This window comes from Variovorax sp. 10N412 (assembly GCF_056394985.1).
The window spans coordinates 1-100,095 of sequence record NZ_JBFTIO010000022.1 but is presented as its reverse complement, the minus strand read 5'-3'; the positions used below and the strand labels follow the sequence as shown (position 1 = coordinate 100,095).

Annotated in this window: 86 protein-coding genes; 38 read left to right on the top strand and 48 right to left on the bottom strand. The window is 67.8% G+C overall.

Annotated features, from left to right (window positions below):
* The 3 genes from bcsB to AC1DJH_RS30755 form a co-directional block, all read left to right on the top strand.
* Nucleotides 1-2,246: cellulose biosynthesis cyclic di-GMP-binding regulatory protein BcsB (gene bcsB / locus AC1DJH_RS30765; RefSeq protein ID WP_478188304.1), on the top strand; the 2,246-nt coding region annotated here is incomplete at its 5' end.
* A 7-nt stretch (nucleotides 2,247-2,253) separates the two neighbouring features.
* Nucleotides 2,254-3,594 (top strand): cellulose synthase complex periplasmic endoglucanase BcsZ, encoded by a 1,341-nt coding sequence (bcsZ, locus tag AC1DJH_RS30760; RefSeq protein ID WP_478188303.1) that lies wholly within the window; start codon nucleotides 2,254-2,256, stop codon nucleotides 3,592-3,594.
* Nucleotides 3,570-7,964 (top strand): cellulose biosynthesis protein BcsC, encoded by a 4,395-nt coding sequence (locus AC1DJH_RS30755; RefSeq protein WP_478188302.1) that lies wholly within the window; start codon nucleotides 3,570-3,572, stop codon nucleotides 7,962-7,964. The genes bcsZ and AC1DJH_RS30755 overlap by 25 nt, the downstream gene beginning before the upstream one ends.
* Before the next feature lie 39 nt (nucleotides 7,965-8,003).
* Here AC1DJH_RS30755 and AC1DJH_RS30750 read toward each other — a convergent pair whose 3' ends face one another.
* A complete protein-coding gene (locus AC1DJH_RS30750) occupies nucleotides 8,004-9,347 on the bottom strand; it encodes a putative bifunctional diguanylate cyclase/phosphodiesterase (RefSeq protein ID WP_478188301.1) in 1,344 nt (447 codons plus the stop codon).
* 163 nt (nucleotides 9,348-9,510) lie between these two features.
* Nucleotides 9,511-9,870, bottom strand: a complete 360-nt coding sequence (locus AC1DJH_RS30745; RefSeq protein ID WP_478188300.1) for a hypothetical protein — start codon at nucleotides 9,868-9,870, stop codon at nucleotides 9,511-9,513.
* Nucleotides 9,871-10,055: 185 nt separating this feature from the next.
* On the opposite strand from AC1DJH_RS30745, the gene AC1DJH_RS30740 reads away from it, so the two are divergent.
* The 3 genes from AC1DJH_RS30740 to AC1DJH_RS30730 are packed head-to-tail and all read left to right on the top strand — an operon-like array spanning nucleotide 10,056 to nucleotide 12,815.
* Nucleotides 10,056-10,739, top strand: a complete 684-nt coding sequence (locus AC1DJH_RS30740) for an HAD family hydrolase (protein ID WP_478188299.1) — start codon at nucleotides 10,056-10,058, stop codon at nucleotides 10,737-10,739.
* On the top strand, nucleotides 10,736-12,400 hold the full coding sequence (pgm, locus tag AC1DJH_RS30735) for a phosphoglucomutase (alpha-D-glucose-1,6-bisphosphate-dependent) (RefSeq protein ID WP_478188298.1): 1,665 nt from the start codon (nucleotides 10,736-10,738) through the stop codon (nucleotides 12,398-12,400). Before AC1DJH_RS30740 ends, pgm begins: the two co-directional genes overlap by 4 nt.
* 4 nt (nucleotides 12,401-12,404) lie before the next feature.
* Entirely contained in the window at nucleotides 12,405-12,815 is a 411-nt protein-coding gene (locus AC1DJH_RS30730; RefSeq protein ID WP_478188297.1) for a PPC domain-containing DNA-binding protein, read from the top strand.
* Here AC1DJH_RS30730 and AC1DJH_RS30725 read toward each other — a convergent pair.
* The 3 genes from AC1DJH_RS30725 to AC1DJH_RS30715 are packed head-to-tail and all read right to left on the bottom strand — an operon-like array spanning nucleotide 12,781 to nucleotide 14,779.
* Nucleotides 12,781-13,860: an aldo/keto reductase gene (locus AC1DJH_RS30725; protein WP_478188296.1), complete on the bottom strand. Its 1,080-nt coding sequence runs from the start codon at nucleotides 13,858-13,860 to the stop codon at nucleotides 12,781-12,783. The genes AC1DJH_RS30730 and AC1DJH_RS30725 overlap by 35 nt on opposite strands.
* Nucleotides 13,857-14,210: a TIGR04076 family protein gene (locus tag AC1DJH_RS30720; protein WP_478188295.1), complete on the bottom strand. Its 354-nt coding sequence runs from the start codon at nucleotides 14,208-14,210 to the stop codon at nucleotides 13,857-13,859. The genes AC1DJH_RS30725 and AC1DJH_RS30720 overlap by 4 nt, the downstream gene beginning before the upstream one ends.
* Nucleotides 14,211-14,242: 32 nt before the next feature.
* Nucleotides 14,243-14,779 (bottom strand): helix-turn-helix domain-containing protein, encoded by a 537-nt coding sequence (locus AC1DJH_RS30715; RefSeq protein WP_472112372.1) that lies wholly within the window; start codon nucleotides 14,777-14,779, stop codon nucleotides 14,243-14,245.
* Between the two features lie 203 nt (nucleotides 14,780-14,982).
* On the opposite strand from AC1DJH_RS30715, the gene AC1DJH_RS30710 reads away from it, so the two are divergent.
* Nucleotides 14,983-15,279: a DUF3311 domain-containing protein gene (locus AC1DJH_RS30710; protein WP_478188294.1), complete on the top strand. Its 297-nt coding sequence runs from the start codon at nucleotides 14,983-14,985 to the stop codon at nucleotides 15,277-15,279.
* Nucleotides 15,276-16,748 carry a sodium:solute symporter family protein gene (locus tag AC1DJH_RS30705; RefSeq protein ID WP_478188293.1) on the top strand — a complete coding sequence of 491 codons (1,473 nt, stop codon included), beginning with the start codon at nucleotides 15,276-15,278 and terminating at the stop codon, nucleotides 16,746-16,748. The genes AC1DJH_RS30710 and AC1DJH_RS30705 overlap by 4 nt, the downstream gene beginning before the upstream one ends.
* 7 nt (nucleotides 16,749-16,755) lie before the next feature.
* On the opposite strand, the gene AC1DJH_RS30700 is transcribed toward AC1DJH_RS30705, so the two are convergent.
* The 4 genes from AC1DJH_RS30700 to AC1DJH_RS30685 all read right to left on the bottom strand — a co-directional run bounded on the left by AC1DJH_RS30700 (nucleotide 16,756) and on the right by AC1DJH_RS30685 (nucleotide 21,484).
* The gene (locus AC1DJH_RS30700; RefSeq protein ID WP_478188292.1) at nucleotides 16,756-18,129 is read right to left on the bottom strand and encodes a homoserine dehydrogenase; all 1,374 of its coding nucleotides are present in this window, start codon (nucleotides 18,127-18,129) and stop codon (nucleotides 16,756-16,758) included.
* Between the two features lie 273 nt (nucleotides 18,130-18,402).
* Complete coding sequence (locus AC1DJH_RS30695) at nucleotides 18,403-19,458, bottom strand: amino acid ABC transporter permease (protein ID WP_435493048.1); 1,056 nt, start codon at nucleotides 19,456-19,458, stop codon at nucleotides 18,403-18,405.
* Nucleotides 19,455-20,453 carry an amino acid ABC transporter permease gene (locus tag AC1DJH_RS30690; RefSeq protein ID WP_478188291.1) on the bottom strand — a complete coding sequence of 333 codons (999 nt, stop codon included), beginning with the start codon at nucleotides 20,451-20,453 and terminating at the stop codon, nucleotides 19,455-19,457. The genes AC1DJH_RS30695 and AC1DJH_RS30690 overlap by 4 nt, the downstream gene beginning before the upstream one ends.
* Complete coding sequence (locus AC1DJH_RS30685) at nucleotides 20,450-21,484, bottom strand: amino acid ABC transporter substrate-binding protein (protein ID WP_478188290.1); 1,035 nt, start codon at nucleotides 21,482-21,484, stop codon at nucleotides 20,450-20,452. The genes AC1DJH_RS30690 and AC1DJH_RS30685 overlap by 4 nt, the downstream gene beginning before the upstream one ends.
* Before the next feature lie 165 nt (nucleotides 21,485-21,649).
* On the opposite strand from AC1DJH_RS30685, the gene AC1DJH_RS30680 reads away from it, so the two are divergent.
* The gene (locus AC1DJH_RS30680; protein WP_472112384.1) at nucleotides 21,650-22,045 is read left to right on the top strand and encodes a DoxX family protein; all 396 of its coding nucleotides are present in this window, start codon (nucleotides 21,650-21,652) and stop codon (nucleotides 22,043-22,045) included.
* A gap of 6 nt (nucleotides 22,046-22,051) precedes the next feature.
* Here the strand turns inward: AC1DJH_RS30680 and def are convergent, their stop codons facing one another.
* The 5 genes from def to smc form a co-directional block, all read right to left on the bottom strand.
* Nucleotides 22,052-22,591, bottom strand: coding sequence for a peptide deformylase (def, locus tag AC1DJH_RS30675; protein WP_478188289.1), 540 nt, complete (start codon nucleotides 22,589-22,591; stop codon nucleotides 22,052-22,054).
* A gap of 38 nt (nucleotides 22,592-22,629) precedes the next feature.
* Nucleotides 22,630-23,112 (bottom strand): hypothetical protein, encoded by a 483-nt coding sequence (locus AC1DJH_RS30670; RefSeq protein ID WP_472112390.1) that lies wholly within the window; start codon nucleotides 23,110-23,112, stop codon nucleotides 22,630-22,632.
* Between the two features lie 111 nt (nucleotides 23,113-23,223).
* The gene (gene ligA / locus AC1DJH_RS30665) at nucleotides 23,224-25,323 is read right to left on the bottom strand and encodes an NAD-dependent DNA ligase LigA (protein WP_478188288.1); all 2,100 of its coding nucleotides are present in this window, start codon (nucleotides 25,321-25,323) and stop codon (nucleotides 23,224-23,226) included.
* A 23-nt stretch (nucleotides 25,324-25,346) separates the two neighbouring features.
* On the bottom strand, nucleotides 25,347-26,450 hold the full coding sequence (locus tag AC1DJH_RS30660) for a cell division protein ZipA C-terminal FtsZ-binding domain-containing protein (RefSeq protein ID WP_478188287.1): 1,104 nt from the start codon (nucleotides 26,448-26,450) through the stop codon (nucleotides 25,347-25,349).
* A 14-nt stretch (nucleotides 26,451-26,464) separates the two neighbouring features.
* Nucleotides 26,465-29,980 carry a chromosome segregation protein SMC gene (gene smc, locus AC1DJH_RS30655; RefSeq protein WP_478188286.1) on the bottom strand — a complete coding sequence of 1,172 codons (3,516 nt, stop codon included), beginning with the start codon at nucleotides 29,978-29,980 and terminating at the stop codon, nucleotides 26,465-26,467.
* Between the two features lie 114 nt (nucleotides 29,981-30,094).
* On the opposite strand from smc, the gene AC1DJH_RS30650 reads away from it, so the two are divergent.
* Complete coding sequence (locus AC1DJH_RS30650; RefSeq protein ID WP_478188285.1) at nucleotides 30,095-30,874, top strand: hypothetical protein; 780 nt, start codon at nucleotides 30,095-30,097, stop codon at nucleotides 30,872-30,874.
* A gap of 70 nt (nucleotides 30,875-30,944) precedes the next feature.
* Here the strand turns inward: AC1DJH_RS30650 and AC1DJH_RS30645 are convergent, their stop codons facing one another.
* Nucleotides 30,945-31,196, bottom strand: a complete 252-nt coding sequence (locus AC1DJH_RS30645) for a hypothetical protein (protein WP_478188284.1) — start codon at nucleotides 31,194-31,196, stop codon at nucleotides 30,945-30,947.
* A 43-nt stretch (nucleotides 31,197-31,239) separates the two neighbouring features.
* Here AC1DJH_RS30645 and AC1DJH_RS30640 point away from each other — a divergent pair, with 43 nt between their 5' ends.
* The 3 genes from AC1DJH_RS30640 (at nucleotide 31,240) to AC1DJH_RS30630 (ending at nucleotide 34,976) form a co-directional block, all read left to right on the top strand.
* Nucleotides 31,240-31,599, top strand: coding sequence for a hypothetical protein (locus AC1DJH_RS30640; RefSeq protein WP_478188283.1), 360 nt, complete (start codon nucleotides 31,240-31,242; stop codon nucleotides 31,597-31,599).
* A 124-nt stretch (nucleotides 31,600-31,723) separates the two neighbouring features.
* Nucleotides 31,724-34,075: a TonB-dependent receptor gene (locus AC1DJH_RS30635; RefSeq protein ID WP_478188282.1), complete on the top strand. Its 2,352-nt coding sequence runs from the start codon at nucleotides 31,724-31,726 to the stop codon at nucleotides 34,073-34,075.
* 208 nt (nucleotides 34,076-34,283) lie between these two features.
* The gene (locus AC1DJH_RS30630; RefSeq protein ID WP_435440348.1) at nucleotides 34,284-34,976 is read left to right on the top strand and encodes a P-loop NTPase family protein; all 693 of its coding nucleotides are present in this window, start codon (nucleotides 34,284-34,286) and stop codon (nucleotides 34,974-34,976) included.
* 80 nt (nucleotides 34,977-35,056) lie between these two features.
* On the opposite strand, the gene fabG is transcribed toward AC1DJH_RS30630, so the two are convergent.
* Genes fabG through AC1DJH_RS30580 form a run of 10 tightly spaced genes read right to left on the bottom strand, consistent with a single transcriptional unit; the run spans nucleotide 35,057 to nucleotide 44,609 of the window.
* Nucleotides 35,057-35,788, bottom strand: coding sequence for a 3-oxoacyl-ACP reductase FabG (gene fabG / locus AC1DJH_RS30625; RefSeq protein WP_435487053.1), 732 nt, complete (start codon nucleotides 35,786-35,788; stop codon nucleotides 35,057-35,059).
* Entirely contained in the window at nucleotides 35,785-36,258 is a 474-nt protein-coding gene (locus AC1DJH_RS30620; protein ID WP_435487054.1) for an ApeP family dehydratase, read from the bottom strand. The genes fabG and AC1DJH_RS30620 overlap by 4 nt, the downstream gene beginning before the upstream one ends.
* A complete protein-coding gene (locus tag AC1DJH_RS30615; protein WP_472112407.1) occupies nucleotides 36,255-37,019 on the bottom strand; it encodes a class I SAM-dependent methyltransferase in 765 nt (254 codons plus the stop codon). Before AC1DJH_RS30615 ends, AC1DJH_RS30620 begins: the two co-directional genes overlap by 4 nt.
* Nucleotides 37,016-37,858 carry a polysaccharide deacetylase family protein gene (locus tag AC1DJH_RS30610; protein WP_478188281.1) on the bottom strand — a complete coding sequence of 281 codons (843 nt, stop codon included), beginning with the start codon at nucleotides 37,856-37,858 and terminating at the stop codon, nucleotides 37,016-37,018. Before AC1DJH_RS30610 ends, AC1DJH_RS30615 begins: the two co-directional genes overlap by 4 nt.
* On the bottom strand, nucleotides 37,858-40,269 hold the full coding sequence (locus AC1DJH_RS30605; RefSeq protein ID WP_478188280.1) for an MMPL family transporter: 2,412 nt from the start codon (nucleotides 40,267-40,269) through the stop codon (nucleotides 37,858-37,860). The genes AC1DJH_RS30610 and AC1DJH_RS30605 overlap by 1 nt, the downstream gene beginning before the upstream one ends.
* A complete protein-coding gene (locus AC1DJH_RS30600) occupies nucleotides 40,266-40,892 on the bottom strand; it encodes a LolA-related protein (protein ID WP_478188307.1) in 627 nt (208 codons plus the stop codon). The genes AC1DJH_RS30605 and AC1DJH_RS30600 overlap by 4 nt, the downstream gene beginning before the upstream one ends.
* Entirely contained in the window at nucleotides 40,882-41,904 is a 1,023-nt protein-coding gene (locus AC1DJH_RS30595; protein ID WP_478188279.1) for an acyl-CoA synthetase, read from the bottom strand. The genes AC1DJH_RS30600 and AC1DJH_RS30595 overlap by 11 nt, the downstream gene beginning before the upstream one ends.
* The gene (locus tag AC1DJH_RS30590) at nucleotides 41,904-43,631 is read right to left on the bottom strand and encodes an ApeI family dehydratase (protein ID WP_478188278.1); all 1,728 of its coding nucleotides are present in this window, start codon (nucleotides 43,629-43,631) and stop codon (nucleotides 41,904-41,906) included. The genes AC1DJH_RS30595 and AC1DJH_RS30590 overlap by 1 nt, the downstream gene beginning before the upstream one ends.
* Before the next feature lie 16 nt (nucleotides 43,632-43,647).
* Nucleotides 43,648-44,292 (bottom strand): COG4648 family protein, encoded by a 645-nt coding sequence (locus tag AC1DJH_RS30585; protein ID WP_472112424.1) that lies wholly within the window; start codon nucleotides 44,290-44,292, stop codon nucleotides 43,648-43,650.
* A gap of 5 nt (nucleotides 44,293-44,297) precedes the next feature.
* A complete protein-coding gene (locus AC1DJH_RS30580) occupies nucleotides 44,298-44,609 on the bottom strand; it encodes a phosphopantetheine-binding protein (protein WP_435440357.1) in 312 nt (103 codons plus the stop codon).
* A gap of 100 nt (nucleotides 44,610-44,709) precedes the next feature.
* Here AC1DJH_RS30580 and AC1DJH_RS30575 point away from each other — a divergent pair, with 100 nt between their 5' ends.
* A complete protein-coding gene (locus AC1DJH_RS30575; RefSeq protein ID WP_478188277.1) occupies nucleotides 44,710-46,227 on the top strand; it encodes a helicase HerA-like domain-containing protein in 1,518 nt (505 codons plus the stop codon).
* A gap of 19 nt (nucleotides 46,228-46,246) precedes the next feature.
* On the opposite strand, the gene AC1DJH_RS30570 is transcribed toward AC1DJH_RS30575, so the two are convergent.
* Both AC1DJH_RS30570 and AC1DJH_RS30565 read right to left on the bottom strand, forming a co-directional pair.
* Nucleotides 46,247-46,888, bottom strand: a complete 642-nt coding sequence (locus AC1DJH_RS30570) for a DUF1109 domain-containing protein (RefSeq protein WP_478188276.1) — start codon at nucleotides 46,886-46,888, stop codon at nucleotides 46,247-46,249.
* Complete coding sequence (locus AC1DJH_RS30565; protein WP_472112432.1) at nucleotides 46,885-47,475, bottom strand: sigma-70 family RNA polymerase sigma factor; 591 nt, start codon at nucleotides 47,473-47,475, stop codon at nucleotides 46,885-46,887. The genes AC1DJH_RS30570 and AC1DJH_RS30565 overlap by 4 nt, the downstream gene beginning before the upstream one ends.
* Before the next feature lie 112 nt (nucleotides 47,476-47,587).
* Here AC1DJH_RS30565 and AC1DJH_RS30560 point away from each other — a divergent pair, with 112 nt between their 5' ends.
* The 12 genes from AC1DJH_RS30560 (at nucleotide 47,588) to AC1DJH_RS30505 (ending at nucleotide 62,492) form a co-directional block, all read left to right on the top strand.
* Nucleotides 47,588-48,931 carry a GTP cyclohydrolase II gene (locus AC1DJH_RS30560; protein ID WP_478188275.1) on the top strand — a complete coding sequence of 448 codons (1,344 nt, stop codon included), beginning with the start codon at nucleotides 47,588-47,590 and terminating at the stop codon, nucleotides 48,929-48,931.
* Entirely contained in the window at nucleotides 48,928-50,334 is a 1,407-nt protein-coding gene (locus tag AC1DJH_RS30555; RefSeq protein WP_435487064.1) for a URC4/urg3 family protein, read from the top strand. The genes AC1DJH_RS30560 and AC1DJH_RS30555 overlap by 4 nt, the downstream gene beginning before the upstream one ends.
* 41 nt (nucleotides 50,335-50,375) lie before the next feature.
* Nucleotides 50,376-51,005, top strand: a complete 630-nt coding sequence (gene upp, locus AC1DJH_RS30550) for a uracil phosphoribosyltransferase (RefSeq protein WP_187110530.1) — start codon at nucleotides 50,376-50,378, stop codon at nucleotides 51,003-51,005.
* Between the two features lie 222 nt (nucleotides 51,006-51,227).
* Complete coding sequence (locus tag AC1DJH_RS30545) at nucleotides 51,228-52,229, top strand: BMP family protein (protein ID WP_478188274.1); 1,002 nt, start codon at nucleotides 51,228-51,230, stop codon at nucleotides 52,227-52,229.
* Nucleotides 52,230-52,243: 14 nt separating this feature from the next.
* A complete protein-coding gene (locus AC1DJH_RS30540; protein WP_478188273.1) occupies nucleotides 52,244-55,099 on the top strand; it encodes a polysaccharide deacetylase family protein in 2,856 nt (951 codons plus the stop codon).
* Complete coding sequence (locus tag AC1DJH_RS30535) at nucleotides 55,096-56,058, top strand: 5'-methylthioadenosine/S-adenosylhomocysteine nucleosidase (protein WP_478188272.1); 963 nt, start codon at nucleotides 55,096-55,098, stop codon at nucleotides 56,056-56,058. Before AC1DJH_RS30540 ends, AC1DJH_RS30535 begins: the two co-directional genes overlap by 4 nt.
* A 20-nt stretch (nucleotides 56,059-56,078) precedes the next feature.
* Nucleotides 56,079-56,807 (top strand): alpha/beta fold hydrolase, encoded by a 729-nt coding sequence (locus AC1DJH_RS30530; RefSeq protein WP_478188271.1) that lies wholly within the window; start codon nucleotides 56,079-56,081, stop codon nucleotides 56,805-56,807.
* Nucleotides 56,804-58,399, top strand: a complete 1,596-nt coding sequence (locus AC1DJH_RS30525; protein ID WP_478188270.1) for an ABC transporter ATP-binding protein — start codon at nucleotides 56,804-56,806, stop codon at nucleotides 58,397-58,399. The genes AC1DJH_RS30530 and AC1DJH_RS30525 overlap by 4 nt, the downstream gene beginning before the upstream one ends.
* On the top strand, nucleotides 58,399-59,463 hold the full coding sequence (locus AC1DJH_RS30520; RefSeq protein ID WP_478188306.1) for an ABC transporter permease: 1,065 nt from the start codon (nucleotides 58,399-58,401) through the stop codon (nucleotides 59,461-59,463). The genes AC1DJH_RS30525 and AC1DJH_RS30520 overlap by 1 nt, the downstream gene beginning before the upstream one ends.
* Before the next feature lie 279 nt (nucleotides 59,464-59,742).
* Nucleotides 59,743-60,666: an ABC transporter permease gene (locus tag AC1DJH_RS30515; RefSeq protein ID WP_478188269.1), complete on the top strand. Its 924-nt coding sequence runs from the start codon at nucleotides 59,743-59,745 to the stop codon at nucleotides 60,664-60,666.
* Between the two features lie 2 nt (nucleotides 60,667-60,668).
* Nucleotides 60,669-61,118, top strand: coding sequence for a hypothetical protein (locus AC1DJH_RS30510; RefSeq protein WP_478188268.1), 450 nt, complete (start codon nucleotides 60,669-60,671; stop codon nucleotides 61,116-61,118).
* 87 nt (nucleotides 61,119-61,205) lie between these two features.
* Entirely contained in the window at nucleotides 61,206-62,492 is a 1,287-nt protein-coding gene (locus AC1DJH_RS30505; protein WP_478188267.1) for an amidohydrolase family protein, read from the top strand.
* 55 nt (nucleotides 62,493-62,547) lie between these two features.
* On the opposite strand, the gene AC1DJH_RS30500 is transcribed toward AC1DJH_RS30505, so the two are convergent.
* Nucleotides 62,548-63,363 carry an IclR family transcriptional regulator gene (locus AC1DJH_RS30500; RefSeq protein WP_478188266.1) on the bottom strand — a complete coding sequence of 272 codons (816 nt, stop codon included), beginning with the start codon at nucleotides 63,361-63,363 and terminating at the stop codon, nucleotides 62,548-62,550.
* Nucleotides 63,364-63,523: 160 nt separating this feature from the next.
* On the opposite strand from AC1DJH_RS30500, the gene AC1DJH_RS30495 reads away from it, so the two are divergent.
* The 8 genes from AC1DJH_RS30495 to AC1DJH_RS30460 are packed head-to-tail and all read left to right on the top strand — an operon-like array spanning nucleotide 63,524 to nucleotide 70,994.
* Entirely contained in the window at nucleotides 63,524-64,834 is a 1,311-nt protein-coding gene (locus AC1DJH_RS30495) for a 3-isopropylmalate dehydratase large subunit (RefSeq protein WP_478188265.1), read from the top strand.
* Entirely contained in the window at nucleotides 64,831-65,361 is a 531-nt protein-coding gene (locus AC1DJH_RS30490) for a LeuD/DmdB family oxidoreductase small subunit (RefSeq protein ID WP_478188264.1), read from the top strand. Before AC1DJH_RS30495 ends, AC1DJH_RS30490 begins: the two co-directional genes overlap by 4 nt.
* 16 nt (nucleotides 65,362-65,377) lie before the next feature.
* Nucleotides 65,378-66,241 carry a branched-chain amino acid ABC transporter permease gene (locus AC1DJH_RS30485; protein WP_472112471.1) on the top strand — a complete coding sequence of 288 codons (864 nt, stop codon included), beginning with the start codon at nucleotides 65,378-65,380 and terminating at the stop codon, nucleotides 66,239-66,241.
* A gap of 11 nt (nucleotides 66,242-66,252) precedes the next feature.
* A complete protein-coding gene (locus tag AC1DJH_RS30480; protein ID WP_472112474.1) occupies nucleotides 66,253-67,227 on the top strand; it encodes a branched-chain amino acid ABC transporter permease in 975 nt (324 codons plus the stop codon).
* Nucleotides 67,224-68,075: an ABC transporter ATP-binding protein gene (locus AC1DJH_RS30475; protein WP_478188263.1), complete on the top strand. Its 852-nt coding sequence runs from the start codon at nucleotides 67,224-67,226 to the stop codon at nucleotides 68,073-68,075. Before AC1DJH_RS30480 ends, AC1DJH_RS30475 begins: the two co-directional genes overlap by 4 nt.
* Complete coding sequence (locus tag AC1DJH_RS30470; RefSeq protein ID WP_478188262.1) at nucleotides 68,059-68,802, top strand: ABC transporter ATP-binding protein; 744 nt, start codon at nucleotides 68,059-68,061, stop codon at nucleotides 68,800-68,802. The genes AC1DJH_RS30475 and AC1DJH_RS30470 overlap by 17 nt, the downstream gene beginning before the upstream one ends.
* A 43-nt stretch (nucleotides 68,803-68,845) precedes the next feature.
* A complete protein-coding gene (locus AC1DJH_RS30465; RefSeq protein WP_478188261.1) occupies nucleotides 68,846-70,060 on the top strand; it encodes an ABC transporter substrate-binding protein in 1,215 nt (404 codons plus the stop codon).
* A gap of 28 nt (nucleotides 70,061-70,088) precedes the next feature.
* Nucleotides 70,089-70,994 carry an isocitrate lyase/PEP mutase family protein gene (locus AC1DJH_RS30460; protein ID WP_478188260.1) on the top strand — a complete coding sequence of 302 codons (906 nt, stop codon included), beginning with the start codon at nucleotides 70,089-70,091 and terminating at the stop codon, nucleotides 70,992-70,994.
* 29 nt (nucleotides 70,995-71,023) lie between these two features.
* On the opposite strand, the gene AC1DJH_RS30455 is transcribed toward AC1DJH_RS30460, so the two are convergent.
* Nucleotides 71,024-71,875, bottom strand: coding sequence for an NAD-dependent protein deacetylase (locus tag AC1DJH_RS30455; protein ID WP_478188259.1), 852 nt, complete (start codon nucleotides 71,873-71,875; stop codon nucleotides 71,024-71,026).
* Nucleotides 71,876-71,944: 69 nt separating this feature from the next.
* Here AC1DJH_RS30455 and AC1DJH_RS30450 point away from each other — a divergent pair, with 69 nt between their 5' ends.
* Entirely contained in the window at nucleotides 71,945-72,922 is a 978-nt protein-coding gene (locus AC1DJH_RS30450) for a Bug family tripartite tricarboxylate transporter substrate binding protein (protein WP_478188258.1), read from the top strand.
* A gap of 32 nt (nucleotides 72,923-72,954) precedes the next feature.
* On the opposite strand, the gene sbcB is transcribed toward AC1DJH_RS30450, so the two are convergent.
* The 18 genes from sbcB to icd form a co-directional block, all read right to left on the bottom strand.
* Nucleotides 72,955-74,394: an exodeoxyribonuclease I gene (sbcB, locus tag AC1DJH_RS30445; RefSeq protein WP_478188257.1), complete on the bottom strand. Its 1,440-nt coding sequence runs from the start codon at nucleotides 74,392-74,394 to the stop codon at nucleotides 72,955-72,957.
* Nucleotides 74,395-75,840, bottom strand: a complete 1,446-nt coding sequence (cls, locus tag AC1DJH_RS30440) for a cardiolipin synthase (RefSeq protein WP_478188256.1) — start codon at nucleotides 75,838-75,840, stop codon at nucleotides 74,395-74,397. It lies immediately after the preceding gene.
* 122 nt (nucleotides 75,841-75,962) lie between these two features.
* Nucleotides 75,963-78,284, bottom strand: a complete 2,322-nt coding sequence (gene clpA, locus AC1DJH_RS30435; protein WP_478188255.1) for an ATP-dependent Clp protease ATP-binding subunit ClpA — start codon at nucleotides 78,282-78,284, stop codon at nucleotides 75,963-75,965.
* Between the two features lie 67 nt (nucleotides 78,285-78,351).
* Complete coding sequence (clpS, locus tag AC1DJH_RS30430) at nucleotides 78,352-78,711, bottom strand: ATP-dependent Clp protease adapter ClpS (protein WP_435447940.1); 360 nt, start codon at nucleotides 78,709-78,711, stop codon at nucleotides 78,352-78,354.
* A 137-nt stretch (nucleotides 78,712-78,848) separates the two neighbouring features.
* Entirely contained in the window at nucleotides 78,849-79,445 is a 597-nt protein-coding gene (locus AC1DJH_RS30425; protein WP_478188254.1) for a hypothetical protein, read from the bottom strand.
* The gene (locus tag AC1DJH_RS30420; RefSeq protein WP_478188253.1) at nucleotides 79,442-80,437 is read right to left on the bottom strand and encodes a type VI secretion system protein TssA; all 996 of its coding nucleotides are present in this window, start codon (nucleotides 80,435-80,437) and stop codon (nucleotides 79,442-79,444) included. The genes AC1DJH_RS30425 and AC1DJH_RS30420 overlap by 4 nt, the downstream gene beginning before the upstream one ends.
* Nucleotides 80,434-81,543, bottom strand: a complete 1,110-nt coding sequence (gene tssG, locus AC1DJH_RS30415) for a type VI secretion system baseplate subunit TssG (RefSeq protein ID WP_478188305.1) — start codon at nucleotides 81,541-81,543, stop codon at nucleotides 80,434-80,436. The genes AC1DJH_RS30420 and tssG overlap by 4 nt, the downstream gene beginning before the upstream one ends.
* A 29-nt stretch (nucleotides 81,544-81,572) precedes the next feature.
* Nucleotides 81,573-82,679: a TagK domain-containing protein gene (locus AC1DJH_RS30410; RefSeq protein ID WP_478188252.1), complete on the bottom strand. Its 1,107-nt coding sequence runs from the start codon at nucleotides 82,677-82,679 to the stop codon at nucleotides 81,573-81,575.
* Nucleotides 82,676-83,410: a type VI secretion system-associated protein TagF gene (tagF, locus tag AC1DJH_RS30405; protein ID WP_478188251.1), complete on the bottom strand. Its 735-nt coding sequence runs from the start codon at nucleotides 83,408-83,410 to the stop codon at nucleotides 82,676-82,678. Before tagF ends, AC1DJH_RS30410 begins: the two co-directional genes overlap by 4 nt.
* Nucleotides 83,411-83,424: 14 nt before the next feature.
* The gene (tssM, locus tag AC1DJH_RS30400; protein WP_478188250.1) at nucleotides 83,425-87,453 is read right to left on the bottom strand and encodes a type VI secretion system membrane subunit TssM; all 4,029 of its coding nucleotides are present in this window, start codon (nucleotides 87,451-87,453) and stop codon (nucleotides 83,425-83,427) included.
* Between the two features lie 20 nt (nucleotides 87,454-87,473).
* Entirely contained in the window at nucleotides 87,474-88,853 is a 1,380-nt protein-coding gene (gene tssL / locus AC1DJH_RS30395; RefSeq protein WP_478188249.1) for a type VI secretion system protein TssL, long form, read from the bottom strand.
* Nucleotides 88,854-89,006: 153 nt separating this feature from the next.
* The gene (gene tssK / locus AC1DJH_RS30390; protein ID WP_478188248.1) at nucleotides 89,007-90,362 is read right to left on the bottom strand and encodes a type VI secretion system baseplate subunit TssK; all 1,356 of its coding nucleotides are present in this window, start codon (nucleotides 90,360-90,362) and stop codon (nucleotides 89,007-89,009) included.
* Nucleotides 90,363-90,394: 32 nt separating this feature from the next.
* Nucleotides 90,395-90,934 (bottom strand): type VI secretion system lipoprotein TssJ, encoded by a 540-nt coding sequence (gene tssJ / locus AC1DJH_RS30385; RefSeq protein ID WP_478188247.1) that lies wholly within the window; start codon nucleotides 90,932-90,934, stop codon nucleotides 90,395-90,397.
* A gap of 131 nt (nucleotides 90,935-91,065) precedes the next feature.
* Nucleotides 91,066-91,551, bottom strand: coding sequence for an Hcp family type VI secretion system effector (locus AC1DJH_RS30380; protein ID WP_472112527.1), 486 nt, complete (start codon nucleotides 91,549-91,551; stop codon nucleotides 91,066-91,068).
* Nucleotides 91,552-91,673: 122 nt separating this feature from the next.
* Nucleotides 91,674-93,176 (bottom strand): type VI secretion system contractile sheath large subunit, encoded by a 1,503-nt coding sequence (gene tssC / locus AC1DJH_RS30375; RefSeq protein WP_478188246.1) that lies wholly within the window; start codon nucleotides 93,174-93,176, stop codon nucleotides 91,674-91,676.
* A gap of 23 nt (nucleotides 93,177-93,199) precedes the next feature.
* A complete protein-coding gene (gene tssB / locus AC1DJH_RS30370) occupies nucleotides 93,200-93,757 on the bottom strand; it encodes a type VI secretion system contractile sheath small subunit (RefSeq protein ID WP_478188245.1) in 558 nt (185 codons plus the stop codon).
* Nucleotides 93,758-93,832: 75 nt separating this feature from the next.
* Nucleotides 93,833-96,547 (bottom strand): type VI secretion system ATPase TssH, encoded by a 2,715-nt coding sequence (gene tssH, locus AC1DJH_RS30365; protein ID WP_478188244.1) that lies wholly within the window; start codon nucleotides 96,545-96,547, stop codon nucleotides 93,833-93,835.
* Between the two features lie 368 nt (nucleotides 96,548-96,915).
* Entirely contained in the window at nucleotides 96,916-98,175 is a 1,260-nt protein-coding gene (gene icd / locus AC1DJH_RS30360; protein ID WP_472112538.1) for an NADP-dependent isocitrate dehydrogenase, read from the bottom strand.
* Between the two features lie 219 nt (nucleotides 98,176-98,394).
* Between icd and AC1DJH_RS30355 the strand changes: the two genes are divergently transcribed.
* From AC1DJH_RS30355 to AC1DJH_RS30345, 3 genes are all read left to right on the top strand, one after another.
* The gene (locus AC1DJH_RS30355; RefSeq protein WP_435487091.1) at nucleotides 98,395-98,718 is read left to right on the top strand and encodes a cell envelope biogenesis protein TolA; all 324 of its coding nucleotides are present in this window, start codon (nucleotides 98,395-98,397) and stop codon (nucleotides 98,716-98,718) included.
* A gap of 151 nt (nucleotides 98,719-98,869) precedes the next feature.
* Nucleotides 98,870-99,067, top strand: a complete 198-nt coding sequence (locus tag AC1DJH_RS30350) for a hypothetical protein (protein WP_435444060.1) — start codon at nucleotides 98,870-98,872, stop codon at nucleotides 99,065-99,067.
* Between the two features lie 98 nt (nucleotides 99,068-99,165).
* Entirely contained in the window at nucleotides 99,166-99,624 is a 459-nt protein-coding gene (locus tag AC1DJH_RS30345) for a DUF192 domain-containing protein (protein ID WP_478188243.1), read from the top strand.
* A 69-nt stretch (nucleotides 99,625-99,693) separates the two neighbouring features.
* Here AC1DJH_RS30345 and AC1DJH_RS30340 read toward each other — a convergent pair.
* A partial coding sequence (locus AC1DJH_RS30340) for a superoxide dismutase (protein ID WP_478185497.1) occupies nucleotides 99,694-100,095 on the bottom strand: 402 nt, incomplete at its 5' end.

The following is a 100,095-nucleotide window of genomic DNA, read 5'->3' as shown; positions in this document are numbered from 1 at the left end:
CCGCGCCGRCAGCGCAGACCGCGCCGACCGCGGCCGCATCGCGCGCATCGGCTGTGCCGCCGGCCCCCGCCACCGTCGCCGCCGGTGCACCTGCCGCCAGCCCGGCCGCCGGCGCTGTGCGCGAATTCAACCTCACGCAGCTGGGCATCGACTACGCGGTGCAGCTGCGCGGCATCAGCGGCACGGTGGGCATTCCGTTCAACGTGCGCGCCGACGAGCTGGTCACGGCCGCCTCGTTCAAGCTGAACTACGCCTATTCGCCCTCGCTGATTCCCGAGCTGTCGCACCTGAAGGTCACGGTGAACGACGTGCTGGTGGCCACGCTGGCGGTGAACCGCGCCGACGCGGGCAAGCCGCAGACGGCCGACATTCCGATCGACCGGCGCCTGATCACCGAATTCAACCGCATCAACGTCGAGTTGATCGGCCACTACACGCGCGAGTGCGAAGACCCGGCCCACACCAGCCTGTGGGCACGCATCGACGCCACCAGCACGCTGAAGCTGACCGTGGCGCCGCTGAAGCTCACGAACGACCTGGCCACGCTGCCGCAGCCCTTCTTCGACCGCCGCGACGTGCGGCGCGCGCGCATTCCCTTCGTCTTCGGCGCGCCCGCGGCGGGCCCGGTGCTCGAAGCGGCCGGCGTGCTGTCGTCGTGGTTCGGCTCGCTGGCCGACTACCGCGGCGCGACCTTTCCGGTGTCCAGCGGCGAACTGCCGAACGGCCATGCCGTGGTGTTCGTCACGCCCGAGTCGAACATTCCCGGCCTCACGCTGCCTGCCATCCAGGGCCCGGCGCTGGCCGTGGTCGACAACCCGCAGGACGTCTCGGGCAAGTTGCTGCTGGTGATCGGGCGCAACCCGGCCGAACTGCGCACGGCCGCCGCCGCGCTGGCGCTCAACAGCAAGGCCTTTGCCGGCGCGCAGGCCGCGGTCACCGCGTTCCAGGAGCCGCCGGCGCGCAAGCCCTATGACGCGCCGCGCTGGATCCCGAGCGACCGCGCGTTGCAGCTCGGCGAGCTGACCACCGCCGCCGACCTGTCGGTGACCGGCTACAACCCCGACGTGGTGCGCGTCAACCTGCAGTTGCCGCCCGACCTGTTCACCTGGCGCAGCCGCGGCATTCCGCTCGACCTGCAATACCGCTACACGCCGCGCGTGCGGCCCGACCAGTCGACGCTGAACGTCAACGTCAACGACAACTTCATCGGCGGACTGCCGCTGCGCTCGGCCAACCCGGCCGGCGACCGCTGGTGGAACCCGCTGGCCGTGAAGCTGATGCCCGACGGCACGCTGGCAGAGAACAAGGAAATCATCCTGCCGCCGCTGGCCATGGGCGCGCGCAGCCAGCTGCGGCTGCACTACTACTTCGAGCCCGTGGGCGGGCGCTGCGTGCCGCAGCTGGACAACGTGCGCGGCTCGATCGACCCGACCTCCAAGATCGACGTGTCGGGCTTCCCGCACTTCATCGCAATGCCCGAGCTGGCGGCCTATGCCAACGGCGGCTTCCCGTTCTCGCGCATGGCCGACCTGTCGGACACCGCCGTGATCCTGCCGGACCAGCCCGACAGCAACGACACCGAGACCTACCTGGGCCTGCTCGGCCAGATCGGCCGCTCCACCGGCTACCCCGCGCTGCGCGTGAAGGTGGGCCGCTCGGGCGAGGCGGCGCAATGGGCCGACAAGGACCTGCTGGTCATCGGCAACCTGCAGAGCCAGCCGCTGTTCACGCAGTGGGCGGACAAGATGCCGCTCAAGCGCAACGGCAATGCGCCGGAGCTCAAGCTCAACAGCTGGATCGACAACGCCGTCGACTTCGTGATCGGCGCGCGCACCCGCGAGGACTTGCCCGGCGCGATGCAGATCGCGGTGAGCGACGACGGCCGCGACGCGGTGCTGGCCGGCTTCGAGTCGCCGCTGCGCAGCGGGCGCAGCGTGATCGCCGCCATCACCACCGCGGGCTCGAAGGAAGCGCTGCTCAACGCGCTCATGACGCCCGACCTGCTCAAGAGCGTGCAGGGCAGCATGACCATCGTGCGCGACACGCAGGTCAACAGCGTGCTGGGCGGCGACACCTACTACGTCGGCCGCCTGCCTCCCATCGCGTGGGTGCAATGGAACCTGTCGCGCAGCCCGCTGCTGCTGGGCGCGCTGGTGATCGTGCTGGCCCTGCTGGGCGCGGCCGTGTCCTATGCGGGCCTGCAACTGCGGGCGCGCCGTCGCCTGTCGGTCAACAAGGCCAAATAATCTCTTCATGCGACGTTTGCAGATCATCACGCCCTCCCCCCCACCGCTCGCGGGCCGACGCGCCCTGCTGGCGGCGGCCGGCCTTGCGCTGACGCTTCCCAAGCTGGCGGCCGCCGCGCCGGGCACGGGCACCGCGCCTGCTGCCGCCCCTGCGGCGGCGCCGGCTTCCGCAGCCGCACGGGCCAACGCGCCCTCGCCTTCTTCGTCCGCGGCTGCGCCGGCTCCCGCCCCGGTCGCCGCGGCCTGCCATCCGGCCACCGACTGGGCCGCCTTCTCGGGGCGCCACATCCAGCCCGACGGCCGGGTGATCGACTTCAGCACGGCGCAGCAGCAGTCGACCTCCGAAGGCCAGTCGTACGGCCTGTTCTTCGCGCTGGTCCACAACGACCGCGCCACCTTCGCGCGCGTGCTGTCCTGGACCGAGGCCAACCTCGCGGGCGGCAGCCTGGCCAAGCAGTTGCCGGCCTGGCAGTGGGGCCGCAAGCCTGAAGGCGGCTGGGGCGTGCTCGATGCCAACTCGGCATCCGACTCGGACCTGTGGATCGCCTACGCGCTGATGGAAGGCGGCCGGCTCTGGAACGAGGTCAACTACCGCACCCTCGGGCGCGCCGTGCTGGCCATGGTGGTGCGCGACGAAGTGATCTCGCTGCCCGGGCTCGGCCGCATGCTGCTGCCCTGGCCCAAGTCGGTGGCCAGCGGACCGCTGTGGCGCCTCAATCCGAGCTACATGCCGCTGCAGTTGCTGCGCTACTTCCAGCAGGCCGACCCGGCGGGCCCGTGGAGCGAGGTCACGGACAACACGCTGCGCATGTTCGGCGGCGTCACGCCCAAGGGTTTCGCGCCCGACTGGTGCGCCTGGTCGCAGAGCGATCGCGCTTTCGTGCCCGACCCGCTGAAGGGTGCCACCGGCAGCTACGACGCCATTCGCACGTACCTCTGGGCGGGCATGCTGTCCGACAAGGACCCGGCCCGCAAGATGCTGCTGCTGAACCTGCGAGGCCCGCACCAGGAGTTGGCCAATGGCCATCCGGTGCCCGAATACGTCGACACCGTGACGGGTGCCGTGCGCGGCATGGCGCCGCTGGGTTTCTCGGGCGCGATGCTGCCCTACCTGAAGGCGCTGAACGACAACGACGCCCTGGCCGTGCAGGTCGCGCGCGTGCCGGGCGGCCGGGTGCCCCCTCGTGCGCCGAACGACACCACCCCGCCGGTGGCGCCTTTACCCTACTACGAACAGTGCCTGTTGCTTTTCGGGCAGGCCTGGCTCGACGGCCGCTATGAATTCGGCCGAAACGGCCAGCTGCAAACCTCATGGAGAACGCTATGCCGTCCCAATCGACCGGCTTGAAGCCGCAGCGTCCCTCTCGCGTCGCCCCAATTGCGTCGCCGCGCACGCCGGGGCGCCTGTCGTCCCAGTCGCAGCAATGGATGGCCTGCCTCGGCATGCTCGCGGCGCTGTGCACCGCCAACCCTGCCCACGCGCAGGCCGACGCCGCGGCGGCGCTCGTCGAGCAAGGCAACTACTGGCAGGCCCAGGGCCGTGCCGACCTGGCTGAGGAGAGCTGGAAGAAGCTGCTGACCGTCAACCCGCGCTCGGCCGACGCGATGTACGGCATGGCGCAGGTCGAGCTGTCGCGCAACAACGCGGAGCCCGCACGCAGCTGGATCGCCCGGCTGCGCGCCGCCGCCCCGAACGACCCGCGCCTTGCACGCCTGCAGCAGCAGGCCCAGCAGCCCGGCCAGGCCGGCAGCACGCTGCAGCGCGCCCGCGCCGCCGCGCGCAGCGGCCGCGCTGCCGAGGCCGTGGAGCTGTACCGCAGCCAGTTCGACAACAAGGCGCCGCCCGAGGCGCTGGCGCTGGAGTACTACCAGGTGCTCGCCAGCACGCCGCAAGGCGCCGACGAGGGCCGCAAGGGCCTCGAGCAGCTGGTGAAGGACCACCCCGACAACGCCAACTACCGGCTCGCGCTGGCGCAGCAGAAGACCTACAGCGAACCGACGCGCCGCGCCGGCATCCGCGAACTGGTCGAGCTGAGCAAGCAGCCCGCCGTGGCCGGCGCCGCGCGCGCGGCCTGGCGCCAGGCGCTGATCTGGCTCGACGCGCGCCAGCCCGACGTGCCGCTTTACCAGGACTACCTGAGCAGCAACCAGACCGATGCGGCCGTGGCTGCCCGGCTGGAAACGCTCACCACCGCCAAGGCCGCCGCGGCCAGCACGCCCGACGTGCCCGTGGGCGAAGGCTTCAAGGCGCTGGACCGCGGCGACGCGGCCACCGCCGAGCAGCGCTTCCAGCTGGCGCTGCGCGCCAAGGCCGACGACACAGAGGCCCTGGGCGGCCTGGGCCTGGTGCGGCTGCGCCAGGAGCGCTTCAGCGAAGCGCAGGAACTGCTGGAGCGCGCGGTGCGCGGCGGCGGCAGCAAATGGAATTCGGCGCTGCAAAGCGCCACCTACTGGACGCTGGTCGGGCAGGCCCGCGCCGCGCAAGGCAAGAACGACCTGCGCGGTGCGCAGTCGCTGTATGAGCGCGCCGTGCGCATCGACGCGCGCGAACCCGTGGGCCAGAACGCGCTGGCCGACCTGCGCGCCGCCGCCGGCGACTACGCGCAGGCCGAGCAGGGCTACAAGCGCGTGCTCGAAAGCAAGCCGCAGAACACGCAGGCGCTGCGCGGGCTGATCTCGGTGTACGGCCAGACCGGCCGCCCCGACGAGGCCCTGGCGCTCGCGCGCCGCCTCACGCCCGAGCAGGCCACGCAGCTCGGCGGCCTGCGCGACATCCAGGTCGAGCAGGCACGCACCCGTGCCCGCCAGCAAGCCGATGCCGGTGACGCGGCCGGCGCGCAGCGCACGCTCGAAGACGCGATGCTCGCGGCGCCCGACAGCCCGTGGGTGCGCCTGGACCTGGCGAACATCTACCGCAAGCAAGGCATGGTGTCCGAGGCGCGCGGTGTGATGGAAGGGCTGCTGATGTCGCAGCCCGACATGCCCGACGCGCTGTACGCCAGCGCCCTGCTCGCCTCCGAAACGGGCGACTCGGCCGCCGGCATCCAGTACCTCGAACGCATTCCCGCCGCATCGCGCACGCGCGACATGGCCGGGCTGCAACGCCGCCTGTGGGCGCAGTCGCAGGCCGCGCGCGCACTCGCATTGGCACGCCAGGGCCAGGTCGACGCGGCCCGCGGCGTGCTCGCCCAGGCCGAGTCGGCGCTGAGCACCGACATGCCGGCCGAACTGTGGGGCCAGCTGGCAGGCGCCTACGCGGAGATCGGCGACGCGCCGCGCGCGCTCGCCATGAGCCGCCAGCTGCTCGCGCGCTCGCCCACCCCGAGCATCGGCGACCGCCTGCTGTACGCGTCGGTGCTGCTCAAGACCAAGCAGGACATCGAGCTGTCCGCCGTGCTGCGCCAGCTTGCCAGCGTGAACATGACGGCCAGCCAACGCAACGACTTCGACAGCCTGCGCGTGGCCTTCGCGCTGCGCCAGGCCGACGCGCTGCGCGAAGCCGGCAACCTGGAGGCCGCGTACAACGCGATGGCGCCGGTGCTGGCCGAGCGCCCGAACGACCCGCAGGCCATGGGCGCGCTGGCGCGCATGTACTCGGCGGCCCGCGACGAGAGCCAGGCCCTGGCCCTGTACCAGCGCATTCTTCAGCGCAACCCGACCGACCTGGACACCCTGCTGGCCGCCGCCGCCAGCGCCAGTGCGCAGCGCGAACACGGCGAGGCCGAGAACTACGTCATGGCCGCGCTGAAGCAGGCGCCCGACCAGTCGCGCGTGCTGGCTGCCGCCGGCCGCGTGTACCGCAATGCGGGCGAAAGCCGCAAGGCCGAGCAGTACCTGCGCGCGGCGGTGGACGCCGAACGGCAGGTCGCCTCGGGCGGTGCGCCGGGCGGCGTGCCGTCACAGATGGGGGGCGGCAACCCGTTCGCCGGCATGACCGGCAGCGGCGCGCCGGGCGCGGCCGTGCCCACGGGCTATCCGCCGGCCAACGGCAACCCGTTCGCGCAGCAGGCGCGCATGCAGCCGGTGTCCTATCCCGGTGCGGCGGCCGCGGCGCCGGTCTACGCGCAGGCCTACCCTGCGGCGGGTTACCCCGTGAACCCGCAGCAGCAGGCCTACCCTGCCTACCCGGGCGGGGCGACGCCGAACGCCTACCCACCGGGTGCCCTGCCCTGGGGTACCGCCGCACCGGCGTCCACGGCCAAGGGCCGCGCGGCCACGGCCAAGGGTGCGACGCGCACCGCGCGCAACAACGCGAACAACAGCAACGTGCCGCAAGCCTCGGCCTATGTGGCACCGTCGATGCAGCCGATGCAGCAGTACCCGGTGCCCGGCACGCAGCAGGTGGCGCCGGTCTACATTCCGCAGGCGCAACCGGGCGGCTATCCGGCGTATCCGCAAGCCAATGCGGCCTATGCGCAGGCCAACGCCCCGCGCAGCGAACCCAGCTGGAATGCGCCGCTGCGCCCCGCGCCGGCGACCACGCTGACCTCCGAGCTGCAGGACCTCGAGGCGCAGCGCGCCGTCAGCCTCACCGCCGGCACCGTCTTTCGCAACCGTGCGGGCGAGGCGGGCCTGAGCCGGCTGTCGGACTTCCAGCTGCCGGTGCAGGCACGCTTTCCGGTCGGCGAAGGCAAGATCGTCGTGGGCGTGACGCCCACGGTGCTCGACGCCGGCACGCCCGCCAGCGACTACCCCACCGGCAGCCGCTTCGGCGGCGGCCCGGCGGCGGCGCTCAATGCGCTGCGCAGCGGCACGACGACCAACCAGCAGAACGCCAGCGGCGTCGGCCTGAACGTGGGCTACGAAGGCAAGAACCTCGAGGCCGGCATCGGCACCACGCCATTGGGTTTCCCGACCACGAACGTGGTGGGCAACGTCACCTTCAAGGGTGGCTTCGGCGACTCGTGGACCTACAAGGCCGACCTCTCGCGCCGCGCGGTGACGGACAGCGTGCTGTCGTTCGCCGGCGCGAAGGACGAGCGCACCAACGAGCGCTGGGGCGGCGTGGTCGCCACCGGCGCGCGCGGCGACATCGGCTACGACGACGGCACCTACGGTGTGTACGGCTACCTCGCGGCGCACGGCATCACGGGCAAGAACGTGGCCAGCAACTCGCGCTTCGAAACGGGCGGCGGCGCCTACCTGCACCTGCTGAACAGCGCCAGCTCCAAGCTCACGCTGGGCATGAACATCGGGCTGATGGGCTACGACAAGAACCTCAGCTACTACACCTTCGGGCAAGGCGGCTACTTCAGCCCGCAGAGCTTCGTGAGCGTGGCGTTCCCGGTCGACTGGACCGGCCGCGCCGACCGGCTCTCGTGGCGTGTGAACGCCTCGCTGGGCGTGCAGTCGTTCACCCAGAAGTCGTCGCCCTACTTCCCGACGGACCCGACGCGCAACGCCGGCGCATCGAGCGCGGCCAGCGAAGCGCTGGCGCTGGGCCTGAGCAGTGCGGTCTACAACAACACGTACGCCAGCACGTCGAAGACCGGCCTGGCCTACAACCTGGCCGCGGTGCTCGAGTACCAGCTGGCGCCGAAGATGTTCCTGGGGGGTGCGCTCGGCTTCAACAACGCGCAGAACTACCGCCAGTTCACCGGCAGCGTGTACCTGCGCTACATGTTCGGCGGCTCCAGCACGCTGGGTGCGCCGGGCTACGGCAGCGGGAGCGGCACCACGCTGAACCCGATGACCTCGCCCTACACGCCGCTGCTCTGACGCGCAAGCCGGGGCGCCGGGCCCCGGTTCGGCGCCCTGTCAGCTGGGGGCCACAGCGGGCAGCACGATCGTGCCGGTCGGCGCGTCGGTGCCCCACAGGGGCGCCTGCTCGTACTGCGCCACCCATTGCACGATGTCCTTGGCGGCCATTGGCCTGGCAATGCCGTAGCCCTGGGCCAGCGTGCAGCCCATGGCGAGCAGCACTTCGCCCAGCTTCGCGGTTTCCACGCCCTCGGCCACCGCCGTGAGGCCGAGCGCATTCAGCAGCGCCAGGATGCCCTGCACGATGGCGCGGTCCTGTTCGTTCTCGGCCATGCCGCGCACGAAGGACTGGTCGATCTTCACGGCAGACACCGGCAACTGGCGCAGGTAGGTCAGCGACGAATAGCCGGTGCCGAAGTCGTCGATGGTGACGCCCACGCCCAGCGCCTTGCAGGCCTCCACGAACAGGGCGACGTTCGCGAACTGGCTGATGGCGGTGGTCTCGAGGATTTCCAGCTCGAGCATGCCGGCGCCCAGCTTCGGAAACTGCGCCAGGTGGCGCGCCAGCCGGTCGACGAAGTCCCAGCGCATCATGTGGCGCGGCGCGACGTTCACGCTCACCGAAATCTGCAGGCCCGCCAGGCGCCACTGGTGCGCCTGCCAGAGCGCGGTGGCAATGGCCCAGTCGCCCACCTGCTCGACCAGCGCATCGTCCTCGATGAGCGGCACGAACTGCACGGGTGGCAGCAGGCCGCGCTCGGGGTGCTGCCAGCGGATCAGTGCCTCCACGCCGACCACCACGCCGCGCTGCATGTCGACCTTGGGCTGGTAGACCAGGAAGAACTCGCCCTGCAGCAGCCCTTCCTGGATGCGCTGGCGTTCGCGCACGATCTGCTCGTCGGCGCGCGCCTGCGGGGCGTCGAAATAGTGCACCTTGCCGTCGGCCGCGCGCTTGGCGAAGAAGGCCGCGTGCTGTGCCTGGCGCAGGGCGGTTTCGGGCGGCGGGCCGTTGCTGTCGAGCATCATGGCGCCGATGCTGGCGTCGATGCTGGCGGGCTGGTCGCGCCAGGCCCAGGGCTCGGCCAGCGCGGTCTGGATGCGTTCGAGCACCTGCGCGCATTGCGAGGTGCCCAGGCCGGCGAACACGGCCGCGAATTCGTCGCCGCCTACCCGGGCCATCACGCTCTCGCGGGGCAACTGCGCCTGCACGCGGCGGGCCACCTCTTCGAGCGCGGCATTGCCCGCCACCATGCCCAGGCGGTCGTTCAGCTCGGCAAAGCGGTCGACGTCGATGTAGCAGACGGCCGCCAGGCGCTTGCCTGCCCGGGCCCAATCGGCCATCAGCGGGCGCAGCACCTCATCCGGCGGAAGGCGTGCCGAACCGTCGTAGTACGAAGGCAATGAGACGGGAGGTTGGGTGTTCGACAAAAGACTGTGGCTCCGGAAAGTCGCGGACTATTGTTCTCCCAATTCGGGGCATTCTGCGGTCAGGCACCCAGAAATGTTACACGCGCAGTGTGCGCACAACACTCGTGCATGCATCCCGCGGCCGCCGCCAGCCGGGCTAGCCACAGAACGCACCCACCACCCGGCCGGTGGACTCGATCTGCACGCTGAGCCGCGTGATGTCCGGCGCCGGATAGTCGGTGTCCGCGGCCAGCACGACGCGCGCCAGCGTGGCGCCCGCGCGCTGGCGCATTTCTTCCAGCAGCTGCGGGGTCGCACGCAGGCCCAGCCCGAAACGCGCGGCAGCGGCCCGGCAGGCCTCGGGCGGCGCGGCGAAGCTCGGCGGCTCGGGCACCTCGGAGGTGAGCGGCCGGTCCTTCGGGGGTGCCTGGCAGCCTGCGAGCAGCAAGCCCGTTCCCATCGCCAGGGCCACGGCCCTCAGTGCAAGCCGGACCCGGCCTGGACCATTCATCGTCATGCGCATGTGTTCTTGCTCCTTGAAACTGGGCGAGAGCTTAGGGGACCCGGCGACGGCCCCGCGGCACAGGTTACGCCCGCGCCCGGGCAAAGCATCAACTAATTCACGCTGCCGCAGGCCGGTCTCGCGTTCGAGGCGTATGCTGAAACCGACGCCCGCACCCAGGCCCACCGGCCGCCCCTTCCATGACACAGCAGCAGCCTGCCCCCACTGTTTTCCTGATCGACGTCGACAACACCCTGCTCGACAACGACCGGGTCATTGCCGACCTTCGCAAGCACCTCGAGGACGCCTTCGGCGCCGACAGCGCCAACCGCTACTGGACGGCCTTCGAGCAGTTGCGCAGCGAACTGGGCTACGTCGACTACCTGGGCGCCCTGCAGCGCTACCGCGCCGAGGAAAGCCGCCACGGCATGAGCGACTCCCGGCTGCTGCTGATGTCGAGCTTTCTCATCGACTACCCCTTCGCCGAGCGGCTCTACCCCGGCGCGCTGGAGGCCCTGAAGCACCTGCGCCGCCATGGGCCCACGGTGATCCTGTCCGACGGCGACGTGGTGTTCCAGCCGCGCAAGGTGCAGCGCTCGGGCCTGTGGGACGCCACCGAGGGCCGCGTGCTGATCTACGTGCACAAGGAGCAGATGCTCGACGCCATCGAGCAGTGCCACCCGGCGAAGCACTACGTCATGATCGACGACAAGCTGCGCATCCTGTCGGCCATGAAGGCCATCTGGGGGCCGCGTCTGACGACGGTCTTCGTGCGGCAAGGGCACTATGCGCTGGACACGCAGGCCATTGCCGCCTACGCCCCCGCCGACATCACCATCGAACGCATCGGCGACCTGATCAACTTCGACTTTCCATCGACATGAGCCAAGCCACCAACCCACTCGCGGGACAGCCCGCCCCGCTCGACCTGCTGGTCAACGTGCCGCGACTGATCTCTGCCTACTACACCGGGCGGCCCGACCCGTCCGTGGCCAGCCAGCGCGTGGCCTTCGGCACCTCGGGGCACCGCGGCTCTTCGTTCGACGACGCCTTCAACGAATGGCACGTGCTGGCCATCAGCCAGGCCATCTGCGACTACCGCAAGCACAAAGGCATCGACGGCCCGCTGTTCCTGGGCATCGACACGCATGCGCTGTCCACGCCGGCCTTCAACAGCGCGGTGGAGGTGCTCGCGGCCAACGGGGTCGAGCTGATGATCTCGAAGGACGACGAATACACGCCCACGCCGGCCGTGTCGCACGCGATCCTGGTCTACAACCGAGGCCGCGCACCGGGCTCGCGCGGCCTGGCCGACGGCATCGTCATCACGCCTTCGCACAACCCCCCCGAGAGCGGCGGCTTCAAGTACAACCCGCCCAACGGCGGCCCGGCGGGCACCGACATCACCTCGGCCGTCGAAGCGGCGGCCAACAGGATGCTGGCCAACAACCTCGAGGGCGTGAAGCGCATGCCGCTCGCGCAGGCCCTGCGCGCCTCGACCACGCACCGGCACGACTACCTGAACACCTACGTCGAGGACCTGGCGCAGGTGCTGGACATGGACGCGATCCGCGGCGTGGACATCGACCTGGGCGTCGACCCGCTGGGCGGTGCCGGCGTGCACTACTGGCCGGCGATCGCGGCACGCTACAAGCTGTCGCGGCTCAGCGTGCTGAGCCAGGAGGTCGACCCGACCTTCCGCTTCATGTCGCTCGACTGGGACGGCCGCATCCGCATGGACCCCTCGTCGCCCGACGCCATGCACAAGCTGATTGCCCTGAAAGACCGCTTCGGCATCGCCTTCGCCTGCGACACCGACCACGACCGCCACGGCATCGTGGCGGGCAGCACGGGGCTGATGCAGCCCAACAGCTACCTCGCCGTGATGATCGACTACCTCTACACGCACCGCCCGCAATGGCCCGCCCATGCGGCCGTGGGCAAGACGGTGGTGAGCAGCCAGATGATCGACCGCGTCACCGCGCGGCTGGCGCGCAGGCTGTACGAGGTGCCGGTGGGCTTCAAGTGGTTCGTCGACGGTCTGGTCGATGCCTCGCTGGCCTTCGGCGGCGAAGAGAGTGCCGGCGCGACCTTCCTGCGCCACGACGGCACGGTGTGGACCACCGACAAGGACGGCATGGTGCCCGCCCTGCTCTCGGCCGAGATCGCCGCGCGCACCGGGCGCGACCCGGGCGAGCGCTACGCGGAGCTGACGAAGGCGCTGGGCCAGCCGGTGTCCGACCGCGTGGACGCGGCGGCCACCGTCGAGCAGAAGAAGCGGCTGTCGAGCCTGTCGCCGGAACAGATCCGCTCCACCGAACTGGCGGGCGACAAGATCGTGAACGTGCTGAGCCGTGCACCGGGCAACGGCGCGGCCATCGGCGGCGTGAAGGTGGTCACCGAGAACGGCTGGTTCGCGGCGCGGCCTTCGGGCACGGAGAACATCTACAAGATCTACGGCGAGAGCTTCAAGGGCACGGAGCACCTGGCACGCATCCTCGAAGAGGCGCAGCAGGTGGTGGACGGGGCGCTCTCGGGGTCTTGATGCCATGCACACGCTGGTGCTGCGGCTGAACCCGGGTGACGACCTGCGGGCGTCGCTCGATGCGGCCTTGAAGCAAGCCGGTGCGCAGGCCGCGTTCGTCGTCTCGGGCATCGGCAGCCTGCGCGGGGCCAGCGTGCGCTTCGCGGGTGCCGAGACGCCGGCACGCATCGAGGGCGACCTGGAAATCCTCACGCTGGCGGGCAGCCTGTCGCCCGACGGCTCGCACATTCACATGAGCGTGTCGGACAGCGAGGGCCGGGTCTTCGGCGGGCATGCGGCGCCCGGGTGCGTGGTACGCACCACGGCCGAAATCCTTGTCGCCGTGCTGCCCGACTGGCAGTTCGCGCGCACGCACGACCCGCTCACCGGCTACGCCGAACTCAGTGCGGCTTGTCGTTCAGGTCGTACTTCATGATGCGGCCATGGCGGCCTTCGAGGTCGCGCTCGACGGCGTAGACATCGCCACTCGGCGCGCTGCGCTGCGAGAGCACCGCATCGAGCGACGCGAGATCGGCCGCATCCAGCTGAAGGTCGAGCACCTTCAGGTGATCCGCCAAGTGGTCGCCGCGCCGCACACCGACGATCACGGCCGCCACGGCCTCTTGCTGCAGCACCCAGCGCATCGCCACGGTCGAGATCGACACGCCATGCCGCAGCGCGATCTGCTTCAGTTGCCCCAGCAACTGCTGGAACAGGTCCCAGCCGCCGAAGTCGTCGATGATGAGCTTGTACTTGACCAACGAGCGGTTCTCGAACGACTGCCCCGGATCGCCGACGCCCAGCCAGCGCTCCGACAGGAAGCCGCCGGCCACGCTGCCGTAGCACAGCAGCTTCATTCCTGACTGCATTCCGTACGGCGCCATCAGCGGCGCGGGCCGCTGGTCGAGCAGCGAATACTGCACCTGCATGCTGAACAGCGGCACGCCCGCATCGGCCATCTCGCGCGCGTGCGCGGTGTCGAAGTTGGTGCCCCCCAGGCGGTCGATCTTGCCGGCGCGCTGCAGTTCCACCAGCCAGTGCGCCACCTCGAGATAGCGCGGCACGGCGTAGTCCCACCAGTGGAACTGCACGAGGTCGAGCCGCTCCATGCGCAGGCGCTTCAGCGAGCGGTCGATGATCTGCTCGACCTGGCGCTTGTCGATGCTCGGCAGGAGGGCCAGGTCGGGCACGAACTTGGTATGCACGCGCAGCTGCGAGAGGCTGTCACGGCCATGGCGCTGGACGTGGTCGGCGCGAAACTCGCCGATCATTTCTTCCACGCCGGTGTAGATGTCGGCGCAATCGAAGGTGGTGATGCCGGCGTCGTAGTACGCCGCCATGTCGGCGATGGCACGCGTGCGGTCCACGTCGCCGTGGCCGCCGGCCAGCTGCCAGCCCCCCTTCAGCAGGCGTGAAATTTCATAGCCGGGCGCAAGTTCGATGCGGTGTTGCGAATTCTTCGAAGGCTGCGAGGGGTTCATGAGGACTCGTTCGATGGATGGACAACCGCCGTGGTGTCGGCGTGGCGAAAGGTGCGCAGCCCCATGCGCGTGATGCGAAAACGCGAGGGGCAGTTCGGGTCGGGGCAGGCCACCTCGGCGTCGGTGCTCATCCAGTCGTTCGCGTCGGTGGGCCGCTGCTTGGCGGCCAGCAGCGGCAGCAAGGCGCCCAGCGAATAGATCGAGAAGCCCTGCCCCTCGGGCAGGTGCAGCATCTCGCCGCGCAATTCGAAATGGTCGCCGACCTTGGCGCCGCAGTAGATGCGGGCGCCTTCCGGCGCGACCACTTCAACGCGCAGGTCGTGGAGCGTGAAACTGGGGTCGGGGGTCATCGTGGGCCTCGCATGTTCAGGTGCTCAGGTGTTCAAGGGTTGGGCGGCGTGACCGACAGGATGATTTCGGTCGGCGCCTTCGACTGGTTCAGGTAGCGGTGCGGCAGGCGCGAGTCGAACGAGATGCTCTCGCCCGCCAGCACCGGGTAGTCGACGCCCGCGATTTGCGCCACCAGCGCGCCCGCGACCACGTACACGCACTCGGTCGATGCGTGGCCGCGCGGTTCGTCGGCCGATACCTGGCCGGGCTGCAGCACGGCGCGCAACACTTCGAGCTGGCCATTGCCGGCCGTGAGGCGCTCGTAGCCGACCTGCCCCTTGGGCGCGGTGAGCAGCGAGCGTTCGCCGGGGCGGCTGATCCACACCGACGCCGGGGCGGTTTCGGAGAACAGCGAGGAGACCGACTCGCCGAACACGCCGGCCAGGCGCCGCATGGTCTCGAGGCTGGGGTCGGTGATGGCGCGCTCGATCTGGCTGAGCAGCGTGGCCGACACACCGGCCTGAGTCGCGAGTTCGCGCAAGGACAGGCCCCGTGCGGTCCGAAGCTCCTTCAGTCGCTCACCGATCATTCGGGCGCTCCATCAGTTGTGCAGTGTGGCTTCATTGATTGGCGATGGTATGTGCTGTGAGACTGCACGTCAACGGTGCATTCGATCAAAGGTGGTGCATATCTATTTACCTGGAAATAGCTGAAACCCTGCTTGCGTTTTTTGACAACCCGATTGCACACTCCAGCCAGTTTTGTGCAGTATCACTTTACAGGAGCAGAGAGATGGTCGACACCCCTCCCGCGCGCAGCATGCAGCCACCCCGCCTGGGCCACCGATGGCTGCTGGTCTTCCCTTTTGTCTGGCAGGCCTGCCTGGCCCCGGCGGTGAACGACATCGCAGCCCGGCCCTTCGGCATGCCCTTTCCGATGTTCTGGCAGATGGCGGGCATCGTGCTCACGAGCGTGGTGATCGCCCTCGTCTTCCGGCTCGACGCGCGGGCAGGCGTCGAAGCCGAAGAGGCCGACTTTCTGGAAAAGAGCCTGAAGGCCGAAGATGCTGGCAAGGACGGTGCGCCATGAAGCTCGTGATCGTCCTTGCCATCCTGCTGGCCACCGTGGCGGGCGCCGTGGCCTACGGCCGCCGCACGGGTCACGGCAAGAGCTTCGCCGACTGGGCCGTCGGGGGCCGCAGCCTCGGCACGCTGGTGTTCTGGTTCATGAACGCCGGCGAGGTCTACACCACCTTCGCGGTACTCGGCATCTCGGGGTATGCATGGGCGCTGGGCGCGCCCGCCTACCTGGCGTTCTGCTCGGTCTCGATGAGCTATGCGGTCGGCTACTGGCTGATGCCGAAGATCTGGCGCGCAGGACGGCTGCGCGGGTTGCTCACGCAGTCGGACTTCTTCGCCGCGCGCTACGACGCGCCCTGGCTCGGCGTGCTGACCGGCATGGTCGGCATCGCGTCGCTGGTGGTGTACGTGCAGATCCAGCTGGTGAGCCTCGGGCTGATCGTGCAGCTCACGCTGGGCAACAGCATCTCCAGCGAAGCCGCGACCATCGGTGCCGGCGTGCTGATGATCGCCTTCGTGTTCACGGCCGGTGTGCGCTCCGCCGCCTTCGCGGCCGGCGTGAAGGACATCCTGATGGTGGTCGTCGTGGTGCTGCTGAGCGTGACGGTGGCCAGCAAGGTCGGCGCGGCCTCGCTGATGGACCTGTTCTCGATGGCGGAAAGCAAGCACCCGGGCATCGGCAAGTTTCCGGGGCTGGACGCCACCTCGCCCACCACGGCGATCTGGCTCATGACCTCGGCCATCAACATCGCGCTGGGCAACTGGGTCTTTCCACACCTGTTCCAGATGTCGTACACGGCGCACAGCGCTACCGCCATCCGTCGCAACGCGATCTGGCAGCCGCTGTATTCGCTGGCCTATTTCTTCATCATCCTGCTGGGCTTCGCGGCACTGCTGGCGAACACCCTGCCGCCGGGCGGCAACCTGAACGCTGCCCTGCTGCAGTTCGTGTCGGACCGTTACCCGGCCTGGACGGTCGGGCTGCTTGCGGGCACGGGCTTTCTGCTGGCGCTGGCGCCAGGCTCGCTGCTGCTGCTGACGGCGGGCTCGATCTTCACGCGCAACGTGGTGCAGCCGTTCCGGCCCGGGCTGGGCGAGCGCGGGTCGCTGGCGTTTTCGCGCGGCTCGCTGGTGGTGTTCGCGGCAATCGCGGTGTGGCTGTCGATCAGCCAGAAGGGTTCGCTGGTGAAGATCCTGCTCGACGCCTATTCGGCCATCGGCATGCTGGCGCCCGGCGTGTTCCTCGGATTCCTGTGGAAACGCACCAGCGCCATCGGCGTGCTGGCCGGGTTGGTGGCGGGCTTCGTCGCCTTGCTGGCGCCGTTCGCGGCGAAGTTCTGGGCGACGGCGGCGCCGCAGTGGGAGGCCGGCCTGATCGCGATGGCGATCAACGCCGCCGTGGTCGTGGTGGTGAGCCTGGCCACCCGTGCGCCGCAGCGCGATGCGGTCGCGCTGGGGCTGCAGCCTCGGGCGGCCTGAAGCGGGCTCAGCCTTCCAGCGCCTCCACGCGCAGCGTCACCACCGGGCCGGCCACTTCGGTCCGTGCCTGCAGCGCATGCACCGCCAGGTCGAGCGTGCCCTGCGCCACGCGGCCGGTCAGCACCAGCACCTGCGGGCCCACGCCCGGTTTCTCGGCGGCCACTGCGACCTGCCGCACCGGCACGCGCTGCTCCGCGAGGCAGGCCGTGACGGCCTGGATCTGGCCGACAGCCGTGACCGGCACGCGCAGGTAGTGCGCGGTGTGCACAGCGGCGCGGGGAAGCACCGCCAGCGCGTTCGTCGCATGGGCATGCACGCCGAGGTGCGGCACGTGCTGCGTGGCGTGAACGCCGTCGAGCCGCGCCACGTCGACCAGGTCGGCGATCACGGCGGAGGCGGTCTGCTCCGAGCCTGCGCCCGCGCCGTAGTACATCGTGAGGCCTGCCGCATCGCTCTTGACCATGACGGCGTTCATCGAGCCGTTCACATGCGCCATCAGGTGCTCGGCCGGCACCAGTGCAGGCTGCACGCGCAGCTCCACGCCATTCGCCTGCCGGCGCGCCACGCCCAGCAGCTTGATGCGGTAGCCGAGTTGCTCGGCGCAGGCCACGTCCGCGCCCTGCAGGGACGTGATGCCTTCCACCTGTGCGTCATCGAAGCGCAGCGGCATGCCGAAGGCATTGGCGGCGAGCAGGGTCAGCTTGTGGGCGGCGTCGATGCCTTCAATGTCGAAGCTGGGGTCGGCTTCGGCGTAGCCCAGCGCCTGTGCCTGGGAGAGCGCGGCGGCGAAGTCCAGGCCTTCGTCGCGCATCTTACTGAGAATGAAGTTGGTGGTGCCGTTGATGATGCCGGCCACCCACTCGATGCGGTTGGCGGCCAGTCCTTCGCGCAGCGCCTTGATGATGGGGATGCTCACCGCCACGGCGCCTTCGTAGGCCACGACCACGCCGTGCTCGCGCGCGGCAGCGAATATTTCCGTGCCGTGGACAGCCAGCAGCGCCTTGTTGGCCGTGACCACGTGCTTGCCTTGCGCAATGGCGGCCAGCACCCAGTCGCGTGCGGCACCGGTGCCGCCGGCCACTTCCACGACGACGTCGACATCGGGGTGCGTGGCGACCTGCATCGGGTCGGCCGTCAGCGCCACGCGGTCGCCCACGATGCCCGTCGCCCGCGCCAGGTCGCGCGCCGCGACGATCACCAGTTCGATCGGCCGGCCGGCGCGGGCCGCGATGTCGGCCCGGTTGCGCGCCAGCACGCGAAACGTGCCCGAGCCCACGGTGCCGATGCCGATCATCCCCACGCGCAGGGCACGGGTGGCCGCCCGATCGGTTTTCAGGCTGCCGGGCAGAGGCTCGAGGGATTCAACAGGATCGCGGTACATGGACATCTCCAGACGAAAAAACAAAACCCAGCTGCCAGAGCTGGGTTCATTCGTTCGGGGGGAGAGCGATACACCAGGTGGCTGCCGGAACGGCCACCTGCGCGTGTCAGGTGACCGCGGAGGTAATGGTGGTAATCATTCGAGCAACAACCATCGCCTGCACGGAGGCAGGCGGCATCATGCGAGCCATGGAGGCTGCGGCGGACGCGGGGTTGGAGTTGTGGCTCGTCATGAAGGCCCGGAGTGTACAACAGGCTTTTGGGGCCGCCCGGCTCAGGGCGCGGCCGACAGCCGCCTTTCGAGCCACACGCTGTAGCGCGAGAGGCCGAAGCACAGCACCCAGTACACCGCCGCGACGAAGAGGTAGCCCTCGAGGTAGAACGGCCGCCATGTGGGGTCGCCGCCCAGCGCCAGGCCCAACGCGCCGGTCAGCTCGAACAAGCCGACCACGGTCACGAGCGAGGTGTCCTTCAGCGTGCCGACCACGCTGTTGGTCAGTGCGGGTACCACGAGGCGCAGCGCCTGCGGCAGCACGATGTCGCGCTGCACCGGCCAGCGCCCGAAGCCCAGCGCCATCGCCACGTCGGTCTGCCCGCGCGGCACGGCCTGCAGCCCGCCGCGGATGATCTCGGCGAGGTAGGCCGCCACGAACAGCGTGAGTCCGGCCAGCACGCGCACCAGCACATCGGGCTGCCAGCCGGCGGGCCACAGCAGCGGGAGCAGGAACGACGCCATGAACAGCACCGAGATCAGCGGCACGCCGCGCACCAGCTCGATGTAGCTCGCGCTCAAGGTGCGCACCACCGGCCAGCCCGAACGGCGCCCCAGCGCCAGCAGCAAAGCCAGCGGAAACGCCAGCGCCAGCCCGACCACCGCCAGCCCGATGGTCAGCGGCAGGCCACCCCAGCGACTGGTGGGCACAGGGGCCAGGCCGAGCACGCCGCCACGCATCAGCCCCACGAACAGCAGCAGCGCGACAACCCACAGCGGCAGCAGCCACCAGCGCCAGCTGCGGGGCCAGGCGCTCAGCACCGTCACCGCCGACAGCACGACCACCGCGATGGCCGGACGCCATTGCTCTTCGTAGGGAAAGCGTCCGAACAGCATCGGGCGCCACTTCTCCGCCACCACGCCCCAGCAGGCGCCGTGCTGCACCGCGCGGCAGGCCTCGGCGTCGGGCCGGAACACGGCGTGCACCACACCCCATTCAATGACATGAAAGCCGACCCACGCCAGCACCGCCAGCAGCAGCACCGTGGCCAGCGCACGCAGCGGCGAACCCCACAGTTCGCTGCGCCATGCGATCGGCCCTTGCGCGACGTTCCTCATTGCCAGCCTCGCAAGGCGACGCGCGCGTTGTAGCGGTTCATGCCGAAGGAAATCAGCAGCGACAGCATCAGGTAGACGGCCATGATGATGGCGATGCACTCGAAGGCACGGCCGTTGGAGCCGATGGTGGTGTTGGCCACCGACACCAGCTCCGGATAGCCCACGGCCACCGCCAGCGACGAATTCTTGGTCAGGCTGAGCAACTGGTTGGTGAGCGACGGCACGATCACCCGCAGCGCCTGCGGCAGCACGACGATGCGCAACTGCTGCCCCGACGACAGCCCCAGCGCCTGCCCCGCCAGCACCTGCCCCTGCGACACCGACAGGATGCCCGCGCGCACGATCTCCGCCACGAACGCGGCCGAATAGAAGCTCAGGCCGGCAACGATGGTCACGTACTCCGGGCTCAGCGCCGCGCCGCCGCTCACGCCGAAGTCGCCGCGCTCGGGCCATTCGAAATGCGTGGGCCACCAGCCGCCCTCGCCCGCCACCGGCCAGGGCACGGCGAGGCCGCCCTTGCTGAGCCATACGCCCGGCAGCAGCCGAACGGGCTCGGTCGGGTCGGGCAGCAGGTTGGCCATGGCGAAGGCCAGCATCAGCAGCTGCACCAGCAGCGGCACGTTGCGCAGCAGCTCGACATACGCGGTGCAGATGCCGCGCAGCAGCACATGCGGCGCCAGCCGGCCGATGCCGATCAGCGTGCCGAGCACAACCGAGAAAATGGCTGCGGGCACCGCCGCGCGCACGGTGTTGATCAGGCCCGCCAGGAAGGCGCGCCAGGACGGCTGGCCCGCATCGAAGTCGAGCCAGCCCTCGCTGATGGAAAAGCCCGCAGGCTCGGTCAGAAAGTCGAAGCCGGAGCGAACCCCGCGCGCGCGAAGCACCTCGAGCGCATGGTGGACCACCCACGCCGCGCCGGCCACGACGGCCAGCACCAGCAGCGCCTGGACGACCCAGGCCAGCCAGGCGCCGCGGCGCGAGGCCTCAGGACTCATCGAACCGGGGGTGCGTAGATGAGGCCGCCCTTGCTCCACAGGTTGTTGGAGCCGCGCGGCAGCTTCAGCACCGACTTCGGTCCGACGTTGCGCTCGAACATCTCGCCGTAGTTGCCCACGGCCTTGATGGCGCGGAACGACCAGTCCTTGTCCAGGCCCAGCAGCTTGCCCAGGTCTTCACCGGTGCCGACCAGGCGTTGCTGCGCGGGGTCCTTGCTGTTGGCCTTGAGCTCGTCGGCGTTGGCCTGCGTGACGCCGAATTCCTCGGCCTCGATCAATGCGTTGGGCACCCACTTGGCAATGGCGAACCACTCGTCGTCGCCGCGGCGCACCAGCGGTGCGAGCGGCTCCTTGGAGATCAGCTCGGGCAGGATGAGGTAGTCGTCGGGGTTGGGCGCTTCCTTGTTGCGCAGGCCGGCCAGCGCCGAGGCGTCGGTCGTGAAGGCCTGGCAGCGGCCCGAGAAGAAGGCCTTGAACGAGGCCTCGAAGCTCTCGAACACGACGGTCTTGACCGGGATGTTCAGGCCGCGAAAGTAGTCGGAAACGTTCTTCTCGTTGGTGGTGCCCGATTGCGTGCAGATGGTCGCGTTCTTCAGCTGCTTGGCACTCGTCACCTTGAGCTTCTTCGGCACCAGGAAGCCCTGGCCGTCGTAGTAGATGATGGTGGTGAAGTTGAAGCCCAGCGACGCATCGCGCGTGAGCGTCCAGGTGGTGTTGCGCGCGAGGATGTCGATTTCGCCGGCCTGCAGGGCCGAGAAGCGCTGCTGCGAATTGAGCGGCACGAAGTCGACCTTCTTCGCATCGCCGAGCACGGCCGCCGCGATGGCGCGGCAGGTGTCGACGTCGAGGCCCGACCAGTTGCCCTGCGTGTCCGGTGCGGAGAAGCCCGCCACGCCGTTGGTCACGCCGCACTTGACGGTGCCGCGCTGCTTGACGGCGTCGAGCGTCTTGCCTGCGAAGGCCGGTGCGGCAGCGGCCAGCGCGAGGACGCAGGCGGCTGCGAGCCATGCCGGGCGGAATCGATTGTTCATTGGTGTGTTCTCCTCAACAGTAAGCGAAAGGCAGTGTACGGGCCGACACCGGACTCTGCCAAAGAACTCGGGGTTGGATGCATATGCGCGGCAAGAGGCTGACTGGAAGTGCCGGATGTTCACTACCATACGGCCCTCTCAACACTCTCACTGGAACCTACTCAAATGGTCAAATCCGACGACACCGGCAAGTTCATCCTGCGCGTTTCTCTAGGCGTGCTGATCCTGCTGCATGGCATCGCCAAGCTGCAGGGCGGCGTCGGCTTCATCTCCGGCATGCTGGCACAGCATGGGCTGCCGGGCGCGCTGGCCTACCTGGTCTACATCGGCGAGATCGTGGCGCCCGTGCTGCTGATCATCGGTCTCTACACGCGGCCGGCCGCCTGGATCGTGGCCATCAACATGCTGGTGGCGTTCGCGCTGGTCCACATGAAGGACCTGACCGCACTCGGCAAGCAAGGCGGCTGGGCGCTGGAACTGCAAGGCATGTTCCTGTTCGCGGCGCTGGCCCTGGCGTTCATGGGCGGCGGCCGCTTCGCCCTCAGCAGCAAGTACAACTGAGCAGCGTCAGTCGTCGTCGGCCGCATCGAGGCCTGGAAACAGGACCTCGGTGTAGCCGAAGCGCGAGAAATCGCGCACCCGCATCGGGTACAGCTTGCCCAGCAGATGGTCGACTTCATGCTGCACCACGCGCGCATGGAAGCCCGTGGCAATGCGCTCGATCGGGTCGCCGTACGGATCGAACCCGGTATATCGGATGTTGGCGAAGCGAGGCACCACGCCGCGCAGGCCCGGCACCGAAAGACACCCTTCCCAGCCCTCTTCCTCCTCGTCGTCCAGCGCGGTGATGACGGGGTTCAGCAGCACGGTGCGGGGCACCGGCGGCGCATCGGGATAGCGGGGGTTGACGACGTCGGTGCCGAAGATCACGAGTTGCAGGTCGACTCCGATCTGCGGCGCCGCAAGGCCGGCGCCGTTGACCGCATGCATGGTCTCGAACATGTCTCGCACCAGCAGGTGCAGTTCGTCGGTATCGAAGGCGGTGACCGGCTGCGCAATGCGCAGCAGCCGGGGATCGCCCATTTTCAGGATGTCGTGAATGGCCATGGCGGAATTATCGCCACCGGCCCTCACCCAACGACGACTCAGGGTTTGTCGGCGAGCGACGGGCCCTCACGGGCCGGCACGCCCGGTGGCGGGCGCATCACGCTGCCCGCGAGCGGCGCCTGGCGCTGCTGCGGGAATGCCACGGCGGGGGGCCGACCTCCGCCGCCAGCACCGGGTTGCGGGTAGTTGCCAGGCCGCGCGCCCTGGTAGTTCGGACGTCCACCTTGCGGATAGCCGGGTCGCGCTGCCGGATAGCCGGGCCGGCCGTAGTACTGGCGCCCACCGTCGTAATAAGGACGGCGATCACGCTCGTAGTAGCCGCCTCCATTGATATAGACCGGCGCGGGGGCAACCACCACGGGCGCAGGCTCGCTGTAGTAGGGACCCGACGAGTAACCGCCGCCATAGCCCGCGTTGTAGCCGCCACCGTAGTACGGATCGCCGGGAACCCCCACGCAACCGCTCAGCAGCGCGACGCCGCCAAGTGCAACGCTGGCACCAAGAACTCGGATTTTTTTCATGAGGAACTCTCCTTGTGGCCTTCAGTTATCTTTCAACGTCAGGTTGTAGACCCTGTTGACTGCGCTGCGATGAAGCGGCGTAACGGCCGGTAAAGAGGGCCTGCCGCTGCCTCATCCTTCGGGCGCTGCCGCTGGCAATCCGTTGGCAAGAATCTCCAGCATACGCGCCTCGTCGATGACCTCGACCCCGTTGTCCCTGGCCTTGTCCAGCTTGCTCCCGGCCTCTTCACCGGCCACGAGGTAATGGGTTTTCTTGCTGACGGAACCGGACACCTTTGCACCGGCCGCTTCCAACTTATCCTTCGCCTCGTCGCGGCTCAGCGTAGGAAGGGTACCGGTGATGACGAAGGTCAGGCCCGCCAAGGGCTTGGGCGCGCGGACCGCAGGCTCGCCCTCTTCCCAGGTCAGGCCGCAGGCGCGCAACTGCTCGACCACCTCGCGGTTGTGCGGCTGGTCGAAGAAGGTGCGCAGGCTCTGCGCCACCACCGGCCCCACGTCGTTCACTTCGAGCAACTGCGCTTCGGTGGCGTCCATGATCGCGTCCAGCTTGCCGAAGTGCTTGGCCAGATCCTTCGCGGTCGTTTCGCCCACGTGGCGGATGCCCAAGCCGAACAGAAAGCGCGGCAACGTGGTCTTCTTCGACGCTTCGAGGGCGTCGACCAGGTTCTTCGCCGACTTGTCCGCCATGCGCTCCAGCCCGGCCAATGTGGTGAAGCCCAGCTTGTACAGGTCGGGCAAGGTGCGGATCAGGTTGGCATCGACCAGCTGCTCGACGAGCTTGTCGCCGAGCCCGTCGACATCGACCGCGCGCCGCGCCGCGAAATGCAGGATCGCTTCCTTGCGCTGCGCCGCGCAGAACAGTCCACCTGTGCAGCGGTAATCGACCTCGCCCTCCTCGCGCACGGCCTCCGAATCGCATACGGGGCACCGGTGCGGCATGGTGAACTGCGCGCCGCGCTCGCCGTCGGGTTTGGCCAGGCTCTCGGGCACGACGCCGACCACTTCGGGAATCACGTCGCCGGCCCGCCGCACGATGACGGTGTCGCCCACGCGCACGTCCTTGCGGCGTGCCTCGTCCTCGTTGTGCAGCGTGGCATTGGTCACGGTCACGCCGCCGACGAACACCGGCGCGAGCTTGGCCACCGGCGTGAGCTTGCCGGTGCGCCCGACCTGGATCTCGATGCCCAGCACCTCGGTCAGCTGCTCTTGCGCGGGGTACTTGTGGGCCACGGCCCAGCGCGGCTCGCGCGAAACAAAGCCCAGTTGCCGCTGCAGCTCGATGCTGTCGACCTTGTAGACCACGCCGTCGATGTCGTAGGGCAAGGCATCGCGCTGGCGGCCGATGTTTTCGTGGAATGCTATCAATTCAATAGCTCCAGTCGCACGTGCGGTCTGCGTGGCGACGGGAAAGCCCCATGCACCGAACTGCTTGAGCCAGTCGAACTGCGTCGGATGGTCGGGCCCGCCCTCGGCCGCGGGGGTGACCTCGCCGAGGCCGTAGGCGAAGAAGCTCAAGGGCCTTTCCGCGGCGATGGCCGGGTCGAGCTGGCGAACAGCGCCCGCCGCCGCATTGCGCGGATTGACGAACACCTTCTCGTTCTTCTGCCCGGCCGCGATCTTCTCGCGCTGGCGTTCGTTGAGCGCATCGAAATCGGCGCGTTTCATGTAGACCTCGCCGCGCACCTCGACCACGGGCGGCGCCTTGCCGTTCAGGCGCAGCGGGATCTCGCGCACGGTGCGGATGTTCTGCGTGACCTCTTCGCCCACCTCGCCGTCACCGCGCGTGGCGGCCTGCACCAGCACGCCGTTCTCGTAGCGCAGGTTCATGGCCAGCCCGTCGAACTTCAGCTCGCACACGTACGACACCTGCGGCCCGTCCTCGGCCAGGCCCAGCTCCTTGCGCACACGCGCATCGAAGGCGCTCGCGCCGCCGGGCGTGATATCGGTCTCCGTGCGGATCGACAGCATCGGCACCCTGTGGCGCACCTTGGTGAAGCCGTCGAGCACCTTGCCGCCCACGCGCTGCGTCGGCGAATCGGGCGTGCGCAGGTCGGGGAACTCGGTTTCGAGCGCCTGCAGCCGCTGGAACAGCTTGTCGTACGCGGCGTCCGGCAGCTCGGGCGCGTCCAGCACGTAGTAGAGATGGCCGTGCCGGTGAAGCTGTTCGCTCAGTGCGGCGGCTTCGCGTGCCGCTTCGTCGCGCGTCGTCATGGGGTGTCTCCCGAAAGTCGGAGTTAGCTGAAGAGTCGGCGCGCCAGCGGCGATCCCGCCGCCAGGTCGCGCGCGTCGAGCGTGTCGTAGAGCTGCTCGAGGTCGTTGCCGATCACGTCCATGGTCTCGTCCCGCAGCAGCTGTCCGTCGCTGTCGGTCACGACGCCGTCCATCTCGCGCGCGAGCGTGGCGGCGGCTTCGCGCATGCGGCGAAACGGCTCCTCGCCGCGGTCGACCTGCGGCACGTCCAGGCTCAGGCTGAGTTCGCGGATGGCCGACTGGGCCGGGTCGTCGGCCAGCGCGGCCTGCGTGTCGAACGCCAGGCCGAGCACGGGCGGCAGGCCGGCCTCGCCGGTCGGCAGCACCATGCGCCCCGGGATGATGCCGGCCACGAAGCCCAGGCGCGCCGCGTTCTGCTGCACATAGCCGGGGCTCCAGGCCGCATGCAGCGCACGCAGCACGAAACCCAGCTGCGCGTCGTGCGCGCTGGCGAACTGGTCGAGCTCGCGGGCCCGCGCCACTTCGTCGAGCATCTCGGGAAATTCGGGCGCGCCGTTGACGGCGTCGGCAAAGGCCTGCGCCTTGACCACGAACTCGGAGTACTCGATCTCGTTGAGCGCGCCGGTGCGGTTGGCCAGTTGCACGCCGACCTGGAAGGCGCTGTAGCGCTGCCCGGCCACGGGCGGCTCCCACTGGCCGTTGTGTTCGTTCAGGCCTTCGATGGCCACCGGCTTGCTGCCCGCGCGCCGCGTCGGCGGCATGGCGGCGATGGCGGCGTCGCCCGAGGCCAGGCCTTCGAGCGACACCGGCGCGATCACGTCGATCAGCGGGTCCAGCCCGCCGCGGCGCTCGCCGCTGGGCACGGGCACGCCGCTGGGCGCGGGCAGGTCGGGGTCGAACAAGGGCTCGTGGCGGTCGCTGCCCGCCACCTGGCTGGGGTCGGCGTGCAGCATCGGCTCGATGCCGCCGGCCGAGGCAGACGCGGCCCGCTCGGCCTCGTCCAGCGCGATGTCGACCGCATCGGGCTGGCGCGGCGCATTGCGGCGCGACATCAGGGTGTTGTAGGCCACGACGGCCGCGAGAACGAGACCGCCGAGGATGGCCAGGGCGAGAGTGAGATTGCTCATGGTTGCCGCTCTGCTCAGGCGGCGTCGACCATCGAGACCGCCGACTCCATGTCGACCGCCACGATGCGTGACACGCCCTGCTCCTGCATCGTGACCCCGATCAGTTGTTCGGCCATTTCCATGGCGATCTTGTTGTGGCTGATGAAGAGGAACTGGGTTTCGCGGCTCATGGCTGTCACGAGTTTGGCATAGCGCTCGGTGTTCGCGTCGTCCAGCGGCGCGTCCACTTCGTCGAGCAGGCAGAAAGGCGCCGGGTTGAGCTGGAAGATCGCGAACACCAGCGCAATGGCCGTGAGCGCCTTCTCGCCGCCCGAGAGCAGGTGGATGGTCTGGTTCTTCTTGCCGGGCGGCTGCGCGAGCACCTGCACCCCGGCATCGAGGATTTCGTCGCCCGTCATCACGAGGCGCGCATTGCCGCCGCCGAACAGCTCGGGGAACATCCGGCTGAAGTGCTCGTTGACGATCTTGAAGGTGCCGCCGAGCAGGTCGCGCGTTTCGGCGTCGATCTTGCGGATGGCGTCTTCGAGCGTGCCGATGGCTTCGTTCAGGTCGGCCGACTGCGCGTCCAGGAAAGTCTTGCGCTCGCTGGCAATGGCCAGTTCGTCGAGCGCGGCCAGGTTCACCGCGCCGAGCGCGACCACTTCGCGGTTGAGGCGATCGATTTCGCCTTGCAGGCCGGTCAGGCGGACCTTGTCGGTTTCGATGGAAAGCGCGACGGCCTCGAGGTCGGCGCCGGCATCGTCCAGCAGTTGCTGGTACTGCTCGACACCCAGGCGCGCGGCCTGTTCCTTGAGCTGGAACTCGGTGATGCGCTGGCGCAGCGGGTCGAGTTCGCGTTCGAGCTGCAGGCGGCGCTCGTCGCTGGCGCGCAGCTTGAGCGTGAGGTCGTCGTACTGGCTGCGCGCGGCACCCAGCGCGGTTTCGCGTTCGAGCTTGAGCGACAGCGCGTCCTGCAGGCCGGCTTGCGCGGCGGCGTCGGACAGCCGGCCGAGCTCGGCGCGGGCGCGCTCGTCTTCGTCGGTGAGCGACACCACCTGCTGCGCCGCGGTTTCGATGGAGCGGTTGAGCTCCCCGCGGCGCGCTTCGAGCGTCCGCTGCGAGAAGGTTGCTTCCTGCGCCTGGCGTTCCAGGCTGCGGTGCTGCTCGCGGCTGGCGTTCAGCGCGCGGCCGGCCTCGATGACGCGCTCGTCCAGCTCGGCATGGCGCTCCTGGCTGTCGGCCAGCTGCATGTCGAGTTCTTCGAAACGGCCTTCGGCGGCAATGCGCCGTTCCTGCAGTTCCTCGAGCTGCGCGTCGACCTCGCCGAGGTCGTTGGCCAGCTGTGCGCTGCGCGCGCGGGTCTGCTCGGCAAGCTGCGTCATGCGCAACGTCTCGACCTGCAGCTCGTGCGCGCGCGACTGGGTTTCGGCGGCTTCGCGCCGCGCGGTCACCAGGCGCGAGGCGGCGTCGCCGTAGGCGGCTTCGGCGCGGACCAGCGCAGTGCGCGCCTCTTCGTTGATGAGCGTCTGGGCGCGCAGCTGGCGCTCCAGGTTTTCCATTTCCTGCTGGCGGGCCAGCAGGCCGGCCTGCTCCGAATCGGGCGCGTAGAAGTTGACGCTGTGCGCGGACACGGCATGGCCGCTCTGCACATAGATGACCTCGCCGGGCTGCAGCGTGGCGCGCTGGGCCAGCGCTTCCTCGAAGCTCGCGGCCGTGAAGCAGCCGTGGAGCCAGTCGGTCAGCAGCGCCTGCTGGCCAGCGTCGTTCAGCCGCAGCAGGCTCGACAGCCGCGGCAGCGTGGCCGGGCCCTGCGGTGCACCGGCAGCCGGCGGGCTGTAGAACGCGAGCTTGGCGGGCGGCGCATCGTTGCCGAAGGCGCGCACCATCTCCAGGCGGCTGACTTCGAGCGCGCCCAGGCGCTCGCGCAGCGCGGATTCGAGCGCGTTCTCCCAGCCCAGCTCGATGTGGATGCGGCTCCACAGGCCCTGCAGGCCTTCGAGGCCGTGCTTGGCGAGCCAGGGCGCCAGCTTGCCGTCGGTCTTGACCTTTTCCTGCAGTGCGCGCAGCGCTTCCAGGCGGGCCGAGAACTCGGCATGGCGGGCGCCTTCGGTGTTGACGGCCTGCTGCTTCGTGCGGCGGTCGTCGTCGAGCTGCGGCACGGTTTCCTGCAGCTCCTGCAGGCGTCCGTCGGCTTCGCTGGCGGCCTCCTGCGCGGCGGCGTGCTGCTCCTGCATGTCGAGCAGGCGGGCCTCGTCGGGCGCGGCCAGGGCGTTCTGGTCGGCGCGCAGGCGTTCGCTGCGCTGCGTGAGCTGGCGGCTTTGTTCCTCGATGTTGCGCTGGTCGGCGGCCAGCACCTGGATCTGCTGCTGCACCTGCGACACGGTCGTGCGCTGGCTGTTGGCCTGGTCCTGGGCACGCTGCACGGCTTCTTCGAGCTCGGGCAGGCGCGCGTCGTGCTCTTCGAGCTGCGCGGCCAGCAGGATCGCCTGCTCTTCGGCGTCCACGCCGGCACCGGCGAGTGTCTCGATCTCGGCTTCGGCCTCGTCGCGGCGGCGGCCCCATTGGCCCATCTGCTCGCGCAACTGCACCAGGCGCTGCTCGACGCGCTGGCGCCCCTCGACCACGAAGCGGATCTCGCCCTCGAGCCGGCCGACTTCGGCGCTGGCCTCGTAGAGCTTGCCCTGTGCCTGATTGACGCTGTCGCCCGCGCCGTAGTGGGCCTGGCGCACGGTTTCGAGTTCGGCCTCGATGCGGCGCAGATCGGCCGTGCGCGACTCGAGGTCGTTGATGGCCTTCTCTGAATCGGTCTTGATCTTGGCCTGGTCGGCATCGCTTTCGCTGCGCTTCAGGAACCACAGCTGGTGCTGCTTCTTCGTGGCATCGCCCTGCAGCGTGTTGTAGCGCGCGGCCACCTCGGCCTGCTTCTCGAGCTTCTCGAGGTTCGCGTTCAGTTCGCGAAGAATGTCTTCGACCCGCACGAGGTTCTCGCGCGTGTCGCCCAGGCGGTTCTCGGTTTCGCGGCGGCGCTCCTTGTACTTGGAGACGCCCGCGGCTTCCTCGAGGAACAGGCGCAGTTCCTCGGGCTTGGACTCGATGATCCGGCTGATCGTGCCTTGGCCGATGATGGCGTAGGCCCGCGGCCCGAGGCCGGTGCCCAGGAACACGTCCTGCACGTCGCGCCGGCGCACCGGCTGGTTGTTGATGTAGTAGCTGCTCGTGCCGTCGCGCGTGAGCACGCGGCGCACCGCGATTTCGCTGAACTGGTTCCACTGGCCGCCGGCGCGGTGGTCGGCGTTGTCGAACACCAACTCCACGCTCGAACGGCTGGCCTGCTTGCGGGTGGTCGTGCCGTTGAAGATCACGTCCTGCATCGACTCGCCGCGCAGCTCCGACGCGCGCGACTCGCCAAGCACCCAGCGCACCGCATCCATGATGTTCGACTTGCCGCAACCGTTGGGCCCGACCACGCCGACCAGTTGGCCCGGTAGCAGGAAGTTGGTGGGTTCGGCGAACGACTTGAAGCCCGAGAGCTTGATGGAATTAAGACGCACGACTTGTCGGCCTGGCTTGGCTGTAGCGCCAAGGTATTGATTTGTAAGGAAAATTGCACGGGCCTGCAGCTTGCAGCAGGCCGCCGCCCCAGCCGTGGATGATAACGTCAGGGCATGAGCGATTCCCTTGTTTCCCCCCTGCCCGCAAGACGAAGCTGCCGTCCCGCAATCCTCGCAGGCATGGTGGCCGGCGCGGCCGCCCTGCTCGGTCTTGCAGGCTGTTCGTCGATGCGCGACACCCAGCGTGCCGAGCCCTACGCCAACCAGGAATGGTTGCAATCCGGCGCCAACCGCATTGCCAACCTGTCGTTGCGCGACAACCTGCAGTCGGTGCGGCGCGTGCAGGGCACGCTGTACAAGCGCAACCCCCGCGAATGGCGCAAGTCGGCGCCCAGCATGGACGAAGCCGCCCAGCGCGCCTGGGACGCCGTGCTCAAGGGCCCGCCCCTGCCCGAGCTCAAGGGCGCCAGCGGCATCGACGCGATCCGCCTGGCCTTCGAAACCGGACCACAGGGCTACCAGGGCGACCGGGTCGCAGCGCTGGTGTACGGGTGGGCCAGCATGCTCAAGCAGGCCAACGGCGACACCTGGGACCAGACCATGATCGATGGCGTGAATGCCGAGAACAGCTTCCGGGCCGCGCGCAACTTCGAGATTTCACTGTGGCTCATTTCCTCCAAGACCGGCCCCGACGGCCAGCCGCTGCTGCTGGCCACCGAAATCAGCGAGCGCGGCCGCAACCTCGTGGCCGACCGCGAGCTGTCGAAGGTGGTGGCGCGGCTCGACCTGCTGGCTGCGCAGGCCGACGAGAAGTACCGCCGCGCCGCGCTCGACTTCGGGCAGAACTGGGTCATGGGCGTGGTCATGCCCTTCTTCACGCTGCTGCCGAAGTGAGCCGGGTGCGCCTCTGAAACGAAGCAGCCCTCCACACCTCCATCCATGCGGGTTTCAGGCCGACCTGGGGTCACTTTGGGGTAGTTGACGCCGCGGAGCCGGCCTGTCTCCATCGAGCAGTACGACCGGTCATCAACCCATCCAGCGCCAGCATGACCAGCAGCGAGGCGCCCACCAGCGGAAAGGCGATGCTCCCCAGCGCCAGCAGCGCCTGGTTGGGCACGCCGAACTCCTGGCCGAGGTGAACGTTGATGCCCCATTCGAAAGAGTTGGCCGACGCGCATGGCCGAATTCCAGAGGCCGGAATACAACGTTGGTTCACGACAAGGCGCCATCGGCCAGATGCCTCACACATAATCGCCCCCATGCCCGCCCTGCGCCACGCCCGCCATCTTGTCCGCTTCGTGCTGGCGTGGTTCGTGTTGTCGCTGGGGGTGGCGATTGCATCGCCGGTGGTCCAACCGCAGTCGATGCAGCTCGTGTGTTCGGCGGCCGGCGTCATCAAGGTGGTCGTGCAGACCGACGACGGCGCGCGCGAACTGGGCGCCAGTCATCTGGACTGCCCGATGTGCATGCTGACCGGTGCACCGCCGCCCGCGGCGCAACCCGTCGATCTCCCGAACGTCCTGCCGCTCGGCCATGCCGTCCAGCCGATTCCGGCCGCGCGCATCGCTGCGGCCACCGCCGCGCCATTGCCTGCGCGCGGACCTCCCTCGCTCTCCTGACTCGTTTTCGGTTTCGTCGCAGCTGACGTCGCTCATGGCAATGGCCATGGGCATCCGTTGCACGCTGCCACGCGCTTCCCTGCAATGAGTCGGCGCCCCTGTGGGCGCCGAAGAGAGCTTTCACATGAACAAGACCCTTCTGTCGCTCGCGCTCGGCGCGGCATTCCCCTGGCTGGCCGTGCCCGCCTTCGCGCAGGGCACCGTGCCCGCAGCCAACGCACCTGCCGACGCGGCCTCCAGTGCAACGCCCGAGAGCGCCCCCGAGCGGACCAAGTCGCTCGGCGTCGTCACGGTCACCGGCGGCCAGCCGACCTCGCTGCCCACGCAGATTCCGACCACCATCGAGGGCGTGACGCGCGAGGAGATCGAGACGCGCATCAACGCCACCGACAGCGAAGACGCGCTCAAGTACCTGCCCAGCCTGCTGGTGCGCAAGCGCTACATCGGCGACTACAACCACGCCATCCTGTCCACCCGAGCCTCGGGCACCGGCAACAGCGCGCGCTCGGCGGTGTACGCCGACGGCATCCTGCTGTCGAACTACCTGGGCAACGGCATTGCCAACGGCACCAACTTCGCGCCACGCTGGGGCCTGGTCACGCCCGAGGAGATCGAGCGCGTCGACGTGATGTACGGGCCCTTCTCTGCCGCCTACCCCGGCAACTCCGCCGGCGCGGTGGTCGACTACGTCACGCGCATGCCGACGCAACTGGAGGCGCATGTGAAGGTCGGCTACTCGTCGCAGCCCAACGACCTCTACAACACCCGCCAGACCTTCAACAGCTGGCAGACCAGCGCGTCGCTGGGCAGCAAGAGCGGCGACTGGTCGTGGTGGATCGACATCAACCGCACCGACAGCGAAGGCCAGCCGCTGACCTTCACCACCGCCACCCTGGCCTCGGGCGTGGCCAGCCGCGCGGGCACGCCGGTGTATGGCGCGCTGGGCGGGCTCAACACCACGAACACGCCCTGGTACATCCTGGGCACGGGCACGCAGTACCACACGCTGCAGGACCATGCCAAGCTCAAGCTCGCCTACGACATCTCGCCCACGGTGCGCGCGACCTACACGCTCGGCTGGTGGCAGAACACCTCGAGCGGCCAGTCCGCCAGCTATCTCACCAATGCGCAGGGGCAGCCGGTGTACAGCGGCCTCGTCAACATCGCCGGGCGCAGCTTCAACCTGTCGCCCACCGCCTTCCCGCTCACCGAGGACAGGGCCACGCACTACATGCACGGCCTCTCGGTGAAGAGCAACACGCAGGGCGTGTTCGACTGGGAGCTGGCGGCCAGCCTGTACGACTATTCCAAGGACACGCAACGCGCGCCCACCATCGCCTTGCCGCTGGCGGCCTACGGTGGGGCGGGCACGCTGCAAGACCAGGGCGGCACCGGCTGGAACACGCTCGCGGCCAAGGGCACGTGGCGCCCGCAGGGCGTGGGCGGCGCGCACATCGTCGACTTCGGCGTGGGGCGCGATGCCTACAAGCTCGGCATCGCGAAGACCAACGTGCTGGGCAACTGGCAGGACGGCGCCTCGTTCACCCCGGTGAGCAACGTCGGCGGGCGCACCGAGACCTACAGCGCGTGGGCGCAGGACGCCTGGTCGTTCGCGCCGAAATGGAAGGCGGTGCTCGGGCTCCGCTACGAGCACTGGCAGGCCAACGACGGTTTCACGTCCACGGCAGCCAGCTCGCAGGGGTACGCCTCGCGCAGCGAATCCGACCTGTCGCCCAAGGCCGCGCTGGCCTACCAGCTCACGAGCGACACCGTGCTGAAGGCCTCCGTCGGACGCGCCGTGCGCTATCCCACGGTCGGCGAGCTGTACGGCGCGACCTCGGGCGGCGCGCTCTCGTTCATCAACGACCCCACGCTGAAGCCCGAGAAGTCGTGGACCGGCGAACTCTCGGCCGAGAAGGACCTGGGCAACGGGCTGCTGCGCGCCACGCTGTTCCACGAGACCACCAGGAACGCGCTGTACAACCAGCTCATTCCCAACGCCACCGTCTCGCGCGTGCAGAACATCGACAAGGTGCGCACCACCGGCCTGGAGGTCGCCTACACCGGGCAGAACGTCTTCATCAAGGGACTCGACCTGGGCGGCAGCCTGACCTATGCCGACTCGAAGACCGTCGCCGACGCCGCCTTCCCGGCCGCCGTGGGCAAGTGGCAGCCGCGCGTGCCGCGTTGGCGTTCGACCGTCTACGCAACGTACAAGCCCGACGCACGCTGGGCCTTCACGGTCGCCGCGCGCTACAGCGGCAAGCAGTACTCCAACCTGGACAACAGCGACGTCAACGCTTTCGCCTACTTCGGCGCCAGCAAGTACTTCACGGTCGACTTCCGCGTGCGCTACCAGATCGACAAACAGTGGTCGGCCGCCTTCGGCATCGACAACGCCAACAACTACCAGTACTGGAACTTCCACCCGTACCCGCAGCGCACCTACACGGCCGAGCTGCGGTTCGATCTGTGAGGTCCGCCGATGTATGCCAGCCAGCCGAGCAGCTCGGCGTTCGCCACGGTCCGACGCGCTGCGGTGGATGCTCGCCAGCGCTGGGGGGCCTGAACTGGGTGGGCAGCGGCATGCGACTAAACCGCCAAAGATACAATCGACCCCGGTTATCGATGTCGCAGCAAAAAGCAAAACTTTCCGCTCTTTTCCACACTTTTACGGACAACCCATGAGTTCCATCAACTTTATCGGCGGCGAAAAAGGCGGAGTCGGCAAGTCGGTCACGGCGCGCGTGTTGGCGCAGTACTTCATCGACCACAGCCGGCCGTTCGTGGGCTTCGACACCGACCGCTCGCACAGCTCGTTCACCCGCTTCTACGAAGGCTTCGCCTCCCCCGTGGTGGTAGACAGCTTCGAAGGACTGGACACCGTGGTCAACGGCTTCGAGAGCAATCCGCAGCAGAGCGTGATCGTCGACCTGGCCGCGCAAACGCTGGCGCCGCTGTCGCGCTGGATCAAGGAGTCGGACCTGTTCGACGTGTTCGCCGACATCGGCGTCACGGTCAACTTCTGGCATGTGCTGGACGACGGCAAGGACTCCACCGACCTGCTCGGCTCGCTGATCGACACCTTCGGCAACCGGCCCAACTACATCGTGGTGCAGAACTACGGACGCGGCAGCGACTTCGGGATGCTGCTGGCGTCGCAATCGCTTTCCAAGGCGACAGCGAACGGCGCGCGGGTGATTGCGCTGCCCCGGCTGCACGACGCGAGCATGCGCAAGATCGATGCGCAGAACACGAGCTTCTGGAAGGCTGTGAACGACCGCGAAGGCGTGCATGCGCTGGGCCTGCTGGAGCGTCAGCGCGTGAAGTCCTGGCTGGCGACGGCCTACGCGGCCTTCGATACCTTGCCGCTGTAGGTTCTCGAGGCCGACGCATCGCCGCCGGCCCTCACCCCAACCCTCTCCCCAACCCTCTCCCCAAGGGGAGAGGGAGCAACTCAGATCATTCCGCCGTTGATGGAAATGACTTGCCCCGTGATGTAGGCCGCCTCGTCACTGGCCAGGAAAGCAGCCAGCGCCGCCACCTCCTGCGGTGTGCCTGCCCGCTTCACCGGCACCATCTGGTTGATGACCGCCGGATCGAACACGGCATCGGCCATCGGCGACGCGATGATCCCGGGCGCAATCGCATTCACCGTCACGCCGCGCGAGGCCACTTCGAGCGACAGCGCCTTGGTCGCGCTGTTCAACGCCCCCTTGGCGGCCGCATAGTTCACCTGCCCCCGGTTGCCGGCAATCGCGGCCACCGAAGATATGTTCAAAATGCGCCCCCACCGCGTGCGCATCATCGGCAGCAGCAAGGGTTGCGTGACACGGAAGAAGCCGTTGAGCGACACGTCGATCACCTTGTGCCATTGCTCGGCGCGCATGCCCGGCAGCACCGCGTCGTCGTGCACGCCCGCGTTGTTGACAAGCACCTGCACCGGCCCGCCTTCGAGGATGCGTGCGCACGCGGCCGCGCAGGCCTCGTCGCTGCGCAGGTCGAACACATGGCATTCCGCCTTGCCGCCCGCCGCGATGATCGACGCGGCGAGTTGCTCGACCGACTCCGGCCGCGAATTGGCGTGCAGCAGCACCGTGGCGCCGTCGCGCGCCAGGCGTTCGGCCATGGCGGCACCGAGCGCACCGCTCGCGCCGGTGATCAGCGCGCGTTTTCCTTCGAGACTCATGGCGTGGGGGTGCTTTCTGTGGCCAGCGGCGTGTTGAGAACGACCACGGTGCGGCCTTCGGCCAGCATGCGGCCGTCGTCAGCCGTCACCGTGAACGCATAAAGAATCTGTCGGTCGTCGCCCGACAGGCGCTGCGCGCGCACCTGCATCGCGCCAGGCACATCGTCGAGCCGCGCCACCGCGAGCCTGACGTTGCGCGCGCTCGCCAGGAAGCCGGCCGACGGCGCGCTGCCCTCGGCAGCCAGCAGCCCGCCGTGCAGCGCCATGGCCTGTGCCGCGTACTCGATGGCGTTGGGCGCGAGCAAGCCGCTCTCGGTGCGCAACGGGTTGCCGGCCTGCGCATGCGTCGTGGTGCTGCAGTGGATCGCCTCGGCGTCCCAGCTTTCGAGCCGCTCCAGCAGGCACATGCTGCCGCTGTGCGGAATGCGCTGCGCGATGCCCGCGCGGTCGAGCGTCTGCGGTGCGGTCATGCGGCGGGCGCCAGGTCGGCCACCAGCAGAACATTGGCAAACGGCGTGCCTGCGCTCATCGGGATGCTCTGCACATGAAAGCCCAGGCGCTGCAGCAGCGTGGTCCATTGGGCCAGCGGACGGCCCCACGTCGGCGAGACCTTGTGCCCGCGGATGCGCGTGACGGTGCGATCGACCCACTGGCTGACGGTGAAGCCGCGCCGGCTCGACGCATCGCCCACGCGCAGCAGCAAGCGAGCCTGCGCGTTGCCGCCGCGCTGCAGCGCATCGCGCACGCGCAGAAGCACGCCTTCCTGAGCCTCGAGGTCGACGTAGTGCAGCACATCGAGAATGACGACCAGGTCGCACGCCGGCAACGCAGCGGAGCACATGTCGGCGCAGAGCAGCTGCGGCGGAGGCTGCAGATGGCCGATGGACGCTTCGGCGCGCGCCACGTCCTTGGGCATCAGCTCGATGCCCGTGTAGTCGGCGGCAGCGGGCGTCCTGGGCCAGGACGACGGCCAGCGGCCCTGCTTCTGCATCGCGCTCATCGAGGCCAGCAGGCTGGCGAACAGGCCCTGGCCGCAACCGATGTCGACCACGCGCCGGTGCTGCGCACCGATCAGCCCGCGCTCGAGCAGGCCGCGAAACACCGGGTCACGCCCCAGCTTGCCGCGCGCGAAGTGCCAGGCGAAGCTGCCACCCTTCTTGTAGGGAATGGTCGCGGCTTCATGCAGCTCGCGCCAGGCGCTGTCGGTGGACGACGGCATCACGGCACTCATGGCTTCATTCCCTCTGTCAAGGTCACGGCGCGCAGTCCATCGGCGCGCAGGCGTTCGAGCAACAAGGGCAGTACCTCCAGCAAAACGGGTTGTCCTTCGGCCGTGCGGGCGGCGTTGCCGTCGTGCAGCAACAGGATGTCGCGGGCCTGCAGATTGCGGGCGAGGCGCGCCATCACCTTGTCGGCGTCGCCTTCGCGCGTGTCGAAACCACGGCGCGTCCAGCTCACGAGCGACAGGCCCAGGCGGTGCAGCACCGGCTCCAGAAACGGATTGCGCAGGCCGGCCGGCGCGCGGAAACAGGTCGGGCGCTGGCCGGTGACGTCGCTCAGGATGTCCTGTGCGCGCGCGATCTCGGCGGCGAAACCGCGCGGCCCGAGAAACGAAAAGTTGTGCCGGTGCCGCGCCGTGTGGTTCTGGATGCTGTGGCCGCGCGCCACGATCTCGCGCGCCAGTCCGGGCTGCGCCAGCACACGCTCGGCAATGCAGAAGAAGGTGGCCCGCTGGCCGTGCGCGTCCAGCAGGTCGAGCACGCGCGGCGTGACCTCGGGCTCCGGGCCGTCGTCGATGGTGATCGCCACCTCGCGCCGCGCCCCGGCCGCTTCGGGCAACCGAGTGACGTTGGGGCCCAGCAGGCTGCTGCGCGGCGTCAGGCCGGCGCCGGTGATCAGCGCATGGTTCAGCACGATGGCGCCGACCGCCCACGGCAACGCGCCCGGCACCAGCACGCCCGCACCGATGGCCGCCACGTGCCACGCCGCGCTGGCACGGATGGCAGGCGGCCATGGCCAGGAATCGGTGGTCGGGGCGGAGGCGGGATGCATGGGCACGGATTTTCCCATCAGCCACGCACGTCGGGCGACTTCGCAGACGGCGCGACGCTGCGCGCGAACGCGGCCGACAGCAGCAGCGCCAGCAGCGCCCCCGGCGCCACCACGCGGCCGATGGACGAGAGCGCCGGAATGTCGGAAATGGCGATCAGCCCGAACGACACCACGGTCGTCAGGTTGGCCAGCATCAGCGACGCCAGCGTGTCCTCGTCGGCCCGCCCGGTGGTGCGCAGCTGGTCGAAGAACAGCGCGTAGTTGGAGCCGACCGCCACGATCAGCAGCAGCCCCACCAGGTGCAGGATGCCGAGCGCCGCCTGCAGCACGGCCATGCCGCCGAGCACCAGCACCACCGCGAACAGCAGCGGCTGGCACACGGCCAGCAGGCGGCGCCACGAACGCAGGTAGATGCCCAGCAGCACCACCACGGCCAGCGCGCCCAGCAGCACCTGCACGAAAGCCTCGTGCAGATAGCGCTGGTACAGCCCCGCCAGTTCGCGGCCGACGTCGACCACCTGCACCTCGGGCAGCCCGGTCAGCGCGGCCTCCAGCCGGCCCTGGTCGAAGGTCTTGCCGGGGTGCAGCACCACCAGCGTGCCCCAGCCGCCACCCGGGCGCTCGTACATCAGCGTGTTCACAACCGAAGCCAGCGGCCCGCTGGACAGGTCGGCGCGCTGCACCGGCAGCAGCTTGCGCGCCGCCTCGATGTCGTCCACGAACGGCCCGAGGCGCGATGCCGGCAGCGGCATGCCTTTCGTCGCTTCGGCCAGGTTGGCGCGCAGGATCTCGCTGCTCGGCAGGCTCGCGATGCGCGCCGTTTGCGTCTCCACGCTCGGCAGCACGCGCGTGACGGTTTCGTAGCCGACGAGTTCGCCCTTGTCGACCAGCGCGTCGAGCCGCGCGGCGGCCGCTTCGGTGTGGCGCAGCGCAGACTGCTCGTCGTCGCCGTAGGCCACCACCAGCACGCCGCCGTCGCTCGCGCCGATGTCGTTGCGCAGCGTTTCGTCGAGCTGCTGGGCGGCCTTGGGCACCGGGCTCATGGCGCCCAGGTCGGCGCGCCACAAATGACCGCCCTGCCACAGCACCAGCCCCAGCGCGACCACGCCCAGCGCGGCCAGCGGCCAGCGCAGGCGCGGCAGGCCGCGCACCAGCGCGCCGGCCATCTGTGCCATGTACTTGCGCATGCCCATGCCGGTGGCACCGTCGGGCGCCAGCACCGGCAGCACATAGCGGGTGGCCAGCGCGGCGGACACCAGGCCGGCAATGGAGAACACCCCCAGCTGCGCCAGCCCCGGAAAGCCCGAGAACACCAGCGCCGCGAAGCCGCACACCGAGGTCAGCAGGCCGAGCCGCACGGTCGGCCAGTTCAGGTCGCGCCAGCGCTGCCAGCCGGTGCCGGCCACTGCGCCCGCCCCGACCTGACGGGCCTGGATGAGGTAGTAGATGGCGTAGTCCACCGTCTCGCCGATCAGCGTGCTGCCGAAGCCCAGCGTGAGCCCGTGCACCGAACCGAAAACCAGGCTCACGCTGGCAGTGCCGATCACCACGCCCGTGGCCACCGGCAGGAAGGCGATGACCAATGCGCGCGGCGAGGCGAACGCCAGCAGCAGCAGCCCGCCCATCACGATGCCGCCCACCACCGCGAGGTGGATGGCTTCGGTCTTGATCTTGTCGCGGCTCATCACCGAGAACACGGGCGGCCCGCTCAGCAGCAGCTCGGTCGCCGATGCGCCCATCTCGCGCGTGGCGGCCTGGTACGCCGACTGGACGCGCGCGATGGCCACGGCCTGGGCGTCGAGGTCGCTGCCGGCCGCGCGGGTGGTGGAAATCATGAGCGCGCGTGGCGCGGTGCGCGACATCCACACCCCGTCTTCGCTGCGCGGCGCGCTGGCGGGCACCAGTTCCATGGCAATGCGCTGGGTCTCGCCGGTCGGATCGCGGTCGAGCAAGGGCTTGATCGCGTTGCCGGCCGGCGTTCCGAGCATCGACAGGGTCTCGTTGATCGCGTCGCGCAGCCCTTCGGCGGTGAACTGGCCGGGCGTGACGCCGGGCGACAACTGGTAGCGGTGCTGCAGCACCCAGGCGCCCGCCTCGCTCCAGTCGCTCACGTCGCCGTTCTGCACCAGGTCGAACAGCTTGCTCTCGCGCATGTCCTTGCCCACCGCGCGCGACACGGCGGCGCGCTGCTCGGCGGTGCCGCCTTCGATGCCCAGCATCAGCGTGCGCGAGGCCACGCCGCTTTGCAGCTGCTCGATGAGCACGCGCTGGCGCACGTCGGGGCTCTTGGGCAGGAAGGCCGACAGGTCGGCACCGATGTGCGTGCGGGCGATGACCACCGCGCCGCACAGCAGCACCAGCAGCCATGCCAGCAGCACGACCGCCCGGCGCGACCAGCTCGGCGGGCCGTCGGTGCGCAGCGGTGTCACGGCGTGGTGCGTCCGGGCGCGCCGGACGGGGCTGCGGCGGCCGGTGCAGCGCCCGGCGTGATGTTCATCGACGAGCGGTCGCCGCCGACGAATTCCATGTCCAGCCCGAGCACGTCGCTGGCGCGGCCGCTGATGCGGATGCTGCGCACCTGCGCGGCCAGCCGGCTGTCCATCGGCACGAGGTCGAGCGTCCACTTGGCAGGCGACCCCGTCACCGTGTTCTTGAAGTAGCGCTGCAGCGTGGCGCCGTCACCGGTGAGCGTGCCGCGCATGGCTTCGACCAGGCCGAGCAGCTCGGGCATGCTGTCGAGCGCCAGCGTGCGGTTGCGCCCGCCGCGCGACAGCGTCAGCGTGTTGCCCTCGACCGCCATGGTCTCGATGCGCGGGGACAGCGTACGGCGCACCAGCTTGTCGGGCGCGTCGAAGCTCAGCGTGCCGCTGGCGTCCAGCGGGCCTTCCAGGCCGTGCACGAAGCGTTGCTCGGTGAAGCGGGCCTCCCCGCTCTTCTGCTTGGCCAGCAGGCCCATCAGTTCGGGCAGGTCGAAGGCCGCCCAGGCCGGCGCGGCGCACAGCGCCAAGGCCAGCCCCAGCACGCATGCCTTGCAAAGCCGCTCAAGCCGCATCTTCAAGCCAGAAATCATGAAAGTTGAACCAGTTGTAGGGATAGGCGCGGCAGATGGCTTCCAGGCGCGCGACATAGGCTTCGACAGCGGCACGGATGCGGCGTTCCCGCTCCGCGGCATCGGGCACCCGCTCCGTGAAGTCGGCCAGCAGGTCGAACCGAATATCGTAGCGCGCGCCACCCCGGTAGAGGCCGGCCATGAAGAACACCTTGCGGCGCAGCAGGGCCGCCAGCCGGAACGGCCCGTCGTTGAAGCTGGCAGGCTGCCCGAGGAACGGCAGCACGATGCTGTTGCCGCGCTGCGAGGCGGGCTGGTCTTCGCTGCCCGGCAGCGTGCGGTCGGCCAGCATGCCGCCCAGGCCACCGCCGTCGAGCCAGTCGCGCAGCGCGAGCATCGAGTGCGGCCGGCCCAGCGCGATGACGTGCGGGCGCAGCTCCGGCAGCGCAACCGCGTTGAGGATGGCGGTGATGCGCTGCGCGTTGTCCGGAAACATCAGCATCGCCAGGCGCAGGTGGTGCTGCTGCGTCTGCTGCTTGCACGCGCCGAGCACCTCGAAGCTGCCCACGTGCGCACCGAGCATGAAGGCGCCCCGCCCCGCCACGGCTTCGGCCTCGAGCGGCACGTTGCCTTCGACCGTCAGGTCGAACAGGTCCATGCGTCCGCGCAGGAAGTACACGCGGTCGAGCACGGTCGAGGCGAAGGCGTGGAGCAGGCGGAAGCCGTCCATCCAGCCGGCGTGCGGGCCGATGGCCCGGAACAGATAACGCTTGATGTGCCGGCGCTGCGTGGGTGCGAACAGCAGGAAATAGAGCGAAATCGGGGGCAGCAGCAGGCGCGTGACGCGGCGCCCGCACACCAGCGCCATGAACACGATGAAGCGCAGCGCGAGCATGTTGCTGCGTTCGGGCGCGTGTGCCCAGTCGCCGGTGTCCGGCTTGTCGTTCTTGTGTGCGCCCTGCCCCGTGCGGGCCGCCTCGTCCACGGCGCGCGACTCCACGTCGGTGTGCTTCATCACGCAGAGCCTTGCACGGCCGTCCATCTGCCGGTGACAGCCACCACGCCGTCGCAACGCACGTCGAAGCGCACCCCGCGACCGGCCCCGGCTTCCGGATGCAGCTCGATGGACAGCGTGCTGCCGGGTCGCACCGGCGCAAGGAACTTGGCCGCGGCCAGCGTGGGGCTGGTGCCCAGTCGCGCCGTCAGGGCCGGTACGCGCCGCACGGCTTCCATCACCTCGGCCAGGATCAGCGCGCCCGGCAGCAGCGGCTGCCCCGGGAAATGCCCGGCGAAGACGGGGTGGTCGGCCGGCACCGCGAGGGCCATCTGCACGGGCGTGTCGTCTTCTGCGAGCTGGGCCAGCGCGAACTCGCGCAGTGCCCGCACCGTGAGCTTGCCCGTGCCTTCGCGCGGGAACGACTTGACCTGCACCACCCGGCGCGGCACGAACACGGCCTCCAGGCGCTGGCGCAGCGCGGCGATGATTTCACCGGCCGACAGCGTCGGCGCGACCACGAAAGCCACCGGCCGCACCACGCCGTCGGCCACCTCGTCGGGCAGCCAGAAGGCACCGTCGTCCACCCCGGGAATGCTGTTGAGGTGAAAGTTCAGGTGCGCCAGCGAGCTGCGCCGGCCGGCCACATGGATCAGATCGTTGGCCCGTCCGAAGAGCCGGAAGCGGCGGTCGTCGAGCAGTTCAAGCACGTCCGCCATCGGCGTCGGCTCGGGCATGAAATCGCCGGAGAAGACGAAGCGCTCGGGCCCGCCGTCCGCGGAGGGCTCCGCATGCACCTTGATCTCGCCGAAGGTTTCCCAGATTTCGCTGTCGGTCGTGCGACGCGTGGCCACCTGACCCGACTCGGTGCTGCCGTAGATTTCGAGCAGCACGCCGCCCATGGCCTGCTCGGCCTGCAGCGCGAGCTGCGGCGACAGCGGCGCGGTGGCCGACAGGATCAGGTCGACCGGCGGCAGCTTGATGCCCGACAGCAGCAGCGTCTTCAGGTGGAACGGCGTGGTCACCAGCGCGCGGGGGCGCGGCACCGAAGCCAATGTCTGCGCCACGTCGGCGGGAAAGAACGGCCGGGCGCTTTCGAAGGCGGCGCCGCCGAGCAGGGCCAGCAGCGCGGACGATTCCAGCCCGTAGCTGTGTTGCACCGGCACCGTGGCCACCAGCGTCACGCCTTCCAGCGTGGGCCGCTCGAGCACGCGGCACAGGCGCCGGACGGCCACGGCGACGTCGCCCACCAGCGTGCGCCAGGTCTTGGCGTGCGGCTGCGGCACGCCGGTGGAACCGGAGGTGAGCAGGCTGACCGCATGCATCGCGCCGTCGATGGAGGGAACCGCATCACCTGCACCACCTTCGGGGCTGGAGCGGTCTTCGATCAGCACGCGGTGCATGCCGGGTGTTTGCAGCGTGGGGTCGTCGGCCAGCGCAAAGAGCCGAGGGCCGCCGGATTCCCGCAGCCGCGCCAGCGTGTCGGGCCGTGCGTCGGGCGGCAGCAGGCTGGCATGGCCGCGCACGAGCGCGGCGCACAGGCTCACGGCGAAAGCGTAGCGGTCGCCGCACACATTGACGGCCGGCCCCTCGTGGGGGAGGGTGGGAGCGAAACGGGCCACGTCGGCCAGGAACTGCCGCCCGCTCACGGGCACGCCGGCGCGCCAGGCCAGGGGGGCGTCGAGGTCGCGGGGCGCGAGCAGCGGCAGGAAGCCGGGTTCGGCGGTATCGGGGTTGTCGGTCGTCACGCGGGCCACGCCTGTGTCATTGGCCGCCGGCGCTGGAGTCCACCGACGATCTGCCGTAGAACGCGCGCACGGCATCGACCAGGCGCGTGCGTTCGAATTCGGGATGAAGCCGGTAGCGCACCAGATGCTCGCCCACGAACAGCAGGCCCACCATCAAGGGGCACAACACGTTCGAGAACAGCGACCAGTCGGAAAACGGCCGGGTGAGATAAAGCACGACGGACACAGCCACCACCAGCGCGAAGAAGGCGGTCCAGATGCGCGTGAGCTGCGTCGTGTAGGCCAGCATGTGCCCCTTGAGCGGGTGCACGCGCTGCGCGAACTGGGTGATCAGGGGCAGGCCCCGGCCTCGCAGCGTGGAGCCGAACCAGCCGCACAGCACGCTGTTGATGGCCACATGCTGCAGCACATACAGGCGGTTGGGGTCCCCGGCCTCACCCAGGAAAACGAGCGTGAAGCCGCCCACGCCCAGCGCGGCCGCGGCGACGAAGCCCCAGCGGCCGAACCAGCTGGCGGCGAACCCCATGGCGGCCAGCCAGAGCGGGCCGAGCAACACCACCACCGCCCACGGTGCCGTGGGGTGGAACAGCGTCATCCAGTGAGAGAGGCCGGCATAAGCCACCCCTGCGACCAGCAGGAGCGCTATTCGCCATCGCGACATGGGGTTCAGGAGGCGACGCGGTGCTCGGCGACGTGGGTCGCGAGCGTGCGCAGCGACTGAAAGATCTGCTGGTTGCGTTCGTCGTCCGAACGCAGCTGGAAGCCGTAGCGGCGAGAGACTTCGAGCGCCACTTCGAGGATGTCGATCGAGTCGAGTCCCAGCCCTTCGCCGTACAGCGGGTCGGTCGGCACGATGGCCTCGGGCGCAACCTCGAGGTTCAGCGCGTTCACGAGCAACACGGCCAGCTCTTTTTCAATGGGCGACTGTTCGGAGGCGTCGCCGGTGGCGGGAATGGGGGGCTGTGCAGTCGATGACAAAAAAACCTCCTGAAAACTTTTTCCTGAACTACCGTGCGGCGTGGATTATAGGAGTGCGGCTTGATTAGACTGCCCGTTTCGATACGACCCGGAGCGCCCCATGGCCGACCCTCTTCTGATCGCACGGCACGACAGCATCGAGTGTGCACTTCTTCCCGCGCTGGCCAACCGCCACGGCCTCATCACGGGCGCCACCGGCACGGGCAAGACCGTCACCCTGCAGACCATGGCCGAAAAGCTCTCCGGCATCGGCGTTCCGGTGTTCATGGCCGACGTCAAGGGCGACCTCACCGGCATCAGCCAGAAGGGGGCCATCAGCGGCAAGCTGGCCGCCACGCTGAAGGAACGCGGCATCGAACTGCCCGAGCCTTCGGCCTGCCCCGTCACGCTGTGGGACGTGTTCGGCGAGCAGGGCCATCCGGTGCGGGCCACGGTTTCCGACATGGGCCCGCTGCTGCTGGGCCGCATGCTGGACGTGAACGAAACGCAGGCCGGCGTGCTGAACCTGGTGTTCAAGATCGCCGACGACAACGGCCTGCTGCTGCTGGACCTGAAAGACCTGCGCGCCATGCTGCAGTACGTGGGCGAAAACGCGAGCCAGTTCACCACGCAGTACGGCAACATCAGCGCGGCCAGCGTGGGCGCCATCCAGCGCAGCCTGCTGCAGATCGAAACCCAGGGCGGCGACAAGTTCTTCGGCGAGCCGATGCTCAACATCGCCGATTTCATGCAGACCGTGGGCGGCAAGGGGGTCATCAACATCCTCGCGGCCGACAAGCTCATGAACTCGCCGCGCCTGTATGCCACCTTCCTGCTGTGGATGCTGTCGGAGCTGTTCGAGCAGCTGCCTGAAATCGGCGACCCCGAGCAGCCCAAGCTGGCCTTCTTCTTCGACGAGGCGCACCTGCTGTTCAACGAGGCGCCCAAGGCGCTGGTGGAACGCATCGAGCTCGTGGTGCGGCTGGTGCGCTCCAAGGGCGTGGGCGTCTATTTCGTCACGCAGAACCCGCTGGACATTCCCGACTCGGTGCTGGCCCAGTTGGGCAACCGCGTGCAGCACGCGCTGCGCGCCTTCACCCCGCGCGACCAGAAGGCCGTGAAGGCGGCGGCCAGCACCATGCGGCAGAAGCCGGGCCTGGACATCGAGACGGCCATCACCGAACTCGCGGTGGGCGAGGCGCTGGTGAGCTTCCTGGACGACAAGGGCCGCCCGAGCGTGACCGAACGGGTGTTCGTCGTGCCGCCGGCGAGCCAGCTCGGCCCCATCACGCCGGACCAGCGCAAGGCGCTGGTGGCCGGTTCGCTGGTCGCGGGCGTTTACGAAAAGACGGTCGACCGCGAATCGGCCTACGAAAAGCTCAAGGGCCGCGCCGACAGCGCGCCCGACGCACCGCCAGCCGCCCTCCCCGGCGGCAAGTCCGCGGCGGAATCGTCGGGCTCCGGCATGGGCGGCATGCTCAACGACATGCTGTTCGGCACCACCGGGCCGCGCGGCGCGAAGCACGACGGACTGGTGCAGACCATGGCCAAGTCGGCGGTGCGCACCATGGGCACATCGGTGGGCAAGGAAATCCTGCGCGGCGTGCTGGGCGGGATCTTCGGCAGCAAGAAGCGCTGAAGGAAGAACCGGCGGACCGCTACCAGCGCAGCAACCGCGGTCCCAGCAAGGCCCCCGCCAGCACCGGCACGGCAATCCCGCTCACGTACCAGACCGCGAGGAACGGCGCGGTGAGCTCCATGCAATGCAGCGCGTAGACCGAGGCCCCCATGCCACCGGCCAACGCCCCCGCCGCGGCCCCCGCCAGCGCGGGCCGCGTGGGTGCCAGCCCCTTGAGCGCCACCATCGTGGCAGCGAACACCGGCAGCGCCATCAGCCCGATGCTCAGCGCGCAGATGCGCCATGACTGCCCCATCAGCGAGGGCATGCGCTCTTCCATCGGCACGGTGAACCACGCGATCACCGCCAGTGCCCACACACCCAGCACCGGCAGCGCAGCCCCCAGCCATGCCCGGCGGGCCTCGACGCCCGGCCGCGCGAGCCGCTGCACCGCCACGAAGCCGGCGGCGGCAATGCACAGCGGGAACAGCACCTTGACCCAGAACATCGGCCAGAACATGGCCTGGACGATGTCGCGCCGCATTCCGTATTCGGCAAACAGGATGAACAAAGAGACCGGCAACCCCGCCAGCACGGCCCAGCCGATGCGCCAGCTTGCGCTGCGGCGCGGCACCGCCACGTCGCCGGTGGCGAGCATCGCCACGAGGTCGTCGGTCTTCATGTGGCGCTTCCCCAGCTGTGGCCGAAGCGCGCGGCCAAGGCCTTCAGGCCCCGGTGGATGCCCACCTTCACCGCCGACTCGGACATGCCCGTCAGGCTTGCGGTCTCGGCCACCGACAGCCCCTGGATCTTCACGTGCACGATCGGCAGGCGCTGGCGCTCGGGCAGGGTGTCGAGCAGTCCGCTCAGGTCGCGCTTCGCGTCGCTGGCGTCCTCGGCCGACGCGGCGAACACCGCGAGATCGTCGTCCAGCGGGTCATGCAGGTCGTCGCGAACAGACTTGGCGCGCAGCAGGTCGATCATCTTGTAGCGCGCAATCGCGTGCACCCAGGCCGTCAGCGGCTGGTCGCTCTGGTAGGTGTGGCGCTGGTTGTGCATGGCGAGCAAACATTCCTGGACGAGGTCTTCCACTTCATCGGGCCAGCCAAAGAGGCGCTTGCCCAGAAAGGCGCGCAGGTGCGCGGCGAGTTGCTGCAGGAAGTCTCGGTAGGCCTTGGCGTCGCCGTCGAGGCCGCGAAGGAACAGGCTGCGCAGCGCCGCTTCCACGTCGCTCAAGTTCGTCCTGCTGCCTACGGTGTTTCGTGCCATCCGGTCGGCCGGTTACAGCCTCGTCGAAAAAAGATTTCGGGCCATTGTGCCGAAGCCGTCCGCTTGCAAGCACCACACACCATCGGTACATTGTGTTTTTTGAGGGCCCCCAATGTCTGCAGACAGCACAACGATCCCTTCGACGACGCCGCCGGTGCCGCTCACGCCACCGGCCGGTGCCAGCTCCCTTCCCCCGGCTCCTCCCCTGCATGCCTCGTCCTCGACCGGGCACATCCGGCTGACCTCGCACGCCGGCGGCTTCGGCGCGCTGCCCATCCGCTGGGGCGCGGCCACGCCCACCGAGCGCGGACCGGTGGTCGGCACCACCACCAAGCGGGCGCACCGCAACGTGATCGGCACGCACAGCGGCTCCTACAGCGTGTACCGCGCGCTGGCCGTGGCGGCCGGGGCGCTCAAGCGCGAGCACAAGGCCGACCTCACCAACACCGCGCCCACCGACGTGATCGGCCCGTACCCGCAGTGGAGCGAGCCCGGACGCATCGTCTCGCTCGACCCCTGGGGCGCGCTGGTGGCCGACGTGTTCTCCACCGAGCTGGCGGCCGGCTACGACATCCGCCCCACCATCGCAATCACCAAGGCCCACGTGATCCTGCCCGAGGTCATCGAGGCGCTGCAGAGCGGGCGCCTGAAGGCCGACGGCCACTTCCTCACCGCCGGCGGCGCCGCGATGGTGACCAAGGCCGCCATCGAACCCGTGTGGTACCTGCCCGAGGTGGCGCGCCGCTTCGGCTGCTCCGAGAACGACCTGCGCCGCACGCTGTTCGAGGAAACCGGCGGCATGTACCCCGAACTGGTCACGCGGTCCGACCTGGTGGTGTTCCTGCCCCCCATCGGCGGGCAGACGCTCTACATCTTCGGCAATCCGCGCGACCTGGCCAACCCGCAGGTGGAGCTCACCGCGCGCATCCACGACGAATGCAACGGCTCCGACGTGTTCGGCTCCGACATCTGCACCTGCCGGCCCTACCTCACGCATGCCATCGAGGAGTGCATCCAGGGCGCGCAGCGCGGCGGCGTGGGCCTCATCGCCTACTCGCGCAAGGAAGGTCGGGCGCTGGGCGAAGTGACCAAGTTCCTGGTCTACAACGCACGCAAGCGGCAGGTCGGCGGCGACACGGCCGACCAGTATTTCGCGCGCACCGAGTGCGTGGCCGGCGTGCAGGACATGCGCTTCCAGGAGCTGATGCCCGACGTCTTCCACTGGCTGGGCATCAAGAAGATCCATCGGCTCGTGTCGATGAGCAACATGAAGTTCGACGCAATCACCGGCTCGGGCATCGAGATCGGCGAGCGCGTGAACATTCCCGATTCGCTGATTCCGGCGGACGCCCGCGTCGAGATGGACGCCAAGATGGCCGCCGGCTATTTCACCCCCGGCCCGGTGCCGGACGCAGAAGAACTGAAAAAGGCCAAGGGCCGCGGACTCACTGAATGACCACCAGCAACAACACCGACCCCCACATGCCCGTCGACGGTTCCGGCAGCCTGCCGCCCGGCGGCGCGGGCAAGGTCGACCCCGCCACCGAATTCACCGCCGACACCAGCCACCCGGCCGGTGCGGCGAGCCTGCTGCGCACCACGGCGGCCATCCGCCAGCGTGCGGGCGCCCTGCTGGCACGCGCGCGCAACGGCGAATCGCAGTGGTTTCGCATCGGCGGCAGCGACACGCTCGAAGACACGGCGCGCACCGTCGCCGAGGTCACGCGCGAGCGCTATCCGTGGGACACCATCCCGTACCACAGCCGCTGGCGCCACTTCGAGGCCGGCAGCATCAACCGCATCGAAGAACTCGACACGCTGATGGGCGAATCCGATGCGCGCACGCGCGCTCGCGCCCACATCGACCTTGTGCTGGTCAGCGTGCTGCTCGACGCCGGCGCCGGTCCCGACTGGCACTACACCGAATCGGCCACGGGCGAACGCTTCACCCGTTCCGAAGGCCTGGGCGTGGCCAGCTACCACGCGTTCATGAGCGGCCTGTTCTCCTCGAACCCCGAGCGTCCCTACCAGGTGGACGCAGCCGGCCTGCGCGGCCTCGTGGCCGACCGGCTGGGCGACGCCTTCCAGGTCAGCGAGGCCAATCCGCTGGTCGGCCTGGCAGGCCGCGCCATGCTGCTGCGCCGGCTGGGCGAGGCCATGAGCGAGCAGCCCGAGACCTTTGGCGACGACGGCCGCCCCGGCAAGCTGTTCGACGCGCTGGTGGGCCCCTACGGCCCGGCCGCGCCGCCCACGGCCGAGGTCACGGCGCACCAGATCCTGTCGCTGCTGCTGGAAACCCTCTCGCGCATCTGGCCCTCGGCCAATGCGGTGGACAGCATCGCGGCCGACGGCAGCGACAGCGCGGCGGGCATCGGCTCGGGCGACCCCGCGCTGGCGCTGGGCGACTGCTGGCGCCACAGCGCGGTGCGCGGCCCCGGCCTGACCAACGGCTGGATGCCGTTCCACAAGCTGTCGCAATGGCTCACGTATTCGCTGCTCGAACCTTTCGAATGGGCGGGCGTGAAGGTGCGCCACCTCGATGCGCTCACCGCCCTTCCCGAATACCGCAACGGCGGCCTGCTGATCGACAGCGGCGTGATCGTGCCGAAGGATCCGGCCTTTCTCACCCGTACCTGGAAAGCCAGCGACGAATTCATCGTCGAATGGCGCGCGCTGACGGTGGCGCTGCTCGACGAGGTGGCGCCGCGCGTGCGCAAGGTGCTCGACCGCACGGAAGAAGAGCTGCCGCTGGCCTGCGTGCTCGAAGGCGGCACTTGGGCCGCGGGCCGCGCACTGGCACAGCGTTTGCGTGATGGTGCTCCGCCTCTGCTGATCGAGAGCGACGGCACCGTCTTTTAGACTCCAGGGTTCTCTCACCAGCAACGCCACACACAATTCCAATGAGCAACGTCCACCTCGTCAACCATCCCCTCGTCCAGCACAAGCTCACGCTGATGCGCCGCAAGGACGCGTCGACCAACAGTTTTCGCCGGCTCCTGAACGAAATCAGCATGTTGATGGCCTACGAGGTCACGCGCGACATGCCGATGCAGGACATCGAGGTCGAGACCCCGCTCGAAACGATGCAGGCCAAGGTCATCGACGGCAAGAAGCTGGTGCTGGTGTCCATTCTTCGCGCCGGCACGGGCATCCTGGACGGCATGCTCACCGTGGTGCCCGGTGCGCGCGTCGGCCACATCGGCCTGTACCGCGACCCAAAGACGCTGACGGCCGTGGAGTACTACTTCAAGATGCCCGGCGAAATGGACAGCCGCGACGTGATCGTGGTCGACCCGATGCTGGCCACCGGCAACTCGGCCGTGGCCGCGGTCGAGCGCCTGAAGGAGCTCAACCCCAAGTCGATCAAGTTCGTCTGCCTGCTGACCTGCCCCGAGGGCGTGGCGACGATGCAGAAGGCGCACCCCGACGTGCCGATCTACACCGCCGCGATCGACCGCGAGCTGGACAGCCACGGCTACATCCTGCCGGGCCTGGGCGACGCCGGCGACCGGATCTTCGGCACGAAGTAAGGCTCGCCCCCAGAGGAATTGGCTCGCCCCCAGGCTGCGCGGCACTTCGTGTCCGCTTCTCCTTCCCCCTGCCGGGGGCGACACCTGAGGCCCGGCGAAGCCGGTTCCTCGGTGTCTCTGGAAGCGGGCCGGGGCCGGGCGCTGCGCGCCCGAGCTCAAGCCCGGGGCAAACGGGCATGGGGATTGCAGCGCAGGTTCTTTCAATAAACCGAGGAGAAGACCGTGACAGCACGTCGTCAATTGATCATTCGTTCCGTCGCCGTTGCCGCGGCAATCGCGGCCGGCGCGCCGGGCCTGGCGCTTGCGCAGGCCAAATTGAAGGTGGCGGCGGTGTACACCGTGCCCTTCGAACAGCAATGGGTGGGCCGCATCCACAAGGCGCTGAAGGCGGCCGAGGCGCGCGGCGAGATCGAATACAAGGCCACGGAGAACGTCAGCAACGCCGACTACGAGCGCGTGATGCGCGAGTACGCCACCGGCGGCAACCAGTTGATCCTGGGCGAGGTGTTCGGTGTGGAAGCGGCGGCGCGCAAGGTCGCGAAAGATTTCCCCAAGGTCGCCTTCCTGATGGGCTCGTCGCTCAAGCCGCAGGCACCCAACTTCAGCGTGTTCGACAACTACATCCAGGAGCCGGCCTACCTGAGCGGCATGGTGGCGGGGGGCATGACCAAGAGCAACCGCATCGGCATGGTCGGCGGCTTCCCCATTCCCGAGGTCAACCGCCTGATGAACGCGTTCATGGCCGGCGCCAAGGAAACCAACCCGAAGGTCGAGTTCAGCGTGAGCTTCATCAACAGCTGGTTCGACCCGCCCAAGGCCAAGGAAGCGGCCTTCGCCATGATCGACAAGGGCGCCGACGTGATGTACGCCGAGCGCTTCGGTGTGTCCGACGCCGCCAAGGAAAAGGGCAAGCTCGCCATCGGCAACGTGATCGACACGCAGGCCCAGTACCCCGACACGGTGGTCGCCTCGGCCCTGTGGAACTTCGAGCCGGCGGCCGACCGCGCGATCAAGCTCGTGAAGGAAGGCAAGTTCGCGGCCGAAGACTACGGCGTGTACGCGCAGATGAAGAACAAGGGCTCCGAGCTGGCGCCGCTGGGCACCTTCGAGAAGAAGGTGCCGGCCGACATCGTTGCCAAGGTGAAGGCCAAACAGGCCGACATCCTCGCCGGCAAGTTCACCGTGAAGGTGGACGACAGCCAACCCAAGTCCACCGCCAGGTAAGCATCGCCGTGCCCATGAAACGTTCGCGATGGCAGATCGCAGGCCAAGCCGTGGCTGTCGCGGCGTTGACGATCGGGCTGGCCGCGTGTGAGCGCGAGCCGGCGGGCACGGCCGCCCCGGTGGCGGCTGCCGCACCGCCTGCGCCGGCAGCTTCGGCCCCTGCACCCACTGCGCCGGCTGCGGCAGCGGCGCCGGTCGGCATTCCGGCCGCCCTGCAGGAGCGCGCCGATGCCTTGCTGGCCGCGCACCGCCAGATGGTCGTGCTGATGACCGGCGAACGTGCACTTGGCGCAGCCGACAAGCGCGCGGTGAGCGCGGTCGGGCAGATGCTGTTCCACGACATGCAGGAGCGCCAGCGCGCACTGATCGCCCAGGCCGGCGAAATGACCGACCCGGCCACGGTGCCGGCACTGAACGCGCTGCTGGACCGCATCGAGAGCGAGCCAAGCTGGTTCGACGCGGACCGCCTGGCGTTCAAGGAGTTTCTGGGCGAGCTGAGCACGCGCTACGGCCAGGCGCAATCGCTGCCCGGCCTCAAGCTCGGCCGCCGCGCCAGCGAAGACCTGGCCGTGCTCGCCGAGATCGAGCAGGCCTACGACCGCGAACTCAAGGACGTGTTCGGCCGCTTCGCGCAACGCGGCATCGAGCCCCAACGCGAAAAATGGGCCGACTACGTGGCCAAGCTGCAGGGCCTGTATTCGCGCGACCAGATCCTCAAGGACTTCGGCACCATCGTGCCCTACACACTGCCCACAGGCGGCGCCAAGGAAAAGGAAGGCGGCGACACCCGCGAGATCTTCGGCACCTCGCTGCCGCCCAAGACCGTGGTGCTGACCTTCGACGACGGCCCGCATGCGAAGCACACCGACGAGATCCTCGAGATCCTGAAGCGCTACGACGCGCCGGCCATCTTCTTCGAGCTGGGCCAGAACCTGGGCAAGCTCGACGCGCAGGGCAAGGCGCAGCTGGGCGCCAACGGCGCGGTCGCCAGGCGCGTGCTGGCCGCGGGCCACACGCTGGCCAACCACAGCTTCAGCCACGGCATGATGGCCAAGATGAGCGATGACGCGGTGCGCACCGAGGCCACGGAAACCGAGGCGCTGCTCGACGCCACCGGCCGGCCGCAGTCCACGCTGTTCCGCTTTCCCTACGGCGCGCGCAACGAAGACAAGCTCAGCACGGTCGAGGCGCTCAAGCTGCGCTCGATGCTCTGGACCGTCGACTCGATGGACTGGGCCGACCCGGTGCCCAAGTCGATCGCCGACCGCGTGCTGGCCGAGGTCGACAAGGCCAAGCGCGGCGTGATCCTGTTCCACGACATCCAGGGCCGCACCGTGCAGGCGCTGCCCACGGTGCTCGACCAGCTGGTGGCCGACGGCTACCGCTTCGCCACCTGGCGCGACGGTAAGTTCGTCGTCAACGCGCCCAAGCGCCCGGCGCCCGACGACGGCGTGGCCGCCGCGGGCGACACGCTCTACCGCGAGAGCCATGCGCTGGTGATCGGCATCGACAAGTACGCCAAGTGGCCCGGCCTGCACCATGCGGTGCCCGACGCCAAGTCGATGGAGCAGTTGCTGGTCACGCGCTTCGGCTTCAAGCCCGAGAACGTCACGGCGCTGTACGACGGCGACGCCACGCGCGCCAACATCCTGCGCGCGCTGAACGACAAGCTCACCGACAACAAGCGCGTGAAACGCGACGACCGCGTGCTGGTGTTCTTCGCCGGCCACGGCAGCACCCGCAAGCTCGCCAGCGGGCGCGACGTGGGCTACATCGTGCCGGTCGACGCGCAGCTGGACGACCTTGCCTCCGATGCCATCTCGATGCCGCAGTTGCAGGAAGTGGCCGAGGCGCTGTCGGCCAAGCATGTGCTGTTTCTGGTGGACGCCTGCTACTCGGGGCTGGGCCTCACACGCGGGGGTGCGCCGCAGGGCAGCAAGAACTTCCTGAGCGACAACGCGCGGCGCATCGGCCGCCAGATGCTCACCGCGGGCGGCGCCGACCAGCAGGTGGCCGACGACGGCCCCGGCGGCCATTCGGTCTTCACCTGGACCATGCTGCAGGCGCTGTCGGGCAAGGCCGACCTGAACGGCGACGGCGTCATCACGGGCACCGAACTCGCGGCCTACGTGGCGCCGGCGGTGTCCGCCATCGCCCGGCAGACGCCGGCCTTCGGCAGCCTGCCGGGCTCCGAGGGCGGCGAGTTCGTGTTCGAGCTGCCCGCGGAGCGCGAAGGCCTCAGCGGCGACAGCCTGCAGCTCGACGCCGCCGCCAGCCAGGTCAACAAGCGCATCGACGAGGCCAACGAGCAGGCGGTGCATGCCGTGCAGGCCGCCAAGGCGCCGAAGGCTGGTACAGCTGGTGCAGCCGGTACAGCCGGTGCAGCCGCCCCGGCCGCCATCGAGGTGGTCGTGAAGAACCTGGAAGGCGCCGACGCCAAGCTCACCATGCCGGCCGCCGCGCCGGTGTTGCCCCGCGTGGCGGCCCAGCGCGCCAACGACCGCGGCCTTCAGCTGTACCGCGAGCGCCGCTACGACGAAGCCGAAGCCGCGTTCACCGAGGCGCTGAAACTGCAGCCGAAGTTTGCTTTGGCCGCCAACAACCTCGGCTTCGTGTACTTCAAGCGCGGCAAGCCGGTGGAAGCCGCACGCTGGTTCGAGCAGGCCATCGACATGGACGGCAGCCGCGCGCTGGCCTACCTGAACCTGGGCGACGCCTACCTGCAGGCCGGCAACGACGCCAAGGCGCTGGCCGCGTACACCACCTTCGTCGGCCTGGCTCCCAAGCATCCGCGCATCGCGGCGCTGCAGGCCTGGATAGTCACGCCCGATGCCGCGCATCGCCCTCAACTTCCGCCCACGAACTCATGACGAACACTTCCTTGCTCCAGCGCCTTCGCGGTCCGTTGTCCGCCGCGTTCATCGCCGCCATGCTCACGGGCTGCGCCGGCGTCTACCGGTCCGACGTCGTCAGCATCAACAGCAGCACGCGGCTCGACGACACACCGCGCATCGCGGTGCTCTCGGCCTTCGAGCCCGAGCTCAAGCTGCTGCTCACGCGCCTGCAGGGCCCGGTGAAGCACAGCGTGAACGGCGTTGCGTTCACCACCGGCACGCTCGAAGGCAAGCCGGTGGTGCTGTTCCTCTCGGGCATCAGCATGACGAACGCGACCATGAACACGCAGCTGGTGCTCAACCGCTTTCGCGTGACGAACATCGTGTTCAGCGGCATTGCCGGCGGCGTGAACCCGCAACTGCATGTGGGCGACGTCACGGTGCCGGCCCAATGGGGCCAGTACCTCGAGGTGCTGATGGCGCGCGAGACCGCGCCGGGCAAGTTCAGCGCCCCGCCCTTCATCACCGACGCCACGCTGCCCAATTTCGGAATGATGTTCCCGCGCCCGGTCGAAGTACGCTCGGCGGCCAAGCCGGAGATCGTTCGCAAGTTCTGGTTCGAGGCCGATCCGAAGATGCTCGAGGTGGCGCGCAGCATCCGCAACGTCGAGCTGGCCAACTGCGGCGCCGGCAAGTGCCTGCCGCGCAAGCCCCAGCTGGTGGTGGGCGGCAACGGCGTGTCGGGCCAGGCCTTCATGGACAACAAGGCCTACCGCGAATACACCTACAAGACCTTCCAGGCCAACGTGCTCGACATGGAGACCGCGGCGGTGGGCATGGTCGCCTACAGCAACGGCGTGCCCTACATCGCCTTCCGCTCGCTCAGCGACCTTGCGGGCGGCGGCGACGGCGAGAACGAGATGGGCACCTTCATGAGCATCGCGGCGGACAACTCCGCCAAGGTCATGCTGGCCTTCCTCGCCGCCTGGAAGTGACGGCGGCGCCCCCTCGCGCCATGCGACCCGTCCGACTCGTCCTGCTTCCGGGCATGGACGGCACGGGCGATCTGTTCGAGCCGCTGAAGGCGGCCATGGGGCCGGACGCGGACATCGACGTGGTGCGCTATTCGGGCACCCAGCCGCAGGGCTATGCCGAACTGGAACCGCTCGTGCGCGCGCAGTTGCCCGAAGGCCAGCCCTTCGTGCTGCTCGGCGAATCGTTCTCGGGCCCGCTGGCCATCTCGATCGCGGCCGCGCCGCCCCCGGGCCTGCGCGGCCTCGTCCTGTGCTGCAGCTTCGCCCGCAGCCCCTCGCCCGGGCTGGCGCTGCTGCGCGGCGGCCTGCTCGGGCTGACGATGAAGCTGCTGCACCTGAGCGCCATGCGCGCACCCATGCGCCACCTGCTGCTGGGCCGCTTCGCCGACCCGCATCTCGCCGGGCTGCTGCAAGGCTCGCTGCAGAAGGTGTCGGGCGCCGTCATGGCGCACCGCATGAAGGAGGTGCAGCGGGTGAACGTGGTCGACAAGCTGGCGAGGGTGCGCGTACCCTCGATGTACCTGCAGGCCATGCAGGACCGCATCGTTCCCGCCCAGGCGGCCCGCGTGATCCAGCGTGCACTGCCGGGTCTGCGCCTCGAGCGCTTCGAAGGTCCGCACGGCCTGCTGCAAGCGGCGCCGCTCGCCACGGCGCGGGCCATCGACAACTTTTGCCGCGAGCTCGGAGATCCCGTGCCCTCCCCTCCATGAACACCACCGTGCTCCTGCTCGCAGGCATCACCAAGCGCTTCGGCAGCCTGGTCGCCAACGACGCCATTTCCCTCGACCTGCAGGCCGGCGAGGTGCTTGCGCTGCTCGGCGAGAACGGCGCGGGCAAGTCGACGCTGATGTCGATCCTGTTCGGCCACTACGTCGCCGATGAAGGCGGCATCGAGGTCTTCGGCGCGCCCCTGCCCCCGGGCAACCCCAAGGCCGCGCTCGCCGCCGGCGTGGGCATGGTGCACCAGCACTTCACGCTGGCCGACAACCTGAGCGTGCTCGACAACGTGATGATGGGCACCGAGCCGCTGTGGCGCCCGGTGTCGCGCCGCGCGGCCGCGCGCGAGCGTCTGCTCGACGTGGCGCGGCGCTTCGGCCTGCCGGTGCAGCCCGACGCGAAGATCGGCAGCCTCTCGGTGGGCGAGCGCCAGCGGGTGGAAATACTGAAGGCGCTGTACCGCGGCGCGCGCATCCTGATCCTGGACGAACCGACCGCCGTGCTCACGCCGCAGGAGAGCGAGGCGCTGTTCGCCACGCTCGCGCAGATGGTGGCGCAGGGCCTGTCGGTCATCTTCATCAGCCACAAGCTCGGCGAGGTGCTGCGCGTGTCGCACCGCGTGGCCGTGCTGCGCGGCGGCAAGCTGGTCGCCGAGGCGCGCACGGCAGACACCACGCAGGCACAGCTGGCGCGGTGGATGGTCGGGCATGCGGTCGAGGCGCCGCAGCGGCGGCCGGCCCAGCGCGTGGGCGATGCGGTCTGCGTGCTCGACCACGTGAGCACCGCGTCGGCCAAGGACGGCGGACAAGACCGGCTCCGCGAGGTGTCGCTGACGCTGCGCGCCGGCGAAATCACCGCCATCGCGGGCGTCTCCGGCAACGGGCAGGTGGCGCTGGCCGAGCTGCTGTGCGGCACGCGCCGCGCCGTGTCGGGCACCGCGCAACTGATGGGCCGTGCCCTGCCGCCCTCGCCCGCCCGGCTGGTGCAGCGCGGCGTGGCGCGCATTCCCGAAGACCGCCATGCGGTCGGCGTGGTCGGCGACTTGCCGGTGTGGGAGAACGCGGTGTCCGAGCGCCTGCGCAGCCCGGTGTTCTCGCGCTGGTCGTGGATCGTGAAGCGCGCCGCCGCCCGCCTGCATGCCCGGCGCATCGAGAAGGCGTTCGACGTGCGCGGTGCCGGCCTGATGGCGCCGGCCCGTTCGCTCTCCGGCGGGAACATGCAGAAACTGATTCTGGGGCGCGCCCTGCTGGCGCCCGAGCAGCCCGAAGCCACCAACGGCGGCGACAACAAGAAGTACCCCAACCGCGCCCCGCGCCTGATCGTTGCGCACCAGCCGACCTGGGGCCTGGACATCGGCGCGGTCGCCTACGTGCAGCAGCAGCTGATTGCCGCGCGCGACGCCGGCGCGGCGGTGCTGGTGATTTCCGACGACCTCGACGAAGTGCTCGCGCTCGGCGACCGCGTGGCGGTGATGCACGGCGGGCACCTGGGCGATGCACGGCCGGCCGCGGCCTGGACGCGCGAAGCCATCGGCCTGGCGATGGCCGGCGCAACGGCAACTCAAGCCAAGGGAGCCGCGCCATGATGCGGCTCGAACGACGCCACGAAACCTCACGCGCCGCGCTGCTGCTGGCACCCATCGGCGCGGTCGTCTTCACCATGGCGGTCAGCGCGCTGCTGGTGCTGTGGGCCGGTGCGCCGGTCGGCCGCACCTATGCGCTGCTGCTGCAGGGCGGCTTCGGCTCGGTGTTCGCGTGGAGCGAGACGCTGACACGCGCGATTCCGCTGATCCTCACGGGGCTGGCCGCCACGGTCGCCTTCAAGGCGCGGCTCTTCAACATCGGTGCCGAAGGCCAGCTCTACGCGGGCGCGCTGGCCGCGGTCGCCGTGGGCGGCATGCACGGCGGCACGGGCTTCGGGCTGTCGCCATGGCTGCTGTTCCCGCTCATGATGCTGGCGGCAGCCGTGGCGGGCGCGCTCATGCTGCTGGGCCCGGCGCTGATGAAGAACAAGCTGGGCGTCGACGAGGTGGTGACCACGCTGCTGATCAACTTCATCGTGCTGCTGGGCGTGTCGGCCCTGCTCGACGGACCGATGAAAGACCCGAGCGCCATGGGCTGGCCACAGAGCGTGTCGCTGCAGCCAGACCTGGAACTGGGCAAGCTCATTGCGCAGACGCGCGTGCACACCGGGCTGCTGTGGGCCGTGTCGCTCGCGGTGATGGTGTGGGCCGTCTTCAAGTACACGGTGCTGGGTTTCGACATTCGCGCCGTGGGCGCCAACGCACGCGCCGCGGCGTTCGCGGGCGTGCCGGTGACGCGCACCGTGGTGGTGGTGGCGCTGCTCTCGGGCGCGCTGGCCGGGCTGGCGGGCGCCATCGAGGTGGCCGGCCGCACGAGCTACGTCACGCTCGACATGTCGCCGGGCTACGGCTACACCGGCATCGTCATCGCGATGCTGGCGGGCTTGCATCCGCTGGGCGTGATCGCGGCCGGCGTGTTCGTGGCGGGCGTGCTGGTCGGCGCCGACACCATGAGCCGCGCGGTCGGCGTGCCGACGTACATCGCGGACGTGATCGTGGCGGCCTCGCTGATCGCGGTGCTGGTGGCGACGCTGCTCACGCAGTACCGGGTGAGGATGAAGCAATGAGCGCAGCCTTCGCATCTTCGGCCTTGCCCCTTCCCCTCCCGGGGGAAGGCTGGGATGGGGGCATCGGCCTCCACCACGAGCGCCGAGTGCCCCCACCCCAACCCTCCCCCAGAGGGGGAGGGAGAAACGCGCCATGACCGAAATGCCCAAAGCCTTCGCATCGTCTGTCTTGCCCCTTCCCCTCCCGGGGGAAGGTTGGGATGGGGGCATCGGCCTCCACCACGAGCGCCGCTTGCCCCTACCCCAACCCTACCCCAAAGGGGGAGGGAGAAACGCGCCATGACCGACCTTCTCGACATCCTCTCCAACCCCGCCTTCTGGGTCGCGGTGCTGCGCATCGCCACGCCGCTCGTCCTCGGCACGCTGGGCGTCTTGCTGTGCGAACGCGCGGGCGTGCTCAACCTCGGCATCGAAGGGATCATGGTCGCGGGGGCCTTCACCGGCTGGCTCGCCGTGTACATGGGCGCGCCCCTGTGGATGGGCGTGGGCGTGGCAGCGCTCACCGGCATGGTGTTCGGCCTGCTGCACGCCTTTCTCACGGTCGGGCTTGCGCTGTCGCAGCACGTGTCGGGCCTGGGCATCACGCTGCTGGCGACCTCGCTGAGCTACTTCGGCTACCGCGTGAGCTTTCCGAAGGTGAACACGCCGCCCACCATCACGCCCTTTGCGCCGATGGACTGGCTGCCGATTCCGATCCTCAACGCGCAGACCGCGCTCACGCTCTTCGCGCTGCTGCTGGTGCCGGTGGTCGGCTGGGTGCTGTACCGCACGCCGCTCGGCCTGGCGCTGCGCATGGCCGGCGAGAACCCGCAGGCGGCCGAGAGCCAGGGCGTGTCGGTGGCAGCCACGCGCACCGGCGCCATCGTGGCGGGCTCTGCGCTGATGGGCATGGCCGGCTCGTTCCTCACGCTGTCGGCCTTCAACGCCTTCTTCTTCAACATGGTGAACGGCCGCGGGTGGATCTGCGTCGCGCTGGTGGTGTTCGCCTCGTGGCGGCCTGGCAAGGCCCTGCTGGGCGCGCTGCTGTTCGCCTTCTTCGATGCGTTGCAACTGCGGCTGCAACAATCGGGCGACGCCGTGCTGCCCTACCAGCTCTACCTGATGCTGCCGTACCTGCTGTCGATCCTGGCGCTGGTGCTGGTGGCCCGCAAGGCCAGCTATCCGCAGGCGCTGATGAAGCCTTACCGCAAGGGGGAACGTTGACGATGAAGACAACCGCCACCACGCTGCTCGCCGCGCTGCTGACGCTGTGCGGCACCGGCGCCCATGCGCTGGGCAGCGACTACAGCTACGACACCTTCAAGACGCCCGACTCGGTCAGCTGGGTGCAGCTGTGCGGCACCTGGGGAAAGGACCGCCAGGGCACCTTCCGCGTGGTGCATGCCGACCAGTACGCGCAGTCGTTCCTGTACGTGCAATGGATGACTCGCGACGCCAACGGCGGCCTGCATGCCGAGCACACCGTCGCCATTGCCGAGCTCGACAACGACCATGCGGAAGTCGCGCTGTCGGGGCTGACCTGCCGCGCCACGCCGCGCGGCATCGTCGTGACCGCCAAGGCCGACTCGGGGCACGACAACAAGCTGCGGCGCGTGACGATCGAAGTCGGACCGGCGCCGGGGCAGTACCGGTACCGGGCGCAGAGGACGCGTTGACGCGCGCTGCGCGCATGAACTGCCCGTAAGCCAAGCGCCGATCGCGGCGGAAAATACCGATCACCCCGTCCTCCAGAGACCCCCACGATGCTCGACCTCCTCATCACCAACGCCACCCTCCCCGACGGCCGCACCGGCATGTCGATCGCCGTGCAGGACGGGCGCATCGCCGAAGTCACCGAAGGCCTGGCCGCCCCGGCGCACGAGACCATCGACGCGCAGGGCCTGCTGCTCTCGCCGCATTTTGTCGACCCGCATTTCCACATGGACGCCACGCTCAGCTACGGCCTGCCGCGCGTCAACCAGAGCGGCACGCTGCTCGAAGGCATCGCGCTGTGGGGCGAGCTGAAGCCGCTGCTGACGCCCGACGCGCTCATCGAGCGTGCCCTGGCGTACTGCGACTGGGCGGTGGCCAAGGGCCTGCTGGCCGTGCGAACGCACGTGGACACCAGCGACCCGAGCCTGCTGGCGGTCGATGCGCTGCTGGAGGTCAAGCGCCAGGTGGCGCCCTACCTCGACCTGCAGCTGGTCGCGTTCCCGCAGGACGGCATGCTGCGTTCTGCCGGTGGCGTCGAGAACATCGAGCGCGCGCTCGACCGGGGCGTGGACGTGGTCGGCGGCATTCCGCACTTCGAACGCACCATGGCCGACGGCGCCGCCAGCGTGAGGCTGCTGTGCGAAATGGCGGCTGCGCGCGGCAAGCTGGTCGACATGCACTGCGATGAATCGGACGACCCGCTCTCGCGCCACATCGAGACGCTGGCCTTCGAGGCGCAGCGCCTGGGCCTGCAGGGCCGCGTGACGGGCTCGCACTGCACCTCGATGCACTCGATGGACAACTACTACGTGAGCAAGCTGCTGCCGCTCATCGCGCAAAGCGGCGTCGCGGTCATTGCCAACCCGCTCATCAACATCACGCTGCAGGGCCGCCACGACACCTACCCCAAGCGCCGCGGCATGACGCGCGTGCCCGAACTGATGGCCGCCGGCGTGAACGTCGCCTTCGGCCACGACTGCGTGATGGACCCCTGGTACGGCATGGGCTCGGGCGACATGCTCGAGGTGGCGCACATGGGCCTGCACGTGGCGCAGATGACGAGCCAGGCCGGCATTCGCCAGTGCTTCGAGGCCGTGACCACGAACGCGGCGCGCGTGATGCACCTGGAGGGCTACGGCATCGCGGCGGGCTGCGAGGCCAGCTTCGTGCTGCTGCAGGCGCGCGACCCGGTCGAGGCGATTCGCCTGCGCGCCACGCGGCTCAAGGTGTTCCGCAAGGGGCGGCTGCTGGCCGAAACGCCCGCGGCCACGGCGAGCCTGCACCTGGCGGGGCGCGGCGGCGCGACGAACTGGATGACGCCGCAGCGCCAGGGCTGAAAGCCAGGGCTGAAGGTCCGGGCTGAAGGTCCGGGCAGACGGTCCGGGCTGAAAGTCAGGCCTCGTCGGCGGCCACCGAAGCGGCCGTGCCGAGCAGCGCCGATTCGATCTTTCGCACCTCGCGGCGCAGTTCGCGGGCCATGTCCTCGCGCCGGTCCGCCCCGAGCCGCCCCGAGATGGCCGCGATGCTGATCGCGCCCACGGGGTTCTCCGCAGGAAACGCGATGCCGATCGCACCCGTGCCCGGCGTCACCGCGCTGTCGAGAAACGCATAGCCCTGTGCCCTGCCCTGCGCCACCGCCTCGCGCAGAAAGTCGGCCGTGAAGGAGGCGAACTTCTCGTAGCGGTGCCCGTTGGCCCGGATGATGGCTTCGGCCTCCGCCTCGGGCATGGCGCACAGCATCGACAACCCACCCGCGCCCACGCCCAGCGGGCGGCGGATGCCGATGTCCAGCGGCATCGCCTTGATCGGGAAGTCGCCCAGCGCCCGGTTGGTGCACACCGCCTCCATGCCGCTGCGCTCGCTGAGGTAGAGCGTGTCCTGCGTCAGGTCGGCCAGGCGGTGCAGCGCGCCGTCGCACAGGTCGCTGAGCCGGTAGCGCGGGCGCGCGAGCAGCCCGAGTTCATGCAGCAGCGGCCCCAGGAAGTACTTGCGCGTGGCGACGTCGCGTGCAACCAGGCCTTCGATTTCCAGCCGCGCCAGCATGCGCGCGCAGGTCGACTGCGGCAGCCCGCTGGTGGCCGCTATTTCACCGATCCGCATGCCGCGCCGCCCGCGCGACGCCACCACGCGGAGCATGCCGACCACGCGCTCGATGCTCTGCGTGCCGGTGCGTGCGTTCTCACCTTGTGGCGATTCTTTGTCTGCCATGTATGCCCTCCGTCTTTTGTCACTTGGGTGTCGCTTTATATTGCATCCACATTGTGGATATTTAAGGGTCAACCCTATCCGGAGCCCAGGGCTTGCCCGTCTGTAATTCATGGGAGACGACAACACATGTCGCCACATTGTGGATACCCAAGGAGTGCAGATGCCCCAGACGATGACCGAGAAGATCCTGGCCCGCGTGGCCGGACGTTCCAGCGTTCGCCCCGGCGACGAAGTGCTGGCCCGCCCCGATTTCGTGATTGCCTACGACTTCCCCGGCTACACCGACGTGTTCTTCAAGGAAGCCCGTGAGGAGTTCGGCGTGGACAAGGTGCCCAGCCCCGAGCGCTTCGTGCTCTTCATCGACCACATGGTGCCGGCCACCGCGCCCAAGGAAGAAGAGCTGCACAAGGTCACGCGCGCCTGGGGCAAGGAACAGGGCGTGCCGGTGCACGAGCGCGAAGGCATCGGCCACCAGGTGTCGGCCGAACTGGGCTACGCCACGCCGGGCGCCTTTGCGGTGCACTTCGACGGCCACGTGAGCCAGCTCGGCGCCTTCGGCACGCTGGCCATGGGCGCGCGCAAGAGCGTGCTGGAAACCTTCGTGAGCGAGACCATGGCCCTCACCGTGCCCGGCACGGTGAAGATCGAGCTCACCGGCACGCTGCAGCCCGGCGTGATGGCGCGCGACGTGTTCCACCACATGGTGCGCGTGCTGGGGCCGTCGTCGTGCCGCTTCAAGGTGGTGGAGCTGTGCGGGCCGGTGATCGAAGAAATGAGCATCGAAGGCCGCCAGACCATCTGCGGCCAGGCCATGTTCCTGGGTGCGACCACCATGCTGATCGCGCCCGACGAGAAGACGCTGGCCTACGCCGCGGGCCGCTCGAAGATCGCGCTCGACCCGGTCTACCCCGACGCCGACGCGGTGTACGACCGCGAAGTGACCATCGACGTGAGCGAGCTCACCCCCATCGTCGTGGCGCCGCCGAGCCCCGCGAACACGCGCGACCTGAGCGAGTACGCGGGCCTCGAAGTGCACACGGGCTACCTCGGCTCCTGCGCCAGCGGCCGGCTCGAAGACCTGCGCGCCGCAGCCGACGTGCTGCGCGGGCGCCGCATCAAGCCGGGCTTCCAGCTGCACGTGGTGCCGACCTCGCAGGCCATCATGTCGCAGGCCGCCAAGGAAGGACTGATTTCCACACTGGTGGACGCGGGTGCCTTCATCAGTTCGTCGAGCTGCGACTACTGCTACGGCCGCATCGCGACCATGACCGACGGCCAGCGCGCCGTGTCCACCGGCACGCTCAACACGCCGGGCCGCATGGGCAGCGCCGATTCGGAAATCTTCATCTGCAACGCGGCAGTGGTGGCGGCCTCCGCGCTCGAAGGCTGCATTGCCGATCCCCGCCCCTACCTCGCCGAGGCCGCCAGGGACAGGGCAAAGGCCGAAGCCCTCCAAGGGAGCGCCGCATGAGCATGCCCAACCTGCACGGCCGCGCGGCCTGGATCTTCGAGCAAGACGACTTCGACATCGACCTGATCGTCGGCATCAAGAACATCAAGATCACCGACATCCACGAGCTGGCCGCCGTCACCATGACGAGCTACGACCCCGGCTTCGCCGCCTCGGTGAAAAAGGGCGACCTGCTGGTGGGCGGCCACAACTTCGGCTACGGCCACCCGCACTACCCTGCGATGCGCGCCATGCGCCACCTGGGCGTGGCGGGCGTGATTGCCGAGTCGTTTTCGCCAGGGTTCTTTCGCGGCGAGATCAGCATGGGCTTTCCGCTCATCACCTGCCCCGGCATCCGCGAGATCACCACGCGCTGGGACGAACTGAAGGTCGACTGGGACGCCAGCACCGTGACCCACGTGGGCAGCGGCAAGCAGTTGCCTTTCGAGCGCCTGTCTTCGGTGGAGCGCGGCACGCTGGAGGCCGGCGGCTTCATTCCCTACCTCAAGGCAAGGCTGGCGCAGGGCACGCAGCCCGCGTCGGCCTGAGCCCGGAGCGCACCGCATGCTCCAGATGATCGTGAGCGGCGTCGCCCTGGGCGCCATCTACGGGCTGATCGCCCTGGGCATCGTGATGGTGTTCAAGGCGACCGGCATCCTCAACTTCGCGCACGGCGAGGCGGCCATGCTGTCGGCCTTCGTCGCGTACACGCTGGTGCGCCTGGGCCTGCCGATGTGGGCCGTGGTGCCGCTGGTGCTGCTGTTCGGCGCAGCGCTGGGCATGCTGATCGAGCGCTTCATCATCCGGCGCTTCATCGGCAAGGCGCTGCTGTCGTCGGCCATCTGCACGCTGGGCCTGTTCCTGATCTTCGGCGACCTCGCCATCTGGCTCTGGGGCAAGGACACGCAGGAGCTGCCCAGCGTGTTCCCCGCCGCGCCCATCGACGTGGGCGGCGTGATCGTCTCGGGCATCGACCTGGGCATCGTGGGCGTGTGCGCGGCGCTGGCGGGGGCGCTGTTCGCGTTCTTCCGCTTCACGCGGCTGGGCATCGCGATGCAGGCGACCATGGAGAACCCCACGGCTGCGCGGCTCATGGGCATTCCCATCAAGCGCATCTACGCGCTGGCCTGGGCGCTGTCGCACGTCATCGCGGCGGCCGCGGGCCTGCTGATCGCGCCGCTGACCTTCGTGCATTTCTCGATGATGCAGAGCGCCCTGCACTTCGCCTTCGCGGCGGCGGTGCTCGGCGGCATCGGCAGCATGCCGGGCGCGCTGCTGGGCGGCGTGATCATCGGCGTGACCTCCAACCTCACCGGCGCCTACCTGTCCTCCGAATGGAAGGACGCGGTGCCCTTCATCGTGATGCTGGCCATCCTGATCCTGCGCCCGCACGGGCTGCTGGCACGGCGCCAGGTCAAGAAAGTCTGAGGAAGCAACCCATGACACGCATCTTCGATTCGCGGCCCTGGCTGGCGCCGCTGGTATTCATTGCGCTGTTCGTGCTCGCGCCGCTCGTTCCGGGCGGCTACGTGCTCTACATCTTCACGCTGGTGCTGATCTACACGCTCGCATCCTTCGGCACCAACATCCTCACGGGCTACACCAACCTGATCTCGATGGCCGGCGCGGTGTTCTTCGGCATCGGTGCCTACGGCAGCGCCATTCTCACCACGCACTTCGGCGTGCCGCTGGTGCTGTCGATGCTCATCGCGGCGGCCGTGGCCACGGTGGTGGGCGTGCTGCTGGCGCTGCCGGTGCTGCGCCTGGAAGAGGTGTTCCTGGCCATCGCCACGCTGGGCTTCGTGATGATCTCCGTGGAAGTCGCCAAATCGGGCGGCGAGCTCACGGGCGGCGAGAACGGCATGGGCGCACCCGGGCCCACGCTGTTCGGCTTTGCGCTCGACGAGCGGGCCTACCACCTGTTCGTGGCGGTGGTGCTGGGCGCCGCACTGTGGATTGCGCGCAACCTTTCGCAGAGCCACTTCGGGCGCGGCTTCCTCGCGCTCAAGGGCAGCGAGACGGCCTCGCGCGCGCTGGGGCTCAACGCCACCAAACTCAAGCTCATCGCCTTCGGCGTGTGCGCGTTCTACACGGGCCTGTCGGGCGCGCTGTATGCGCCGGTGGTGCGCTTCATCGATCCGTCGCTCTTCAACATCATGGTGTCGATCAGCTTCGTGTCGATGGTGATCGTGGGCGGGCTGGGCTCGATCATGGGGTCGGTGCTGGGCGCGGTGTTCGTCATCGGCGCGCCGCAGCTTCTCACCTACTTCGGCTTCGACCAGTTCCAGCGCGCGCTGTACGGCGTGGCGATGATCCTGGCGCTGATGTTCCTTCCCGACGGGCTGGCCAGCCTGCTCAAGCGCAAGAAGCTGCCGGGCGCCGACACGGCCGCCGGCCCGGAGGTGCCGCGATGAGGGCGCTGATCGACGGCGCGCCCGTCACGAGCCGGCCGCAAGCCGCCCCCGGCACGGCGCCCGTGCTGTCGCTCTCCGACGTTCGCATGAGCTTCGGCGGCATCGTCGCCGTGCAGGACGTCGGCTTCGACGTGATGCCCGGCACCGTGCACGCGCTGATCGGCCCCAACGGCGCAGGCAAGACCACGATGCTGAACTGCATCAGCCGCTTCTACACGCCGCAAAAGGGCGCCATGCGCCTGCGCACGGCCACCGGCGAGCACGACCTGCTCAAGTGCAAGGCCCACCAGATCGCGCGCCTGGGCATTGCGCGCACCTTCCAGAACCTGGAGCTGTTCTCCGAGCTCACGGTGTTCGACAACGTGCTCATCGCACGCTCGGGCGCCATGCGCTGCACGCTGGCCGAGGCGCTGCTGCGGCTGCCGCGCCAGCGCCGCGAGGAGCGCGAGCAGCGCGAACGCACGCAGCAGATCATCGACAGCCTCAAGCTCGGCGCGCACGCCCACACGCTGGTGCGCGACCTGCCCTACGGCACGCAGAAGCTGGTGGAACTGGCGCGCGCCATGGCGCTGGAGCCGGTGCTGATGCTGCTCGACGAACCCGCCGCCGGTATGAACAACCGCGAGATCGACGCGCTGGGCGACACGCTGCGCCGGCTGCAGCAGGCCACGGGCGCGACGCTGCTGCTCATCGAGCACAGCATGCCGCTGGTGATGTCGATCTCGGACACCATCACAGTGATGCACAACGGCGCCTTCCTGGCGCAGGGCTCGCCGCGCGAGATCGAACAGAACCCGGCCGTGGTCGAGGCCTATCTCGGAGGAGGCAAGAGTGGCAAACGCCGTTGAACCGATGAAGCGCGGCGAACCGCTGCTGCGCGTGGACAACCTGAGCGCCGCCTACGGCAAGATCCGCGCGCTGCACGGCGTGTCGATCGAGGTGCCGGCCGCGGGCATTGTTTGCGTGCTGGGCGCCAACGGCGCAGGCAAGACCACGTTGATGCGCGCGCTCTCGGGGCTTCTGCCGGTGGCGGGCGGCACCGCGGTGTTCGACGGCCGCAGCATCGCCAACGTGCCCGCCGAGCAGCTGGTGCGCCGCGGCGTGGTGCACGTGCCGCAGGGCCGCATGGTGTTCGCGCAGCTCTCGGTGAAGGAGAACCTGGTGCTCGGCGGCTACACCCGCCCGGCCGGCGAGGTGCGCGAGGACATCGACCGCGTGCTGGGCTACTTTCCGCGGCTGAAGGAGCGCATCACCTCGCGCGCCGGAACGCTGTCGGGCGGCGAGCAGCAGATGCTGGCCATTGCGCGCGGCCTGCTCGCCAAGCCGCGCCTGCTGATGCTGGACGAGCCCTCGATGGGCGTGGCGCCCATCATGAAGGACGCCATTTTCTCCACGCTGCGCGACATCCGCGACCGCGAGCGGCTGACGCTGCTGATCGTGGAGCAGGACGCCGACATCGCACTCGACATTTCCGACGAAGGCTACGTGATCGAGACCGGCCGCGTCGTCATGCACGGCCCGGCGGCCGAACTGGCCGGCAACGAGGACATTCGCCGCGCCTACCTGGGCGGCTGAAGCGCACGCAGATTTCCCCACATCAACGACAGGAGACATTCCCATGACCCATTCCGCCCCGCGCCGAACCGCCCTCGCCACCGGCGCCGCGCTGCTCTTCGCAGCCGCGCTGCCGCCCCTGGCCTTCGCCTTCGAGAACAAGGCCGAAGGCGTGCTCGACAAGGAGATCGTGCTCGGCTCGTCGCAACCGATGTCGGGCACGCTGGCCTACATGGGCAAGGCGGTCGATGAAGGCATTCGCACCTACTTCGACATGGTCAACGAACAGGGCGGCGTGAACGGCCGCAAGATCAAGCTCATCACCTACGACGACGAGCTCAAGCCCGCGAAGTCGGTGGCCAACGCCAAGCTGCTGATCGAGCGCGACAACGTGTTCGCGATGGTGGGCAACATCGGCCACGCCACCAACATCAGCGCCTACGAATACAGCTCGACGAAGAAGGTGCCGACCATCGGTGCGCTGAGCATCTCCGACCTGACGAGCACGCCGCCGCGCGAACTGCTCTACGTGCTGCCCTCGCCGCAGTCGACCGAGACCGCCGCTTACATCGACTACGCGGTGGAGAAGCTGAAGGCGAAGAAGATCGCCATGCTTTACCAGAACGACGGCTGGGGCAAGCCGGCCTACGACATCGCGGGCAAGCAGCTGGAAAAGCACGGGCTGAAACTGGTCGAGGCGCAAAGCTTCGAGCGCTTTGCCACCGACATCACCTCGCAGGTGTTCAAGCTCAAGCAGGCCGAGCCCGACGTGGTGATCGTCTACGCGCTGGGCCAGGAGGCGGTGCTGTTCTTTCGCGGCGCGGAAAAGCTCGGCTGGAAGCCGACGGTGTTCGGCGCGGGCGGCCTGAACGATCCCAAGTTCGTCGAGTTGCTGGGCAAGAGCCCGGCCAAGCTGTACGTGGCCTCGTACTACGACGCGGTGGAGGGAGACAACCCGGCCATCAAGGACTTCTTCACCCGCTACACCAGGCTGTACCCGAAGTCGGCGCCCTCGTCCACGGCGCTGATGGGCTACTCGGCGGCGGCCGTGGCGGTCGAGGCGCTCAAGCGCGCGGGCAACGAGCCCAGCCGCGCCAAGGTGGTGGCCGCGCTCGACGCGATGAACAGCTTCGACCAGAAGATCGGCCCGAAGATTTCCTTCCAGCCGCTGGGCGCGGGCGGCTATGCGCGGCGCGGCCAGACTGGCGTGGCGCTGATGGAACTCAAGGACCAGAAGTTCGTTTCGCTCGGCGGCTACATCGACCCCGTCAAGCGCTGATCTCATCCCCCTTTCAAGGAGACTTTCCATGACTTCCACAACGTCCGTCCGCAAGACCATGCGCGCGCGCATCACCTCCGGCCCCACCTTCTGGATGGCCGGCGCGCAGGACGCGCTGTCGGCGCTGCTCGTCGACCAGTCGGGCTTCGACGGCATCTTCACCACCGGCTTCGGCATTTCGGCCTCGCTGCTGGGGCAGCCCGACGTGGAGCTGTACACGCTGACGGAAAACGTCGGCGTGGTGAACCGCATCGCCAACATCGTCAAGAAGCCGATCTTTGCCGACGCCGACACGGGCTACGGCAACGTGATCAACGTGGCGCGCACCGTGCGCGAGTTCGAGAAGACCGGCGTGGCCGCCATATCGCTCGAGGACCAGTTCAGCCCCAAGCGCTGCCCCGCCGCCGCCAGCACCATGCCGCTGGTGCCGGTGCGCGACGCGGTGGCGAAGATCCGGGCGGCGGTGGACGCGCGCCAGGACCCCGACTTTCTGATCGTGGCGCGCACCGACGCCATCGACCCCTCGGACGCCATCGACCGCGCCTGCCAGTACGCCGAGGCCGGCGCCGACCTGATCCAGCCGATCTCGCGCACTTTCAAGGGCTACGACGACCTGGTGAAGCTGAAGGAAGCTACCGGCCGTCGCCTGTCGCTGCAGCTGATGCAGGGCCTGTGGATGGCCAAGCTGAGCCGTGCGCAGATCGAATCGGTGGCGGCCTTTGCCACCTACCCGATCGTCACGCTGATGAGCACCGTGCATGCACTGCAGGCCAACCTGCAGGTGCTGTCGGAGCGCCGCACGGGCGACGTCGACGGCCTGCCGAGCGGACAGACGACCATGCCGGCATTCAAGGAAATCATCGGCTGGAACGCTGTCGAGGAACGCCAGGCGTACTACGAGACCGATGCGGCGCCGCTGAAGCGCGCGGCCTGAACGCGAGCTGAAGCCGCTGTCGCACGCCCTCAGTTCACGCTGTCGGGCTGCGCCTTGGGCACCCATTGCTGCGCAAGCGCCGAAAGCGCCTCGCCCACCGGCTGCTCCACCTTCAGCGTGAGCAAATCGTCGGCCCGCGTGCGCCCCAGGTTCACCGCCGCCACAGGCTTGCCCGCCGCGGCCGCAGCCTGCACGAAGCGAAAGCCCGAATACACCATCAGCGACGAGCCGGCCACCAGCACCGCATCGGCTGCTTCGAGCGCCGCGAAGGCGGACGTGACGCGCTCCTTGGGCACGCTCTCGCCGAAGAACACCACGTCGGGCTTGAGCAGGCCGCCGCAGTGGGCGCAGGCGGGCACGTCGAAAGCGGAGAAGTCGTGGCCTTCAAGGTCGGCATCGCCGTCCGGCGCGGCGCGGGCCTCGAGTGCGGCCCAGTGCGGGTTGCGCTCGCGCAGTGCCAGCTGCAGGTCGGCGCGCGTGGTGCGCCGCTCGCAGCCCATGCAACGCACGGTGTCGATGCGCCCGTGCAGGTCGATGGCGCCCCGGCTCCCGGCGGCCTCGTGGAGGCCGTCGACGTTCTGTGTGAGCAGCAGGCCCACGCGCCCGGCCGCTTCGAGCTGCGCCAGCGCGCGGTGCGCCGCACCGGGGCGGGCACCGGCCATCGTCGGCCAGCCGATCAGGCTGCGCGCCCAGTAGCGGCGGCGGGTGGACTCCTCGCCCATGAACGCCTGGTAGGTGACGGGCGACGGGCGCTTCCATTCGCCCTTCACGTCGCGGTAGTCGGGAATGCCCGACTCGGTACTGCATCCCGCGCCGGTGAGCACGAAGAGCTTGGGGTGGCGGGTGGCGAAGTCGGCGAGCGCGGCGGCTGGAGCGGTCATGCGGGCAGCATAAGTCGGCGGCCTGATTCCTGCTAAGAGCCCTGTTCTTACCCGTCCGCGGAGAACGCCATGCCCCCCTTTCATCCCACGCGCCGCAGTGCGCTGCAACTTCTGGCCGCAGGCGTCGCGTCTGCCGCACTGCCGGCCTTCGCTCAATGGCCCGACCGGGCAATCAAGATCGTCGTGACATTTCCGCCGGGCGGCTCCAGCGACGTGCTGGCGCGCGTGATGGCCGAGCAACTGACCAAGAAGCTCGGGCAGCCGGTGGTCGTGGACAACAAGCCCGGCGCGGGCGGCACGATCGGCGGCGCACAGGTTGCGGCGGCGCCGCCCGATGGCTACACGCTGATGCTGTCGAACACCACGCCGATCGCGCTCGGCCCCTTCACGCTCGACAAGCAGCCCTATGACCCGGTCGCGGGTTTCACTCACGTCGCCTACCTGGGCGCCGCGCCGCTGGTGGTCATGGCGAGCAAGCCGTCCGGCCTGAAGACCTATGCGGACTTCGAGGCCATGGCGCGCAAGGAAGGCCGCATGGACTTCGGCTCGGGCGGCCCGGGCTCGATCGGACACATCCACGGCGAGCTGCTCAAGAAAACCACCGGGCTCAACATGGTGCACGTGCCCTACCGCGGCGGCGCCCCCATGACCACCGACCTGATCGCCAACACCATTCCCGTCGGCATCGACGTCATCACGTCCTATGTGCCGTTCTTCAAGAGCGGCCAGCTGGTGCCGCTGGCGGTAACGGGCACGCAGCGCTCGCCGCTGATGCCGGAGGTTCCCACCATGGTCGAGCTCCACCAGCCGAAGCTGGTGCTGGAGAACTTCTTCGGCCTGTCCGGCCCTGCCCGGCTTGCGCCGGACGTGGTGGCGCGGCTCAACGCCGCGTGCAACGAAGTGCTGGTGATGCCCGAGATCCAGAAGAAGCTGACCGAACTGGGCATCGTGGCCCAGCCGGAGACGGTGGCCATGTTCAACCGCTTCGTGAAGGAGCAGGTGGACGTGCTGGGGCCGACGGTGAAGGGCGCGGGGATCAAGCTGTAGCGCCCGTCGCCCGTCGCACGGCAAACGATGGGTCAGGCCTCCGGCGCGATGGCCTCGGCGTACTCGTAGAGCGCGCCCAGGATTTCCTCGCCGCGCTCGTCGGCGGTCTCCGAAAGCGCATCGACCTCGCTGAACAGCATCTCGATGGTGCGCGCCCCGCCCTCGCCCTTGAAGAGCCTGGCCACGCGCAGGGCTTCCCAACGCTCGGTTTCCTCTTCGCTGAGCAGCTCGGGCCAGTTGCGCGCGCGGTAGCGGAACAGGATCTCGTCGAGCCGGCCGTCGTCGAAACCGGTGCGGTCCTTGGCAAGCTCTTCGGGCGACAGCGAGCGCAGCTGGTTCAGGCGGCGGCGGTCGGCGTTGCCGACGAAGCCGCCGTAGAGGTCTTCGTCCACATCGGGCGCGGCCTCCTTCGGACGCGCGTACACCTGAGACCAGATGGCGCTCATGTCGGGCAGGTCGCGGGCGATGGCGGCGTTGCGCATGGCCGCGTCGAGGTCGATGTTCCAGCGCTCGGCCATGGCCGGCGCGAGCGTGCGCAGGTTGCCCACCACCATCGGCGACTTGTTCAGGTGAATGCCCTTCACCGGCAGGCGGACCATGCCTTCGGGCAGGTCGGCGGTGCGGGTGAACAGTCGCAGGCGCAGCGTGTCGGCGTCGAGCTCGCGCAGTTCGCTGGGGTCGTGCGCCAGGTCCCAGGCCAGCAGCTCGTTCTTGTTGGTCGGGTGGCTGGCCAGCGGCCACATCACGGCGATGCAGCCGCGCTCGACCGGGAACATGCCCGACACGTGCAGGAAGGGCTTGGCCGTTTCACGCATCGCGGGCAAGCCGAGTTCGGTGGCCACGCGGTCCTTCTTGTGCAGGCCGAAGGCAAAGTCGAACAGCTTGGGCTGCTTGTCGCGAATCAGCCGGGCCAGCGCAATGGTGGCGCGCACGTCCGATAGCGCATCGTGCGCCGACTCGTGCAGCAGGCCGTTGGCGCGCGCCAGGTCTTCGAGCTTGAAGCTGGGCTTGCCGTCTTCCTTCTTCGGCCACTGGATGCCGTCGGGGCGCAGCGCGTAGGTGAGGCGCACCACGTCGAGCAGGTCCCACCGCCCGCAGTCGTTCTGCCATTCGCGCGCATACGGGTCGATCAGGTTGCGCCAGAACAGGAAGCGCGTGACCTCGTCGTCGAAACGAATGGTGTTGTAGCCCACGCCGATGGTGCCGGGCTGCGAGAAGGCCTGCTCGATCTGCGCGGCGAACTCGTGCTCGGGAATGCCGCGCTCCAGGCACACCTGGGGCGTGATGCCGGTGATCAGGCAGGCCTCGGGGCTGGGCAGGTAGTCCGGCGCAGGCTTGCAATAGACCATGATCGGCTCGCCGACCTCGTTCAGCTCGGCGTCGGTGCGGATGGCGGCGAACTGCGAGGGGCGGTCACGGCGCGGCACGGCGCCGAAGGTTTCGTAGTCGTGCCAGAGAAAGGTGTGGTTCATTCAGAGCAGGGGTGAAAACAAGCGCGCAACGGCATCGCCGAGGCGACGCCAGAATTTCTGTGGCCGGTGGGCGCGCACCGCGCCGGAACTGTGCAGGTCGGTCTCGAACTGCGCCGCGAGCGGACGGGCGAGTTCCGGACCATAAACCACGGCGCAGACCTCGAAGTTGAGGCGGAAGCTGCGGTTGTCGAAATTGGCGGTGCCGATCATTGCGCAATGGTCGTCGACCACCAGGGTCTTGGAGTGCAGCATGCGCGCCTTGTACTCCCACACCTTCACGCCGGCGGCGATCAGCTCGTCGAAGTACGAGCGCGCCGCGGCGCTCACGATGGCCGAGTCGCTGCGACGCGGTACCAGCAGGCGCACATCCACCCCGCGCAACGCCGCGCTGGTGAGCGCCATCAACGCGGGCTCACCCGGCACGAAGTACGGCGTGGTGAGCCAGGCACGGTGCGTGGCCGAATGGATGGCCTCCACGTGCACGCGGTGGATGGCCTCGAGCGTGTTGTCGGGGCCGCTGGTGACGATCTGCACCGGAATGTCGCCCGCCTCCAGCTGCGGCAGCATCGCAGCCATGGTGTCGTCCATGCCGCGCGGGTCTTCGCCGGTGGCGTAGGTCCAGTCTTCGAGAAAAGTGGTCTGCAGCCAGCGCACCGCGCTGCCCTCGATGCGCAGGTGCACGTCGTGGTACGCGTCGGGGTTGGTGCGCTTGTCTTCCTCGTCGGTGATGTTCACGCCGCCCGTGAAGCCCACGCGGCCGTCGCACACCACGATCTTGCGGTGGGTGCGGTAGTTGGTCACCGGGCGCAGGCGGCGGCCGATCTTGGTGTCGTGGAACAGCGCCACCTTGACGCCCGCCTCGTGCATCGGCGCCATGAACTTGCGGCCGATGCGCTTGGAGCCCAGCGCATCGATCAGCAGGCGCACCGTCACGCCCTCTTTCGCGCGCTCGACCAGCAGGTCGCGCAGCGCGGTGCCGATCTTGTCGGGTTCGAAGATGTAGTACTCGAGGTGGATGTGGTTCTGCGCGGCGCGCACCGCCTCGAAGATGGCGTCGAAGGTGCGCGCGCCGCCCGACAGCAGCGCCACGTCGACGGCGCTGGACACCGGCAGCCCGCAGGTCGCGGTGCCCAGCCGTGCCATCTGCTGCAGGGCCGGTGGCGCGCTCTGCGCCACGTCGCGCAGGAGCGCGACGTCGGCCTGGGCATAGGCGCTGGCACGGCTGCGCAGCCGCTTGATGCGCTGCTTGCGCAGGCGCTGCGGCCCGAGGAAGTAGTAGATGACGAAGCCTGCGAACGGCAGCAGCGCCAGCGACAGGATCCAGCTCATGGTGGACACCGGCGCGCGCTTCTGCATCACGATCCAGATCGACAGCACGGCAATGTAGCCGCTCCAGGCCAGGGAGAGGCCGGTTTTCCATTCGGGGCTGAGGACGGGGAGGATCAAGACAAAAGCGAGTTGAAGCGGCGATGCGGATGCACCGGCCAAAGAAAAAGGCCGGCAGCGTGATGCTACCGGCCTTTGGAGGCGGCTCCGTGGACTCATTGGCCACGGATTGCACGGTTCGTTCAGCCCGTTGCAGCTTCTTCCGCTTCGGGCTTCGACTTGCCTTCCTTCTTCGGCAGCGGCTGGATGTCGAGCAGCACTTCGTCCTTGTCGTCGAGGTCGACTTCGAGGCGGCCGCCGTCGGTCAGGCGGCCGAACAGCAGTTCGTCGGCCAGTGCACGACGGATCGTGTCCTGGATCAGGCGCTGCATCGGACGCGCGCCCATCAACGGGTCGAAGCCCTTCTTGGCCAGGTGCTTGCGCAGCTTGTCGCTGAACGTGACTTCCACCTTCTTCTCGCCGAGCTGGGTTTCCAGCTGCAGCAGGAACTTGTCGACCACGCGCAGGATGACGTTTTCGTCGAGCGGCTTGAAGTTGACGATGGCGTCCAGCCGGTTGCGGAATTCAGGCGAGAACAGGCGCTTGATGTCGCCCATTTCGTCGCCCGCCTGGCGCGGGTTGGTGAAGCCGATGGTCGCCTTGTTCATGGTCTCGGCGCCCGCGTTCGTCGTCATGATGATGATGACGTTGCGGAAGTCGGCCTTGCGCCCGTTGTTGTCCGTCAGCGTGCCGTGGTCCATGACCTGCAGCAGCACGTTGAAGATGTCCGGGTGCGCCTTCTCGATTTCGTCGAGCAGCAGCACGGAGTGCGGCTTCTTCGTGACGGCTTCGGTCAGCAGACCGCCCTGGTCGAAACCGACGTAGCCCGGAGGCGCGCCGATCAGGCGGCTCACCGCGTGACGCTCCATGTACTCCGACATGTCGAAGCGGATCAGCTCGATGCCCATGATGTAGGCGAGCTGCTTCGCGGCTTCGGTCTTGCCGACGCCCGTGGGGCCGGAGAACAGGAACGAGCCGATCGGCTTGTCGCCCTTGCCCAGGCCCGAACGCGCCATCTTGACCGCCGAGGCGAGCACTTCGAGCGCCTTGTCCTGGCCGAACACCACGCTCTTGAGGTCGCGCTCGATGGTCTGCAGCTTGCCGCGGTCGTCGTTGCTGACGTTCGCCGGGGGAATGCGCGCGATCTTCGCCACGATTTCCTCGACTTCCGCCTTGCTGATGGTCTTCTTGCGCTTGCTCGGCGGCAGGATGCGCTGGGCGGCACCGGCTTCGTCGATGACGTCGATGGCCTTGTCGGGCAAATGACGGTCATTGATGTACTTGGCGCTGAGCTCTGCGGCAGCCTGGAGGGCCGCCACCGCGTACTTCACGCCGTGGTGTTCCTCGAAGCGCGACTTCAGGCCCTTCAGGATGTCGACGGTTTCCTGCACCGTCGGCTCGACCACGTCGACCTTCTGGAAGCGACGCGACAGGGCCGCGTCCTTCTCGAAGATGCCGCGGTACTCGGTGAAGGTGGTCGCACCGATGCACTTGAGCTGGCCGCTGGAGAGCGCCGGCTTCAGCAAGTTCGACGCGTCGAGCGTGCCGCCCGAGGCTGCGCCCGCACCGATCAGGGTGTGGATTTCGTCGATGAACAGGATGGCGTTCGGCTTGTCCTTGAGCGACTTGAGCACGCCCTTCAGGCGTTGTTCGAAGTCCCCGCGGTACTTGGTGCCGGCCAGCAATGCGCCCATGTCGAGCGAGTAGACCTGCGCTTCGGCGAGGATCTCGGGCACATCGCCCTGCGTGATGCGCCAGGCGAGGCCCTCGGCAATCGCGGTCTTGCCGACGCCGGCTTCACCCACCAGCAGCGGGTTGTTCTTGCGCCGGCGGCACAGGATCTGGATGACGCGCTCGACCTCGTATTCGCGGCCGATCAGCGGATCGATCTTGCCGTCCTTGGCAAGCTGGTTGAGGTTTTGCGTGAACTGCTCGAGCGGCGATGCCTTCTCGTTGCGTTCGCCGCCGCCCTCTTCGCCTTCGCCTTGGGGAGCTTCGCCGCTGCCCTTGACGGCTTCCGGCGGATCGCTCTTCTTGATGCCGTGGGCAATGAAGTTGACCACGTCCAGGCGGGTCACGCCCTGCTGGTGGAGGTAATAGACGGCGTGCGAGTCCTTCTCACCGAAGATCGCCACCAGCACGTTGGCGCCGGTGACTTCCTTCTTGCCGTTGCCGGTGGACTGCACATGCATGATGGCGCGCTGGATCACGCGCTGGAAACCCAGCGTAGGCTGGGTGTCTACATCGTCGGTACCCGCCACTTGCGGCGTGTTGTCCTTGATGAAGTTGGTGAGCGACGCCCGAAGGTCGTCGACGTTGGCCGAGCAGGCGCGCAGAACTTCCGCGGCGCTCGGGTTGTCCAGCAAAGCGAGCAGCAGATGCTCCACGGTGATGAACTCGTGGCGCTGCTGCCGGGCCTCGACGAAGGCCATGTGCAAGCTGACTTCCAGTTCCTGGGCAATCATGTGATTTCCTTTTGCCTTGCTGTAAATAAGTTCTCAGATGGGTTGTAGCTTGCGCAATTCAACTGGTTCATGCAACCGGCTCGCTGACGCATTGCAGCGGATGCCCGGCTTGCTGGGCCGCTTCCATCACCTGGTTGACCTTGGTGGCTGCCATGTCGCGGGAATAGACCCCACAGACGCCGCGGCCATCGAGGTGGATCTTGAGCATGATCTGGGTCGCACTTTCGCGATCCTTGCTGAAATATTCCTGCAAAACGACGATCACGAACTCCATGGGGGTGTAGTCGTCGTTCAGCATGACCACCTGGTACATCTGAGGCGGCGCAGTTTTCTGCGGCCGGCGCTCCAGGACGACCGAATCTCCGTCGTCCCCAGCGGGTTTCTGCGCCGGTGGAGTGTTGGGAGTCTTGGGAATTCTCGTTGCCATGAAAAAGATTCTATAGAGCGTGCAAGCACCGTGCCGACGCAGAGAGACTTGGTGGCGCGTATTCGACAAATCAAGGCCCTTGCGGCGTGTGCGACAACAGAAATCGCCCATAAAAAAACCGGCGGGCCGCCGGTCTTTCATAAATTGCGCAGGACGGGCCTCTTGGGTGCCTGCAATTTTCTGCCGGGCACCCGCGCGGGCATTGGCAAATCGGGCGGCAAGGCGTCGATTTCCTCGTCGGTCAGCTCCTGCTCAGGTTCAGCCGCGGGACGTGGCAGGGGATCGTTGATTTTTTGCGGCTCGGGTGACTTGGCAAGCGAGGTCAAAGGCACCGCCTGACCAGATGGCGCCCGGGCGGCATACACCGGACCCGGCACCATCGGAGGGCGCCGGGCCGGCGAGCCCGTCAGCAGGGCCTGCCATTCGGCCTCGCGCAGGCCGTCCTGCACGGCCTGCCAACGGTGCTGGTCGCTCACCAGCTCCTTCCATCGCTCGGTTTGCTGTCTGCTCAGGAACTCGAGCTCCACACGAACCGTTTGCTGCATCCACTGAGGCACGCACAGCAAGGCCTGGTGCAGGTCCCGCTCCGCCTTTTCGCGAGCCAGCTCGAACGCATGCCGCTGGGTCTCCAACTGCGCACGGGAACTGCGCGCACAAAGCCAGGCAGCCAGCAAAGCCCCGAGCATCCCGACAACGAAGCAGACGAGGGGCAGTCCGAGCAGGAGGGCAGTCATCGAGCCCCCTCCCCCGCGGCGTCCCATTTGCGCACGAGATCGAGCGGAATTGCGTCGGCCACCTCCGAGAAGCGTCGCCCGACCATTCGCTCGGCCTGCCCGAGCAGGACGGCGACCGGGCTGCTGGGCTCGTGGACCTCGAACCATTCGCGGGCGTCACGGATGCTGTCGCGGACATCGTCGCGCGAAAGCGCGGACGGGCTGGGCGGTCTCTCGATGCGCCTGTTGGCCTCAGCGCGTTCGGTCGGTTCGGCCTCACCCTGCGGTTCAGGCAGCTCGAACGGCGCCAGCAGGACGCACAACGCCTGCAGCGATGGCGCGTCCGGCCCCAGGTTGCTCGCTGACCACGCGGCGATCTCTCGTGCAGCCTTCGACGCCGCCGCAAGCAGACTGACGGGGGCTTCGGCATCGTCGACGGCGGACCGACGCAAGCCATCCAGTTGCTGCGCCATCCACTCCGGGCTGGGAGAGCCGACCTGCCGAGGCACGGCGAAGGCGCGCTCGACCTCCCGCACGGTCAGGTGACGCGCGGCGTTCGCCGCCACAACGATCTCGCGCACGTCACCCAGCAGGCCCTCGGGGTCGGCCAACGCCGCCAGCGCATTGGCACGCACGGCCGGATCGCGCTCGCCCTCCACGACCAGTTGCGGGTGAATCGCGTCCGGCCAGGCCTGCAAGGCTTCAGCCAAGGCGGCCAGGGCGGGGGCGAGTCCTGCCGCCTGGGCGAGCCGCGTGCGGGCCCTGCAGACCCAGACGAACAGGTTGATATCCCGGGTCCTCGACAGCAAGCGCCGGCAGTCCCGCTCGATGTCGGCCCAGTTCGGCGCGTCCGGCACGCCCACGAACTCGCCATATTGCGCATCCCCGCGCGGCGACAGGCGCGAAAGCAGGACCGCGTACTCCGAGTCGTACTCCAGGCTGGGACCGCACGGAGCGGTCGGGCTGAGCGGCAAGGTGACGGAAGAATCTTCGGAGGGGGTGACGAGGATCATGGATTGGCAGGAGAAAAGACGCCAAACGCAGCGCGCGCGGCATCGTGAGAAGAACGGGAACCGATGTACTGCTCGGGCTCGAACACCATGCCGACCGTGTTGTCGCCGGGCCCCATCGCGCCTTCGGCCCCTCCCAGCCACGTCGACCAGCCGAGCTTTTCCTTGTCCTCGAGCCGTGCGGGCGGCGTGCTCTCGTTGTGCACGCGCAGTTCGACCTCCCACACGAATTCATAGCCGACGAAGCCCCGAACCCACTCCACGAGCAAGGGCAGGTCGCGTCCCTGCGGCGTGAAGCGCAGGTACTGGTCGAGGCTCAGCGGCCCGAGCACGAGCCGGAACTTGTTCTGCCGGTCGGCCACGACCTCGCCCGCCATTGCGCCCACGCCCATGACACTGGAGGCGCGTGCCTGTCCCAGATGGCTCCGGTCTTCGTCGTCGATGCGAATCCAGTGCAACACGAACTCCTGCAATTGCACAGGCACCGCGAAGAAGCGCGCCAGCGCGGCGGCCAGTCCGTCGGGATTGCGGGACTCCCGCGCCAAGTGCGTCGATGCCGCGAGCCGGGCGTGCGCGGGCAGCACCGAGTCCCGGATCTCCAGCGGATCGTGGCCCGTCAAGCGTGCCACGTAGCGGCTGAAGACCTCGTCGCCGGCACGATCGAGGCCCGCCGCGGCCTGGCTCTGGGCCCATGCGCGGTACATGTGCGTCAGGTAGCGGTGGTGAAACAGATCGAGAAAATCAGCGAGCGTCGTGTCGTTGTGGTTCTCGCTGCGATCGCGAACGATTTCGGTGTAGTGGAGCGGCAACGGCCCGTTCGGTCCCAGCATGCCAAGGCCGTACACGCGCACCATCGGAAGCAGCGGGTTGTTCCCGGAGCGGGGCGGCGCAGCGCCAGGCACGCGAGCCTGCGCCTCCCCGGGCAGCACGGCTTGCGCGATCTCGCGGGGCGCGAAGATCAATGCAGCCGTCTGGCCCAGGCGAAACGGCTCCTGCTGAGGCCGGTTCGCCAGCCCGATCGGAGGTTGCTGCACATGGGATGCCCCCAACCGGCGAAGCAAGGAGAAAAACCCGAACTTCCACGGCGCTTGGCGCAGTCGTTCGAGCATGGGCTGCAGGGCCAGTCCGGCGTCCGGCTTCACGCGGCGCCTCCCTTGTCGCTGTCGCTGCCGTGGCCGTTCGCGATGGCACGGGCCGTGCCGAGGCGGACATGGCTGTCAGGCGACAGTTGGTGGTGCTCTCTGCGTGTCAGGCTGGGCAATGCGGCCTGCGCATCGCGGGCCAGTTCGGGAGCGAACAGGCTCAGCACGTCTTCCGTGTTCGGCGCGTCGAGCAACGTGGATTGGTCGAGCGGTTCGAAGCCATCGATGATTCGGTCGATGCCCTCTCGCGGCAGCACGATGTCGCGCAGCATGGGATAGGGTTCGGCCTGCTTGCTGAGTTCGTCCAGCGTGGGCGCGGGCTCGCCGTCGATGGCGAAGATGCCCTCCCAGTCGGTACGACCGGCAAGCTGATCAGGATCGCTGACGACGCGCACGAATTCATCGTTCAGGTCGTCGAGCAAGGACTTGGGGCCGCCAAGAGCGGTCAGCGATATTTCAGCGCGGACCGCGTGCATTGCGCGCCGCTCGGGCGGCGGCGACTCGCCCAGCAAGGCTGTCAGCACGTCTGCCGTGGAGCGAGACTGCGCACCTGCAATCCCGAGCACGGCGAAGGGATCGATGTGCGCACCATCCTGAGAACCGATGACGCCACTGTCTTGCGGGCAACCGGCCAGATCGTGCCAATCGAAACTTGGCGCGGTGTGTTCATCGGGTGTCGCGGCCCTGTCCACCTGGTCTGCGACGATGGCAGGCTCGTGCGCGATGGACGGGTCGTTCCAAGGTTCCACCACGAAGCGCAACAGGCCCAGCTCCAGCACATCGCCTGCGGCGACGGGCACGGGGCACGCGGGCGGCACGCGCTGCCCGTTGCGCACGCACAGCAGCGTGTGGCTGTTGTTCAACAGTTGCCAGCGGCCGTGACCGTTGTCCCATTGAATGCGGCACAGGTTGGCCAGGCGCCATTGGGCATCGCTGTGACGCTCACCGCTCAACGCCAGCGCGTCACTCATTCCCGATCCGCCCACGGGGATGCACAGCACGCCGCAGCGCGCCTCGCCGCCGCTGTGCGTCAGTCGAAGGCGCAGGGGCGCGGGCTGCTCGCTCTCTTTCGGGGAAGCATCCGCAGGACGCTCGGTGTTCATGGCACGCCGCCCCAAAGTTTTTGCAGCCGGTTGGCCGCGCCCACGAAACGCCCATGAACGTCCTGCTGCCAGAACGCACTCTCGACGCATGCACCCGACAGGCGCTGTGGCCAGTCGGCCCACGGCAGGAAGCGAACGCCATGCAGTTGGCCGCCCAGGTCGTCCTGGGGCGCAGCGCCTGCCCACTGGTCGAGCAGCCCTTGTGTGCGGCGGACTCGCACCGCGGTCTCGAATTCGTTGCAGGCCGGGGTACCCGCCGCTGTCGGCGCGTGCCTCTGATCGCGCCACAACGCCTTCACCGTGCGCTCGATCGCGGCCAGATCGGCTGGCCCTTCCGCACGCGTGTGACGCGCCACCGCGCGGGCCAGCCAGAACTGCCAGTCGCGTGGCTGCCGCAGTTGGACCTCGAAGTGTTTCAGCACCCAGCGCGGATGGGCTTGCTGGTAGACCACCAACGGATGGTGGCGCCCTACCCTGTCGATCGACGGCGCAATCACACCCAGCACGAACCGGCGCTGCGCAAATGCCAGGGTGCCGGGCGGCAAGACAAAGGCAGCAGGCAGGGCAACGGCCTTGGCCGACGCGTCGGCACCCGCATTCGGGGCCTGGCCGTCCAGCCAGGACGCCCATGCTTCCAGCTCACCGTGACGCATGCCACTTCGCACGAAATCCGTGTGATTCGGCAATTTCCCCCAGATGGCCGGCGGCGTGATGCCCCAGACATCGAGCATTCGCGCCCACACGATCAGGCCGCCCTGCCGGGGCAACGAAAGCCCTTCAGCACATCGCTGCCGAGCGGATTGGGCTGGCTTGCGGCGTTGATGTCGATCAGCGCCTTGCGTCCGTCGAAGGTGTACTCCACGCTCAATCGGCCCGGCGTCGCGGTGTTCACGATGCGCCCTTTCTCGAGCAGCCGGAAGAGTGCCCACGGACCGTTGACCAGCACGGTCGAGGTCGGTCCGGAAACGCGAGGGTTGGCGGTGATCTCCGCCATGGCGCCGCCGCGGGGTCCGGGCCAGCTCACGGGAAGGGCCTGGACCGGACCATGCACGTAGCGTTGGCCCTGCCCGTCGATGTCGATGACCAGGTCGGTGATGCCCGGTTCGAGCTCGAGCACGCGCAGATCCATCTTCCAGGCGAATTTCTTTCCGCCGGCGTCGCGAAAGAACAGGTCGCGGATCTGCTGCGCCCGATAGAACGCATCGAGGTTCGGCCCGCTCTGGGCCAGCAGCTTGAGCAGCTCGCCCAGCAAGGTCGGGCCGGTGGTGGCGGGCGCGGGGGCCACGCCCTGGGCAGCGCCTTCCGCGCCGACCATGGCGTTGGCCGTGTTCGGGTCCTTGTAGCGCCACGGACGCACGCTGGTGTCTACATACGACGCCAGGTACTTGTTGAAGAACTCGTCGGCGGCACCGCCAGCGGAAAACACCAGGGTGAAGTCTTCGATCGAAGCGTCCTGCGCCACCGCGGCGAGCGGATAGCGGCCTTCCACGCCTCGCTTGCAGGGTTCACTGACCTGCAGGGCCATCAGGCCCATGATGCGGTCGAGCTGCAACTGGGCCTGGCTGCGCAGGATGCCTGCGGTGCCCAGCACGACCTTGTCGCCGCCGCTGGTGGCCAGCGCGGTCAGCACCTCACGGAAAGGCGCCGGGAGTTTCCCGGCCTCCAGCTTCAGGCGCGCGCCGACTTCACTGCCGCCGGGCGGCAAGCTGCCGGCCGCAAGCGCCGTGTCCGCGACAACCAGCAAGGTGTAGAACTCGTTGACAAGACCGGAGATGGTTTCCAGCCCGGGCTTGGCACCGGCTGCACCGACACTGCCTGCGCCGATGTCGGGTTGTCCCGTGACCACTTCCCGAAGCGCGGCGAAGCGACTGTCCACGATCTGCTTTTCGAGCCGCTCTTCCGCGCGAATACCGAGGTTTCTGCCCAATGCGCCCGTCTGCTTGTTGAGCTCGTCGGTGGCCTTGTCGAGAAAGCCTTTCTCCTCCTGCGCGCGAACGACCAGCGGGCGCGACAGTGTCGTCTCCCTGGCTGCCGCGCGCGCCAACCGCGCCAACGGCGAATCGGGCGCGGCGAACTGGCGCAGCACGTTCAGATCGAAGCCCAGGCTGGTGCCGGTGGCATCGCTGGCGCTGACCGTGCGCACCGAATCAAGGAAGGTCTCCCAGTGCCGGGCATACTCGTTCAGGTACTGACGACGGATGTCTTCGAGCAGGGGATCGTTCTGCAGCTTGCGCGCGGTGTCGTCCAGCAGCGCTACAGCCTTCTTGCCGGCGCCTCCCGCAACTCCTGGGGATGCAGCCCCGCGCCCCATCACCCAGGCATCGTCGTCGAGCGCCCGGCCGACGAACTCGGACAGGCGCTTGTCGAAGACGTCGTGATAGCCGTCGTAGGTAAAAAGACCCGGAATGCCTTTTTCGAGCGGCAGTCCGCCGGCGCGCGAGAACACGGTGCCTGCCTGCGGCCCGACCGCTCGGATCAACGTGAATTCCTGCGGCGCGTCTGGCAGCATGGCGGCCTTGGCGCGTTCGTAGACGCGCCGGGTCGAGGTGTTGCTGTCGAGAAAATCCTGTACGGCGCGTACCAGTCCCTCGTTGGGCAATGACGCCGACTGCACCGGGCGCTCACCTGAAAAAAGGGCTGTCACGTGGCCGACCATCGAAGCACGCCCACCGAAGGCCGCGGCGCTGTCGGCCGTCTCCCAGTCCTTGAGCACCCAGTTGCGAACGTCCCGCGCCCCACCCTTCATATACCGCTCCCGGTCGTGCAGCAGCTTGTAGACCCGAAGCGTTTCATAGACGGTCTTGGCATCACCGTCTTTCACACCCTGCGCCAGCACGGCTTCCATGCGCTTCAGGATCGTCGGAACCAACATGTGGTCCTGCAGCTGAGCGTAAGCCTCGCTTGTTGCACCCACCACCGGTGGCACGGTGTAAAGGCCGTACTGGAAACTGCCCGGCGGGCTGTCGATGTCGAGCCCCGGGTGGGCCGGCAGTTCGCTGGCACCGTTGAGCACGTCGGGAATGCCTGCTGGCTTGAAACTGGCGTACAACGCGCGAACCTGGCCAGACAGCACGTCCGCGCGCTGACCCACGCTGTTCAGATACCGATGGTTGTTACCGAAGCTCAGCGCCAGCGCCCCGGACAGCCAGAGAAAGATCACGACGCACAGCGCGTGCCCCGACAGGCGCAGCAGCCTGAATCGAAACTCCCAGCGCAGGTTCGGCCGCACCAGATGCGCTTCGGGAATGATGACCTTGGTCAGCACGTCCTGGAGAAAGAAGCCCTGCTGCCCGAAGCTGGGCGTCGAGTCGGCCGCCTTGCGCTGCGGCACGCCCAGGCTGCGCTGAAGCCGCTGGAACAAGGTGTCCGGAACGGCGGGAAGGTCCAGGTCGGTTTGTGCGCCGCTCGTGAAATAGACGCCGCGCAGCGTGTCGTGCAACTGCGTCCGGTCGAAGCGAGAAGCCAGGAAAATCTCGTCGAGCATCGGGACCAGTGGCTCGGCCAGGCCCGCCAGTTCCTGCGGCAAGGCGAACAGGCGCTTGCGGCGGTCAATATCGAACTCTTCGTTCAGACGGGAGCGCAATCCGGCGGCAACCCGGTCATGAAGCAGCGCCAGTTCCACCTCGATCTGTGTGCGCAAGGCCGCGCGCCCCTGCGCACCCGCCCGGGGGCTCTTGATGCCCGTGAAAGGCAAGGTGAAGCCCCAGGCCTGGGTACGCCCCTCGCTGGTGAGCGATTGGAAGTACTCGCCGAATCCGCGCAACAGGTCTACCTTGGTGACGACGACATACACCGGAAAACGGATGCCCAATTCCTCGCGCAGGTCGGCGAGCCGGTCGCGCACCCGGCCGGCTTGCTCGGCACGTTCCAAGACGGTCATGGTCAGGAGTTCTGACACATCGAGCGCAACGATCACGCCGTTGAGCGGGGCGCGCGGGCGGTGTTTGCGCAACAGGCCAAGAAAGCCGCGCCATTCGACCGGATCGGTGACGGGATTGCTTTCCTGCGTGGTGTAACGGCCGGCGGTGTCGATCAGCACCGCCTCGTTCGTGAACCACCAATCCGTGTGCAATGTGCCGCCGCGGGAAGTGAGCACCATGCGCTTCGACGCAGGGCCAGTCTGCCCGGCCAATGGAAACTGCAGTCCGGCATTGAGCAACGCCGTGGTTTTGCCGGCGCCGGGGCTGCCGACGATCATGTACCAGGGCAGCTCGTACAGGTGCCGCTTGCCCTCGAGCCAGCGGAACAGGCCGCCGCGTGCGCGCAGGCCTCTCAACTGCGCGAGAGCCCTGTTGACGGCGGCAGTGAGCGTCTTGATTTCTTCCTTCGCCGTCTCGTCCTTGCCCGAATCCCGGCCAAAGCTGAGGAACTTGGCGAGGAGATCCTGGTTGTCGCGCAAGGCTTGCCACAGGCGATAGAGCCAGTAGAGCGCGCACGACAAAAGGACCACACAAATGATTGCCGCGCGCACCCACACCGGTGCCAGCGGCTTGGCCGCTCCGACGGCCAGCAGAGGCCCTGCGTGCCATACCAGCAGGCAGAGCGCGGCGATTCCCACGAGGCTGTAGGGGCCCGAAACCAGCCAGAGGATGCCGAGCACCAGAAGCAGCACGATGAGGGTGACGCGCACCCCCACCGTCGCCAATGGACGCAATCCGTCGACGGCAAGCAAGGGCCCGATGAACCAGACCGCCAGTGCCAGCAGCACCATGGCCACGAACGCGAGCATCTGGCGCGAAAAAAGGAATGTCGCGAACTGTTTGAGGTATTGCATGAGAGCTTTCTGACCTGCCTCTAGCGACGGGTTGCGCGCGTGATGGCAGTGGCTGCCTTTGGCACAAACGACCCGGCAGTGCTGCCGTCGCCTTGCGTGACGACGATGTCGACCCGGCGATTCCTGGCGCGGCCGGTGGCGGTGGCGGTGGCGTTGTCGGAGATCGGTATCGTGTCGCCGCGCCCTTCGATCTGGAGTCGGGATGCCACCACGCCGGCGCCCTGCAGAGCAGCCGCCACGGCTGCCGCGCGCTTTTCGCTCAACACCTGGTTATTGGGAAACTCGCGGGTGCGGATGGGCTGGTTGTCCGAATGCCCTGTGACCTTCACCGAACCCGAGACCTGGTTGATTTCGTCGGCCACCTTGGCCAGCACCGGCAGGATCTTCGCGCTCACGCGTGCCTGCCCGGGCACGAACATGTCGTCGCCCTTGAAGGTGACGGCGCTGCGCCGGTCGTCTTCGTCCACGCTGACCGTGCCGCGTGCGATTTCGGGTGCCAGAAGCTCCTTCAAGCGCAAGGCCTTGACCGGGGGGGAAGGCGGCGGCCGCATGCGGCCAATGGCCGCAATACGCTCTTCCACGTTCGCGCCAAGTTGCAGAAGCTGGTACTTGTACCAAGCAAAAAGGCCGAACAGGATCAGCGTCAGCAGCGACGCCGTCACCCACACCGGCACGCTGCGCAAGAGCCGAAATTTGCCTGCGCCCACGCCCTTCCAGTGCGGGGACAGGTCCTGCGGAACGTCGCCCCGCGCCGTACCCAGCAGGCCGAACAACCGGTGGCGAACTGTCTCCAGCTGCCTGCGCCCGTTGGTTGCGGTGCTGAAGCGCCCCTCGAAGCCGAGGCCGAGGATCTGGTACATCAGCTCGAGCAGATCGATGTGCTCCTGCGGACTGGCTGCCAGGCGGCCGACCAGCAGAAAGAACTTGTCGCCACCCTTGGTGTCACCGTGAAACTTGGCAGCCAACTGCTGGTTGGCCCAGATGCCCGCCTCCGTGCCCGTGCCGCCGCCCCAATCGGTGCTGTTGGCGGCTTCGTCGAGCGCAGTGCACAAGGAATAGCTCGCCGCCACCACATGCTCGTGCTTGACGAGCGCACTGCTGCAGATGGACTGAAAGCGCGCAACTTCGCGCTCCAGCAGGCGGTGCAAGACGGTCACGCCCTCGTCGCTCAGCTGCGCGGGCATGTCGGCAAGTGCGCGCAGCAAGGGCTGTGCTGCTTCGAGCAGCGGGTTCTGGGCAGCTGCGACAGCGGCCAACCGCTCTTGCGACGAGGATTCCGGAACAAGCCTCGGGCCGTCGGCTCGACCGTCAGGCACGGGTGCCCCGTCCAGAGGGTCGCCATGGGGCTCGCGCCTGTCGCCGCCTCCGTGGGTATCGTCGCGTTCTTCGTTGTGGAGCATGGGTGCGTTCAAGAATGAAGGGGCCGGGCGGAACGGAAAGATGAGCCAGGCCAGGCCTTGCACTTGGCGAACTCGTTCACGGATGCCGCACGCCCGTCGGGCAGTTGGACGTGTTTCTTCTGCGGGCTTGTGGTCATGAGCAACTCCGGTAAGTCACTTCTCGCGCACGCCCCAGAGTTCCATTCGCAGGCCTGGAAACTCGCCAGCCACATGCAACGCGAGGCCGCCGTGCTTGACCATGTGTTCCCACAGCGGGCCACGCGGGTCGATCTGGAAATAGACGAAGCCCGCGTTGAATGGAATCTGGCGCGGCGGCACCGGCAGGGTTTGCAGCGGGATGCCCGGCAGGTGCGACCGGATGAGTTCGGCCAACCGGTCGCTGGGCCCGACCTTGCAACGTGCAGGAAATTGGCTCGCCAGCTGATCGGGCGGAATGTGTGCAGCGATAGCAAACACCAGGCTGGAAAAGCCCTGGAGCTCCGACGGTTCGACGCTGGCAACACGCACGCCGTTGGCGCGGTTGGCCAGTGGAATGCTCTGCGCGCTGCGCACCAACACGTCGTTCAGCAGGGCCTGCGCATCACCTATCAGTTCCTTGAAGGAAAGGTACGGGTCGATATGCTGGTAAGGCGGGTGGGCCTGGGGCCGCCGCGTGCTCGCGCGCACGAAGGTGGAGAGTTCTCCGCTGAATGTGCGCAGCGCTGTGTAGACCCCCTCAGGAGAAGTTTCCCGCACACGCAACCAGTGCTCGAACAAGGGCTCGTAGCGGTTGAGGATCTGCAGCAGCAGAAAGTCGGACACCTCGGCGGATTCGCTCGACTTGCCGTCGTTGCCGCTGAGACGGCCTGCCAGCGACTGGGCGCGCAGCCTGCACAGACCGTGCAAATTGGTGATCCAGTCGGCCAACAACGGACTTGCGCCATAGCCGGAGACGGGCGGGATCAGATGGGGGTCGATCGCGATGCTGCCATCGGACCGCAGGACCGTGACCTTTGCAAGTGGAAGTCCGATCCAGGCATCGGTGAGTTCGCGCTGCGGCAGCAGCCGCAGGCGCAGCCTGGACAGCTGTACCGTCTTGGGTCCTTGCCCGACGGAGTTCGCGTCGCGCAATTCGGTGTCGAACACCGAAAAACGTGCGAGCGAAGCGCTGGATGCCGCGACATCGTCGAAGGTGGTTTCCTCGCCGTTGGGCGTACGAATGGGCACGGCGAGGTAGATGACCTGCTCCAGATGCTCCGGCAGGATGGTGAGCGGCGCAGGCGGCAGCGTCTGGCCCGGGGCATCGAAAGGCGTGCCATCGGAAAAAATACCCGCGGCGCTGCCGAGCACGAGCTTGCCCAGCGACAGGGACTCGGCGTCGATGCCGTAGTGCGTGAAGCCCCAGTAGAAGGGACCGAGCGAGCCCGCCCGCTTGTGCGCGAGATGTTCGAGGTAACGCTCCTGCTGCTGAAACAGCTGTGGACGCAGGAAAAGACCTTCGCTCCAGGCGACTTTGTTGTACCAGCTCATGAATGGTCCGTTGTGCTTGAGAGCCCTGGGGCTCACTTGAGGGTGATGAGCTGGATGCTCTTGGGCTGCAGATCGATCTGCAGCTTGATCTTGTTGGCCGGCATGACCGATCGGTACCATGCGACTTCGGGCGCTGGATCGATCTTCAGGACCGCGCGCCAGTCGGCTTGCGCAAGCTCCCGGTAGCCCGCAATGACGCCAATGGCGCCCAGGTCGGGATGCGATTTGCGACGCAGGGTCTTGACGTCTCCCGGGCGGAGGACGAATTCGTCGCGGACCAACAGGTCGCTGCCGATGACGCTCTTGTCGTTGGCGTTGAGCGAGAAGTAGTCGGCCGACTCGAAGGTGCCCTCGGACTTCAGCTCGTAGATACGCACCAGGATCGGGGCCGCCCGCCCCTTGTCGTCGGGGTTGAGCCCCGCGTCCGCCGTGATCGTGATGTCGAGTTTGGTCTGCTCCCTGGGGTATGAAAACTGGGCACGGGAAGGCAGCGCCACAGCCAGCGTGAGCGCCATGACCGAGAACGCACGCACAGCGGAAAGCCACCGGAGATCGGGCACGTTGAAGACCATATCAAGCAGAGTGGAGAGCGAAGTCGGTTCGTCGAAAAGGCCGCACCGGTTGCGGGCCGCGCAGCAACGTGCACGACCCGCCCCCGAACCGGGAACGTCTGGAGGGGCTCCAAAACCCCGGCGAAGAAGACTCAGGACTCTTTGTTGCCCTTGATGTCGTAGCCGGCAGTCACCGCGCCGCCACTGCCGCCTTGGGCGTTCTGCACCGCGTATTCCTGCTTGATCTTCGAGAACGACAGGCGCACGCGCTCCTTGACGCGCATCTCGTCGGCATTCGAGCCGAAAGGCTGGATGGCCGTGATGATCACGTCGGAGAACGTGAACTTCAGGTACTCCAGTGGATTGCCGCCGGCTTTGCGGACGGTGAGCTTCGCCTCCTGGACGTGCTTGCCCGTGAGGCAGTACTTCATGAGGTTGGGGCTCGAGCGGTCCACGTAGTGATCGAATTCGAGGTCTTCGACGGTGGCCTTGCCCGCGCCGCCTCCCGAACCCGCATGCATGGTGGATTCCTGGAAGGCTTTCCAGTTGAAGGCCAGCACCTCGATTTCGTTCTTGTGGTCGGTGTCCTGCGACTCACCTTCGATGCCGTTGATTTTCAGAAAAATGTCTTGTGCCATGAAAACTCCCTGAACTTGTTTTGTGATGTGACAGATGCTCAAGCGCCGTTGACAGCGCTTTTGAACGAATTGGCCGGTGGCATCTGCGTGCCACTTCCTCGATTGATGTGCAGCGCCTGGAATCAGGCGGCTTCCTTGAGCGACGGCAGCTTGGCCACGAGCCGAAGTGAAACGGTGAGGCCTTCGAGCTGGAAGTGCGGCCGCAGGAAAAACTTGGCGCTGTAGTAGCCCGGATTGCCCTCGATGTCTTCCACCACCACTTCGGCAGCAGCGAGCGGCCTGCGCGCCTTGGTCTCCTGCGAAGAGTTGGCGGGGTCGGCATCGACGTAATGCATGATCCATTCGTTGAGCCAGCGCTGCATGTCCTCGCGCTCCTTGAACGAGCCGATCTTGTCGCGCACGATGCACTTCAGGTAGTGCGCGAAACGGGTGCTGGCAAACAGATAGGGCAGCCGGGCCGACAGGTTGGCGTTGGCCGTTGCGTCGGGGTCCATGTATTCCTGCGGCTTCTGCATCGATTGCGCGCCGATGAAGGCCGCATGGTCCGTGTTCTTGCGGTGTACCAGAGGAATCAGGCCAGCTTTGGCGAGTTCGGCCTCGCGGCGATCGGAGATGGCGATCTCGGTCGGGCACTTCATGTCGAATCCACCGTCGTCGGTGGGGAAGGTGTGGCACGGCAGGTTCTCTACCGTGCCGCCGGATTCCACGCCGCGGATCATGGTGCACCAGCCGTAGAGCTTGAAGCTGCGGTTGACGTTGACGGCCATGGCATAAGCCGCGTTGCTCCACACATAGTTGCGGTGATCGGCGCCTTCGGTTTGTTCTTCGAAGTCGAATTCGTCGACCGGATTGGTCTTGGCGCCATACGGCAGCCGCGAGAGAAAGCGCGGCATGGCGAGCCCGACGTAGCGCGAGTCTTCGGTGCTGCGCAACGAATTCCAGGGCGCATGCTCGAGGTTCGACGTGATCTTGGCCAGGTCGCGGGGATTCGCAAGCTCCTGCCACGACTCCATGCCCAGTAGCGACGGCGCGGAGCCCGCAATGAACGGCGCGTGCGAGGCCGCCGAGATTCGCGCGATGGCGCCGAGCAATTCGACGTCGGGGGGCGTATGGTCGAAGTAGTAGTCGGCCACAAGGCAACCGTAGAGTTCGCCGCCGAGTTGGCCGTACTCTTCCTCGTAGACGCGCTTGAAGATGGGGCTTTGATCCCATGCGATGCCCTTGTGGCGGCGCATGGTGCGGCGCATTTCGTCCTTCGAAAGATCCATGAAGCGGATCTTCAGCTTCTCGTCCGTCTCGGTGTTGTAGACCAGGTGATGCATGCCGCGCCAGGCAGACTCGACCTTCTGGAAATCGTCCTTGTGCAGCACGAGGTTGATCTGCTCGGAGAGCTTGCGGTCAATCTCGGCAATGATGGCTTCGATGCTGCTGTAGGCATCGTCCGTCATGGTCGCCGCGTTGACGAGCGCCTGTTCGGCCAGCGTGCGCACGGCCGCTTCGACGGCGTCTCGGGCCTCTTCGGTCTTGGGCTTGAACTCCATGTCCAGCAGGGACGCGAAGTCGGAGGGGTGGTCGTAGCGCGCCGCCGGGGTCGCGTGGAGCACTTGATCGCTGTTGGTGGTCATTTTTTAAGTTCGGTCCGATGGAGTCAGGACGCCGATTCGGCGGTGGATTCGTCGTTGCTGGCACGCGCTTCGCCAACCGGACCGCGAGGCTTGGGCGCCTGGGCCAGCGACTTCATGAGCGCCGGGTCTTGCAGGAGCTTGTTGACCAGACCTTCCGCTCCAGCCTTGCCGTCCATGTAGGTCTGAAGGTTGGCGAGCTGGGTGCGCGCTTCGAGCAGTCGGCTGAGGGGTTCGACCTTGCGCGCAACAGCCGCCGGCGAAAAGTCTTCGATGCTTTCGAACGTGATGTCGACCATGAGTTGGCCTTCGCCCGTCAGCGTGTTGGGCACGGCGAACGCGACCCGCGGCTGGATGGCCTTCATGCGTTCGTCGAAGTTGTCGATGTCGATGTCGAGGAACTTGCGTTCGGCGACCGGTGGCAGCGCCTCGACTGGCTTGCCTGAAAGGTCGGCGAGCACGCCCATGACAAAGGGCAGCTCGATCTTTTTTTCCGACCCATAGATCTCGACGTCGTACTCGATCTGCACGCGTGGCGCCCGATTGCGGGCGATGAACTTCTGACTGCTGTTGTTGTTGGCCATGAAAACTCCCTGCTGAAAAAAGACGAAACAGAAATCGGACGCGAGCGCTGCGTGAAGCGCGCCGGCCCGAGAAAATCAGGCGTACTCGGCGTGACAGACGATGGCGCCACCTCCTTGTGAACCTTGGCTGGCGGGCGCGTCGCCCCTGACGTCGACCGACACTCGTGTGATCGTTCGCCTTTCGCGCAAGGCGTCGAGCCATTGCCGCGACAACACGGGCAGCAGCTTCTGCTCGATGAAGCCGATCAGGCGGCGCGCGCCGGCTTCATGGGTGTCGCATCGCTCGATGACCTCGGCCACGAGGGCGGACGTGTAGGTCAGCTCGATGCCGTGTTGCTCCTTCATGCGATCGACCACCCTGGCCAGATGCAGTGCAACGATCTCGGCCAGGGCACTGACGCCCAGAGGCAGGTAGGGCACGACGGACAGGCGGCCCAGGAATGCGGCCGGAAAGACGGTGCGCAGAACTGGTTGCATCAGCTCCCGCAAGGCATCGACGTCGGGGACGACCGCTACACCGTCGCAAAAAGCGGAAATGAGCTCCGACCCCGTGTTGCTCGTCAGCAGGATCGTGGTGTTCCTGAAATCGATGTGCCGGCCCTCGCCGTCTTCCATCCAGCCTTTGTCGAACACCTGGTAAAAGATTTCGTGGACGTCGGGGTGGGCTTTCTCGATCTCGTCCAGAAGGATCACGCTGTAAGGCTTGCGCCGCACGGCCTCTGTCAAGACGCCGCCCTCGCCATAACCCACGTACCCCGGGGGCGAACCCTTCAGGGTGGACACGGTATGCGGCTCCTGGAACTCGCCCATGTTGATGGTGATGAGGTTCTGCTCGCCGCCGTACATGGCCTGCGCCAATGCCAATGCCGTTTCGGTCTTGCCGACACCCGATGGCCCGACGAGCAAGAACACACCCACCGGCTTGTGCGGATCCGCAAGGCGCGCGCGCGCAATCTGCACACGCTCTGCGATCGCGGCAAGCGCATGGTCCTGCCCGATGACCCGCGCTTCCAGGCTGGGCTGCAGGCTGAAGATGGCCGCGACGTCGTCCTTCACCATGCGTCCGACAGGAATACCGGTCCAGTCAGCCACGACGGACGCAACCACGGATTCGTCGACTTGGGAAAATATCAGCGGCATGTTTTGCTGCCGCGAGACAAGGTCCTGCTCCAGGGCGATGAGCTGCACCGGGAGCGGCATGCCCCCGGCGCAGCCCGCCTCTTCTCTGCGCTCTTCTTCGCGCTCTCCCTCACTCCTCCTCAATGCGTGAATCTGCTGGACGGCGGCCAACTCGTCTTGCCATCTCGCCTCTTGGGATGCCAGCTCACTGGTTGCAAGCACCAGTCTTGATCTCGCTGCATCGACGGCCTTCAGCCGGGCCTCGCTGCCCTGCACGACAGCACGCTCCTGCGCCAGCAGGTGGAGTTCGATATGCAGCGCCGAAATTTGCGCACGGAGTCGATCGACCACCGGCGGCGGGGTGTGCAGCGACATGGCCACGCGCGCACATGCGGTGTCGAGAAGGCTGATCGCCTTGTCGGGCAGTTGTCGCGCAGGGATGTAGCGGTGAGAGAGCATGACCGCAGCCCTCACCGCCTCGTCGAGCACTGTCACGCCATGATGCGCGGCAAACGTGGCAACCAGCCCGCGCACCATCTCGATGGCGGCAGCTTCCTGAGGCTCCGCGACCTGCAAGGTCTGGAAGCGACGGGTCAGCGCCGGGTCCTTCTCGATGTGGCGCTTGTACTCGCTCCATGTCGTAGCCCCGACGGTGCGCAGCGTGCCGCGCGCGAGCGCGGGCTTGAGCAGATTCGCCGCATCGCCGGTGCCGGCCGATCCGCCCGCGCCGATCAAGGTGTGCACTTCGTCGATGAAGAGAATGACCGGCTGAGCCGAGCTGCCCGCTTCGTGGAGCAACGATTTCAGGCGCGATTCGAACTCGCCCCGCATGCTGGCACCGGCCAGCAGGGCCCCGACATCGAGGCTCAGCAGGCGTGCATCGCGCAGCGTTGGCGGCACCTCGCCGCCGGCAATGGCCAAGGCCAGCCCTTCGACCACCGCCGTCTTGCCCACGCCGGCCTCCCCTGTCAGCAATGGATTGTTCTGTCGGCGGCGCAGCAGGATGTCGACCATCGTGCGAATTTCGTGCGCGCGACCGATCACCGGATCAATCTGGCCGCTGCGCGCGCGTTCGGTCAGATCGGTGCAGTACTTTTCCAAGGCAGGCGAGCCGGCAGAGGAAGCAGCCATGGCGCCACTGGCTTCCCCAGGCATCGCAGGCGTCCGGCCAGAGCCGTCATGCGGGCCTTCGTGTTCTTCGGGGGAGCCGGCGATGAGGGCCCCGAGCGAGGCGGCCAACTGACTCTCGGGAATGCGCTGGAATGCAGGCGAAATGTTGAGCAGCGCGCGACGCAGCTCGGGCGTTTGCAACAGCGCGCACAGCAGCCATGCGCCCCGGATGCTGCGATCGCCGAACTCGAGGCTGGACAGCACCCACGCACGCTCGATGACCGTCTCGATGTGATGGGAGAAGTCACACAGCGCGGTGGCACCCGATGGCAATGCCGACAACGCGGCTGCGAGGTCTTTCTCGACGGCTTGCGAATCGACCTTGTAGTGGTGGCAAACGCGATGCAGATCGCTGTCGCTGAGTTGCCAAAGCTGATGAATCCAATGCGTCAGCTCGACGTAGGGATTGCCTCTCAACCTGGCGAAAGCCGTCGCGGACTCGATGCCGCGAAACAGGGTGAGGTTGAGCTTGCCGAACAGCGCTCGGCGCGCGATCGTCATGGGGTGCTTCCAGACTGGGCATGCGGCGCAACAGCTCCGCCCGACATGCCCGCCGAACCCAACACCCTCACCTTTGTTTTCGCGCTCTTTTTGACCACTCCGCACTCCCTATGCTTTCTGGAATGAGCGCGATTCTGGGTGCCTTCCAGGGGTGCCGGAGACGCACAGTTTCTACCAATAGTTAACTCAGAAAAGGAGCAGATCAATCCGTGAAGTTTGTCCAGCGCCGCCGTTTTTACCTATTACTAAAGTATTGATCGCAGGACGAGGCGGCGCCTGGTGAACAAATAAAAAGGCTCTTGAATTCCGCCTCGGAAGTTCAAGAGCCTTGCAGTCGATGTCGCAAGACATCGGCAAATGGAAAACAGCTACATGCTGTCGATCATGACTTGCCCGAAGCCTGAGCAGCTCACCTGCGTGGCGCCATCCATCAGCCGCGCGAAGTCATAAGTGACCTTCTTGCTGGCAATCGACTTCTCCATCGCACTGATGATCAGGTCGGCGGCTTCCTTCCAACCCATGTGCCGCAGCATCATCTCGGCGGAGAGGATTTCGGAGCCGGGGTTCACATAGTCCTTGCCGGCGTACTTGGGGGCCGTGCCGTGGGTGGCCTCGAACATGGCCACGGTGTCGCTCATGTTCGCGCCAGGGGCGATGCCGATGCCACCGACCTGCGCAGCCAATGCGTCAGACACGTAGTCGCCGTTGAGGTTGAGCGTGGCGATCACGCTGTACTCGGCGGGACGCAGCAAGATTTGTTGCAGGAAGGCGTCGGCGATGCTGTCCTTGACGGTGATGTCCTTGCCCGTCTTCGGGCTCTTGAACTTCATCCACGGGCCGCCGTCGATCAGCTCGGCGCCGAACTCCTTGGCGGCCAGGTCATAGCCCCAGTCGCGAAAGCCACCTTCGGTGAACTTCATGATGTTGCCCTTGTGCACCAGGGTGACGCTGGGCTTGTCGTTGTCGATGGCGTACTGCAGCGCCTTTCGCACGAGGCGCTCGGTGCCCTCGATCGACACGGGCTTGACGCCGATGCCCGAGGTGTTGGGGAAGCGGATCTTCTTGACGCCCATTTCGTCCTGCAGGAACTTGATGAGCTTCTTGGCCTTGTCGCTTTCGGCTTCAAATTCGATGCCGGCATAGATATCTTCCGAGTTCTCGCGAAAGATCACCATGTTGGTCTTGTGCGGCTCGCGCACCGGGCTGGGCACGCCGTTGAAGTACCTGATGGGGCGAAGGCACACGTAAAGATCGAGTTCCTGGCGCAACGCGACGTTCAGCGAGCGGATGCCGCCGCCGACGGGCGTGGTGAGCGGGCCCTTGATGGAGATGACGTAGTCCCGAACGGCGTGCAGCGTTTCTTCGGGCAGCCACACGTCGGGGCCGTAGACCTTGGTCGCCTTTTCACCGCCGTACACCTCCATCCAGTGAATCTTTTTCTTGCCGCCGTAGGCCTTGGCCACCGCGGCGTCCACCACCTTCAGCATGACGGGGGTGATGTCCAGGCCGGTGCCATCGCCTTCGATGAAGGGAATGACCGGTTCGTCAGGCACATTGAGCGAGTTGTCTGCGTTGACCGTGATCTTCTGACCTTCGGTCGGGACCTTGATGTGCTGATAACTGGACATGAGGGGGGGATGACTCCGGGATTGACTTAATTTTGACGACTGTCAGCGAATTCAGACACGGCGTGGATTCGCTGTACAGCCCGCGAACAAATCGCTGTACATTTTAGACGCAACCCATCAGCAAGCGTTTGTCAACCGTAAGGCCATCGGCCTCGTTAGTGGCTGACCTTCTGCTCGCCGGGAGGCGTTTCCAACCAATTCTCGATAGAGGAATCATCAATGAGCAAAATTCTCGCAGTCATGATCGCCGGCCTGTTTGCCGCTGGCGCCTATGCCCAAAACCCGGCTGGTACGACGCCCGAACAAGGTAACGCCACCAACAGCAAGTCGCAGCAACGTGCCGAAGCCAAGAAGGCTTCCAAGCCTGCTGGCAAGGTTGCCGCTCCCGCTGGCGACGAAGCCAAGACCCCCGAAGGCGGCGCCATCGGTGCCGACAAGGCTGCAGCCTCCGGCGAGAAGCGCGCTGAAACCCGCGACCAGCGTCGTCGCAACAAGGACGGCAGCATCAAGCGCAAGTCGACCCAAGGCGCTACCCCCAAGTAATTGGCGGGCCGCACAAAAAAGCGCTCTTAGGAGCGCTTTTTTTTCGTCTTGAGGACAGAAACAACTGTCAACCAGCCGAAGCAGCTTCCGTTGAATGTGTACCTTCCGCAGGAAGGGCAATCCAGATCAACGTATTTCAAAGGATTTCTTCATGAACAAGCTGCTCGCAGCCCTGGTCGCCGGCCTCTTCGCTGCCGGTGCTTTCGCCCAACAAGCTGCGCCGACGACCGCCGCTCCTGCCGCCCCCAAGGTTGCTAAGCATGTGTCTGCCAAGAAGCACGTCGCGGTCAAGAAGCAGAAGGTTCGCCACGTCGCCAAGGCCCACACGGCCACCGCCAAGAAGGTGTAAGCTTTCTCGCTCACCGGCAATGCCCGCAACAGCGGGCATTTTTATTGGGTTGTTTTGATGAAGGCCGGGCTTTGATCCCGCCCTGAAAGAGTTGTCCGATGTTCCAGCGTTTCGCCGCCCTGCTCCTCGTGTCTGCGTCCTTCATGATATCGGCGCACGCCCAGCAGCAACCCCAGACCGACCTGCCACGCACGCAGTTGTCGGTTGGCCTGTACAAGATCGATGCGCAGATCGCGCAAACGCCGCAGCAGCGTGAAATCGGCTTGATGTTCCGCAAGGAAATGCCGCAGGCCGAAGGCATGATCTTCGTGTTCGAGCAGCCAGCAACCCAGTGCTTCTGGATGCGCAACACGATCCTGCCGCTCACCGCCGCCTTCGTTGCTGATGATGGTCGCATCGTCAACCTGGTCGACATGCAGCCCATGACCGAGAACTCGCATTGCTCATTGGAGCCGGTGCGTTACGTGCTCGAGATGAACCAGGGCTGGTTCGTCAAGAAGAACATCAAGAAGGGTGCCAAACTCGGCGGCGAACTGTTCACAGCCACCAAACGCTGAGCATCCACTGCCTGCAGCCCGCAAAAAAGCCGACCCTCGGGTCGGCTTTTTCATTGGCGACAGCCAGGATCAGCCGAAGTTCTTCGCCGCGAAGTCCCAGTTGGCCAGCTTGGCCAGGAAGGTCTCGACGAACTTCGGACGCAGGTTGCGGTAGTCGATGTAGTAGGCGTGTTCCCAGACGTCCACGGTCAGCAGCGCGGTGTCTGCGGTGGTCAGCGGCGTGCCGGCGGCGCCGGTGTTCACGATGTCCACCGAACCGTCGGCCTTCTTCACCAGCCACGTCCAGCCCGAACCGAAGTTGCCCACGGCCGACTTCACGAAGGCTTCCTTGAACGCGTCGTAGCTGCCCCACTTGGCGTCGATGGCCTTGGCCAGCGCGCCCGTCGGTGCACCGCCGCCCTGCGGCTTCATGCAGTTCCAGAAGAAGGTGTGGTTCCAGATCTGCGCGGCGTTGTTGTAGATGCCGCCGCT

What these genes read in the sequence shown, in the direction of transcription:
- icd (WP_472112538.1), bottom strand. Translation starts at nt 98,175, where the DNA reads ATGTCCAGTTATCAGCACATCAAGGTCCCGACCGAAGGTCAGAAGATC.
- AC1DJH_RS30635 (WP_478188282.1), top strand. Translation starts at nt 31,724, where the DNA reads ATGAACAAGACCCTTCTGTCGCTCGCGCTCGGCGCGGCATTCCCCTGG.
- AC1DJH_RS30640 (WP_478188283.1), top strand. Translation starts at nt 31,240, where the DNA reads ATGCCCGCCCTGCGCCACGCCCGCCATCTTGTCCGCTTCGTGCTGGCG.
- AC1DJH_RS30610 (WP_478188281.1), bottom strand. Translation starts at nt 37,858, where the DNA reads ATGGGAAAATCCGTGCCCATGCATCCCGCCTCCGCCCCGACCACCGAT.
- AC1DJH_RS30460 (WP_478188260.1), top strand. Translation starts at nt 70,089, where the DNA reads ATGACTTCCACAACGTCCGTCCGCAAGACCATGCGCGCGCGCATCACC.
- AC1DJH_RS30455 (WP_478188259.1), bottom strand. Translation starts at nt 71,875, where the DNA reads ATGACCGCTCCAGCCGCCGCGCTCGCCGACTTCGCCACCCGCCACCCC.
- AC1DJH_RS30710 (WP_478188294.1), top strand. Translation starts at nt 14,983, where the DNA reads ATGGTCGACACCCCTCCCGCGCGCAGCATGCAGCCACCCCGCCTGGGC.
- AC1DJH_RS30420 (WP_478188253.1), bottom strand. Translation starts at nt 80,437, where the DNA reads ATGATCCTCGTCACCCCCTCCGAAGATTCTTCCGTCACCTTGCCGCTC.
- AC1DJH_RS30535 (WP_478188272.1), top strand. Translation starts at nt 55,096, where the DNA reads ATGACGAACACTTCCTTGCTCCAGCGCCTTCGCGGTCCGTTGTCCGCC.
- bcsZ (WP_478188303.1), top strand. Translation starts at nt 2,254, where the DNA reads ATGCGACGTTTGCAGATCATCACGCCCTCCCCCCCACCGCTCGCGGGC.
- AC1DJH_RS30575 (WP_478188277.1), top strand. Translation starts at nt 44,710, where the DNA reads ATGGCCGACCCTCTTCTGATCGCACGGCACGACAGCATCGAGTGTGCA.
- AC1DJH_RS30500 (WP_478188266.1), bottom strand. Translation starts at nt 63,363, where the DNA reads ATGGCAGACAAAGAATCGCCACAAGGTGAGAACGCACGCACCGGCACG.
- AC1DJH_RS30490 (WP_478188264.1), top strand. Translation starts at nt 64,831, where the DNA reads ATGAGCATGCCCAACCTGCACGGCCGCGCGGCCTGGATCTTCGAGCAA.
- AC1DJH_RS30570 (WP_478188276.1), bottom strand. Translation starts at nt 46,888, where the DNA reads ATGAAGACCGACGACCTCGTGGCGATGCTCGCCACCGGCGACGTGGCG.
- clpA (WP_478188255.1), bottom strand. Translation starts at nt 78,284, where the DNA reads ATGATTGCCCAGGAACTGGAAGTCAGCTTGCACATGGCCTTCGTCGAG.
- AC1DJH_RS30650 (WP_478188285.1), top strand. Translation starts at nt 30,095, where the DNA reads ATGAGCGATTCCCTTGTTTCCCCCCTGCCCGCAAGACGAAGCTGCCGT.
- AC1DJH_RS30600 (WP_478188307.1), bottom strand. Translation starts at nt 40,892, where the DNA reads ATGCGGCTTGAGCGGCTTTGCAAGGCATGCGTGCTGGGGCTGGCCTTG.
- AC1DJH_RS30555 (WP_435487064.1), top strand. Translation starts at nt 48,928, where the DNA reads ATGACCACCAGCAACAACACCGACCCCCACATGCCCGTCGACGGTTCC.
- AC1DJH_RS30685 (WP_478188290.1), bottom strand. Translation starts at nt 21,484, where the DNA reads ATGAACAATCGATTCCGCCCGGCATGGCTCGCAGCCGCCTGCGTCCTC.
- AC1DJH_RS30630 (WP_435440348.1), top strand. Translation starts at nt 34,284, where the DNA reads ATGAGTTCCATCAACTTTATCGGCGGCGAAAAAGGCGGAGTCGGCAAG.
- tssJ (WP_478188247.1), bottom strand. Translation starts at nt 90,934, where the DNA reads ATGGTCTTCAACGTGCCCGATCTCCGGTGGCTTTCCGCTGTGCGTGCG.
- AC1DJH_RS30715 (WP_472112372.1), bottom strand. Translation starts at nt 14,779, where the DNA reads ATGATCGGTGAGCGACTGAAGGAGCTTCGGACCGCACGGGGCCTGTCC.
- AC1DJH_RS30510 (WP_478188268.1), top strand. Translation starts at nt 60,669, where the DNA reads ATGAAGACAACCGCCACCACGCTGCTCGCCGCGCTGCTGACGCTGTGC.
- AC1DJH_RS30515 (WP_478188269.1), top strand. Translation starts at nt 59,743, where the DNA reads ATGACCGACCTTCTCGACATCCTCTCCAACCCCGCCTTCTGGGTCGCG.
- AC1DJH_RS30560 (WP_478188275.1), top strand. Translation starts at nt 47,588, where the DNA reads ATGTCTGCAGACAGCACAACGATCCCTTCGACGACGCCGCCGGTGCCG.
- AC1DJH_RS30565 (WP_472112432.1), bottom strand. Translation starts at nt 47,475, where the DNA reads ATGGCACGAAACACCGTAGGCAGCAGGACGAACTTGAGCGACGTGGAA.
- tssK (WP_478188248.1), bottom strand. Translation starts at nt 90,362, where the DNA reads ATGAGCTGGTACAACAAAGTCGCCTGGAGCGAAGGTCTTTTCCTGCGT.
- clpS (WP_435447940.1), bottom strand. Translation starts at nt 78,711, where the DNA reads ATGGCAACGAGAATTCCCAAGACTCCCAACACTCCACCGGCGCAGAAA.
- AC1DJH_RS30520 (WP_478188306.1), top strand. Translation starts at nt 58,399, where the DNA reads ATGCGGCTCGAACGACGCCACGAAACCTCACGCGCCGCGCTGCTGCTG.
- AC1DJH_RS30695 (WP_435493048.1), bottom strand. Translation starts at nt 19,458, where the DNA reads ATGAGGAACGTCGCGCAAGGGCCGATCGCATGGCGCAGCGAACTGTGG.
- tssC (WP_478188246.1), bottom strand. Translation starts at nt 93,176, where the DNA reads ATGACCACCAACAGCGATCAAGTGCTCCACGCGACCCCGGCGGCGCGC.
- sbcB (WP_478188257.1), bottom strand. Translation starts at nt 74,394, where the DNA reads ATGAACCACACCTTTCTCTGGCACGACTACGAAACCTTCGGCGCCGTG.
- AC1DJH_RS30740 (WP_478188299.1), top strand. Translation starts at nt 10,056, where the DNA reads ATGACACAGCAGCAGCCTGCCCCCACTGTTTTCCTGATCGACGTCGAC.
- tssB (WP_478188245.1), bottom strand. Translation starts at nt 93,757, where the DNA reads ATGGCCAACAACAACAGCAGTCAGAAGTTCATCGCCCGCAATCGGGCG.
- AC1DJH_RS30720 (WP_478188295.1), bottom strand. Translation starts at nt 14,210, where the DNA reads ATGACCCCCGACCCCAGTTTCACGCTCCACGACCTGCGCGTTGAAGTG.
- pgm (WP_478188298.1), top strand. Translation starts at nt 10,736, where the DNA reads ATGAGCCAAGCCACCAACCCACTCGCGGGACAGCCCGCCCCGCTCGAC.
- AC1DJH_RS30595 (WP_478188279.1), bottom strand. Translation starts at nt 41,904, where the DNA reads ATGAAGCACACCGACGTGGAGTCGCGCGCCGTGGACGAGGCGGCCCGC.
- AC1DJH_RS30475 (WP_478188263.1), top strand. Translation starts at nt 67,224, where the DNA reads ATGAGGGCGCTGATCGACGGCGCGCCCGTCACGAGCCGGCCGCAAGCC.
- AC1DJH_RS30425 (WP_478188254.1), bottom strand. Translation starts at nt 79,445, where the DNA reads ATGACTGCCCTCCTGCTCGGACTGCCCCTCGTCTGCTTCGTTGTCGGG.
- AC1DJH_RS30465 (WP_478188261.1), top strand. Translation starts at nt 68,846, where the DNA reads ATGACCCATTCCGCCCCGCGCCGAACCGCCCTCGCCACCGGCGCCGCG.
- AC1DJH_RS30670 (WP_472112390.1), bottom strand. Translation starts at nt 23,112, where the DNA reads ATGAAAAAAATCCGAGTTCTTGGTGCCAGCGTTGCACTTGGCGGCGTC.
- AC1DJH_RS30525 (WP_478188270.1), top strand. Translation starts at nt 56,804, where the DNA reads ATGAACACCACCGTGCTCCTGCTCGCAGGCATCACCAAGCGCTTCGGC.
- AC1DJH_RS30755 (WP_478188302.1), top strand. Translation starts at nt 3,570, where the DNA reads ATGCCGTCCCAATCGACCGGCTTGAAGCCGCAGCGTCCCTCTCGCGTC.
- def (WP_478188289.1), bottom strand. Translation starts at nt 22,591, where the DNA reads ATGGCCATTCACGACATCCTGAAAATGGGCGATCCCCGGCTGCTGCGC.
- AC1DJH_RS30350 (WP_435444060.1), top strand. Translation starts at nt 98,870, where the DNA reads ATGAACAAGCTGCTCGCAGCCCTGGTCGCCGGCCTCTTCGCTGCCGGT.
- AC1DJH_RS30705 (WP_478188293.1), top strand. Translation starts at nt 15,276, where the DNA reads ATGAAGCTCGTGATCGTCCTTGCCATCCTGCTGGCCACCGTGGCGGGC.
- AC1DJH_RS30540 (WP_478188273.1), top strand. Translation starts at nt 52,244, where the DNA reads ATGAAACGTTCGCGATGGCAGATCGCAGGCCAAGCCGTGGCTGTCGCG.
- AC1DJH_RS30745 (WP_478188300.1), bottom strand. Translation starts at nt 9,870, where the DNA reads ATGACGATGAATGGTCCAGGCCGGGTCCGGCTTGCACTGAGGGCCGTG.
- AC1DJH_RS30355 (WP_435487091.1), top strand. Translation starts at nt 98,395, where the DNA reads ATGAGCAAAATTCTCGCAGTCATGATCGCCGGCCTGTTTGCCGCTGGC.
- AC1DJH_RS30690 (WP_478188291.1), bottom strand. Translation starts at nt 20,453, where the DNA reads ATGAGTCCTGAGGCCTCGCGCCGCGGCGCCTGGCTGGCCTGGGTCGTC.
- ligA (WP_478188288.1), bottom strand. Translation starts at nt 25,323, where the DNA reads ATGACGACGCGCGACGAAGCGGCACGCGAAGCCGCCGCACTGAGCGAA.
- fabG (WP_435487053.1), bottom strand. Translation starts at nt 35,788, where the DNA reads ATGAGTCTCGAAGGAAAACGCGCGCTGATCACCGGCGCGAGCGGTGCG.
- AC1DJH_RS30480 (WP_472112474.1), top strand. Translation starts at nt 66,253, where the DNA reads ATGACACGCATCTTCGATTCGCGGCCCTGGCTGGCGCCGCTGGTATTC.
- tssH (WP_478188244.1), bottom strand. Translation starts at nt 96,547, where the DNA reads ATGACGATCGCGCGCCGAGCGCTGTTCGGCAAGCTCAACCTCACCCTG.
- AC1DJH_RS30530 (WP_478188271.1), top strand. Translation starts at nt 56,079, where the DNA reads ATGCGACCCGTCCGACTCGTCCTGCTTCCGGGCATGGACGGCACGGGC.
- AC1DJH_RS30660 (WP_478188287.1), bottom strand. Translation starts at nt 26,450, where the DNA reads ATGAGCAATCTCACTCTCGCCCTGGCCATCCTCGGCGGTCTCGTTCTC.
- tssL (WP_478188249.1), bottom strand. Translation starts at nt 88,853, where the DNA reads ATGCTCCACAACGAAGAACGCGACGATACCCACGGAGGCGGCGACAGG.
- AC1DJH_RS30505 (WP_478188267.1), top strand. Translation starts at nt 61,206, where the DNA reads ATGCTCGACCTCCTCATCACCAACGCCACCCTCCCCGACGGCCGCACC.
- tagF (WP_478188251.1), bottom strand. Translation starts at nt 83,410, where the DNA reads ATGCTCGATGTCTGGGGCATCACGCCGCCGGCCATCTGGGGGAAATTG.
- AC1DJH_RS30485 (WP_472112471.1), top strand. Translation starts at nt 65,378, where the DNA reads ATGCTCCAGATGATCGTGAGCGGCGTCGCCCTGGGCGCCATCTACGGG.
- AC1DJH_RS30725 (WP_478188296.1), bottom strand. Translation starts at nt 13,860, where the DNA reads ATGAACCCCTCGCAGCCTTCGAAGAATTCGCAACACCGCATCGAACTT.
- tssG (WP_478188305.1), bottom strand. Translation starts at nt 81,543, where the DNA reads ATGCTCGAACGACTGCGCCAAGCGCCGTGGAAGTTCGGGTTTTTCTCC.
- upp (WP_187110530.1), top strand. Translation starts at nt 50,376, where the DNA reads ATGAGCAACGTCCACCTCGTCAACCATCCCCTCGTCCAGCACAAGCTC.
- AC1DJH_RS30345 (WP_478188243.1), top strand. Translation starts at nt 99,166, where the DNA reads ATGTTCCAGCGTTTCGCCGCCCTGCTCCTCGTGTCTGCGTCCTTCATG.
- tssM (WP_478188250.1), bottom strand. Translation starts at nt 87,453, where the DNA reads ATGCAATACCTCAAACAGTTCGCGACATTCCTTTTTTCGCGCCAGATG.
- AC1DJH_RS30680 (WP_472112384.1), top strand. Translation starts at nt 21,650, where the DNA reads ATGGTCAAATCCGACGACACCGGCAAGTTCATCCTGCGCGTTTCTCTA.
- AC1DJH_RS30495 (WP_478188265.1), top strand. Translation starts at nt 63,524, where the DNA reads ATGCCCCAGACGATGACCGAGAAGATCCTGGCCCGCGTGGCCGGACGT.
- AC1DJH_RS30730 (WP_478188297.1), top strand. Translation starts at nt 12,405, where the DNA reads ATGCACACGCTGGTGCTGCGGCTGAACCCGGGTGACGACCTGCGGGCG.
- AC1DJH_RS30615 (WP_472112407.1), bottom strand. Translation starts at nt 37,019, where the DNA reads ATGAGTGCCGTGATGCCGTCGTCCACCGACAGCGCCTGGCGCGAGCTG.
- AC1DJH_RS30585 (WP_472112424.1), bottom strand. Translation starts at nt 44,292, where the DNA reads ATGTCGCGATGGCGAATAGCGCTCCTGCTGGTCGCAGGGGTGGCTTAT.
- AC1DJH_RS30380 (WP_472112527.1), bottom strand. Translation starts at nt 91,551, where the DNA reads ATGGCACAAGACATTTTTCTGAAAATCAACGGCATCGAAGGTGAGTCG.
- AC1DJH_RS30700 (WP_478188292.1), bottom strand. Translation starts at nt 18,129, where the DNA reads ATGTACCGCGATCCTGTTGAATCCCTCGAGCCTCTGCCCGGCAGCCTG.
- AC1DJH_RS30620 (WP_435487054.1), bottom strand. Translation starts at nt 36,258, where the DNA reads ATGACCGCACCGCAGACGCTCGACCGCGCGGGCATCGCGCAGCGCATT.
- AC1DJH_RS30450 (WP_478188258.1), top strand. Translation starts at nt 71,945, where the DNA reads ATGCCCCCCTTTCATCCCACGCGCCGCAGTGCGCTGCAACTTCTGGCC.
- AC1DJH_RS30410 (WP_478188252.1), bottom strand. Translation starts at nt 82,679, where the DNA reads ATGAACACCGAGCGTCCTGCGGATGCTTCCCCGAAAGAGAGCGAGCAG.